Raw genomic sequence first — 114,268 nt, forward strand, 5'->3', positions numbered from 1 at the left:
GCCCTTCCCCACCCCCTTCGCCCGCCCGCGCGGCGTGGCGCTCTCGACGCCGCTGATGAACTTCTACTGGGGCTCGGCGAACCTGCTGATCGGGATATCGGCGCTGCTCAGCTATCCGCTGCGGACCTATGGCATATGGCCGGTGATCGCGGGCTGGCTGGCGCTGGGAAGCTTCTGTGCGTGGCACTTCGGCAAGGTGCGGCGCTAGGCCTCTCCATCGGGTTCCAGCCACGGTTTACATGTAGGACTTCAAGAAGCAGTTCTCTCTTTGTTCCGATTCGGATGCATCGTCATGGTGCGCGCGGAACGCGAAGGAGAACGACGTGAGCCATATCATTTCGGCAAGCGATTTCGATGTCGTCGGGGACGGCATCACCGACGACACCGCCGCATTGCAGGCCTTTCTGGACGCGTGCGAGGGGAAAGCTGGCTTCATCCCCTCGCCGGCACAGCCCTACAGAGTCACCAGCCAGCTGAACGGGCGGCGCAACAGTCGAATCTTCGGCGAGAATCGCAATACGACGCTCATCCGCTATGACGGCACCGGCACCATTCCCGGCGGGGGCGCCATCCTTGCCTTTGACGAAGCCGACCATGTCAGCATCTCGAACATCGGGTTCCGCTGGGGGCATGTAGTTGCAACCAATGAGTCGGTCGCGCTTCGCCTGCGCGATCAGGTGTATGCGGTAGTGGACGGAATCACCAATGGCGGCGAAGCGGCGGCCCCCGAGGCGCTGCGGATCAGGGGCATCCTGATCGAGCAGACGAAGACCGGCCTGGTACCGCCACGCGGCAATGTCGTGCTGCGCAATATCCTGAACGTCTTCGAGCGGGGCACCATGGGCGATGGCGGCGGCCCCGGCTCCGCGGGAATCCACATCAAGGGCCTTGCGAGCGACCGCATCAATCACGTGGTCCTGGAGGGCGAAGGCAATCTCGAGCACGCCAAATACGGCCTCCTTGTCGAATATGCCAATGAGGTCCTGATCGGCCCGGGCTGGCTGCTGCGCGCCGCGAACGACACGGAACTGATGATCAGCAATGCCGCCAACGTCAGCGTCTTCGGCGCGCAGATCGCCCCAATGAGAGTCACGGGAAAGGGCATCGTGATCGATGCCAATTGCGAGGATTGCACCGTGATCGCGCCGGCCTGGAACCTTTCCAGCGGCGAGCCAGCCGTCGTGCTCAGCGACAATGGCGCTCGAACCACGGTGATCGCCCCGGGCGCGCCGAGCGTTCCCGGCGCCACGAAACCGCTCGCGCCTCCCGCCAAAGTGAATGCGCCGGTTCAGCATCGAAAATATGACGGCATCGGCCCACACCTCGAATTGATCCGCTCGCCTACCGACAACCAGTCGGTGCTGGTCATGCGCGGTGCCGGTCAATCCGTGTCAAACGCCGCGTGGCAAGTGATCAACAACGGCAATGGAAGCGGCATGGACATGCAACGCTTTGAGGTCGGAACCGGCCTGGCCGAACGGCTGGACGCCAGCGGCCAGCGCTATCTCAAATGCCCGGCCGCGAGCCCGGGCGGCAATGCGCTTTCCGCCGGCCAGCTGACGTTCTTCGTGAACGAGACAAGCGGCCAGCTCTGCGCGCTCGTCAAGCTTGCCGACGGCTCGGTGAGATCAGCGGCTATCTCCTTGACCTAGCCGGCAGGAGCGCGGGCCCCGGATCCGGGGCCCGCAAGCTTCAAGCGGAAACCGGAAGCGGGCACCCCCGACATCACTTCCTCCCGAACAGCTTCTCGATATCGCCATGCGCCAGCTTCACCCAGGTCGGGCGCCCATGGTTGCACTGGCCGGAATGCGGCGTGACTTCCATCTCGCGGAGCAACGCGTTCATCTCGGCGACCGACAACACTCGCCCCGCCCGCACCGAACCATGACAGGCCATGGTCGCGGCAACGTGATCGAGCCTTTCCTTCAGGCTGAGCGCCTCGTCGAAGCTGGCGAGCTCGTCGGCGAGATCGGTCACCAGCGCGTGGACGTCGCCCTTGCCGAGCGCCGCCGGCACCCCCCGGACCAGCATCGCGCGCGGGCCGAAACGCTCCAGGTCGAGGCCGAACTCCGATAGCTCCCCGGCTCGCGCCTCGAGCCGGTCGCACGCGGGCTCGTCCAGCTCGACGACCTCGGGGACAAGCAGGCCCTGCGACGCCACCCCGCCTTCGGACATGGCCCGGCGCATCCGCTCCAGCACCAGGCGCTCGTGCGCGGCATGCTGGTCGACCAGGACCAGTCCGTCCTCGGCTTCGGCGACGATATAGGTCTTGGCAACCTGGCCGCGCGCGACGCCGAGCGGATGCTGGACGCTCTGCGGCACCGGCGCGATCGCGGGCTCGGCGCGGGCGAGCGGCGGCGGCGCGCTGAAGCTCGGCCGGCGATCCTGGACGCTGCCATAGCTGTGGGTCGGCGCGGGACCATAATGCGGCGCGGGCGTATGTATCGGCTCGGCATCCCAGAGCTGCGGCGCCGGCGCGCTCGGCTCGCTGGTCCACATCCCCAGAGCGGCTTCGCTCGGCCGCTGGACGCTGCGATGGCCGGCCTCGTCGAGCGCGCGGCGCAGGCCCGAGACGATCATGCCGCGCACCAGCGCCGGGTCGCGGAAGCGAACCTCGGTCTTGGCGGGGTGGACATTGACGTCGACTTGGTCGGCAGGAACCTGGAGGAACAGGGCCACGACGGGGTGGCGGTCGCGCGCCAGCATCTCGGCATAGGCGCCGCGCAGCGCGCCGATCAGCAGCCGATCCTTTACCGGCCGGCCGTTGACGAACAGATATTGGTGATCCGCCACGCCGCGATTGAAGGTCGGCAGGCCGGCGACGCCGCCGAGCACCAGCCCCTCGCGCTCGAAATCGATCGCGACGCTGTTCTCGGCGAGCGCCCGGTCGGTGAGCCCGGCGACGCGCTCCGGGCCGCTCTCCCCGCCCTGGACCTGCAATGCCTTGCGCCCGTCATGCTCGACCGAGAAGGCGATGTCGGGCCGGGCCATGGCGAGCCGCTTCATCACATCGAGGCTGGCGGCATATTCCGCGCGGGGCGAGCGCAGGAACTTGCGGCGCGCGGGCACGCGGCCGAACAGCGCCTCGACGCGCACGCGCGTGCCCGGGGGCAGCGCGGCGGGGGCCTCGGAGACGACTGCGCCATTGTCCACCACCCGGCTCCACCCTTCGGCACCGCGCACCCGGCTCTCCAGCGTCATCCGCGCGACGCTGGCGATCGAAGGCAAGGCCTCGCCGCGAAAGCCCAGGGTCGTGACCTGGTCGATTTCGTCGTCGGGCAGCTTGGAGGTGGCGTGGCGCTCCAGCGCGAGCGCCATTTCGGGCGGCGACATGCCGCAACCGTCATCGGTGACCTCGATCAGATCGGTGCCGCCGCCGGCCAGTTTGACTGCGATCCGGGTAGCGCCGGCATCGATTGCGTTTTCGACCAGTTCTTTCAGCGCGCTGGCGGGGCGTTCGACCACTTCTCCCGCTGCAATTCGGTTGACAAGGTGTTCGGGCAGACGGCGTATTGACATGGTCGTTGCTCTAGCCCAAGCGGCGGCATCCCGCGACCCCAACCGCATGGCAACCAGGCCGGATTCTCCAGTCCGTCCCGGAAAGGTCCCGGACTAGATATTTTGTGCGATTAGCCGGCGGCGGGCGCCCGCCCGGCAGGACGGAAACATAGATGGCATTTCCCCGCTTGTTCAATTTCATGTCCCACGACATGGCGATCGACCTCGGCACCGCGAACACGGTTGTGTATCTCCGCGGCCGCGGCGTTGTCCTCAACGAGCCGTCGGTGGTGGCGGTCGAGACGCTCAACGGCGTCAAGCGCGTCAAGGCGGTCGGCGACGACGCCAAGCTGATGATGGGCAAGACCCCGGGCAGCATCGAGGCGATCCGCCCCCTGCGCGACGGCGTGATCGCCGACATCGACATCGCCGAGGAGATGATCAAGCACTTCATCCGCAAGGTGCATGGCCAGCGGCGCTTCATGCGCTGGCCGCAGATCGTGATCTGCGTGCCCTCGGGCTCCACCTCGGTCGAGCGCCGCGCGATCCGCGACGCCGCGTCGAACGCCGGCGCATCGCAGGTATGGCTGATCGAGGAGCCGATGGCGGCGGCGATCGGCGCCGACATGCCGGTGACCGAGCCGATCGGCTCGATGGTCGTCGACATCGGCGGCGGCACCACCGAAGTCGCGGTGCTCTCGCTGCGCGGCCTCGCCTATTCCACCTCGGTCCGCGTCGGCGGCGACAAGATGGACGAGTCGATCGTCAGCTACGTCCGCCGCAATCACAATCTGCTGATCGGCGAAGCCACCGCGGAGCGCATCAAGCAGGAAGTCGGCGTCGCCAAGCCGCCGGCGGACGGCATCGGCCAGACGATCCACATCAAGGGCCGCGACCTCGTCAACGGGGTGCCCAAGGAAATCCAGATCAACCAGGGCCAGATCGCCGAGGCGCTCTCGGAGCCCGTCGGCACGATCGTCGAGGGCGTGCGCATCGCGCTCGAGAACACCGCGCCGGAGCTGGCGGCGGACATCGTCGACCAGGGCATCGTGCTCACTGGCGGCGGCGCGCTGCTGCAGGGCATCGACGAAGTGCTCCGCGACGAGACGGGCCTGCCGGTCACGATCGCGGAAGACCCGCTCACCTGCGTGGCGCTCGGCACTGGCCGTGCGCTCGAGGATCCGGTGTTCCGCGGCGTCCTGATCTCGGTCTAATCGGAGGCAAGGGGGACTATGGCGCCGCCACGCAACCGGCGCCCGGGTTTTTCGCGGCGGGCGCAATACGGGCTCTTCCTCGGCTATGTGGGGCTGGTCGGCGGGATGCTGATCGCGGCCAGCCTGTTGCTGCTTTCGATATTCAATCCGCCGGCCTTCGGTGCGGTGCGTGGCTTCTTCTCCGAGATCACCACGCCCATCGCTTCCGGCTTCACCTGGGTGCGCACCAGCGTCGCGGGCGTGCCCGAGGGCGTATCCAGCTATGTGAACGTCCGCGGCGAGAATGCCCGGCTCAAGAAGCAGATCGCCGATAACGAGCTGCTGGTGTCGCGCGCGCGCACGCTGAACCAGGAGAACCGGCATCTGCGCGAGATGCTCAAGCTGCGCGACGCCTCCACCGATGCGGTGGTGGTGGCGCGGCTGGTGGCGAGTTCGATCGGCAGCACCCGGCGCTATGCGACGCTCAACGCGGGCGGCTGGCAGGGCGTGAAGACGGGCCAGCCGGTACGCCAGCCCGACGGGCTGATCGGACAGGTTGTCGAGACCAGCCCCAACACGGCGCGCGTGCTCCTGATCGTCGATCCCGAGAGCATCGTTCCCGTGCGCCGCACCCGCGACGGCCTGCCCGCGATCGCGGCCGGGCGCGGCGACGGATTGCTCGACATCCGCTCGGCGAGCGTGGCGACGATGATCTTCAAGCCGGGCGACACCTTCGTCACTTCGGGCACCGGCGGCATCTTCTCGCCCAACATCCCCGTTGCGCGGGTTATCCGCACGTCGCGCGACATCGCAGTGGCCGAGCCTTCGGCCAATCCCGACGCGCTCGATTTCGCGCTCGTCCAGGCGACTTTCCTGCCTGACCCCACGCCAACGCCGTCCCCCAAGCCCTCGCCCAGCGCAAAGCCCAAGGCCGGGAAGAAGTAGCGGTGACCGACTATATTCCCCTCGGCCGCAGCGAGAAGATGCCGCGCAGCATCTGGCTGGCGCCGCTCTCGGTGGTGCTGGGTTCGATGACGACCCTGCTGCCGGTGGTGGCCACCGTGCCGCTCCTGCCGCCCTTCGGGCTGATGATGCTGCTCGCCTGGCGGCTGATGCGCGGCGATGCAATGAAGGTGTGGATGCCCGTGCCGCTGGGCTTTTTCGACGACATGCTGAGCGGCCAGCCCCTGGGCAGCGCGATGCTGCTATGGTCGGCGGCGGTGCTGATGGTGGATGTGCTCGACACGCGGCTGGTATGGCGCGACTTCTGGCAGGACTGGCTGATCGCCAGCGGTGCGATCGCCTTCGTGCTGATCGCAGGGCGCTTGGTGGCGGCCCCCTTCACTGCGCATGTCGACACGGCGCTGCTGATCCAGATTCTCGTCTCGGCGGCGCTGTTCCCCGTGGTTGCCCGGTTCTGCGCATGGCTCGATCGGGATAAGAAGCGACAATAATGGCCCGGATCACCGAAGCAGCGCAGGCTTATAGTTTCTCTCGCCGCGCGCTGGTGCTCGGCGGAATCCAGGGCGCAGCTGCGCTGGTGCTGGCCGGGCGCATGACCTGGCTCGCCGTGTTCGAGAATGAGCGCTACCGCCTGACCGCCGAGAGCAACCGCGTGCGCCTGACGCTCACGCCGCCGCGGCGGGGCTGGATCGTCGACCGCAGCGGCATCCCGATCGCCAACAACCGCACTGCGTTCCGCGTCGACATGATCCCCGACCGGATGGAGGACAAGGAGAAGACGCTGGGCATGCTCCAGCAGATCCTGAGCCTCTCCGAGGAAGAGATGTCGCGGATCCGCACCGATCTGAAGCGGGCCGCGGGCTTCCAGCCGGTGCAGGTCTCCGACAATCTCGACTGGGAGCGCTTCGCCGCGGTGAGCGTGCGCGTGCCGGAGATGCCCGGCGTGCAGCCTACCCGCGGCTTCTCGCGCAACTATCCGCTGGCCGCGGGCGTCGCGCACCTCGTCGGCTATGTCGGCACCGCTTCGGCCGAGCAATATCAAAAGGAGAAGGACCCCCTTCTCGTCGCCCCGGGCTTCAAGCTGGGCAAGGACGGGCTGGAGAAGACGCTGGAGGATCGGCTGCGCGGCACGCCGGGTGCCAAGCGCGTCGAAGTCACCGCGCATGGCCGCCTGGTCCAGGAGCTCGCCACCCGGCCCGACCAGCCGGGCGAGACAGTGAAGCTCACCATCGATGCGCTGCTCCAGGAATATGTCGCACGCCGCCTGGGCACCAATTCGGGCTCGGCAGTGGTGATCGACGTGAGCAATGGCGACATCCTCGCCATGGTCTCGATGCCCGCCTATGATCCCAACAGCTTTTCCGACGGCATCAGCCGCAACGAATGGAAGATGCTGAGCGAGGACGACCATGTGCCCTTGATGAACAAGGTGCTGCAGGGCCTCTATCCGCCGGGCTCGACGGTGAAGCCGATGAACGGCCTGGCACTTCTGCATGCGGGCGTCGATCCCAATGCCCGTGTGGTCTGCTCGGGCGCGCTGCGCGTCGGCAACGGCGTGTTCCACTGCCACAAGCGCGGTGGCCATGGCGCGCTCGACCTCAAGCACGCGATCATGCAGAGCTGCGACATCTATTTCTACGAGATGGTCCGCCGCGTCGGCTATGATGCGGTGGCGCCGATGGCGCGCGCGCTCGGCCTCGGGCAGAAATTCGACCTGCCCTTCTCCACCCAGCGCTTCGGCACCGTGCCCGACAGCGCCTGGAAGCTGAAGCGCTACAAACGGCCCTGGACGGTGGCCGATTCGCTCAATGCCTCGATCGGCCAGGGTTATGTGCTCGCCAATCCGCTGCAGCTGGCAGTGATGGCGAGCCGGCTGGCTTCCGGGCGCCAGCTCGTCCCGCGGCTGCTCGCGGATGCGCCGCACCAGGAAGCCCTGCCCCTCGCCTCCACGCCCGAGCAGCTGGCGATCATCCGCGACGCGATGTTCGGGGTGATCAATTCGGGCGGCACCGGCGGCGCGGCACGGATCCAGGTCCCCGGCATCACCCTGGCCGGCAAGACCGGTACCGCGCAGGTCCGCCGCATCACCATGGCGGAGCGGGCCTCGGGCGTGCTCAAGAACGCCTCGCTGCCCTTCAAGCTGCGCGACCACGCGCTGCTCGTCTGCTTCGCCCCGGCGGACAACCCCAAATATGCCGCCGGCATCGTGCTCGAGCATAACGGCCACACGATCCGCAACCTCGACACGCCGATGATCGGCCGCGACATCATGACGTTCCTGTTCGACCGGAAGCGCGCGATGGATTCGCTTCATGCCGAGGAGCCTACCTGGGGCGGCGACTACCGCACCCGGATGGCGGCCCAGTCCGCAGCGTTCAAGGCAGCGCAGAGCGCGCCGCCGCCCGAAGCGCCCGAGGATGCGGCGGAAGCGGCCAGCACCGTCGCTTCTGAAGCCGCCAACGCCACGACCAGCAACACGATCGACAGCAGCGCGGCCGAACGCGGCAGCGTGGAGGCAGACTGATGGCCACGCTCCAATCCTCCGGCCTCGGCCCCTCGGGCATCGTTCCGGGGCCGCTGGCGCAGCTGCCCTGGCGGATCATCGGGCTGGTGGTGGCGATCGGCATGTTCGGGCTGGTCGTGCTCTATTCGGCCGCGAGCGGCAGCATGACGCCCTGGGCGTTCAACCAGGGACTGCGCTTCTTCGTGTTCCTGGCGATGGCGATCGGCTTGTCGCGCGTGCCGGAGAGCTTCTGGGCACTGGGCGCCTTCCCCATGTACATCGTCATCGTGGTGATGCTGGTGGGCGTGGAGCTGCTCGGTGCGGTGGCCGGCGGCAGTCAGCGCTGGCTCGACCTGGGTTTCATCCGGTTGCAGCCTTCCGAATTGATGAAGCCGGTGATCGTGATGGCGATGGCGCGCTTCTACGAGATATTGCCCGCGGGCGAGATCCGGAAGTTCGGCGCGATCTGGCCGGCCTGTGTGCTGATCGGCATTCCCGCCGGCCTGGTCATGCTCCAGCCCGACCTCGGCACTGCGCTGATGATCACTGCGGGCGGTGTGACGATCATGTTCCTCGCCGGCATCCCGCTGCGCCTGTTCATCGGCGGCGCGCTGGCGCTGGCAGTGGCGGCGCCGCTGGCGGTGAACTTCGTCCTGCACGATTATCAGCGCAACCGCGTGCTGATCTTCCTCGACCCCGAGAGCGACCCGCTGGGCACCGGCTATCACATCAGCCAGTCCAAGGTAGCGATCGGATCGGGCGGCGTGTTCGGCAAGGGCTTCCTCCAGGGCACGCAGAGCCATCTCGACTATCTGCCGGAGGGTCATACCGATTTCGCCCTGGCCACGATGATGGAGGAATGGGGCCTGATGGGCGGCTTCTTCCTGATCGTCGGCTTCGGCATCCTGATCCGCTGGGGCATCGGGGTGAGCCTGCGCGCGCAGAGCCGGTTCGCCCGGCTGACCGCGGCGGGCCTCTCGGCCACGATCTTTTACTATTGCGCGATCAACATGGCGATGGTGATGGGCCTGGCGCCGGTGGTGGGCGTGCCGCTGCCGCTGATCAGCTTCGGCGGCACGGCCGTGATGACCTTCATGATCTGCTTCGGAATCCTGCTTTCGATCGACCGCCAGAGCCGCCGCGTGCAGCGCTGGTGATTTTTTCGAGATAGGGGGTTTACAAGCCGCGAAGCACGACGCTAAAGGCGCCCCTCCACTGCGGAGGCGCACACACCAAGGGCGCCGAAACAACCCGGAATGGACGCATAGCTCAGTTGGTAGAGCAGCTGACTCTTAATCAGCGGGTCCTAGGTTCGAGCCCTAGTGCGTCCACCATACTTCTCCAGAAAATCGATAACTTAGCTGGAAAACGCCAGCGAGACCCTGCCCAACTCCTATTGAATTGGGCTCCACCGACGGCGCGAACAGCCGCGACTTAGAGCGAATGATTCTGGAACATCTCGCTCGTCGAACCTCGATGGCCGGCAGCGTGGGCCGCATGCTCCTCCTCTCCGACGGTCACACGAGGTGCTTGATCGCCAATTGGATGGTCAGTTTCCGTACCACGGCCGCAGTCTGCAGATCCGCCTATGGACCGATTGCAGAATGGCCGCGCCCGGGCTAGCGGGCAACGCGCGCCAGCCGCCCGGCTTTGGACGCTTACCGAGAAGACCCGCAGACGCTCATAGCCCGCTTGGGACACCGGGGTCGTGAGCCGCAGCCCGAAGCGCATCCACTCAGGCCAGTTGTCGTCCAGGCGAGCATGGCGCCTGCAATCGATTTGAACCCTATCTCCTGTTCTTCCCATATGGTCCCGGATGCGGCGGCAGGATACATCCCGGGGGCTTGCCGCCGCGCAAGGCGTTTCAAGGCTCGCCTTTCGAGGCCGGGTCCCCGTGTTCGAGTTGTCCGGTCACGGCCGGTCCTTCGGCCGATGCCGGCGATGCACCGCGCGAGATTTCCTGGTCCGCCTCCGCCATCATTCCCGCTCCCGATAGGCAAGCAGACGCAGCGCGTTGAACACCACCAGCAAGGTCGATCCTTCATGTGCTGCGACCGCGGGGCCGATGCCGAGGCCGAGGATCGTCGCCGGCACCAGCAGCGCCACCACACCCAGGCTCACGAACAGGTTCTGTCGGATGATCCGGCGGGTCCCCCGGCTCAAGCCCACCGCGAAGGGCAGATGTGCGAGATCGTCGGCCATCAGCGCGACGTCGGCAGTCTCGAGCGCGACGTCCGAGCCCGCGGCACCCATCGCGATGCCGACTGTTGCGTTGGCCATGGCGGGGGCATCATTGACCCCGTCGCCGACCATCGCGACGCTGCCCTGGTTCCGCAGCTTGCGGATCGCGCCGACCTTGTCGTCGGGCATCAGGTCGCCCCAGGCTTCATCGATGCCGACTTCGTCGGCAATGGTCTCCGCAACCTTCTGATTGTCGCCCGAGATCATGATCATCCGAGTCATGCCGAGCGCGCGCAGCCGAGCGAGCGTGTCCTTCGCAGCCTTGCGCGGGGTATCCATCAGGCCGATCGCGCCGAGATCGCGCTCGCCCTGGCGCACCACCATCGTCGTGCGGCCTTCGGCCCGCAATTTCTCGATCGCTTTCGCCATGGCGTCCGACAGCGGCGCGATCCCGTCCGCGCCGAACATCTCGGCCTTGCCGATCGTCACGCGCTCGCCATCGATTGTGGCGGTGACGCCGCGCCCGGTCAGGCTTGCCAGGTCGCTCGCGACCGGCAACGCTCGTTCGCCGAGGCGCTCCGCGCCGTCGCGCGCGATCGCCCGGGCGAGCGGATGGTCGCTGAGCTTCTCGACCGCCACCGCGATCGCGAGCAGGGCTTGCCCATCGACGCCGTCGGCCGTCACGACCTCGGTGATGCGGGGACGACCCTCGGTAAGCGTGCCGGTCTTGTCGAAGGCAATCGCAGTCAGCGAGCCGAGATTCTCGAGCGGCCCGCCGCCCTTGACCAGCACGCCGCCACGCGCTGCCCGCGCCACGCCCGACAGGACTGCGCTCGGCGTCGCGATCGCCAGCGCGCAGGGGCTGGCGGCGACCAGCACCGCCATGGCGCGGTAGAAGCTGTCGCGAAACGGCTCGTCGATCACCACCCAGGCGAACAGCAGCAGCACGGCCAACCCAAGAACGGCGGGCACGAAGATCCGCTCGAACCGATCGGTGAAGCGCTGAGTCGGCGACTTCTGGGTTTCGGCCTCGCTGACCAGCTTGACCACCTTGGCGAGCGCGCTGTCGGTCGACTTGCGAGTGACTTCGATCTCGATCAGCCCGCCGCCGTTGATCGTGCCGGCGAACACGCGATAGGCGGCCTCGAGCGTGTCCGGATTGGCGCGCGCCTGTGCCTCGTCCATCACCGGCCTCTTGTCGACCGGCATGCTCTCGCCGGTGACCGGCGCCTGGTTGACGCTGGTCGTGCCCTTGAGGACGAAACCGTCAGCGGCGATCCGCTCGTCGGGCTTCACCGTGACGACGTCGCCGACAAGGAGCGCCTCGACCGGCAGTTCCTGGAGCTTGCCGTCGCGTAAGACCAGCGCGGTCTCGGGCGCAAGCTCGGCCAGCGCTTCGATCGCCCGTTTGGCGCGGCCCATGGCATAATGCTCAAGGGCATGGCCAAGGCTGAACAGGAAGAGGAGCAGCGCGCCTTCTGCCCAGGCGCCGAGCGCCGCGGCGCCCGCGGCAGCGACCAGCATCAGCGTGTCGATCTCGAAGCGCTTGCGCTTCAGATTGCCGATCGCCTCGCGCAACGTGAAGAAGCCGCCGCAGTAATAGGCGCCGACGAACAGCGCGACGGGCAGCCAGGCCGGTGCGGCAATCAGCTTCTCGATCGCAAAGCCGATACCGAGCAGGGCACCACAGGCGAGCGCGAAGATCAGCTCGGTATTGGGGCCGAAAATGCCGCCATGCGCATGGCCATGGTCATGCGCCTCGCCTTCGGCGTGCACATGATCCCGGCCGCCCCGATGATCGTGCTTCTTCGAAGGGGCCGGCCTTGCCGGCTCCCGGCGCCCGACGCCGAGCCGATTCAGATATTCCTGCAGCGCCTCGGCGGAGGTCCGATTGCGGTCGAACTCGATCCGGACCAGCCCGGCTGAACTGGCTTCGGCCTCAAGCACGCCGCCGACCCGCTCGAGCTGTTCGGTGACGCTGCGTGCGCGGCGTTCATGGCCGATACCATCCACCTCCCAGAGGAGATGCCCGAACTGTCCGGTGATCCTCGCGCCTGCCCCCTTCACCAGATCGCTGATCCGCGCGAGCGAGAAGGCGTCGGGATCGTAATGGACGCAGAGCTGCGCCTCGCGGCCATCCTGCGGTGGGACGACATGCGCCTCGGCGATGCCGTCCCGGCCTTCAAGGCTGGCGATCAGTCGGGCGACGCAGGCATCCGCCGCATCGGGAACTTCGGGCAGCACGACCGGAATATCGAGACGTAGCGTGGCGCGCATCAGAGCATTTCCCTTGCAAGAATGGGAGTGGTCGGGAGCGGGGACTGGAATGCGAAACGAGCCGTCATCCCAGCGCCTCCTCGATCAGGAGCAGGACAAGGAAGCCGATGAAGAACATGGCGGAGATGAGCGGCGTGTCCCGCCGCGCATGCGCCTCCACAAGCAGTTCCTCGGTGACGAGATAGAGCAGCGCCATCAGGCCGAAGCTCAGGAAGCCGGCAATCACCACAGGCGGGAGCGTGGCGAGGGGAACCGCGGCGAGCGCGCCGAGCGGCAGCATCAGTGCGAGCAGGGCGACGGTCGCGATCACCCGCGGCTTCGAGCGCGTCTCTTCCGCCAGCTCGGTGGTCACCGACAGACCGAGAAACAGGACTTCGAGCGTCAACGCGATCGTCAGCAACAGACCGGCCTTGGCGCCGGCGAGGAACGCCAGCCCGAGGACCAGGCCATCGACGAGAATATCGAGGCCCACCGTCGCGACGAGCGCCAGCTTGCCGGCGAAGCGCTCTTCGATCCGCTTGAGGCCGAGCATGACCATGACGCCGAGACCGCCGCCGACAAGCGTCGCCATCGGCGATGCCCGATGCAGCACCGGAGGCAGGATCTCGGTGGCGGCAGCCGCGAATACCACGCCGGCCGCAAGATGCTGCATCGCGCTGACCAGCGCCTCGCCCGGCCGCCGGACAATGGCCATGATCGATCCGAGCAGGACCGCGGCGACCGGAATCAGCGTATAGGCCAAGGCGCCCATCAGAGGATTTCCCTGGCGCTATGGAAATAGCGGCGCGTCATTTGGCACCGGCCTTGTCGGGTTTGTCCATCGAGGCGCCTCGCGCCGCGAGCCATGCCCGCATCTGAACCATCTCCGCTTCCCGGGTGGCGATGACCTTCTCGGCAAGGGCGCGTACCTGAGGATCCCGGCCGTATTCGAGTTCCGTACGGGCCATGGCGACCGCGCCCTGGTGGTGCGGGATCATCGCGCGCAGGAAATCATTGTCCGCGTCGCCGGCGGAAATCATGTTCATGGTATCGTGCATGCCGCCGCCGGCATTATCGGGTGCCCGGGCAAACGGGCTCTCCGCGGCATGCCCCTTCGGATCGTGTGTCTCGTGAGAGTTGTGCGTCTCGCCCTGCGGCGAGCAGGCGGCGACCAGCAATGCGAGGGCAACGATCGTTCCTGTGTTCTTCATCTCGGTCTCGCTTCCGGGAGGAAAGGCCAGGTCGCCGCGCGGTTCGGAGCCGCGCCGCGACCCGGGCCGGTCAGTCGGCGGTCGCCGGCATGCCGAGCAGCACTTCGACGGGCTCGAGCGTGATCAGCCCGATCCCGCCGATATCGGCGATGCTGGAGACGAACCCGCGCAACCGGTCCTCGCGATCGACAATCTCGATCACGAGCGACAGATCCTCCTCGAGCACATGCGGCCGGTGCAGGTGCGCCGAGCGCCCGAAGCCGATCAGCGCCTGCAGCACGGTCGCTCCGGCCAGCCGGGCGTCACGCGCCCGGCTGGCCACTTCCTCGAAGACCTTGCGATCCCCGTGAAAGGCCGCCTCGTCGGTGTAGATGCGGAGCAATTTGACGTCTGACATCTCGTCTCTCCTCAGGCTTCGGGCTGCGGCGCGGCGTCGCCGCCCCGCCCCTGCTCGCTCTCACGCTTCGCCCTGCGGCCTTCGGTCATGCCGAGGACGACCCTGGCAATGGCCGGAAGGACCAGCAGCGTGAGGATGGTTGCGGCGATCAGGCCGCCGATGACGGTGGTGGCGAGCGGCTTCTGGACCTCGGCGCCGGTACCATGGGCGAGCGCCATCGGCACGAAGCCGATAGCGGGGACGAACCCGGTCATCACGACCGCGCGCATCTTGTCGGCCATGCCTTCGCGGATGGCTTGCGCCAGCGCGAGCCCCGCCTCGAGCCGCTCGCGGATCGCCGTCATCACGACGAGCCCGTTGAGCACCGCCACGCCGGCCAGGCAGATAAAGCCAACCGCAGCCGAGACCGAGAAGGCGATGCCCGTCATGGCGAGCGTGAACACGCCGCCGGCAAGCCCCAACGGGACCGCCAGGAACACCGCCGCCGCGCGCCCAAGGCCACCCAGCGCCATGTAGAGCAGCCCGAAGATGATCGCGAAGCAGATCGGCACCACGATCGACAAGCGCTGCGAGGCCGCCTGGAGATTCTGGAACTGGCCGCCCCACTCCAGATAGTAGCCGGCCGGGAGCTTGACCTGTCCGACCTTGGCCATTGCCTCGTCGACGAACGAGCCGGCATCGCGGTCGCGCAGGTTCATCTGGATCACGACGCGGCGCTTGCCATTTTCCCGCGTGATCTGGTTGAGCCCGTCAGCGAAGCGGATCTGGGCGACCTGACTGAGCGGGATCGACCGCCGCGCCCGACCGTCCTGCTGCGGCAGCAGGACAGGAAGCGCCAGCACTTCGTCGAGATTGGCGCGTGTCGTCGCCGGCACGCGCACCGCCACTTCGAAGCGGCGATCGCCCTCGAAGAGCAGGCCGGACTCGCGCCCGCCCATCGCCGCGGAGACGGTGTCCGCGACTTCCTTCAAGGTCAGGCCGTAGCGCGCGATCGCGGCGCGATCGAAGCGTATGTCGAGGGTCGGCGCGCCGCCCGTCTGGTCTGCCTTGACGCTCGCCGCGCCCCGAATGCCCTGGAGCACGCGGACGATCTCGTTGGCCGAAGCCGACATCTTGTCGAGATCGTCGCCATAGAGCTTGATCGCGACATCGCCGCGAACGCCGGCGATCAGCTCGTTGAAGCGCAGCTGGATCGGCTGGCTCAGCTCATAGAGATTGCCGAGCTGGCTGCCCGCCGCCTTCTCGATCCGGGCGAGCACCTGCTCCTTGGTGGTCACGCCGGCAGGCCATTGCTCCTGCGGCTTCAGGATGACGAACGCGTCCGAGACGTTGGGCGGCATCGGGTCGGTGGCGACCTCTGCCGTGCCGGTCTTGGAGAACATCAGTTCGACCTCGGGCAGCTTGCGCACGGCTTGCTCGACCTTGCGCTGCATCGCCAGCGACTGGTCCAGGCTGACCGAGGGTACGCGGGTAGAAGCGAGCGCCACGTTCTTCTCGTCGAGCTGCGGGATGAATTCCGAGCCCAGCAAGCCGAAGGCAGGCACCGCGGCGAGGAAGAAGGCCAGGCCGCCGATGATGAACGGCCACGGCCGTGCGATCGCCTTGTCGAGCAGCGGCAGATACCGCTCCTTCGACTTGCGGATCAGCCAGACTTCCTTCTCGGCGACGCGCCCACGAATCAGCAGCGCGACCAGGGCCGGCACCAGGGTGATCGCGAGGATGAAGGCCGCGACCAGCGCGAGCATGATGGTGATCGCCATCGGCGAGAAGGTCTTGCCCTCGACGCCGGTGAACATCAGCAGCGGCGCGAAGGCAAGCAGGATGATCGCCTGGCCGAACACGGTCGGGCGGATCATCTCCTGGCTCGCCCGCATCGTCTCTTCCAGCCGCTCGCGCAAGGAAAGCAGCCGGCCTTCATGCGCCTGGCGGTGCGCGAGGCGCGCCAAGCAGTTCTCGATGATGATCACGGCACCGTCGACGATCAGGCCGAAGTCGAGCGCGCCGAGGCTCATCAGGTTTCCGGGCACCCGGAACGCGTTCATGCCCATTGCCATCATGAGGAACGAGAAGGGAATAACGAGCACCGCGATGATCGCGGCACGCCAGTTGCCGAGCAGCAGGAACAGTGCCGCCGCGACGAGGATCGCGCCTTCGGTCAAGTTGCGTTCGACCGTCGACACGGTGGCGTTGACCAGCTTGGCGCGGTCGAGCACCACCTGCACCTTGACGCCGGGCGGCAGGGTCTTGGCGACCTGATCGAGCTTGTCGCCGACCGCCTTGGCGACGATGCGGCTGTTCTCGCCGATCAGCATCAGCGCGGTGCCGACCACCGCTTCCTCGCCGTTCATGCTGGCGGCACCGGTACGCAGATCACCGCCGACCTTCACAGCGGCGATCTGGCCGACCGTGATCGGCACGCCGCCGCGCGTCGCCGCCACTGCGTTGCGGATCTCCTCGACCGAGCGGATGCGGGCATCGGCACGGACGAGATAGGCTTCCCCGCCGCGGTTGAAGAAATTGGCGCCGACCGCGAGATTGGCGTTCTCCAGCGCCTCGCCCAGCTCGCTGTACGAGATGCCGTAATTGGAGAGTTTGACCGGATCGGGCTCGACCACGAAAGTCTTGGCATAGCCGCCGATCGAGTCGACGCCGGCGACCCCGGCTACCGTGCGAAGCTGCGGCCGGATGATCCAATCCTGCACCGTGCGCAGATAGCCGGCCTTGGCTACCTCGTCGGTCAGCCGCTCCCCCTCGGGCGTGAGATAGCTGCCGTCGGACTGCCAGCCGGCGTGTCCGTCGGCCTTGGGCGCGCCCTTGCCGCCCGGATTGGCATAGCCGACCGTGTACATGACGACCTCGCCAAGGCCCGTGGTCACGGGTCCGATCTGCGGCTGGACACCTTGGGGCAGGCTTTCCTTTGCCTGGGTGAGCCGCTCGCCGACCTGCTGGCGGGCGAAATAAAGATCGGTCGAGTCCGAGAAGATCGCGGTCACCTGGCTGAAGCCGTTCCGCGACAGTGATCGCGTAGTTTCAAGGCCGGGAATGCCGGCAAGCGCCGTCTCGATCGGATAGGTGACGAGCTTCTCCATCTCGACGGGCGAAAGCCCGCGGTCGACGGTGTTGATCTGGACCTGCTTGTTGGTGATGTCGGGCACCGCATCGATCGGCAGCTTGGTAAGCTGCCAGACTCCGACGCCCGCGATTGCCAGGAATATGAAGAGGATCGCCCACCGTGCTCGCACGGAAAGCGCCATGATATCTGCGATCATCGCTTATTCCTCCTCGCCCGCGCCCTTGCCGAGTTCGGCCTTGAGCAGGAATGCGTTGCGGGTGGCGATGGCCTGACCTGCCTGGAGGCCCGAGACGATCTCGACCCGGCCGGCGCTGCGCTGGCCGAGCCGAACGCCGACAGCGCGGAAGCCCTGGGCAGTGCGGATGAAGACGACATCGCGGCCTTCGAGCGACTGGACCGCATCCTCCGGCACGACGATCGATTTGGTGAAGTCGCCCCTGGCGGGCAGCAGGCGTACCCGTACCGCAAGGCCCGGCTGCAGCCCGGCGGGCACGTCGAGCACCGCAGTCGCCGAGCGTGACTCCCCGGTCAGCGTCGGGGTGACCGCGCGAACCCTCGCCTCGACGGTACGGCCATCGGGCAGCTCGACGATCGCGCGGTCGCCGGGCGTCACGCGGGTGGCGTCGGCGGGCGCGATCGCGGCCTCGATCTGGATCTTGCTCGGATCGGCGACGCGGTAGAGTTCGGTCTCGGGCTGGACGAACGCGCCCAGCGACACCGCCTCCGCGGTGATCTTGCCCGAGATCGGGCTGGCAACGATCACGCCGCGGCCGTCGCGGGTGACATTCGCCGCACCGGCCGCCACCTGGGCGCGGCGCGCCTCGGCCGCCGCGGTCGCCGCTTCGGCCTGGGCCTGTTCGAGCTCCACCCTGGCCGAGACACGCTCCTTGTAGAGATATTGCTCGCGAGCGAGCGCCTTTTGCGCCTGCACGACCTTGGCATTGGCGACCGAGCGATCGGCAGCGATCTGCGCCGCGTCGCGGCTTTCGACGATCGCCAGCGCCTCGCCGGCGCGGACGGGATCGCCAAGCCGCTTGAACACGCGAGTGACCGCGCCGGCTGCGCGTGCGGTGACGATCGCCTCGCCCGAGGGCGCATGAGCGACAGTCGCCTGCGACACGATCTCGGCACCCAGGCCGCCGCGCTTGATCGTCTCCGTGGCGATACCGGCCTGGCGGACCGCGTCCTCGGTCATCGCGACGCTGTCGGGCAGTGCTTCGGCGGCCGCATCCCGCTTCGGCGCCTCGGCACCGATCGGTGCGGCGGGCTCCGATTTCCATTGGGCCATGCCATAGCCGCCCAGTGCCGCGACCAGCGCGATGCCGGCCGCGCCGCCCAGAAGGCGCTTGTTCTCATTCGTCATCGATTGTCTCCGGAAACTACGGGCGCGGGCGCGATCAGACGCGCCAATCGGGCCTCGGCATCATGATATTGGGCAAGGGCATCGACCGCGGCGTTACGGGTCTCGGCGAGAGTGCGCTCGGCCTCGAGCAGCACAAGCTGATCGAACTTGCCCCGCCCATAGCCGAGCCGCGCGATGCGAGCGGCTTCGGTCGCGGCGGCCAGCGCAGGGCCGGATGCCCGGACGCTCGCCTCGGCATTGTCGCGATCGCGTCGGGCATTGGCGATGTCCTGCTCGGCGTCGAGCTTGGCCGCCCGCTGGCGCGCATCCGCCTGGTCCCGTTCGGCGCGTGCCTGGGAAATCAAGGCCCGCCCATTGTTGAAGAAGGGCAAGGGCACCGACACGCCCAGCACCGCCGCCGTGTCGCCGGTGGCGGACAGGCGCCGCGCACCCGCGCTCACCGTCAGATCAGGCGCGCGCTGGCTGCGTGCCAGCCGGACATTGGCATCCGCGATGCGCAGGTCCGCTCGGGCCGCCGCAAAGGCCAATGTTCCCTCGGCGCGCGGCTCACTCGCCGGGCCATAGACGCCGGTCCGCTCGAACCAGGCCTGGTCGAGCGGCGTATTCACCGCCCGGCCGGTCAGCAACGCGAGATTGCTCCGCGCCACTTGATAGGCGCGCTCGGCGCGCTCCAGGTCGGTCTGCGCGTTGATCTGGTTGACGGAAGTGCGCTGCTCGTCGATCGGCGAGCTCTCGCCGACCATCACCCGATCCTTGGCTACGCGCAGCGCCTCGTCCGCGATCTTCAACTGGTCGCGGGCGATACCGAGCCGGCGTTCGGCCGCCACGGCCTCGATATAGGCCCGGGTGACCTTCAGCCGGACATCGGCCAGCGTGATCGCGGCGTCGAGCTGTGCCCGGTCGATCCGCGCATCGGCCACGCCGACCCGCGCACCGCGCTTGCCGCCCAGCTCGACCGGCATCGAGAAGGTGACCGTGGTCTCGGCCTGGCCGAACCCGCGATAGGGGCCGGTGCCGACGACGTTCTCGGACTGGGCCGAGACCGAAGGATTGGGCCGCAGGCCGGCAACGGTGCGCGCGGATTCGGACGCCCGCACGCCGGCGGCGGCGGCCTCGTTGGAGGGAGAGGACAGGCCGGCCTCGGCCAGCGCCTCGTCGAGCGTAAGCACGTCCTGCGCGCCCGCAGGCGGCGGCGACGTCTGCGCCTGCGCGATACCCGCACAGGACGCCGCGGCAAGCAACGCCGCGACAAATCGATGCATGTAGGAAACTCCTGACTGTCAGACATGCCCGCGCGGACAGAGTCCGGCGGGAGCGTGACGGTCAGGCTTGTGGCGGTCTCAGCGCCGGGTCGGCGGTCGCTGCCGGCAGGAAATAGGCAGGCGCCGGCGTCAACCGCGCCTTGGCAACCGCGCGCGCAAACGGCGCGTCCTTCACGATTCTGGGCACGACCTGATGGCCGTGGCAGCCGCCATGATGATGGGGATAGCCCTTGTCGCCATCGGCGGGGACCTGATCCGCATCGCCGTCGGCATGCCCCATATCGACAGCGGTCTGGGTGTCGACGCAACCTGGCGGAACCTCGGTCGCATGCGCCAGCGACGTCGCGAACAGCGACATCGCGACCATGCAGATGGTCAGCAGGGTCCAGAGGGAGCGCATCAGGCCTCCCTTAGCAGCTGTCCGGCGAAGTTCCAAGCCGCGGCCCGGACGCCGCCCTTGCGCCCTCGGGCACCATCCACGCGCCGCATGGCTTTACTAGTCCGTTGCCCCTCCGGACCGGAGCCAGATCGTCACGCGTAGCCCTGGTCGCGCGTCCTGCAGCTCGAGCACACCCTGATGCAGGCGGGCAATCGCCTGGACAAGCGGCAGGCCAAGCCCGTGGCCGGCGGGGTTCCGGCGCGCCTCCAGCCGCCCGAAACGACGCAGCGCCAACGGGAAATCGGCCTCGCCTATGCCCTTGCCATCGTCGGTGACCCTCAGCGCCACCCGATCCTCGCAACGCTCGATCACCAGCGTCACCCTGGTGCCCGGCCCATTGTGATTGAGGGCGTTCTCGATCAGATTGGTCATCGCCTGAGAGAGAAGCTCCACATCCCCGTCGACGAAAATGTCCGGCTCGATATCCGACAGAAGCTGACAGCCCTTGTCTTCCGCAACCGCGGAATAGCTTTCGACGACCATCGCGGATTGAGCGCTGAGGTCGAACGTCCTGAAATACCGGCGCACGGTACCGGATTCGACTTCCGATATTCGCAGCAGTGCCGAAAAGAGCGACAGGATGCGTTCGCTGTCTCCGATCGCGGCATCGACGGTTTCCAGCCCCGGCGAACCCGGCGGTATCTCTTCGAGCGCCCTTTCCAGCCGGTTCTGCAGATGCGTGATCGGCGTGCGGAGTTCGTGCGCGACATCGCTGGAAACCTGACGGAGGTTGCCGATCAACGCTTCGACACGACCGAACATCGAGTTGAACGTATTCGCCAGCTGATCGAATTCGTCGCCATGGCCGCTGAGCGCGATGCGGGAGTCGAGATGACCGGCGATGATCGCAACTGCCGTACGGTTCATCAGGTCAAGCCGGCGGCGGATCGCCCGCTCGAACAGCAGCCCGCATCCGATCGCCAACACGATCAACACAAGTAGTGCCAGCGCAAGGAGAACAAGGGTAGTGCGCAACAACGCGGCGGCCGGCGCCGTATCCGTGGCAACGGTCAGGCGCAGCCCATTGTCGAGATGAGCGGTAAGGGCACGGACCGGAATTCCGTTGCCCGCATCGTCGCGAAAGACGGCATCGCGCCAGCCGGTGGCGAGCAGGGGATGGCCGCGCTCGCCCGACAGGCGATGCCCCCAGGCGTTCACCAGAACATAGTCGAAGCCGCCGCCACGCTCGTCATCCTCGTCGATCGCATCGAGCAGGGCCTTGTTCCCGCCCTGCTTCTGAAGATGGCGCAGGCTGTGCATCTCCGCTTCGATGCGGGCGTCGATCTGGCCCCTGATCGCGTCGTGCCCGACGAGATATGCGATCCCTCCCAGCAGCGCTCCGGCGATTACCAGCCCCGCAACGAAGAGCAGCGTGATCTGTCGTGCACTTCGCACGCCTCTAGCAATCATCCCGGAGCCTGTAGCCAACCCTGCGCGCCGTCTGGATCGCATCGGACGCGAACCCGGCGTTCAGCTTCTGGCGCAGCCTGCTCATATGGGTTTCGACGATATTGGTGTCTGGGTGGAAATGGAAATTCCAGACGTTTTCCAACATCATCGCCTTGGAGACATATCTCCCCTCGTGCAGGACAAGCTGTTCCAGCAGTTCGAACTCGCGCGGCTGCAGCATGATCCGCTGGCCGGCGCGCCAGGCTTCGCGGCGGCGGCGGTTGATCGTGATCGACGCATATTCATGAACGTCCTGAAACGCGCCCTTCGATCGGCGGAACAGCGCATCGATACGCGCGAGCAGTTCCGCCTGGGCGAACGGCTTCACCAGATAGTCGTCCGCGCCGTGCCGAAGCCCTTCCACCCGATCCTCGATGGAGCCGAGCGCGGTCAGCATCAATACGGGGTTGGTGAAGCCCGATTTCCGCAAGCTGTCGACGACGAGCACCCCATCGCCATCGGGCAGGATGCGATCGACTATCAGCAGGTCGAAATGCTCATTCTTGGTCTCCACCAGCCCGGATTGCCCTTCCAGCACATGTCGCACCTCGTGCCCGGCATTGGACAGGCAAGCGCCGATATAGTCTGCGATGGCGATATCGTCTTCGATCAGAAGCAAGCGCATCCATCGGCTCTGCCGCCACAAGGTTACAGTTTTCAGACGGCCGTCCGTTCAATCGATCATGAGCAGCGCCAGCCGATCGCGAAGATAAAATTGCCCCAAGGTTGGCCCCGCCGAGCGTTATTGTAACGGGACCGTCACACGGCATTCCTAGCCGCCGCCGCCAGAACGGCGGGGTCGCCCCGTTATTCCGTTCGCCAGGATATCGGGGGTCACAATGAACGCCATTCACCGTCGCCGCAGCTCCTTTGCGCTCGCCGCATCCGTCATGACGATTGCCCTTGTGGGTGCGATGCCGCCCGCGCTGGCGCAGGACGCCGCAACGACCGGGCGGGCGCAGGCGAATGCAAGCATCCTCTCCGGCCGCGTGCATGACGAAAACGGCTCCCCCCTGCCCGGCGCGCGCGTCGTCGTGCCCGAGCTGAACAGCGAAACCACCACCGATCTCCAGGGCGAGTTCGTGATGCCGGCACCGGCGCGGGGCGAAGTGACGGTCCGCGTCGAATATCTCGGCCGTCCGGACGCAAGCACGCCGGTGACCCTGGCGGATCGCAGGGTCGTCGTCGACATCACCGTGCCCCGCGGCGCCTCGAGCGACATCGTGGTGACCGGCGCTTCGATCGTCGACAACACCGCGCGGGCCCTCAACCAGCAGCGACAGGCCGACAATACGGTCAGCATCGTCTCCGCCGATGCCATCGGTCGCTTCCCGGATCCGAACATCGCCGAGGCGCTGCAGCGCGTTTCCGGCATCGGCATCGAGCGCGACCAGGGCGAAGGCCGCTACATCAATATCCGCGGCGCACCGATGGAGTTCAGCACCGTCACCATCGACGGTGCGACGGTTGCCGCGCCCAGCCCGACGACCCGCGCGATCGACCTTGACACCATTCCGTCGGACATCGTCGCGAACCTCGAGGTGACCAAGAGCCTGCTGCCGAGCCAGGATGCCGACGCGATTGCCGGCTCGGTGAACATCGCCACCCGCTCGGCCTTCGACAGCAAGGGCTTCCGCCTCAGCGCATCGGCGGGCGCCAGCTACAACGACTATGGCGGCACCAGCGACAGGCGCGGTTCGCTTTCGATCAGCAACCGCTTCGGCACCGACCGGCAATTCGGCATCCTGCTCGCCGGCAGCTATTCCAAGACGGATCGCCAGCTCGACAATGTCGAGAATGGCTGGGCAGTCAATGCCGCCGGACAGGTGCGCCTGGTTGAGACCCTGTTCAAGGACTATGACACCAAGCGCGAGCGCGTTTCGCTCAACGGCGCGCTCGAATGGCGCCCCTCGCCGGGCAACCGGCTCTATGCCCGCGGTTCCTTCTCGCAATTCACGGACGACGAATATCGCAACCGCCTGAGCATCCTGTGGAGCGAAGGCGCGATGGCCGCGGGATCGACGGATAGCCGCGCGACCTTTTCGAACACCCGTATCGAGAAGCAGATCCGCCACCGCGTGCAGCGCAACAAGATCTATACCGGCACCGTGGGCGGCGAAAACCTGATCGGCGAAGGCAAGGTCGAATATTCCGCGAGCTATTCGGAATCGAAGCAAACCTATCCGCGCCGCGACGAATTGCTGTTCCGCTCGTCGCTGCGCCCCACCCTCAGCTATGATTTCGCCAATCCGGACAATCCGACCTACTCGCTGTTCACGACGAACGAGCATCTCCAGGCCGATCGCTATGCGTTCCGCGAAAATGCCTATCGCTCGAACAATACGCTGAACAAGGAATGGGGTCTTTCGGCCAAGGTCGAGCTGCCCGTCGATCTCGGTGGCCAGCAGGTGATGGTCAGCTTCGGCGGCCGCTATCGCGATCGCGACGTCGTGTCGGACGAAGAGCGTTTCCGTGACCGCCGCGCCTCCGCGGCGCCCAGCGGTTCGCTGACCAGCTTCCTCACCGACGAGCGCTCGGCGAACTTCAACTACAATCTCGGCTACAAGATCGATCCGGGCAAGGCGGACGCCTATTTCGATGCGACCAAGGGCACGTCCGAGCGGCGCATTCCGCAATCGATCACGGCCGACTATCGTGCGGGCGAGAAGATCCTCGGCCTGTTCGGCATGGCCAAGGCGGAATTCGGGCGCACCACCGTGATCGCGGGCGTCCGCTACGAAGCGACGGATTTCGAGGGATCGGCCCCCACCGTTGCGCTCAACGGCACGGTCGGCAAGGCGAATGTCGGCTCGCACTATGGCAAATGGTTCCCGAACCTGACCGTGCGGCAGGCGTTCACGCCGGAGCTGATCGGCCGCTTCGCACTCAGCCGCGGAATCAACCGGCCGAATTTCGTCGATCTGGTGCCGCGTCAGCTCGACGAGACCGACAGCAGCCTGACGCGCATCACCGAGGGCAATCCCAATCTGCGGCCGACGCTCTCCAACAATGTCGATGCGGGCCTGGAATATTACATCCGACCCGTCGGCCTGATCTCGGTCAACGCCTTCTACAAGGACCTGACCGACTATCGCTACACGCTGAGCCGCACCGTCGGCAACACCATCTATGTGCGCCCCGAGAATGCACCCGATGGGCATCTGGCGGGTATCGAGGTCAACTGGCAACAGCAGTTCACGTTCCTGCCCGGCCTGCTCAGCGGCTTTGGCGTGTTCGCCAATTACACTTGGACGGATGCCGAGATCAAATTGTCGCAGGCATTTGCCGGTCGCCGGGTGATGCCGCTGCCGGGCCAGTCGAAGTCGAGCTGGAACGCCGCCCTGTTCTACGAGAAGGGTCCATTCAACGCCCGCCTCTCCTATACCAAGCGCAGCGACTATCTGAACGCAGTGGACGCCAACGAGCCGCGGCTCGATCTCTATTGGGAGGGGCGCGGCCAGCTCGACGCGACCGCCAGCTATCAGATCGTGAAGCAGGCCACCATATTCGTGGAAGCCAAGAACCTGACCAATTCGCCGGGCGTTCGCTATTATGGCGTGCGTGAGCGCGTCTACGAATATGAGAAGTTCGGCTATTCGATCTTCGGCGGCATCCGCATCAAGCTCTAGGCGGGTCGTTCCGGGCTCGAGCAGGTCGAGCCCGGAATCGCACGCCTCTGCCTTACGCCGCTCAAATCGCTCGAAGGGGTGCCATGCGCGTTCCGAATATCTCGTTGGTCCTCTCCGCCCTGCTGCTCTCGGCCGCGACGACGCTTGATGCCCGGGCACAGACCGCGCCGCCCCGGTCGGCCGGCACGCCCTATGCCGCGCGCAACCTGCCCGATCGCATCGTCCTGACGCCGGGCGGGGATCCCACCCGGGAAATGGCCGTCGCCTATCGTACCGATGCCGCCCAGCGCGTCAGCGAGGCGGAGATCGCCGTCTCGGTCGACGGCCCCACGCTGTCCGAGAAAGCCGTGAAGCTAACCGGCGCCAACCCGCCCCGCGCCAAGGAGAGCGCCAACGGTTCTGCCCTGTACCACCAGATTCGGTTCACGGGGCTCACGCCGGATACCGTCTATGCCTATCGACTGAAGGGCAGCGCGGGCTGGAGCGAATGGCTGCAATTCCGCACTGCCGCCGCCGAGCCGAAGCCTTTCCGCTTCCTCTATCTCGGCGACATTCAGAACGGCATCCTCACCTATGCCAGCCGCGTGATCCGTCAGGCATTCCACGCAAATGGCGGCATCGAGCTCGTGCTGCACGCCGGCGATCTCGCGGCGCAACGCGACGATCTCGACCATGACGACGAATGGGGCGAGTGGAACCAGGCGGCGGGATATAATTATGCGATCGTCCCGCAGGTTCCGGCTACCGGCAATCATGAATATGTCGATGTCGTGCTGCCGAACGGCACGGAGAGCCGGAAGCTCGGGCCCTATTGGCCGCTTCAGTTCGCACTCCCTGCGAACGGCGCGGAGCCGGCCAGGGCAACCACCTATTATGTCGATTATCAGGGTGTGCGCTTCATCGTGCTGGACGGCACCTCGGCGATCGACCTCGGCACGATGGACGCCCAGACGCGCTGGCTCGACGCAACGCTCGCATCGAGCAAGGCGAAATGGAATGTGGTGCTGTTCCACCAGCCGGTCTTCACCTGTGCCCGCCCGACCGACACCGCCGAGATCAAGTCGGCATGGAAGCCCGTGTTCGACGCGCGCAAGGTGGATCTCGTGCTTCAGGGACATGACCATTGCTACAGCCGCCTGACTTCCGAAGCGGGACGGGAAGCATCGGCATCCGCGCGCAGGAACGGCGCGATCCAGGGGCCGGTCTATCTGGTATCGGTAACCGGCTCGAAAATGTACGCGCTGAACGACCGCTCCCGTACCCAGCCCGACAGGATCGCGGAGGCGACCGAGCTGTACCAGATCGTCGACGTCGCGGGCGATCGTCTCCAGTTCCGCACCTATACGGCATCCGGGAAACTCTATGACGGGTTCATGCTGGAGCGCGGCGCGGATGGCCGCAATCGCCTGATCGAGTTGCAGGAACCGATGATCGCGGTTCGTACGTGCGCCGGCATGATCGGTCCGGACGGAGGCACCTGTGTCGCCCGCGCAAAGTAGCGGACCAGACGCGGCGGGCCCGATAAAGCTGCGCTTGCCGATGGCCGGCCTTCCCCATCCTCACAGCCTGCGGAAATATTCGCCTTTCGTCACAGGCACGTAATATCTCTTCCTCACCCGATCCCGCGAAAGAACAGTTTCAAGTCGAGACGCGTCAGGGCCGTCGTCAGGCTTGGAGGAGCGGAGAGGCAGGCGCGATGGGGCCGACGGGTCCCTAAGGCGCCGACAGACGAAGTTCGAACAAAGCCGCCATCCCGGCCTCTCGAAGGCCGGGAAACGCCGGTGTTCGCCCGCGAAACATGCGGCGAGCGGCACATATCCAAAGGGGGATAGATATGAACACCAAGTCCAGCCACCGTTCCCGTTCGGCGCAGTTTGCTGTGAGCGTGGCGCTCACGGCGCTCGGCACTGTCCCTGCCGCCGCGCAGACCGCCCAGGCATCCGCGCCGACTGCGGACGAAGATGCCGGCGGCGAAATCGTCGTCTCCGGCTATCGCCGCAGCCTTGAAGACGCGATCGACCTGAAACGCAACACCACCGGCTTCTCCGATTCGATCGTCGCCACCGATATCGCCGATTTCCCCGAGCAGAACCTGTCCGAAGCGCTGCAGCGCATGCCCGGCGTGACGATCGAGCGCGAGAAGGGCCTGGGCACCCGCGTCAACGTACGCGGCCTGCCGAGCGAATTCACCTTCGTCTCGATCAACAAGCTTGCCACCGCATCGGGCTCGGGCGGCCGCGACGTGGAATTCGACATCTTCGCGTCCGAGCTGATCCAGTCGGTCACCGTCCAGAAGTCGCCCACCGCGGCGGACGAGGAAGGCGGCATCGCCGGCTCGGTGCTGATCCGCACCGCGCGCCCGTTCGACAATCCGGGCCTGCGCCTGGTCGGCAGCGCCGAGGGTGCGTACAACTCGATCTCCGAGAAGATCGACCCCAGCTTCTCGTTCCTCGCCAGCAACACCTTCGGCGATTTCGGCGTGCTGCTGTCGGTCGCCAAACAGCAGCGCACCAACCGCACCGACTCCAACTCGGGCATCAACTTTCGCCCGATCGCGCGCTGGACCGATCGCGCCGGGACCACCTATCGCAACCAGGCGATCTCGGTGCTCCAGCGCGATGCCGGCATCACCTTCACCGACGCGATGAAGAACAAGATCGTCTTCCTCGATAAGGTCGGCGACCGCGTCTATCGGAACGACCAGGACCGGCTCGGCATCTCGGGCTCGCTCCAGTACAAGCCGAGCGAGACGTTCAGCCTCGCCTTCGATGCGTTCCTGGGTTCGTACGACACGACCGAGGACGAATATGATGCGGCGGGCTATTCGGCTTCGAGCAACTCGACACTCGAGACCATCCACGACTTCGACGCGAAGACGCTTTCGAGCTCCGGCATCGTCGTGCTGCGCGACGTGTCGTACACCAACACCCAGCATGAATTCCTGAGCAAGCAATACATCACCGACACCGACTATCGTCAGTTCAGCGGTGAGATGAACTGGAAGGCCGGCAATCTGACGGTCAATGCGCTGGGCGGCTATTCGGGCGCCAGGCGGACGCTCGACTATGCCAATCTCAAGCACGTCGCCTATGCACCGTCGCGCACCCGCTATACCGCGAACGGCGGCGAGACGATCCCGAGCGCCAACCCCAACACGATCGACATGTACAACGCGCCGGGCAAATACCTGTTCGAGGCCTATGAGACCACGCGCGAGCAGATCAAGGACGACAAATATGCCGGCCAGATCGACCTGAGCTGGGATTTCGGCTCGTCGATCCTCAAGCGCTTCAACTGGGGCGGCCGCTACACCAGCAAGACCAACGAGCGCCAATATGGCGAGGAGAAGATCCAAGGCCCGACGCGCGGAAGCACCGCTTATGTCAACGTCCGCAAGCTCGGCGACAGCCCGCTCACCAATGTGACCAGGATCGTGGGCGGCAAGGACTATCAGGCACGCGACTTGAGCTGGTCGCAGATCTCGAACGACTATGCCCGCAGCTTCTTCCGCCCTGCCGGCTTCGTAACGCCGTTCGCCAACGCCAACTACTACAGGGTCAAGGAAGAGACGGTCGCGGGCTATGCGATGCTCGACCTGGAATTCGACGTGTCGTTCCCGATCTTCGTGAACCTGGGCGGCCGCTACCTGCGCACGACGATCACCTCGGAAGGCTTCCACCAGATCCAGAACCCGAACGGCACCACCGGGCTGACCGCCACGCCGGTTTCGAGCACCGGCCGCTACGAGAAGTTCCTGCCCTCGTTCAACGCGCATGCGGAGCTTACCGACAGCCTGTATCTGCGCGCCGCCGCTTCGCAGACGCTGATCCGCCCGGCGCTCACCGATCTGGCCTATAAGCGGACCGCGAGCTTCAGCAGCTATCGCTACACCGACGGCAATCCGGGCCTGAAGCCTACCTATGCCGATCAGTGGGAGGTCGGCATCGAGAAGTATCTCGGCCATGACGGTATTCTGGCCGCGTCCTATTTCTGGAAGAAGATCAAGGGCGTGGTCCAGAACCGGCTGACCGGCGTGGTGCCAAACGTGACCGTCTACAACGCCAATGGCACAGTGAACGGCGTCTATGACTTCGATGTCTACCAGCCGATCAACGCCGAGGGCTCGTACAATGTCAGCGGCGTCGAGCTCAACGCAGTGATTCCGTTCGGCATGTTCGCCCGCTGGGCGGACGGCTTCGGCATCAACGCCAACGCCACATTCCTCGATAGTTCGCTGACCGGCCAGTCGGACCTGGGCGTCCCCACCTCGCCGATCGGTCTGTCCGACAGGACCTACAATGCGACCGTGTTCTACGATAGGGGCCCGATCTCGTTGCGGGTGTCGTACAACCGCAAGGGCGCCTATGTGGAGCGGATCGAGCGGAACATGTATCCGGTCTATCGCAACGCCTATGGCCAGTTCGACTTCGCGGCCAGCTACCAGTTGACCCGGAACTTCCGCGTGGAACTGCAGGGCATCAACATGGGCAACGCGAAGACCACGGGCTACACGATGGATCCGTCCTTCCCGACAACCTATGAATTCTCGGGAAGCCGCATCACGCTGGGCGTTCGCGCGCAGTTCTGACCCCGTACCGGGCCGGCATGCCTCTGTGTGCCGGCCCATCCTTCTTGCGGAGCCCGCCATGCTGATGCCGGCTCGTGTTGCCGATGCTTCCTTGCGGATGCCGACGCGCAGCGCGACCATCCTCTGCCACCGCATGCGCTGTCCCCAAGGACGCCGCGCCCCGATCACCGAACCCAACGCCCGCCGACGGAGTATTCCCATGATCTCGCGTATCGCTCTTGCCGCGCTTCTCGCCCTCGCCAGCCGACCCGCCTTCGCACAGGACGCAGCGCCCGACCTGTCGCGCGCCGCGCGTGGCGACTTGCGCGAACCGGGCGGCGCACGGCGCCTGCCGGGCGACATGCGCGCCCTCTATGCGAGGCTCAGCAACGAGGGCGAGGTGCGCAACGTCATCCTGCTGATCGGTGACGGCATGGGCGATTCCGAGATCACGCTGGCACGCAACTATGCCGAAGGTGCCGGCGGCTATTTCAAGGGCATCGACGCCCTGCCCTTCACCGGCCAGTACACCCATTATTCGCTCGATCGCGAGACCGGCAAGCCGAACTACGTAACGGACAGCGCCGCCTCGGCAACGGCATGGGCGTCGGGCGTGAAGAGCTACAACGGCGCGATCGGCGTCGATGTCACCGGCAAGGCGCAGCGGACGCTGCTCGAATATGCCAAGGCTGCAGGGCTCGCCACCGGCGACGTCTCGACCGCCGAGATTCAGGATGCGACGCCAGGCGCACAGATCGCGCACGTCGCCTTCCGCAGCTGCTATGCGCCTGCGGTGACGCTCAAGACTTGCCCGCAGAATGCGCTGGAAAATGGCGGCGCAGGCTCGATCACCGAACAGTTGCTGAATACTCGCGCCGATGTTGTCCTGGGCGGCGGTGCCGCGAGCTTCGCAGAGACCGCGACGGCTGGCCAGTGGAAGGGCAGGACGCTGGCGCAGCAAGCCCAGGCGCGTGGCTATCGCATCGTACGCAACGCCGCTGAACTGGACGCCGTGACCCGTGCCGACGACAGGCAACCGCTGATCGGCCTGTTCGCCGAAGGCAATATGCCGGTGCGCTGGACCGGCCCCAGGGCCAGCTTCCACGGCAATATCGACAAGCCGGCAATCACCTGCCAGCCCAATGCCGATCGCACCGCCGGCATTCCCACGCTCGCGGCGATGACCCACAAGGCGATCACGCTGCTGAAGGGCAATCCCAAGGGCTTCTTCCTCCAGGTCGAGGGCGCCTCGATCGACAAGCAGGATCACGCCGCCAATCCCTGCGGCCAGATCGGCGAGACGGTCGATCTCGACGAGGCGGTGCAGGTTGCGCTCGAGTTCGCCAGGGCCGATGGGCACACGCTGGTGATCGTCACCGCCGATCATGCGCATACCAGCCAGATCGTCGGCAACGGCACCCGCGCGCCGGGCCTGACCGCGGCACTGAACACGCTCGAGGGCTGCGTGATGACCGTCAACTACGGCACCGCCGAGGAAGGTTCCCAGGGCCATACCGGCACGCAGTTGCGGATCGCCGCCTATGGCCCGCGCGCCGTCAACGTCAGCGGCCTGCTCGACCAGACCGATCTGCATTTCATCATCCGGGACGCGCTTGGACTGAACTGATCCGGCCCGGATTGAGCGCATGCGTTACCAGGTGCGCCCTCGGCGGGGCAGCATGCCCTTCCCCCTGGCCAGGAATAGGGGGAACACCCGGCCGCAGGCGCATGGCGATCAGCGCCAGTACGAAGAGTTCGACGTGCTCGCCGCCCTGCGCCGCAGCGGTGCGCCGTACGCGCTCACTCCAACCGATCTCTATGAAGCGGCGATGATCTCGTCGGGCAGCATGACCAACCGCATCGACCGGCTGGAACGGGCGGGCTTCGTCCAGCGCGGCCCCAACCCCGCGGATCGTCGCGGCACACTGGTCGCACTGACCGGTACGGGCCTGGGGTGATCGAGCGGGCGATCGGCGCGCATGTCGCCAATCTCAGTGCCATCGTGGCCGGGCTGGACAAGGGAGAGCAGGACCTGCTCTCGGCACTATTGGCGTGGTTGCTGGCGACACAGGACCGGAAGGCCTAGGCTGGCTGCGGCTTGAAGGCCATCCGAACGCCCATCTTCACGCGGGCAGCCGCTCGTCGAACCGCATCTGCCGTTCATCGTGCGCCCCGGCGATTGATAGAATGAGCCGCCCTGTTGATCGAAGAGCGCGCCGCTCCGCCAGCCCGATCGAATATCCATGGGTCACCGCCCCCAGGGGCGATCAACTGCCTGAACAGCATGGGAATGACATCATGGGTATTGCACATTTGGGACTGTTGTCCCTCGCCCTTTTGGGATCGCCCAACTTCACCGACACGACCATGGCCGGCGCTGGCATGAATCGGCCGAACCGGACCATAGTCTCCACGCACGACCTCAACCTATCGACTGCCGCCGGCGTCAGGGCTGCCCGGGCGCGTGTCCGCCTCGCCGCTGAACGGGTTTGCGGCGACTACCCGCAAGTCGGCGTGTTGCCGCCCGTGGAGATCGCGCGCTGCCGTACGATCGCCACGCGCGAAGCGGATGCCAGGATTGTCGCATTGGCTTCCCGCGCGAACAATGGCGACGTCGTCATGGCCAATGCAGACAGTCGCGCTCGATAGCCGGCCTCTTCGCGGATAGGGTGTGGGCTCACCTTCCCGCCATGGCCTTCACCCCCGCGAGATAGGAACGGCCTATCCGCACATCGGCTCCATTGGCCAGGATCGCGTACCAGATACCGAGCCCGTCATGGCGAAGCCCGACGATAAAGTCCCGCCTCACGATCGTCGAGCGGTGGACGCGGACGAACCTGGCCGGGTCGAGCCGGCGTTCGAGCTCACCGAGCGTCTGGTGGAGCAGGAAGCTGCGCGATCCGATCTGCAGAGACATATAGTCGCGCATCGCGTCGATCCGATCGACATCGATCGCCGCGATGCGCACCATTTCCGAACGATAGGGAACCCAGAATTCCTCTATCCGGTCGAACCGCGCAGTGACGCGGCTTTCGGGTCCGGCGATCTTTCTACGTGCGCGCGCGACCGCCCGGACAAGCCCTTCGGACGTCACGGGCTTTAACAGATAGTCGACTGCCGCGACATCGAAGGCCGCCAGGGCAAAGCCGTCAAAGGCCGTGCAAAAGACGATGGCAGGCGGTTGCTCTCCGGTCGAAAGCGCCTTCGCGACTCCCATGCCGTCCACTTCAGGCATGGCGATATCGAGAAGAACGAGGTCCGGCGACAGCGTCCTTGCCAGGCGCAGCGCGACCTCCCCGTCGAACGCGGTCCCCACCAGCGAGAGGCTGGGAAGGTGCGAGCAAAGCATGACCAGCCGCTCGATCGCGAGCGGCTCGTCGTCCACGATCAACGTGCGCAAGACGGGCTCAGTGTTCATCGAACGTAAGCGGCATGGCCAGGTCGACGAGGAACCCGCCGGGATCGAGCGGGCGCACGCGGCAATGGCCGCCAGCGCCAAATCGCGCGGAGATGCGATCCGCGACGTTGCGCAGGCCAAGGCCGGTGCCTCCATCGGTCTTCTTGCCGGCGGTGCCCGGTTCTCCGTCATCCTGGACCGACAGAAGAAGGAGACCGTGCCGGGCGCTCGCGCGGATACTGATCGTGACGGGGCGACGTGATCGTGACACGCTATATTTCACGGCGTTCTCGATCAGCGGCTGCAAGATCAATCCGGGAACAAGGGCATCGCGCAGATCGTCCGGCAGATCGATGGCGAGACGCAGCCGGTCTGGAAACCGGGCCTGCTCGATCTCGAGATAGAGGCGCTGGAGCCGAATCTCCTCCACCAGCCGCACATCCTCGCTCGGATCGCCGACCAAGCTGGCCCGGAAGAAGCTTGCGAGATTGATTATCATGCGCTCGGCGGCGGGACGCCTGTCTGCCATTACCAGAGTGGATAGCGAGTTGAGCGTATTGAACAGGAAGTGCGGGTTGACTTGATATCGCAGCGCCCGCAGCTCGGCCGCCTGCGCCGCGGCACGAAAGGCCGCGCTCTTGCGTTCCAGCGCGCCAACTTCCGCCGCGTAGCGAAGCGCCAAGTAGAGCGCTGCCCAGCCAACGAAGAAGAAATAGCTGTTGACCGCGCTGTCCGCGATCATCTTGATCACTTCGATATTGGCGTCGTCGGCGTTCGTGCCGCCAACTTGCACCATCATCCGGCCGGGCGGCCGAGGCTGCTGCGCGCCCGAAGGCACGCTGCTCGTCTCGCGGCTTGCGGCCCAGGGCAGCTCCAGGACGTCGAACACCACCCAATCGACGGTCGAAAAAGCCAATGCCGCGGGCGCCGCGAGCAGGCCGGCGACGATCATGCCACGCCGCAGCGAACTCGTCACAACGCGGCTCAACACCAGGTAGAGCAGATAGGTGAGCCCCATGCTGAAGAACATGAGCGCCAGATGCCGTACCAGAGTGTCGAGTTGGCCGGCCTGCCCCATGACCAGCGAGCGCAACGTGACGATGGCGCAATAGAACAGCCAGAAGCCGATGATCGACAGCAAGGCGACACGTGGCGAAAGAGCAGGTTCGTCGTGCAGGTCCGCAGCAAATTCGTCAGCCATGGCGGATCATAGCGCCAGCCCCGCACCGGTAGAAGATGGCGCCGTGTCGCTTGTCGAAGACTGTCGAACGCTCATCGAAACGCACAGGCGCCAGGCGCTCCGACAGGCTCTTTTCGGCATCGGACAAGGATGAAAGGATATGCGGTGACTTTTCCAACCGGTCGGCGGCCACTGGCTCTCGTGGCGACCGCAGCATTGGCGGTCGTGCTGGCTCCCTGCGCGGTTGCCGGGCAGACTTCGTGGAATGCCATCCTGGCCGATACCGGCCGCCCCGAAGCCGACAAGGCCCGCGATCCGGACCGCAAGCCGGCCGAGATGCTCGCCTTCGCAAAGGTGCGGCCGGGCGAGACGATCGTCGATTTCCTTCCGGGAAAGGGCTATTTCACGCGCCTGTTCAGCCTGGCCGTCGGCCCGCGCGGAGCGGTCTACGCCGTCACGCCGCAAGTGCTGCTCGACAGGGCCAAGGGCCGCCCGCTCCCGCCGCCCGTGTCGGGCGAACCCGGTCGCGACAATGTTCATGAAAGCGTCGCCGACAGCCAGTCGTTCGGCCTGCCCAAAAAGGCCAGCCTGGTGTGGACGTCGCAGAATTATCACGACGTCCATATCTGGCTGGGCGCCGCGGGCACGGCGGCGTTGAACAAGGAAGTCTTCGACGCGCTCAAGCCCGGCGGCCGGTACGTCATCCTCGATCATGCCGGCGCATCCGGACTCGACGATGCCGGGATGGCCAAGATGCATCGGATCGACGAGGCCCTGGTGAAGAGCGAGGTGATCAAGGCGGGGTTTGTTCTCGATGGCGAATCCGATGCCTTGCGGAATCCGGCCGATCCTCATTCGGCAAACGTCTTTGATCCCTCGATCCGAGGCAGGACCGATCAGTTCATCCTGCGTTTCCGCAAACCGGAATGACGACGGACCACGCAAGGGCCTGCCCCAGGATATCCGGGTTCGTCGCGAGATCCGTTCCGATCGGGCGCCGGACCGAAGGATGAACGCGTGCGGCGGCCAGGACTGCAAATCCTGGCCCGGTACTAGCTCGATAGGCTCACCATCTCGCCGGCTTCGACGGAGGGGTCGCCAAGCGTCGCCTGCACCCATTCGTCGCTGAACACCGTATCGAGATAGCGCTCTCCCCCGTCCGGTGCGATACCGACGATGACGGTGCCGGCGGGCATCGAACCCGCAAACTCGTGCATCGCGTGCGCAACCGCACCGGTCGAAGCACCGGCCAGGATCCCCTGCTCTTCGAGCAGCCGACGACACATGCGGACCGTGCTGATTTCATCGACATAGACCAGTTCGGGCCGGCCCAACGCATCGACTTCGTCGGCGAGCGGCGGGCGGACTCCCGTGCCGATCCCGGGCAGGAAGCGCGGTGCAGCGGGACCGCCGAAAGTGCGCGATCCCACAGCATCGACAGCGACAATCCGCGTATGCGGCGAAGCGGCCTGGAAATGGCGCATGCAGCCCAGCAACGTGCCGGTCGTTCCGGCGCCAATGACGAGCAGGTCGACGATGGGCACGGTCCGCAGGATCGCCGGCGCCGTCGTCGCCTGGTGCGCCCCGGGATTGGCGGCATTGGCATATTGGTTGGTCCACAAGGCCTGCGGATCCGATGCCAGGATTGCGCTGACGGCATCGAGCCGCGCCTTGAGATAGCCGCCCGCTCCAGCTTCGGTGACTCGGCAGATGCGACCGCCGAAGACCTGTATCAGATGGACATTGGCGGGCCGTGCATTCGGATCGACCACACAGGAAAATTTCAGCCCTCGCCGATGGCAGAGATAAGCCAGCGCGACGCCGAGATTGCCCGAGCTCGATTCGACCAGATGCGCGCCGGGGGTCAGCATCCCGGCATCATCGAGATCGGACAGGATGCGCAGCGCCGTCTTGAATTTGATCGAGCCGGTGGGGTGATAGAACTCCAGCTTCAATATCGCCCGGCAGGCGGGCGCGAAGCCCTCCAGCTCGAGAAAGACGTCATCGAAGAGAAGCTCTTCAGCGCGCTTGAACAACATGGGCGCTCCAGATCCGATTGTCAGAATGGGGTTCAATTGCAGGGAAATAGGCACATTCCGGCGGGCCGCCCCGCGCGTCGGCACCTTACATGCTGATGAAATGACCCAGCCGTTCGACCTTGGTCGCCAGGTATCGCTGGTTCTGGCGTCGCGATTCGGTGACCAGCGGAACGCGCGAATCCACGGTGATCCCGAGCAGCCTGACCGCTTCGATCTTGTCCGGATTGTTGGTCATCAGCCGGATCGATGGCACGCCCAGCGCACGCAGGATCTGCGCCGCGGCCGCATATTCACGGGCATCGACCGGGAGGCCGAGCTCAAGGTTGGCATCGACTGTGTCAAAACCGCGATCCTGGAGCTGATAGGCCCGCAGCTTGTTGGCGAGACCGATGCCTCGCCCTTCCTGGCGCAGATAGATCAGGATGCCCGATCCGGCCTCGCCGATCCGCTCCAGCGCCATCGACAGTTGATCGCGGCAGTCGCATCGGAACGATCCGAACACGTCCCCGGTGAGGCATTCCGAATGGATGCGCGTGAGGATTCCAGGCACCGTGACATCGCCCATCGTCATCACCACATGTGGCTGCAGGCCGATGCCGCTCTCCATCACCCCGATATTGAATACGCCATTCAAAGTCGGGATCGATGTCATCTCCGAAATGAGATCAACACCCTCCAATTTTTCTTTGGATGAAAGCATCTTTTCTACCTTAAATGATAAGTTTCGACTTAGTCGCGCTCTCTTATTCTCGGAATTATCTGGTCGAACGGATATTCCGCCACCCAAAGGTGCACGAGCTTCGCGGCCGCGGCCAAATAGACATGGCCGAATTCGGGGTCGGCCTCGGCGGCCTGACGCGTGGCGAGCGCATATTTCACGCCGTGGCAATCGGGCCGGATGCTGGCTTCGGTCGCCAGCAGGTCGAACGCCGCGGCCCTGGCGCCGGGCGCCAGGTGCCAGCCGGCCGCGGCCGCCAGTTCCGGCGAACGGAACAGCGCCTCGGCAAAGCCGAGATCCGTGGGCTCCGGCTTCGCGTCCGGGGCGATCTTCCCCTCTGCGATGATGGCCTGATAGGCGCTGGCGTAGAGATTGCTGGCGAGCAGCGCGCTGGCGGGATCGACGAAATGCCCCGAAAGGCCCAGCACCGCCTGGGGCAGCGTCAGCGCATGAGTCCAGCCATAGCGGGCATGCTCCTCGGCTTCCTGGAGCATTGAAAAGGCCGCAGTCCGGCATGGGATGACGAAACCGTTGCCCAACGGCTGGGGCACCTCATCGCGATCCGCGATGATCGATCGGATCTGCGTATCGAGCCCATGGTCGATCGACTTGCCGAGCAGGGCGCTGATGCCGCCTTTGCTTGGTGCGCGCAGCTTTGACACGTCGCGCTGCGCATGCTCCAGTTCTCGGGCGATCGTGCCTGCCGCTTCATGGCGAGCGGCATTGTCGATCGCGGCACCGATCGCCTGGTCGGGATGGCGAGATACCTCGTGGACGAAGCCCAACAGCATCGGCAGCGCCGCCTGCTGCTGCGCCGGCTGCAATTGCGCGAACAAATTCAGATAGATGTGGCTATGCGCACCGCACGAATAGCGCGACACCAGCAGATCGGACAGGCCATCGACCAATTGGGCGTGCGCGCCATGAGAGACCAGTGCCTGCGCCGCCGAGAGCGCGCGATTGGTATCCCCGGCAACCACGGCGTCGCGGGTGGCTGCCAGCGCCGCATCGACGCTTGCCCCGTCCGCGCCCGTCGCTGCGGGCGGCAACACAAGCGGCTCGCCGATCTCGCGGTACCGCGTCGCCGATGCGGCGAACTGCAGGCGCGCAAGATCGCGCCGCGCCGGATCAACACTTGGCAGCAGCAGGAAGCGCGCCATCAGTTCGAGCGGCGCATGCATCGTGAAACTTTCCAGAGTCTTCCTGGGGGATGCTACAATATTTGCACCCCATGCGAATAGATTTTCTTCATTTGAATCAGATAATTCGCTCTCAAAAAAATGATCAGCGAATCTACCCCAATCGGTATCAGAGGAAAGTTGTGGCATTATACTCAAGAACCCTCACATAAATCGGAAATTTAACCGAAAGAATCCGACGATTAAGCTCACATTCAAAATATTTCACATTTCTCTTGAACGTCAACACAGATTAACGAAGATGCGTGAAATAGCATGGGCGAATCGTAATGCATGACAGTCCAATCACCACCGTAGCAGTATCAACCGATTCGGATCTTTTATGCTCGGGAGGCTATGATGGTAAGGTCATGGTCTCTGACATCAACATGGAACAATTATGGTCATTTCAAGCAAATGACTTGATAAATCACGCCGCATTCGATCGTTCGGGCGACTTGGTGGCAGCGGCGAGCGCCGACAGTTTCGTATATGTCTTCGAAGCGCGCACCGGCCTGCTGCGCGCCCGCCTCGGGCCGCATGGCGACGACGTCAACGCCGTCGCCTGGCATCCGTCGGGGCGGTATCTGGCCACCGCTCTCGATGCGAAGGATACCGCGCGCATCGTCATCTGGGACGTTGCAGCATGCGCCGAAGCTGCAGCGATAGACGGCCATGAGCATGGCGTGTTCGCGCTGGCCTATTCGCCTTCCGGCGACCGGCTCGTTTCCGCGGCCGAGGACGGCACCGCACGCGTCTGGGACAGCGCGAACGGCACCGAGCTGCTGGTCCTGGAGCATCCCGGCGACCCCGAAACAGTGGACTGGTCGCCGTGCGGCCGGTTCATCGCGTCGGGCTGCGACGATTCCCGGCTGCGGCTTTGGGATGCGGATACCGGGCGCGAGATCGCCAGCCACCTGAGCGGCGGGGCGGTGCGCTTCGTCGGCTTCGACGGCGCCGGAGCGCGATTGCTGACTGGATCCTATGAGGGGCTGGTGCGGCTGCATTCTGTGCCCGATCTCGCCGTCACCGGCAGCTTGTCCGCCCCGTTCCAGTGGGAGCGGGCGGCGGCATTCGGCCCGGGCGAATCGATCTTTGTCGGCAGCTTCGGCGGAAGCCCGATCCGGCATGACGGCACTGGCGCAGCGCGGACCAAGGCGCCAACCCTGGGGATCAATTGCATCGCCGCCGGAACCGCCGGCATCCTTGCCGGACGCGACGACGGCTGCATCCTGGGCGTGGAGAGCGAGACGCCGCTCTACTGGCACGACAGTATCGTCAACGCCGTGATCTTCACGCCGGACGGACGAATCGCGAGCGCCGATTATCGAGGCGCGCTCAAGCTGTTCGATGTTGCGCGGGGCGTGCTGGTCGCCACGCGGAACGTGCCCGGCGGACCGGTCAACAGCATCGCCTTCGACGCCGGCACCGGCACCTTCTTCACCGCCGGCTATGACGGCATGATCCGGGCATGGGATTCCGGCCTGGCCGATTTCAAGGAGATCGGCGGGCATGACGGGCCGGTCAAGTCGCTCGCCTGGTGCGGCAAGTCCGGGACACTCATCGCCGGCTCGTCCGACGACACCATATCGGGCTGGCGGGACGGCCGGCGCGTCTTTCACATCGTCCAGGACGGGCTGGTGCTCATCAACGCCGTCGCCGCGCACCCGGCATCGGCCGAATTCGCATCGGCATCGCGTGACGGCCGCATCCGTCTCTGGGATTCGCGGACAGGCGGGCTCAACGAAACGCTGCCGCTGGTGCACAGCAAATCGATCAAGGCGATCGCCTATAATGGCGACGGCACCCGGCTGCTGAGCGGAGCCTATGACGGCGACGGGGTGCTATGGTCGCGGACCGAGAGCGGATGGGGTGCGCGCATCCTCAAGCTTCACGGCAAGCCCGGCGTGCCCGCAGTTGCCTTTCTCGGCGATCTTGCGCTGACCGCCGGGTGGGACGGCACGATCGGAGGATGGAAGCCGTCAGGCGAGCTTGCGGTTCATCATCGCTGCAACCAGATGCGGACCGCGCGCTGACATGATCAGCGAGGAGGCGAGGCGACGGCTGGACGCTTTGCTGGCCGAGGCGGACGAGAGCGCGCGGAGCCGGCTGGCCGCCAATGTCGCAGCCGCGATCGAGACTGCGCGAACATTCCGCGCAAGCACCGGCCGGGACGCGTTTCTTGCCCTGCTCGACGCGCTGGCCGGGCTATCGCCGGCGCCGTCGGTGCCGCACCAGCTACGGGCCGGCGACCATGACTATGAGAGCTTGTTCAAGCTCTGCCGGTCGATCCAGTTCTCCTGGGGGCCATGGATCGAGGATCCAGCCCAACGGGACGCAGGCGCCGCCGGGCCGCATAGCTGGGGATTGAACGAAGTCCTCTCGATCACCGCGCCGGGCGAATCGTTCCGGCTGGTGGAGATCGGCTGCGGCACCGGCGCGTTCGGCTATGACGTCGCCTGCCGCCGCAGGGAAGCAATGGTGATCCAGGCCGACATCTCGCTGGAGAGCCTCGTCTTCGCGGCCCTGCTCCAGAGCGGGACGCGGCTGACCTTGCCCAAGCGCGTCGATTTCGAGCGATCGGAGGACGGCATCGGCTGGTTCACCATCGCGCCGCGGCCACCGGCTCGGCCGATTGCGCAGACCCTGGCCAGCCTGCCCACGGATGGCGGCGCCGATTTCGTCGCGGCCATCAACGCCTTCAGCCTGTTCGACGATCCCGTCGACGCACTCGCCGAAGCGGCGCGGCAACTGCGCCCGGGTGGCCATCTGCTGTGGATCGATCTGCTCAGTTGGCGCGCCGAGACGCCGGCGCCGCGCCGTATCGCCGGCCCTGCGGCAATGGCGGCCGCATTGGTTTCGGCAGGCCTCGAAGTTCGCCGACAAGTGGGCGGCATACCCTATCTCGAGAATTGGGGGTTCGAACGCTGCTATGACTGGCGCAGTCACCTCGTGCTCGCACAGCGCCCCGCCAATGAGTGAGCCCCCCGCCGATCTCGCCGTGATCGGCTATTTCGCCGCCGTGCAGCGGCTCATGCTTCCCTGTGCCCTGGCGGACGTCGGCGGCGGCAAGGCCGGCGTGCAGCTGGGGCCGACGCTGACTGCCGACGCCCCGCTGGTGGGCCTGGACCTTGCGGGGCGCGGCTGGTCAGTCGCCGCGCATCTGACTCATCCCGGACGGGGGCGCGACCAGCAGGCGGCGATCGCGCTGCTCGAGGACCGGATCGAGCGGCTGACGCTGGGTCCCGATTGCGGCGCGCCCATGGAGATCCAGCTCCAGCATATCGACCGGGAAGTTGTCTGGTATTGCGATCCCGGTCCCGGCTTGCGTTCGCTCGCCGAACTGGGCGTCGTCGCGCCGGCAGCGCGCAACCTGTATCTCGATCTGTTCGACTGGTTGGAGCCGCTGATCTGCGTTGATCTTCGACACGCGCCGACGCTCGTCTTCCTCAACGGCGGGCTCCGCCCATGCGATTCGCTGGCGCCCCTGATCCAGCGCTGGCGGCCGCGAATCCAAGGCCGGCTCGTGCTGCAGGTATCGGCGGCAGGGATCACCGATCCTCGCGAACTCGCCGCACGCGCCGATCTGATCGTCGAGATGGGCGCCGATCTCGCGGTCGTCACCGCTTCCGCCAACGGCCTCGCAATCGCTGCCAGGAACGCATCGGCAGTGCATCGGCCGGCTCGCGACGTGACGGTCCTGGATGCCAGCGGCGCGGGGGCAGCGGCCTCCGCGGCATTGATCGCCATGCTCGACCGCCAGCCCGACGCGGCACCCGCCGCGCTGGTCGAGGTCGCGCTGGACGCGGGCGCGGCTCGCTGCACAGTCGACGGTGCAGTCGATCCGGCCTCGGCCATGCGGTGGCAGCTATTCAGGGAAACCGGGGGGATGGAGCAATGATCCGGACCTATATCGTCACCGGCGGAGGAAGCGGCACCGGAAAGCACGTCGCCCGCCGGCTCAGCGGCGCCGGCCATGGCGTGATCCTGTGGGGGCGCAGCGAAGCACCGTTGGCCGAAGCCGTAGCGCGGGGCGATGCGGCACATTATTTCGCGGCCGATCTCGCGGATCCCGATTCCGTCGAGCGGCTGACAAGCGAATGCCAGGCCTTGGCGACGCCGATCGACGGCTTCGTTCACTGCGCGGGAGTATGGACGCCGGAGACGCTGGTCGATGTCGATCCTTCGACGATCGCCCGTCATATCCAGTCGGTCTCGATCGCCGCAGCCCTTTGCCTGCGAAGCGCCGTCCGGCTGATGACCGCGGGCGGCCCGATCGTGCAGATCGCCGCCGCTTCGGCCAAGCCTGGTTTCTCGGATACCGCGCTCAACATAATGGCGAAACGCGCGCAGGACGGCCTCGCCGAGGGGCTGATCCGCGAATTGCGCGGCACGCCGATGCGCGTGACGACAATCTATCCGGACAGCATCGGCGCGAACGACAGCCCTTCCGTCTCGCGCGGCGATGCGATCAGCTATGACGATCTCGCCACGGTGATCCGCTTCGCGCTGGAGGCGCCGGCGTCCGCGCATATACAAGAGATCGTGCTGACGGCACGCAATTCCGGCCGCTGACAATGGCTATCCTTGTTTGCTCGCTCGATCGCGTCCCCGAGGCAGTGGCCCGGCCCGGCGTGAAATATGCCGCGTCGCTGATTCGCCTGCCACTCGTCGAACGAAACGCGCTCGAGCGGCACTTTCGTCCGGACCAGACCCACCTGATGCTCGATATCGATGACATCTGGCTCCCTGCCCAGGGCAAGATCGCACCCGACCAGGCGATCATCGGCCGCCTGATCGCGTTTGTGCGCGAATGGCCGCAAGACACCGACATCCTGTTTCATTGCTGGTACGGCGTCAGCCGGTCGACGGCGGCGGCGATCATCGCAATGCATGTGGCGCTGGAATGGACGCCGGCCCGGATCGTCCAGACGATGCGCGCGGCCTTGCCCTTCGCCGCGCCCAATCCTCTGATGCTTGGGCTTGCCGATCAGCTGCTCGGCCTCCCCGGCCAATTGGGGGGGATCGCGGCGCAATGCGGGACCGCACGTGATTTTCAGGGCGGCCATCTGACGAGGCTGTCCTTCGAGCCGCGAGATCGGGCGTTGCCATGAGCATCGCCTTGGTCTGCCTGAGCTGCCGCCGGCCCCGCCACTTCATGCGCGCCGTGGAAAGCGTGATGCTCAACTGCCTGGACCTTGCGCGAGTTCGCCGGTTCGTCGTGATCGACGACGGCTCACCCGACGCCGATGTCGCGGCGATGCAGGCACGCTGGCCGCAGTTCGAGCTGATCCGCAAGCCGGCTCATCTGAAGGGTCAGGGCACCAGCCTGATGACGATGCTCGAGGCGGTCGACGAGGATCTGATCCTGTATTGGGAAGACGACACGATCCTGATCGAGCAAGGGCACTGGATCTCTCGGGCAACCGCCGTCGTCGAGGCCGGCTTCAGCCAGGTCATCTTCGACACCGCGATCGTGCACGAGCCTTGCCTGCGGGCGATCGCCGTGTCGCGGGATATGGGGCATTTCGCATTGGATCACGACACCGGGCGCGACTATGCGCCCGCCGCCACCTTTCGCTACAATATCGACCCCTGGCCCGGCGCGGTGGTGCGCCCGGGGCTATGGCATGCCGCTACTCTGCGGGCGCGCGGCATTCGCTTCCACCCCAGCGACTTCACCAACATGGAATATCGTTTCTCGTTGGACTTCGGTGCCGCGGGCCTGACTTCGGCCGTTCTCGCGCATTGCCGGGTCTTCGACCTTGGCTATGATGTCAGCGCCCATGTCCTCAACGAGACGCGGCGCGCCCATGATCCCGTCGGACCATCCGCTGGAGAACAGCCATGAGCGCGCGCGACTCCGTGACGTTGCCTCCTGCCTTCCATGTGGTGCCAGGCACGGTGGTGACGACGCTGCTGGAGAGCGACCCCAACGCGGTCTTCGACGCAGTCGCGACCGGCTATCGGCTCCATTGCGAGGGCAGCTCGATCAATCCGGACAGCTATTTCCTGCGCTTTGCGGACAAGCCCCGCGACCGGATCATCGCGCTGCCGGCCTATCTGGGCGGCGACATCGATCTGGCCGGGATCAAATGGATCTCGAGCTTTCCCGGCAACCGCACGGCGGGCCTCGATCGCGCCTCCGCGATACTGGTGCTGAACGACTATGCCACAGGCTACCCGGTCGCCTGTCTGGAAGGCGCCGCGATCAGCGCGACACGCACGGCCTGCCTGGCCGCGCAGGCAGCCGAGGCGCTGGGCAGCGCCCGCAGCGGAACCCTGGCACTGATCGGCACCGGCCGGATCGCACGCGCCACGCTGGCCTGGCTGCTGCACAGGAAATGGTCGTTCGAGTCAGTGCGACTGTTTGATCTCGATGTCGAGGCCGCCGCGCGCTGCGCGGAGTGGATCCGCGGCACGCTCGGCTGTCCCGTTCATATCGCCGGCGACGCGACAACGGCCATGGCGCCCTCGACTCTGGTCGTGCTGGCAACCACTGCCGGCGAGCCGCATCTTGATGATGCACGTGCCTTTGCCGCCAATCCGACCGTCCTCCATCTGTCGCTGCGCGACATATCGACGGCGCGGATTCTGGAGTCGCAGAACATCGTCGACGATGTCCATCACAGCCTGAAGGCGCACACCTCGCTGCACCGCGCCGAGCTTGAAGTTGGTACGCACGCGTTCGTCGCCGGCACGCTGCAAGACATAATAGCAGGCCGCATCGCGCCCGATCCGACACGGCCGCGCCTATTCTCGCCCTTCGGCCTGGGCATCCTCGACATCGCGCTGGGCGCGATGATCTGGCGCCGCGCCGTCGAGCGGGGCCTGGCAATCGAGATTCCGGGCTTCTTCGTCCCTGCCGCCTTCGACTGACCTGTCCGCGCCGGACATCGGCGAATGACGCCCCCGGCCGCGGCTCAGGCCGCGCGGCTGGCAGCGGATCTCAGCACGCCATAGGCCTGGAACAGTTCCGCGAAGTGCATGTCCATGGTGCGTGGCGCCTCATCCAGGGCACGGGGCGCGGCAGCGGAATGGCTCGCCACAAAGGCGAGGATGGCGTCGCGCAGTGCGTGCGCGTCCCCCGCGCGATAGCGCAGGCTCGGCGCGCGATCGGCATGATCGGCGGCGCCGCCGCGATCGGGCACGATCACCGGCAGCCCGCTTGCGCGCGCCTCCGCGGCGACCATGCAGAACGTCTCGGCCTCGCATCCATGGACCAGTGCATCTCCGCTCGCCATCAGGCGCGCCAGCGCGCCGCGATCGGCGAGCGGCCCCGGAATGCGGATGTGCGGAGAGCCGCCCGCACGCGCGATCAGCCGGCCCTGCAGCCGCCCCTCGCCCACCAGCAGCAGCGCGATCGGATGCTGGGTGGCCGCCGAGAGCACCGCGTCGATCACCATGCCCCAGCGCTTCTCCGGCGCGTGGCGGCCGATTCCCAGCAACAAGGTCGCGGAGGGATCGAGCCCGCATTCGGCAAGCAGCGCGGCGCGGTATCGCGGATCCCGATGCCGGGGCGTGAAGATTCCCGGCTCGACGCCCATCGGGATGGTAACCACGCCGGGCATCCCCCCGCCGCTAAGCCGCGCCGCGAACTCGCCGCTGGCGCTGACGACCATGTCATAGGCCTCGCCTAGCCGCCGCAGGTGCCGCCAGAAGAAGTCGAACCCGCGATCGATCGTCTCGATGCTCGCGACCTGCCCGAACCAGCGATAGGCATAGGCGGAGAGCGGATCGGCATGCATGACCAGCGCGCGCGGCGCGGCGCCGTCCCAGCGCGCCACCATCGATGCGCTGCCCCAGGGCGAGGACGCCTCGACGAAATCGGGGCGCCAGCGATCCAGCGCGCGATGGAGCGCCTTCTCGTCGTCGAAATAGCGATAGCGCCGGTCGAGCGGGAATGGCGGAGACGCCACTGTCTCCAGCACCGCGCCGGGGCCGCGCCGGATCACGGCATCGGTCTTGCCCGGGACGAGCACGATGATCTCATGGCCAAGCCCGGCCGCAGCCGCCAGCTTGCGATCGACATAGGCCCGCACGCCCCCACCCCTGGGCGCGTAAAAGGCGCTGACATCCACGATCCTCATCTCGCGCCGGCCCCGCCAGCGGCGCTACCCGGGATCGACTGCGGCAGGATAGGCATGATTTCCGCTCGTTCACTCATACACTGGAGCAAGGACGCCGCCATCGCGCTGCACCGCAGTAGTGTGCCGAAAGTTTTTGTCCCGCACTCCCGCTTGCCCGGCGCGGGGACATCGGGCAAATGCGCCCGCGGAAGGAGCTGACCCATCCCCGCCCCTGCTTCCGGACTCACCCAGCTTTACGAGGAACTGCGCGGCGAATTGCTGCGCTTCCTCGTGGCGCGCACGGGCAATCCGGCGGAGGCAGAGGATCTGCTCCAGGAATTGTGGCTGCGCATTCGCGACGCCACGCCGGGACCGGTCGCGAATGGCCGCGCCTATCTCTATCGCGCCGCGCAGAATCTTGTGCTCGACCGCCTTCGCGAAGCCCGCCGCCGCGAGGCGCGCGACAAGGACTGGAGCGACACCCAGGCCGAGACCGTCGTCGGCGACCGCGTCGATCCGGGCCTCCGGCCCTCGAGTCACTCATCGCGCGCGAGGAAGTGGCGGCGCTCCGCGCGGCGATCGCGCAACTGCCGGAGGGCGCCGGCCGCGCCTTTCGCCTCCACAAGCTCGAAGGGCTGCCGCACGCCGAGGTGGCCGCGCGCCTGGGCATCAGCCGCAGCGGAGTCGAGAAGCATATCGCAGTGGCGATGGCGCATCTGCGCCGCGCGCTTGGGAACTGAGGTGCCGGCAGCACGGCGGCGTCTCATGCGACAACAGGGAAGGCATCGGCGCGAACCGATGTCGGGAATCGGGCGATGAACGAGGATATTCACGAAGCCGCGGCGCGCTGGCACGTCGCGCAACAGCATGACGACATGGACTGGCACGGCTTCACCACCTGGTTGGAAGCCGATCCGGGCCGTCGCCTGGCCTATACCGAGATCGCGCTGCTGGATGCGCGGATCGACGCGACGCTTCCCGAACTGGCCGCCGCCATCGAAACGCCGGAAATCCCCGCGCGCAGCTTCCCGCGCTGGGCGGCCGGTGCCGGCATCGCCGCCGCTGCGACGATCGCCATTGCCGTCATCGGATTCCAGGGCAACCATCCCGAGGCGCCGGCCGCACACGAGTTCGCCAGCGCGGCGCGGACGACGCAGACCGTGCGACTCGCCGGCGGCGTCACGGCCACGCTCGGCGCCGGTTCGCGACTCTCGTCGCCCCGGGCGGGTGAGCCGATACGGCTCAGCGGCAGTGCCTTCTTCAACATCCGCCACGATCCGGCGCGGAGCGTCGTCGTCGAAATAGGCGGCTATCGCATCCGCGATGTCGGCACCCGCTTTGCGGTCAGCGCTGCCGACGGCGTACTCAGCCTGTCCGTAGAGGAAGGCAAGGTCGCGATCCAAGTACCTGGACAGACATCGGAAACATTGGTCTCGGCCGGCCAGGAAGCGCTCGCCCAGGCCGGCAGGATCACGCTGCGCCCGACACGAGTGTCGAGCATCGCATCCTGGCGGAGCGGACGTTTCGTCTATGATCAGGCGCCGCTCGCACTGGTCGCCGCCGATATCGCCCGCTACACGGGGGAACCCGTGTCGGTCTCCGGTCCGGTCGCGCAGCGCTCCTTCTCGGGCGTGCTCGCGCCCGGTGATCGCCGGGCAATGGTTTCCACCCTCACCCAATTGACGGGGCTGCATGCGGAGAGCGATGGTCAGACGGTCCGGTTGGTCGATCGTACTGGCGGCTAGCACCCTGTTATCGGCTCCCGCCCAGGCGCGGGACGAACGTTTCGCAATCTCCCTGCCCGCCGGCAACCTGGCCGATATTCTCGAAGCCTTTTCCGCGCAGACCGGCATCTCGTTCGTCTATGAAACGCGCCTGCCATATGCGCGCACGCGCGCGGCGCGCGGCCACATGTCCGCGCGCGATGCGCTGGACCGCATATTGCAGGGAACACCGGTACACGCCGTGCGGATCGGCCCCAGGGCGTTCCGCATCCTCGCACGCCCCCGTCCTGCCTCGCGCCACGCCGCGCCGTCTCCATCGCCCGAACCCCAGCCCTTCTCGGACACCGACGACGAAATCGTGGTCACCGCACGCAAGCTGCCCGAAACCCTGTCCTCGACCGCCGGTGCGATCGCAGTCTATGTGCCGCGCGACCCCGCGCGGCTCGACCGCGCGACCCGCGCCGGCGACGTGGCTCGCGTCATCGAGGGGCTGAATGTATCCAATGGCGGCCTTGGCCGCGAGCGGCCTTTCATCCGCGGCCTTGCCGACAGCCCCTTCAACGGCTTCAGCCAATCCACCGTGAGCGTGCAGGTCGATGAAGGCCGAGTCACCTATGACGCGGCCGATCCCGGCCTCTATCTCGCCGATATCGACCGGGTCGAAATCCTGAAGGGGCCGCAGGGGCCGCTCTACGGCACCGGCGCGCTGGGCGGCGTCTATCGCATCGTCACCAACCGGCCGGTGATCGGCTCCACTTCGGGTGAAGCGACCATCGGCGCGCAGGCGGTCGGATCGGGCGGCCTGGGCGCAAGCGGCGAGGCGACGCTCAACCTGCCGCTCATCAGCGATCGCGCCGCGTTGCGCCTGGTGGGCTATGCGCGCACCGACGCGGGCTGGGTCGACGACGCCAACGGCCCCTCGAACGTGAATCGCACGCATACCGCCGGCGGACGCGCCGCCCTCCGCCTCGCGACCGCGACCGGATGGACCGCCGACCTGATCGGCGCCTATCAGGCGAACCGGGCCGACGACAGCCAATATGTCGATCGCGACTATGAGGACCTGACGCGCAACATCACCCAGAGAGAGCCACGCCGCGGCATCTTCGCGCTCTCCCAGGCGGTCGTCTCCGGTCCGATCGGCGCCTTGCGGCTCACCGCAGTCACCAGCCATGCCTGGCAGGATCAGCATGACGTGTTCGATGCGAGCGCGGCGGCAGGACCGCTGGGCGTGCCCGGTGCGCTGCGCTATCGCGACGGCCGTGCCTATCGCGTCTTCGACCAGGAGGTTCGACTGGCCTCGGCGCCCGGCAGTTCCTTCGCCTGGACGACGGGCGTCTCCTACATCTCGGCAGTGACGCGCGCGACGGGCGCGATCGACACGATGACCGGTACCGTGCCCGATTATTTCACGCTGCATCGCCGGGTGACGGAGACTTCGGTGTTCGCCGACGGCGCCTATCCGCTCACCTCGCGCCTGAAGCTGGCACTCGGCATGCGCCTCTTCCGCGCCACGACCGAGGACGAACGCCAGGAGGAACTCGACGCGCGCCGGGTGAATCACGCGGTGATCGGCTTCACGCCCAGTGCCTCGCTCTCCTATAATTTCACGAGCGACCGCCTCCTCTATGTCCGGCTCGGCACCGCGTACCGACCGGGCGGCATCGATCCGAACAACAGCCGCACCGGCCGCTATGTCGGGGATTCCGTCCGCAGCATCGAGGCCGGCGGCCGCGCGGCGATCGACGGCGGCCGGCTGGAATTCACCTTTGCCGGCTTCCACGTCGGCTGGCACTCGATCCAGTCGGACTATCTCGAGCCGGCCGGCCTGGTCGCCACCCACAATGCCGGCGACGCGACGATATTCGGGCTGGAGGGAAGCGGGATCTGGCGCCCCGGCAAGGGGTGGCAGCTGCGCGGCGGCTTCACCCTCCAGCGCCCCCGCCTGATCAACGCGGCGGACGGCACCCGTCTGCCCAGGGATCGCCGCCTCCCCGTCGTCCCCGACGTCGCCGCCGATTTCGCCATGGAGCACTCCGTCCGGCTGTTGGGATACAAGCTCACTTCCTATGTGGCGTTGAACTATGTCGGCGCTTCGCGGTTGAGCTTCGATGACGGACTGGATCGCGGCATGGGCGACTATGCGCTGGCACGCATTGGCGCGAGGATCGTGGCCGGATCCTTTACCATAGCGCTCGACGTGGACAATCTGCTCGATGCGCGCGCCGACAGCTTCGCCTATGGCAACCCCTTCTCGATCCACAGCGAACACCAGTACACGCCGCTGCGGCCCCGCACCTTCTCGCTCTCCATTTCGCGCGGCTTCTGACGAAAAAAGATCGCGCCCTGGCTGCGGCGGCGGCCGGCGGCGGCGTCTTGCCGATGTGACTCGCCCAGGAACAACGCCGCCCCGCCGGCTCCTCGCCTCGATCCACGACGTGTCGCCGCGGCACGAGCCGGCGATCGATCGGCTCCTCGAAGAGCTTGCTTCGGTCGGGGTGGCACGACCGGCAATGCTCGTCGTTCCCGATTTCTGGCGCGAGGCGGAGATTCGCCCGGGCTCTCCCTTCGCGGCCCGCCTGCGCCGCTGGGCCGACGACGGGATCGAGATGTTTCTCCATGGCTACAGCCATCGCGACGAGACCGAGCACGATTCCTGGCAGGATCGCGTCAAGGCCAGCCGGATGACCGCCGGCGAGGGCGAGTTTCTCGGGCTCGACGCCGGGGAAGCCGAGCGCCGCATCCATGCCGGCCGGACCCTGATCGAAGATATTATCGGCCGGCCGATCGCGGGCTTCATCGCCCCGGCCTGGCTCTATGGCAATGGCGCGCATGCGGCCATGAAGACGCTCGGCATCCCGCTTGCCGAGGATCACATGCGAGTGTGGGCGCCGGAAACAGGGCGCATATTCGTCAATTCTCCCGTGATCACCTGGGCGACGCGAACCCGCGCGCGCATGCTCTCGTCGCTCGCCGTCGCCAGCGTCGCGCGGGTGATTCCCTTGCCCAGGATCGTGCGTGTCGGCGTGCATCCCGGGGACGTGACGGTGCCGGCCACGCTTTCGAGCATTCGTCGTACCGTCGCGAAGATCGCGCGGTCCCATCTGCCCAGCCATTATCGCGACATGGTCGAGGATCTTGCGTGCGCGTCCTGACCTTCCTGCACAGTTTCGAGCCGGGCGGCGTGGAGCGAGTCGCGCTCCGGCTCGTCCGGCACTGGCGGGCGATGGGCATCGACGCACGGCTCTTCCTGGGTCGCGAGGAGGGAGCGCTTCGCGCCGAGCTGGCCGATGACCTGGTCTATGCCGTTCCGTCCCGACCCTCGATCGGCACGGCGAGGTGGGAAACCCTCTGGATGATCGCAAGGTTGCCTGCCGAGATTCGCCGGACACGCCCGGACGTGCTGTTCGTCTCCGGAAGCACCTATACCATCGTTGCGGCGGCGATGATGCTGCGCTTCGGCAGGCGCTGCCCGGCGATCGTCGTCAAGATCAGCAACGACATGGCGCGCCGTGACTTGCCGCCGGTGTCGCGCTTTCTGTGGCGGCGCTGGCTGGGCCTGCAGGCGCGCTTCGCATGGACCTGGGTGATCATGGACGAGGCGATGGCCGAGGATCTGCCCGCCCGCATGAAGGCTTCGTTCCAGGTGATCCACGACCCCGCAATCGAGGAAGTCCGGATTCGCGCGCCGGCATGCCGCCGCACGGATACGCCACGCCGCTTCGTGGCGATCGGGCGCCTGGCCGCGCAGAAGGACTATCCGCTGATGCTGCGTGCCTTCGCGCGCGGCGCGCGCGCCGGCGATACGCTGACGATCTATGGGGACGGCCCGGACCGTGCGGAACTGGAAGCCCTCGCGGCCCGTCTCGGCCTGGCGGCGCGCGTCGATTTCGCGGGCCACATGCCCGATGCAGCATCGCAGCTGCCCGGCTTCGACACCTTGTTGCTCTCGTCCCGCTACGAAGGCGTGCCCGCGGTGCTGATCGAAGCGCTCGCTGCCGGGCTCTCGGTCATCTCGACCGACAGCGGTTCGGGCGTGCGCAGCGTGCTCGGCGATGGCCGCTTCGGCGCGATCGTGCGGCGCGATGAAGCCGCCCTCGCCACCGCGATCGCGGATCTGGACGCCGTTCCTCCGCTGCATGCGGGCCGCCACGCGCATTTGCACCGTTTTACGATCGAACGGTCCGCCGGAACCTATCTCGACACCTTCCTGGACGCCGCCCGCGGCGAGAAGAGCTGGGCTCCGCTCCCCTCCAAAATCGACGAGCTCGCATGGCCAGTTCCGCCAACCCGGTGAACGCGCTCGCCGATCCGGCGGCCACGCTTCTCCCCGCGACCAGCCCCGTCCGCGAATGGCTGCTGACGATCGCCGGCCTGGGCCTGTCCGTGGCCGTCCTGCTCGCCGTGCTGGTGCAGCTTGGCGGGATCGACACTTCGCGCTTCGCCTCCGCGCCTGCCAATCCCTGGTTCTGGCTATGCTTTGCGCTCTTCTATGCGCTTGGTCCCGCAATGGAATGGCTGATCCTCCATCGGCTGTGGAAATTGCGGGCGGACGCGGTGCCTGCCTTGTTCCGCAAGCAAGTCGCGAACGAGATCGTCTTCGGCTATTCGGGCGACGCGCAATTCTATCTCTGGGCCCGGCAGCATCAGCCTCTGAAGGGCTCGGTGTTCGGCACGCTGCGCGATGTCACCGTGCTTTCGGCCCTCGCCGGCAACCTCGCCACGCTGATCATGATGGCAGTCAATGCGCCTCTGCTCTACGCAATCGCGGGCGGCGCGCTGCTCAACAGCTTCGTGGCCTCGGTTGCCGTCATCATCCTGTCTTCGCTCGGGATATTGGCGATGCGGCGTTTCGTCTCGCTGCTCACGCTTTCCCGCCGCGATCTCATCGTCACTTTCGGCCTGCACAGCCTGAGGATCGTGCTGAGCCTGGTGCTCACGGCATTGCTCTGGAAGCTGTTGCTGCCCGATCTTTCGCCCATGCTCCTCATCGCGGTGGCGACGCTACGGATGATGGTCCACCGCCTGCCGCTGATTCCGGCGCGCGACGCGTTGCTGGCGCCCTTGATCCTCGCGCTGCTGGGGCCGGGTTCCGGTCTCGCGGCCGCCACCATGCTGGTCGCGGCGCTGACGCTGGTCACGCATATGGCGGTAGGCGCGATCACTTCGATCGCATCCCTTCTGTCCGCTTCCCGACCTTCGTCATGAGCGCGCTGCGACAGAATCTCGCCTGCATCGCCATGCTCCTCGGAACTGCCGCAGGGAAGCCGCAGCTGTCCGGCCAAGCCGATGCTCGGGCGGCCATGGTCTCCCGGATCCGCGCCGCCGTTCGCGCCGCCGCGCCGAGTGCGGACAATCCGGCGCTCGCGCGCGCGCTCGCGGCGGTGCAGGAAGTTCCGCGCGAAGCCTTTGTACCGACGACATTGCGAAGCGAGGCCTATCACGAGATTCCATTGCCGATCGGCTATGACCAGACGATCTCGAACCCCTATATCGTAGCGATCATGACGGCGGCGGCCGATCCCGGCCACAACGCGAAGGTGCTCGATATAGGCACGGGCTCGGGATATCAGGCGGCGGTGCTCGCCAAGCTGGCCGGCCAGGTCGTGTCCATCGAGATTGTGCCGCAACTCGCCGACCAGGCGCGCGAGCGGCTGACTCGCCTGGGTTTCGCCAATGTCGCGGTCCACACCGGCGACGGATATGCGGGCTGGCCGGAACGGGCTCCCTTCGACGCGATCATCGTGGCGGCGGGGGCTGCACGCGTTCCCCAGCCCCTGCTCGACCAACTCAAGGTCGGCGGCAGGCTGGTGATGCCCGTCGGCCGTAGCTGGGCCACGGAACAGATCCTCGTCGTCACGCGCACGAGCGACACCGAATATCGGCGCTGCTCGCTGGGCTGGTCGATGTTCGTGCCTCTCACCGGGCAAGGCAAGCGCCCCCAGAACGCGAACGGGCTGTTCGAGAAGATTCCTCTCTGCTTCGAGAACGAGGTCGCCCATCCCGACTTCGAACCAGCGACGCCCAAGTAGAGTTCAGGCCCTGCGACTCGGCGTGCTGCTCGATGGATCGCCGGGAGCCCCGACCAACCTTCGCATATCGTATAGTTCCGGCGGAAATCCGCGAAGCTATGGGCCGCTAGATCCGCGCCATGGATCTTGGGTGGAGGGTTGCCGGATGAATCTCGAACCAGCGCTTCCGGCGATGGGCTGCGCCTCGCGGCGCTCCGGACGCCCGCTGCCGATCGCCCTTCGCGCCGCCGCCCCCTGCCTCGCCCTGGTGGCGCTGTCCGCTTGCGGTGGCCCCTCTGCGCCCCATGCGGGCGTGAAGCCGGCGAAGGTCGATCCGGTCGCGCACGAATCGGAGCTCATGCGGATAACGCTCACGCCCGAGGCCGAGCGCCGCCTGGGCATCGCGGTTTCGGCAGCCACGCCTGGGCAGGAACGCAATGCCATCATGACGCACGGAGAGGTGGTCGTTCCTCCCGCGGCGCCTGGCAGCGTCCCGATCACCACGACCACCGATCTGATGACGCTCGCCGGCAACCAGGCGCGCGCCGATGGCGATATCGCCCGCGCCGCGGCCCAGGCGCGGGTGGCGGGAATCAACGCGCAGCGTGCCGAGGCACTGGTCCGGGAAGAGGCGGGAAGCATCAAGGCACGCGACGACGCCCTCGCCGCAGCGGCAGTCGCGCAGGCGGACCTGGCCACCGCGCGCGCGCAGCGCAGCCTGCTCGGCGCCCCGGTCGCATCGCTTGGGCGCCAGCGCATCCTGTGGGTGCGCGTGCCCGTGCTCGCCGCCGACGTGGTGCGCGTGACGCGCGCCGCCGATGCCGCCATCCGGCCGCTCGGCGGCGAAGGGGGAGCCATTTCGGGGCGACCGGTCGCCGCGCCTCCCTCCGCCAATGCCACCGCCGGCAGCGTGGACCTCTATTATTCGATCCCGAACACCGGCCGGCTCGCCGTCGGCCAGCGCGTGGCGGTCGAGCTGCCGGCGACGGGAGGCGCCGCACAGGGCCTCGCCGTGCCAGCGTCGGCGATCCTGCACGACGCCTATGGCGGGGAATGGGTCTATGTACGGACCGCGCCGCGCAGTTTCGAGCGGCGGCGCGTTCAGGTTGCCGGGATCCACGGGCCCGCCGCCATCCTCGCCATGGGCCTCAAGCCCGGCGATGAGGCGGTGACTGCGGGCGCCGCCGAGCTGTTCGGCACCGAATTCGGCGCGAAGTGAGCGATCCGTCATGCTGAACTGGCTCATCGCCGCCGCGCTCAGGCAGCGCGTGCTCGTCATCGCGCTGGCGCTCGTCCTGGTCTTCTTCGGCGTGCGCGCCAGCCAGGACGTGCCGCTCGACGTGTTCCCCGAATTCGCGCCGCCGATGGTCGAGGTGCAGACCGAAGCCCCAGGCCTTTCGACCGAGGAAGTGGAGGCGCTGGTCACGACGCCGCTCGAATTCGCGGTGAACGGCACGCCGGGGCTCAGCACCCTGCGCTCGAAATCGGTGCTGGGGCTGTCCTCGGTGCAACTGATCTTCCGGGAGGGCACCGACGTCGTTCGCGCGCGGCAACTGGTGCAGGAGCGGATCGCGATCGCCGCGCCGCGCCTCCCGACCAATGTCCGCCCCCCGGCGATGCTGCCGCCGCTCTCCGCGACCAGCCGGGCGATGAAGATCGGCATCACCTCTTCCCGGCTCAGCCAGATCCAGCTCTCTGAACTGGTGCGCTGGACGATCCGGCCCAAGCTGATGGGCGTTCCGGGCGTCGCCAATGTCGCCGTCTGGGGGCAGCGGGACCGCCAGCTTCAGGTGCTGGTCGATCCGAACCGCCTCCAGCAGACCGGCGTGACGATGGCCGAGGTGCAGAAGGCCGCCGGCGACGCGGCCGTGACGCTCGGCGGCGGGTTCGTCGACACGCCCAATCAGCGCCTCGCGGTTCGCCACCTCTCGCCGATCGCCGACGCCGGCGATCTGGGCAATACGGTGGTCCGGCTCGCCGGCAGCGCCGCCATCCGGCTCAGCGACGTCGCGACCGTGATCGAGGGCCATCCCGCGCCGATCGGCAGCGCGATCATCAACGACGGGCCCGGAATCCTTCTGATCGTCGAGAAGCAGCAGGGCGGCAACACCCTGGCGGTGACGCGGGGCGTCGAGGCGGCGCTGGCGGAGCTGCGCCCCGGGCTCAAGGACGTACAGATCGATTCGACGATCTTCCGCCCGGCAACCTTCATCGAACGCTCGATCGGCAACCTGACCGAGGCGCTGTGGATCGGCTGCATCCTGGTGGCGGCGGTGCTGATCCTGTTCACGCGCGACTGGCGCTCGGCGACCATCAGCCTGACCGCGATTCCCCTTTCGCTGCTCGGCGCCGCGCTCGTCCTCGCCAAATCGGGGATGAGCATCAACACGATGGTGATCGCCGGTCTGGTCATCGCGCTGGGCGAGATCGTCGACGACGCGATCATCGACGTCGAGAATATCGGGCGCCGGCTTCGGCTCAATCGCGAGGCGGGATCGCCCCGCTCGCCGTTCGCGGTCGTGCTCTCCGCCTCGCTCGAGGTGCGCACCGCGGTGGTGTTCGCCAGCCTGATCGTCATGCTGGTGTTCCTGCCGATCTTCTTTCTCGATGGCGTGTCGGGCACCTTCTTCCGCCCGCTCGCCACCGCCTATGTCCTGGCGATCGGCTGCTCGCTGCTGGTGGCGCTCACCGTCACGCCGGCGCTCTGCCTGATGCTGCTGCCCAACGGCACCCAGGTCCACAGGGAAACCGGCCTGGTCCGCCGCATGAAGGACGCATATCGCCGCATCCTGCCCGCGCTCATCGCCCGGCCCGCCGCCGCGATCGGCATCGTCGCGGGCGGACTGCTGCTGGCCGGGATCGGCTATGCCGGCTTCAAGGACCAGTTCCTGCCGAATTTCCGCGAGACCGACTTCCTGATGCACTTCGTGGAGAAGCCGGGCACTTCGGTGGAGGCGATGGAACGCATCACGGTCCGCGCGTCGAAGGAGCTTCGTGCGATCCCCGGCGTGCGCAATTTCGGCGCGCATATCGGCCGCGCCGAAGCGGGCGACGAAGTCTATGGCCCCAATTTCACCGAATTGTGGATCAGCCTGGACGAGAAGGCCGATTATGACGGCTCGGTCCGGAAGATCCAGGAAGTGATCGACGGCTATCCCGGCCTCTATCGCGACGTGCTCACCTATCTGCGCGAGCGCATCAAGGAAGTCCTGAGCGGCGCGGGCGCCAGCATCGTCGTGCGCGTCTACGGACCCGACATGGCGACGCTCCGCCAGACCGCCGACCGGCTCAAGAAGGAGCTGGAAGGCGTTCCGGGCACCAGCGAACTCAAGGTCGAGATGCAGACTTCGATCCCGCAGATCCAGCTGCGTCCGCGCCCGGCCGACCTGGCCGCCTATGGCCTGACCACCGGCGATGTGCGCCGAACCGCGGCGACGCTGATCCAGGGCACCAAGGCAGGCGAGCTGTACGAGGGCAACCGCTCCACCGACGTGGTGGTATGGGGCGTCCCCGCCGCAAGAGCGGATCTGCGCTCGATCCGCGACGCGCTGATCCAGCTGCCTGGCGGCTCTGCAGTCCGCCTGTCGCAGGTCGCCGATGTAATGGTCATGCCGGCAGCGAACGAGATCAAGCGAGAGAACGGCTCCCGCCGCATCGACGTGACGATGAACGTGTCGGGATCGGACCTGGGCGCCGTTGCCCGGGCGGTGCAGGCAAAGGTGGACGGCTTCGCGTTCGGCACCGGCTATCACCCCGAAGTGATCGGCGAATTCGAGGCGCTGCAGAAGTCCCGCCGACAGCTCGCGACGCTTGGCGCGCTTTGCCTGCTCGGCATCCTGCTGCTCGTCTGGCTCGAGTTCCGCTCCATCCGCGTGACTGCGCTGGTTGGCATCAGCCTGCCCTTTGCCCTGGTGGGCGGCGTGGTCGCGGTGCTGCTGTCGGGCGGCGTCATGTCGCTCGGCTCGCTGGTCGGCTTCGTGACGGTGCTCGGGATCTCGGCGCGCAACGGCATCATGCTGATCAGCCACTATCGCCACCTCGAGGACAAGGAAGGCGAGGCCTGGGGCCCGAACCTGCTGCTGCGCGGCGCGGAAGAGCGACTGGTGCCGATCCTGATGACCGCCTCCTGCGCGGCGCTGGCGCTGCTGCCGCTGGTCGTCCGCGGCGATGCCCCCGGGCATGAGATCGAGCATCCGATGGCGCTCGTCATCCTGGGCGGGCTGGTCAGCTCGACCGCGCTGAACCTGCTGCTGATGCCCTCGCTCTATGGACGCTTCGGCCGCGAGAACCGCAAGCCACGCGGTGAAGAGGGCATGGCGATCAAAGGAAAGGTCGTTCCGGCATGAATATCCGTCTCCAGAAGGCCGCCATGGCCGGCGCGCTCGCGCTGACGGCGGGCTGCACGGTCGGCCCCCGGCACGTCGATCCCGTCGCGCCGCTTCCCGCCCAGGGCCAGTTCCTTGGCGCTTCGGAGACGGGAATCGCCGCGGCCCCGGTCCCCGGCGATTGGTGGCGCTTGTTCGACGACCCCGCGCTCGACGCGCACGTCCAGCGCGCGCTGGCCGCCAATGCCGATATCCGCGTCGCGCTCGGCAATCTCGAAGTGGCCCGTGCCGCGGTTCGCGGTGCGAAGGCTGCGCAGCTCCCCACCACCGTGTTCGAGAGCGGCGCGGGCCCCAGCCCGGCGTCGCGGCAGCCAAGCACCAGCGCGGTGCCGAAATCGAGCTACGACTTCGCCGCGACCATTGGCTATGAAGTCGATCTCTTCGGACGACTGCGTGCGACTGCCGATGCCTCCCGTGCCGATCTTCAGGCCAGCGAGGCCGCGCGCGACACGGTGCGCGTCGCCGTCGCCGCCGATACGGCCGCAGCCTATGCCGCGGCGTGCGGGGCGGTCGCGGGCAGGCAGGTGGCCGAGGCCCAGATCGCAGCGCAGCAAAGGAGCTACGACCTGATTGCTCGCCAGCTCGATGCAGGCGAGGTCTCTCCCTTCGAACTCGCGCAATCGAAGACCCTGCTCGAGCGCGCACGCGCCGCGTTGCCCGCATTCGAAGCGGATCGGATGCGCGCGCTGTTCCAGCTTGCCACGCTCGAGGGGATGCCGCCGGCAGAAGCGCCGCAGCTTGCGCTGCCCTGCACGGCCGCGCCGATCGCGCGCCGGTCCCTGCCAGTGGGCGACGGCAACGCCCTGCTGGCACGCCGACCGGACATTCGCGAGGCCGAGCGCAAGCTGGCGGCGGCGACCGCACGGATCGGCGTCGCCACTGCCGATCTCTATCCGCGCTTCCAGCTCGGCGGATCGGCCGGCTTGCTGAGCGGGAATTTCACCGGCTTCCTCACGCCGCTGATCAGCTGGGCCTTTCCCAACCAGGGTGCCGCACGCGCCAGGATCGCGGCGGCCAAGGGCACCCAGGCTGCCGCCCTGGCCGGCTGGGACGTCGCGGTGCTGCGCGCGCTGCGCGAGGTCGAGACCGCGCTGGCCGATTATCAGGCGGAGCAGCGCCGCAACGCCGAATTGCGCAGCGCGCTCGCCGATGCCGAGAAAGTGGTGACGCGCGCGGGGGCACGGTTTCGCCTGGGTGCCGACAGCTATCTCCCGGTCGTCGACGCCGAGCGTACGCGGAACGACACCGGCGCGTTGCTGGCCGCGTCGGACCTCAGGATCGCGTTGATCCAGGTCGCGCTGTTCCGAGCGCTCGGCGGGGGCTGGGATTCACCATCCGGCACGATGCCCATTTCAGGGGGCGCGCTCGCCGCCGGGAGCAGATAGAGTCGCCAAGCGCCATGATGATTCTGATCGCCGAAGACGACCGCGAAACCGCCGATTATCTCGCCAAGGGACTCGCCGAGGCCGGGATGAACGTGACGGTCGTCGCCAACGGCCATGATGCGCTGTTCCACGCGACGCAGCAGCAGTTCGACGCCATCGTGCTCGATCGGATGCTGCCGGGAATCGATGGCCTCGCGGTGCTCAAGATGCTTCGGGCCGGCGGGGTGGCCACTCCGATATTGCTCCTCACCGCGATGGCCAGGATCGCGGACCGGGTCGAAGGCCTGGAGAGCGGCGCCGACGACTATCTCGTCAAGCCCTTCGCCTTTTCGGAGCTGCGCGCAAGGCTGAACGTGCTGATCCGCCGCCCTTCCGCCGCATCGGCGCCGGCCGAGACCGTGCTGCGCGTCGGCGATCTGGAGCTTGACCTGCGGCGGCGGCGCGTGACGCGCGGCGGAATCCCGGTCGACCTCCAGCCGCGCGAAGTGCTGATGCTCGAGGAGCTGATGCGCAATTCGGACCGGGTCATGACCAAGACGATGCTGCTCGAACGGGTCTGGGAATTCGATTTCGATCCGCGTACCAACATCGTCGAGACGCATATCAGCCGGTTGCGCGCGAAGCTCAACGCCGGCTTCGACACCGATGCGATTCTGACCGTGCGCGGCGCCGGCTACACGATCCGCACCGAATGAAACTGCATCTGCCCCGGTCCACCTTCGGGCTCGCCGCGCTCGCCAGCATCCTGCTCAGCATCGCCACGATCGTGCTCGGCGGAATCGTCTATCTGGTATCGCACGAGGCGCTGGAACAGCAGCTCGACCATCGCATCGCCGCGGAGACCAGCAACCTGAGGACCATCGCCGAGCGCGACGGGATTGACGCACTCCGAGCGACGATCGCGCGGAGCGAGGACGGCCACAACGCGAACGGGCTGGGCTATATGCTCTTCGCGGGCACCGGCGCGAAGGTCGCGGGCAAGTTCGACGCGGCGCTGCCGCGCCCCGGCTGGCACGAACTGCTGCCGTTCCACGACGCCCGCGAGCGCGCGAACATCGCCCAGGCCCTCGCGACGCCGCTGCGCGGCGGCTACACGCTGGTGGTGGCGGCGGATCGCACTCCGATCGATGAGATCGACCGCTCCATCCTCATGATCTTCTCGGCCGCTTTCGGAGCCATGCTCCTGATCGGCGTGACCTGTTCCTGGGGGCTCGGCTTCGCGGTCCGGCGGCGCCTCGCGCGCATCAATGCGACGGCGGAGGCGATCATCGACGGCGATCTCAGCCGCCGGGTCGATCGCGACGACACGCCGAACGAGTTCGACAAGCTCGCCGAAACGCTCAACCGCATGCTCGATCGCATCGGGGGTCTGCTCGACAATTTGCGGCAGGTGACCACCGACATCGCGCACGACCTGCGGACTCCGCTGGCCCGGCAGAAGCAGATCCTGGAGGCGGCGCTCGACACGGATCTCGATGCGGATGCCTATCGCCATGCCATCCGGCGCGCCGCGGATTCGAGCGAGGAGATACTCAACATATTCACGGCGATGCTGCGTATTTCGGAAGTGGAGACCTATCAGGTTCGCGAAGCATTCCGGCCGGTCGATCTGGCGGAGGTCGCCGAGCGCGTCGCCGATGCCTTTCGCCCGAGCGCCGAGATGACCGGGCACGAAATCACGCTCGAAGCCGATGCGGACACGATCGTCGAAGGCGATCGCCATCTGCTCGCGCAGATGTGCGCGAACCTGGTCGAGAACGCACTGCGGCACACGCCGTCCGGAACCCGGATCGCGATTTCCATACGCCGCCGGGCTGGTGCGACGCTCCTCGTCATCGCCGATACGGGGCCTGGCGTTCCGCCCGAGGATCGAGCCCGGGTCCTGCAACGTTTCGTCCGGCTGGAGCGCAGCCGATCAACGCCGGGGCATGGCCTCGGGCTGAGCCTGGCGGCGGCGATTGCGCGCGCGCATTTTGCGACGATCGAATTGTCGGACGCCGCGCCCGGCCTGCGGATCGTCATCGCCTTCGATGGCGGCTGAACCACCGCGCGGCGGCCCCTTTTCGGAGGCCGCCGCACGCTGTCTCAGGCGAAGATCGCCGCGAGGTCGGCAGGGGCAATGCCCTCCTTGCGCTGGCGCAGCTCGACATAGATGCTTGCCTGCACCGCCACCATGACCATGCTGCCGAGCGCGCCCACCGCGGCGCCGACCAGCGCCGTCAGGAAGGCATTGCCGGTCGCGATCATCGCCGCGGTGAGGAAGCTCACCGGGATGCTGAGCACCCAGAGCAGGACGAGGACGATCAGCATCGTCAGGAAGATGCCCCCGCGCGCGCCCTTGGTCAGTTCCGCGCTGCGGCCAAAGGCTTCGAGGATACCAACCTTCTCCTGGACATAGGCAGGCGTGACCACCGCCCAGACCAGCCACAGGATGACGCCCGGCACGATCAGCAGCAGCAGGCCGATGCCGACCCCGATGCCGGCGATCAGGCCGATCGCGATCATCGGCAGGATCATGCTGATCCCCACTGCGAGAAGCTGGCCGAACTGCGGAGTCTCTCCCGACAGGTGCATCACCGTCGCACGCGTGAGCGCAGCCTGCAAAATCGCCCCGGTGACGATCGAGACGAGCCAGGTGAGACTCGCCATGCCCCAATAGGAGCCGCTGTAGAACATCGCGGCGCCCGCCTGGGCGCCGCCCAAGCTGAAATTGATCGCCTGCCAATATCCGAGCACGAACTGCGGCGCACCCGCGAGCACCAGCGCCAGCCCACAGAAAAGCAGCAAATTCGACCCGATCGTCTCGAACGCGCGCGAAATGACCGCGCCAATTTCGTAGCGTGCCCCGCCAAGATTTGCTTCAGCCATGATTCCCCTCTTTCATCGAAGTGGATCGACGACGAAGAAAAGCTGAACAAAAACCGTCCCGGAGTCCAGTCTTGCCGGGTTTCCTGCAACGGACTGTTCCGGTAGCACTGGGCGCGTGGGGGATTCGACGTGACCGTACAGGGATCGACTGCACAGTCCGTCGCCAGGGCGCATGAGGCCCTGCGCGCGCGTTCCGACATCCAGTTCGAGATGACGGCGGCCAAGCCGCCCGAGATTCCGCCCTGGATGCGCTGGCTGGCCAGGCAGCTCGGGGAAGTCGCCCCCTATATGGGCTGGGTCCTTCTCGCCTGTGCGGCGATCGGCGCGGCAATCATTGTCTATCTCGTCGTCAGCGCGCTGATTCGCACTCGCCATTCGGGCGACGCCAATGCCGTGGCGGAGCAGGACGTCGCCGCCTGGCGCCCGACAGAGAAGGCCGCACGCGCGCTGCTCGCCGATGCCGAGGCGCTCGCGGCCCGGGGGCGATACGAGGAAGCGGTGCACCTGCTGCTACAGCGCAGCCTCGAGGATATTCAGCGCCATCGCCCGCGCCTGCTCCGTCCTGCGCTCACCAGCCGCGAGATCGCCGGATCGGAATGGATGCCCGGCATCGTCCGCCGTACCTTCGCCGCCATGGCCGCGCCGGTGGAGCGCAGCCTGTTCGGCGGCCGCAGCCTGGCCCGGACGGACTGGGAAGAAGCCCGCGCCGCCTATGGCGAATTCGCGCTGCCGGGGTCGTGGCGATGAGCGGCGAGAGCACCGCGACCCCCTTCAGTCTGCGCACCGTGCTGGTGCTGGTGCTGCTCGGCGTGGTCGGCTTCGTCGCTTTCCTGCTGCTCACCGCCTATGCCGACGATCTGCAACCCGCGCAGCGCCCGGGCAACCATGCGCTCGCCACTTCGGCAATCGGCTTTGCCGGCGCGGCGGAGCTGGTGCGGCAGGTGCACGGCGCAGTGAAGATGGTACGGCGTGACGCCGAGCTCGACACCAGCGACATATTGGTGGTGACGCTGGAGCCGACGACCAGCCCCGACACGGTGAAGCGGATCGTCGATCGCCGCGCCGCGCAGCCGACGATCCTGGTCCTGCCCAAATGGCTGGCCATGCCCCGGCCCGACAAGCCCGCCTGGGTCACGTCGTTCGGCACCCTCCCGGTACGCCAGGCCGTGCAGCAGATCGCGCAGGTCACCGAAGCGAATGTGCAGGAAAATGCCGACGGTCTCAGGACCATCTCAGGCGAAAAGCTCGAGCCCGTGATCGGCAACGGACATGGCGGGGCGCTGGTCGCCACGATGAAGGACCAGCCGACGCTGATCGTCGCCGATCCCGACCTGCTCGACAATCAGGGCCTCAAGACGCTCGCGGGCGCAGAACGGGCGATGCAGCTGCTCGACTGGTTCGACGACGGCCAGCGCGGCATCGCCTTCGACCTGACGCTCCACGGCTTTGGGAGCAATCCCAACCTGCTCAAGCTGGCGTTCGAGCCCCCTTTCCTGCCGCTCACCTTGTGTCTGCTGGTCGCGGCGCTGCTCGCCGGCTGGCACGCGCTGCTGCGCTTCGGCCCGGCGCTGCCCGAAGCGCGCGGCGTCGCCTTCGGCAAGCGGGCAATCGCGGAGAACGGCGCGGCGCTGCTCCGCCTCGCCGGGCGGCGCCACCGCACCGGCGATCGCTATGCCGCGCTGATCCGCGACGCGGCGGCGAGCGCCACGGCCGCGCCGGCCAACCTGCCGCCGGACGCGCTCGACAACTATCTCGACCGGCTCGACAAGCAAGGCGAGCCCTTCACTGCCCTCGCCGCGCGCGCGGGCCATGCCCAGGACACGCGCGCGCTGCTCGATGCCGCCCGTGCCCTCTATCAATGGAAAAGGACCGTCACGCGTGAACATTGAGGAAGTGAAGGCGCTCGGCGACTCGATCCGCGCCGAAGTGGGCAAGGCCGTGGTGGGGATGGACGAGGCCGTGGAGCTGATGCTCGTCGCGCTTTTCGCATCGGGGCACATCCTGCTCGAAGGGCCGCCGGGCACCGCCAAGACCTTCCTCGCCCAGTGCTTCGCGCGCGCGGCGGGGCTCGATTATGGCCGCATCCAGTTCACGCCGGACCTGCTGCCCGGCGACATATTGGGCTCCAACCTGTTCAACTTCCAGACCAGCCAGTTCACCCTGACGCACGGCCCGATCTTCACCGAGCTGCTGCTCGCCGACGAGATCAACCGCACGCCGCCCAAGACCCAGGCCGCGCTGCTCCAGGCAATGCAGGAGCGTACCGTCACGATCGACGGGATCGACCACAAGCTTTCCGAGCGCTTCATGGTGGTGGCGACGCAGAACCCGATCGAGAGCCAGGGCGTCTATCCCCTGCCCGAGGCGCAGCTCGATCGCTTCCTGTTCAAGTTCGAGATCGGCTATCCGAGCCTGGAGCAGGAGCGGCAGATCGTCGCGAAGCAGGGCAGCCGCTTCGGCATGCCGAAGCCCGAGCAATGGGGCGTCGCCCAGGTCGCCGACCATGCCGCGATCAGCGCCGCTGCCGATGCAGTGGCGGCGAACCGTCTGGCCGAGGAAGTGGTGGACTATGTCGTCCGCCTCGTCCGCGCGACGCGCGCCACCGGCGACTTGCAGATCGGCGCGAGCCCGCGCGCGGCCGCCACGCTCGCCGCCGCGGCGCGGGCGCATGCCGCGCTCGACGGGCGCGACTTCGTGCTGCCCGACGATGTGAAGAAGCTCGCCCCCGCCGCGCTGCGCCACCGCGTGATCCTCTCTCCCGCCGCCGAGATCGACGGGCGCACCGCCGACGCGGTGATCGCGGGCCTGATCGAGCAGGTCGAGGCGCCGCGTTGATCCGACCCAGCATCCGCTGCGTGCTGATGGTCGCCGCGGGAGCGCCGCTGGCGCTGCTCGTCGGCGTGCTGGCACCGCAGCTCTGGTTCGCCGGGCTGATATGGATGCCGATGATGCTCGCCTTCGCCGCCATCGACGCAGTGCTGGCACCGCGCGCGCCGGTGCTGAAGGCGTCCTGCCCGGGCGCGATCGAGATCGGCGCGCCGCTGATCGTCGAAGTCATGGTGGCGGACCGGCCGGTGGACGGGCTGGAGCTGGCGGTGGCCACGGGCCCCAGGCTGGTGCCGCGCGCCGAAGGGCGCATCCGGCTGGCGCGCGGCGAGAACCATGCCGCGATCGCCTTTCTTCCCGTGCGGCGCGGCACCGACAAGGTGGAGGCGCTGTGGAGCCGCTGGACCGGTCCCTTCGGACTGGTCTGGCGCCAGCGGGTGGAGAAGCTGGATCGCCTGGTGGTGATCACCCCGGATATCCGCCCCGTGCGCAATTCGGCGCATCTGCTGCTGCGCGATGCGCAAATGGGCGACATGGCGCGAGTCGATCGCGGCGAAGGCAGTGAGTTCGAGGCGCTGACCGAATGGCGTTCGGGCATGGAGCGCCGCACGATCGACTGGAATCACAGCGCCCGCCATCTCCAGCTGCTCGCGCGCGAGAACCGGATCGAACGCAACAACCAGATCGTCTTCGCGATCGATACCGGCCGGGTGATGTGCGAGCCGATCGACGGCCTGCCGCGCGTCGACCGGGCGATCACCGCGGCGCTGCTCGGTGCCTATGCCGCGCTCAAGCTCGGGGATCGGGTGGCCTTGTTCGGCTTCGACTCGCAGCCCCGGGTCGCCTCGGGCGCAGTCTCGGGCACCCGCGCCTTTCCGCTGATGCAGCGGCTGGCCGGGCAGCTCGACTACAGCACGGCCGAGACCAATTACACGCTCGGCCTCGCCACGCTGGCGGGCGACCTCACCCGCCGCTCGCTCGTGGTGATCTTCACCGAGTTCACCGATCCCACCGGCGCCGAGCTGATGCTCCGCGCGGCCGCGAACCTGCTGCGCGGGCATCTGGTGCTGTTCGTGATCCTGGCGGACGACGAGCTCGAGGAACTGGCTGGCGCCGAGCCGATGGCGATCGACGACGTCTCGCGCGCGGTGATCGCCGCATCGATGCTGCGCGAGCGGCGGATCGTCCAGGCCCGGCTCCGCCACGCCGGCATCCATGTGCTGGAAGCGCGGCACGACCAGGTGGGGCCCGCGCTCGTCCGCCAGTATTTCGAGTTCAAGCGGAGGAACCTGCTGTGAGCGGAGCCGCATCGTCCCAGTTCGCGAGCACCCGTTTCCGCGACGCCCGCACGGTCGACTGGCTGGAACTGGAGCAGCGCATCCTCCAGATCGAGCGCGGCCGCGCCGGATCGCTTTCGGACGAGGACCTGTTCGAGCTGCCGGTGCTTTATCGCACCGCGCTTTCCTCGCTCTCGGTGGCGCGCGAGACTTCGCTGGACGCCGATCTGGTCGCCTATCTCGAGGCGCTGTGCGCGCGATCCTATTTCGTGCTCTACGGCGTCCAGCCTCCCCTGCGGCGGCGCATCGCGGCATTCTTCGGCGCAAGCTGGCCGCTGGCGCTGCGCAGCCTGGCGCGCGAGACCCTGGTCGCGGTGCTGATGATGATGCTCGGCGGCATTGCGGCCTATTGCCTCGTCGCCAGCGACCCGAGCTGGTACCATTCGATCGTGCCCGAGGGATTGGCGGGCGGCCGAGGGCCACAATCGAGCGCGGCGGAGCTGCGCCAGGGCCTGTATGACGGCGGGGGCGACGGCAGCAACATGCTCGGCGCCTTCGCGACCTATCTGTTCACCCATAACGCACAGATTTCGTTGATGTGCTTCGCCCTGGGCTTCGCCTTCTGCGTGCCGACATTGCTGCTGCTCGTCTACAATGGCTGCATCATCGGTGCCTTCCTCGCGGTGTTCGTCTCCAAGGGACTCGGCCTGCCGCTCGCCGCATGGCTGGCGATCCACGGGACTACCGAGCTGTTCGCCATCGCCATCGCCGGCGCGGCGGGGTTGCGCATCGGCATGGCGGTGGCGTTTCCGGGCAAGCTCTCCCGCACCGCCGCAACTGCCGAGGCCGGACGCACCGCAGCCTTCGCGATGATCGGCGTCGTGCTGATGCTCGCCGTGGCGGGACTGCTCGAGGGCGTGGGCCGACAGCTGATCACCTCGGACCTGGTCCGCGTCGCGGTCGGCGGCTGCGCACTGTTCGGCTGGCTGCTCTATTTCTACGTGACGCCGGTGCATGATGGCGACGCCAATGGCTGAGGCTCGGGCAGCGCCGCGCCAGGGCCGCGAGCGGGACGGCAACCGCCGCACCTTCGTCACGCCCGAAGGCGTGGACCTGCAGCTCGACATCGCCACCATCGGGGAGCGCGCCGGCGCCTTCATGCTCGATCTGGCGGCGATCGTCCTCACGCTGGTGGTACTTACCGTCGCCCTGCTGCTGGTGCTGGTGAGCACCGGAAAGCTGCTGGCGCAGCTGCTGCTGATGATCTGGCTGCTCGGCTTCTTCGTACTGCGCAACGGCTATTTCGCGATCTTCGAGCTGGGCCCGCGCGCGGCGACCCCGGGCAAACGGCTGATGCGGCTGCGCGTGGTGGCCCGCGACGGATCGCGGCTGCGCGGGCATCAGGTAGTGGCGCGCAACGCAATGCGCGAACTGGAGCTGTTCCTGCCGCTCTCCTTCCTGGCCTATCAGAGCTCCGCGGGCATGGCGACTTTCGCCACCGGCCTTTTCGGGCTGCTCTGGACGGGCATCTTCCTGCTCTTCCCCTTCTTCAATCGCGATCGGCTGCGCGTGGGCGATCTGATCGCAGGCACCTGGGTGGTGCGATTGCCGCGCCGGAGCCTGAACCGCAGCGTCGCCGCGCGCACGGAGCCCGAACAGGCGCGCTACGGCTTCACCGATGCGCAGCTGAGCGTCTATGGCGAGTTCGAGCTGCAGAAACTGGAGGAAGTGCTGCGGCGGAACGACGAATATTCGACGATCATCGTCGCGCGCACGATCCGCGAGCGGCTCGGCCTGGCCGAGAGCGACGGCCATGACCAGGAGTTCCTGGAGGCCTATTACACCGCGCTTTGCCAGCGGCTGGAGCGCAACATGCTGTTCGGCAAGCGGAAGAAGGACAAATATCAGCGCTGATGCGGCCCCCGCGGCCTCGCCTCAGACGGCGAACAACTGGCCCATGTCGCGAAACGCCTTGAATTCCAGTGCATTGCCGGCGGGATCGAGGAAGAACATCGTCGCCTGCTCGCCGGGTTTCCCCGGGAAACGAACATGCGGCTCGATGATGAATGCGATGCCGGCGGCGCGCAGTCGCTCGGCAAGCGCCTCCCATTCCTCCCAGCCGAGCACCAGCCCGAAATGCGGCACGGGCACCGAGTCGCCATCGACCGCATTGTGCGCCTTCGCCCCCGCCCCTTCCGCCTTGTGGACGACGAGCTGGTGGCCGCGGAAATCGAAATCGATCCAGTGGCCGGGATCCTCGCGTCCCTGCGGGCAGCCGAGCAGGCTGCCGTAAAAGGCCCGCGCCGCTTCGATGTCGTCGACGGGAATGGCGAGGTGGAAGAGCGGTGTGGCCATGGCCCCGGACATAGAAGGACCGGCGCGATTGGGGAAGGCCGGCGCCAGATCTCGGGATCGTCGGGCCATCGCAGGGGAAACCGGTTTCCTTGCGCCGGGCGCCGACCTATATCGGGCGCCATGCTCCCCGCGCTCCTCCGTATCGATTCCAAGGACGACACAGCCACCGCACTGCGCGACATGGCCGCCGGCGAAACGGCGCTGGGCGTCACTCTCATGGAGCCGGTAGCCAAGGGCCACAAGGTGGCGGTGCAGCCGATCGCGGCCGGCGAGCCGGTGCGCAAATTCGGGTTCCCGATCGGCACCGCGACGCGCGACATCCTGCCGGGCGAGCATGTCCACACCCACAATGTGTCGACTGCGCTCGCGCCCGGCGGCGCCTATGCCTTCACTCCGCTCGAGCAGACAGGCACGTCGTTCGAGGGCCCGGGCTTTCTCGGCTATCACCGCGCCGACGGCCGGGTGGGCACGCGCAACGAGATCTGGGTGATACCCACCGTCGGCTGCGTCGCCCGCACCGCGCAGAAGATCGCCGAGCGCGCGGCGGTGCTGCACGCGGGCAAGGTGGACGGCATCCACGCCTTTCCCCATCCGTTCGGCTGCTCGCAGCTGGGCGACGATCTACAGGGCACGCGGGCAATCCTCTCGGCGCTGGCCAGCCATCCCAATGCCGGCGGCGTGCTGATCGTCGGGCTCGGTTGCGAGAACAACCAGATCAAGGGCATGCTGGAGGGGATCGAGCACCCCAATCTGCGTAGCCTGGGCGCACAGGCGGCGGGCGACGAACTGGAAGAGGGCCTGGCGCTCGTCGCCGAGTTGGTCGGTGCCGCCAAGGCCGAGCGAACCCCGGCCCCGCTATCCGCGCTGGTGCTCGGCGTGAAATGCGGCGGCTCGGACGGCTTTTCCGGGCTCACCGCCAATCCGTTGACCGGACGCATGGCCGACGCGGTGACCGGCGCGGGCGGCACCGCCATCCTCACCGAGATCCCGGAGATATTCGGGGCCGAGCAGCTGCTGATGGCACGCGCTCGCGACCAGGCAGTCTTCGAAGCGATCGTGACTCTCGTCAACGGCTTCAAGGCCTATTTCACGCGCCACGGCGAGCCGGTCTCCGAAAACCCCTCTCCCGGCAACATCGCCGGCGGGATCACCACGCTTGAGGAGAAGTCGCTCGGCGCGGTGCAGAAGGCGGGGCACGCGATCGTCACCGACGTGATCCCCTATGGCGGCCGGGTGCGGCGCAGCGGACTGACTCTGCTCGAGGCACCCGGCAACGACGCCGTCTCCTCCACTGCGCTCGCGGCAGCGGGAGCGACTGCGATCCTCTTCACCACCGGCCGCGGGACGCCGCTCGGCTTCCCGGTGCCGACGATCAAGATCGCCTCGAACAGCGACCTTGCCGCACGCAAGCCGGGCTGGATCGATTTCGACGCCGGCCAGGTTCTCGACCAGGGCATGGATGCCGCCGCGGGCGCGCTGCTGGAGACCATCGCCGCTATCGCCTCGGGCAGAGAGACCGCCGCGGAGCGCAACGGGGAACGCGAGATCGCGATCTGGAAGCGCGGCGTCACGCTCTGACGGGCAGGGATTTTTCCCAGGGAATGAAGCATCTCCGTTTCGAAACGGACGAGTCATGACTGTGCTGCCCGCCGGTTTCTGTTAACCATATCGCGCGCGACTCAGGGGGAATAGCGTGGCGATCATTCTGGCTTCGATCGGCAATCTGGCGGCGGGCGCGGCAAATGCCGCAGCCGCCCGGCCGATCAGCGCGGATGCGATCTACTGGCCTGCCTGGATCCTGGTGAGCGGCGTGCTGATCGCGCTGCTGATCGTGATCGGCGTGCTCACTTCGCTCAAGGCTGCGCTCCTCGCCAAGCCGAAGAAGCGCGACGAGGAATTCACCCGCATGCTGTGCAAGCAGGTGTGGAGACACACAGCCACGCTGACCGACATATTCGCCCAGCGCCTGCGCCAGCCCCAGCGCGACGTGGTGACGCTGCGCGTGCTGCTCCGCCTGCTGCGCGAGGACATTGCCGGGCCGGTGAACTTCGTCGAGCAGATGCGCCCGCACGCGCCCTCGACCTGGCCGGACTATGAGCTGTTCGCCGCCTTCAACAATTGGGGCGGCCAGATCTGCGCGATGGAATCGCAACTGGCGGACATGCAGCAGATGCTCAGCTATCCGGCGGTGAAGGAACCCGTGGACGAGCATCGCGACGCGATGCTCGTCCATTTCTATGCGACCGAACAGGTGGCGATGGGGCAGACTGTCTCGACGCTCGGCAATCATGCGATCGCGGTGTGCGATGCAGCGGAGAAACTGCTCAAGAAGGAACCCGGCGGCTTCAAGTTCGGCGGGAGCGAGCCTGACGAGCCCGGTCATGGCTGCCCGGCTTGCGGCGCGAGCCGGCACAGCGTCTATGCTGGCGCCAACGCCCGAGACCTGCTGCCGCTGCCCGATCCGCCCGAAAAGCCGAAGAAGAAGGAAGCACCCCAGCCCGTTGCGCAGCTCTGCCACTGCGTGACGCCGCGGCCCTGTCATTGCACGCCGATGCCCTGTGCCTGTGCGTGCAATTGCAAGTCGGCAAGCGCCGCGGCGACCGCCCATCACTGATCGTTTCGGCGACGACGGAGTATTGCTGCACTGCGATAAACCGGAGGCCCGCGGCATTGAAGCCTTAACGCTCCTCTCGTAAGTTCGCGCCCAGGGTTTCGGGGTGGGTTGATGACCGAGTTTATCGTCTTCGCGTACGCGATGCTGGCAATGTTCGTGATTGAGTCGATGCAGCGCAGCAAACGGGAGCAGCGCGCCAGTTCGCAGATGGTCACCATGGTCGGCTGGGGGCTGTTCTCGCTCTCGTCGACATTGGCGGTGCTGCTCGGCGCCGTCGCGCTCGCGCTCGCGCTGGGTGCCAATATCCCCCTTCCCCGAGGCTTCGAAGCGCCGCTATTCTAGGCGGCATGCCGCTCTACGAATTCGCGGGGCACCGCCCCCAGATCGCCGAAGATGCCTGGATCGCGCCAAGCGCGGACCTGATCGGCGATGTGCGCCTGGCCACGCTCGCCTCGATATGGTTCGGCGCGGTCATCCGCGCGGACAATACGCCGATCCTGGTCGGCGCGCGCTCGAACATTCAGGACGGAGCGATGCTCCATTCCGATCCTGGCGCCCCCTGCACGGTGGGCGAGGATGTGACTGTGGGCCACCACGCGATCCTGCACGGCTGCACGATCGGCAGCCGCACGCTGATCGGCATGGGCGCCACGATCCTGAACCGCGCGGTCATCGGCGAGGATTGCCTGGTCGGCGCGGGCGCGTTGGTGACCGAAGGCAAGACATTCCCCGCCGGCCACCTGATCGTCGGCTCGCCCGCCAAGGCGATCCGGCCGCTGGACGACATGCAGAAGGCCCTGCTCAAGGCCAGCGCCGCGCTCTACGCCGCCAAGCAGCGCGAATATGCCGCAGGGCTGAAACGGATCGACTGATTCGCTGTCCAATGCTCTCCGAGCCGTCACATTGCCGGGCTAGCGCGTGATCCTTTCGAGTCGGGTCGGGGATTCGCGATGGGTTTGTTCGATTGGTTGAAGCGGCGGGCCAAAGCGCCCGTTCCGGCTCCCGCTCCCGCCGAAGCGCCCGCCACGGCCCCGGCGATGCCGGAGCCCGAGGGCCGGTGGCGGACGGGCGTCGAGGCCGACGAGCTGTGGGCGGTGGATCCCGAGGGCAATCGCCGGGCGGCCGCGGTGGAGGAACTCGGGGCCATCGCGATCGAGACCAGCGACACCGGCCCGGACGGTCGCAGTGCCTGGTGGCTCTTCTACGGGCCGGACGAAGATATCGCCTTCACTCTGCCGCTGGGCGCGCGAGGCGAAGGCGCGATGGTCGAGCGGGTTGCCGCGTTGCCGGGCTTCCGCCACGACATCTATGCCGCTGCGGTCCGGTCGACCGACATCGATACCTATGTGATCTGGCAGCGGCCGTTCGACTAGTTGTCGAGCCGCTTGGTCACTTCATAGCCGGCCTTGCGAAGCGCCATCATCGCGGCGAGCGCCTGATAGTGGCTTTCCTGGCCCGCTTCGTAGCGCTTGCCGCTCTGCTCCCCGGCCGCCTGGATCGCGTCGCGGACGATGATGTAGACGTCGTTGGTAACCATGGAGCTCTCCGGCGCGATTGGACAGGGCTGACAATGGGGGGCCGGGCGGCCCGCTTCAATGCGGCATCGCGCCGAGTCGGCCCTTTGCCTTCGCATCGCGTGCGCCGTGCGGCCTACCTTGCCGTAGCGTCGCCGGCATCGGACTGGACGGCCATTCCGGTTTCGCTACAAAACTGATCCATGGCCCTGCCTCCTCTCTTCGATCGCCTTCGGCTTCCCGTCATCGGATCGCCGCTGTTCATCATCTCGGTGCCCGAACTGGTCATCGCCCAGTGCAAGGCGGGGATCGTGGGTTCGTTCCCCGCGCTCAACGCGCGTCCGGACACCAGGCTCGACGAATGGCTGCACCAGATCACCGAGGAACTGGCCGCATGGGACCGCGATCATCCGGACAGCCCGGCCGCGCCCTTTGCCGTCAACCAGATCGTCCACCGTTCCAACCCCCGCCTCGAGCATGACGTGGCGGCGTGCGCCAAGTGGAAGGTGCCGATCGTGATCACATCGCTCGGCGCTCGGCCCGAACTGAACGACGCGGTGCATGGCTGGGGCGGCATCACGCTGCACGACGTGATCGACGACCGCTTCGCCCACAAGGCGATCGAGAAGGGCGCGGACGGGCTGATCCTCGTCGCGGCGGGCGCCGGCGGCCATGCGGGGCGCCTCAGCCCCTTCGCGCTCGTCCAGGAGGTTCGCGAATGGTTCGAAGGGCCAGTGGTGCTCTCGGGCGCGATCGCCAACGGTCGTTCGGTGCTGGCTGCCCAGGCGATGGGCGCCGATCTCGCCTATATCGGCTCGCCCTTCATCGCCACCGACGAGGCCAACGCCGCCCCCGCCTACAAACAGGGCATTGTCGACGGCACGGCGGACGACATCGTCTATTCCAACCTCTTCACCGGGGTGCACGGCAATTATCTGAAGGCGTCGATCGTCAATGCCGGCCTGGATCCGGACAATCTGCCCGAAAGCGATCCCAGCGCGATGAATTTCGGCGGCGCCAAGGCCTGGAAGGACATCTGGGGATCGGGCCAGGGCATCGGCGCGGTGCACGCAATCGAATCAGCCGCAGTGAAGATCGAACGGATGAAGCGGGAATATGCCGCGGCAAGAACGGCGCTCTGCGCATGAGCGCCTGAATCGTCACCTCGGCAGGGCCCGGGTGACGATTGGCTCAGAAAGCCGCCGCCAGCCGGTTCATCATCGAGCGCGCCGGGCTCTCGATCGCGACTGGCTCGTCAAGCGACTCATCGAGTCGCGCGACGCGGCGGTACAGATCGATGCTGGTATTGATGATCGCCACTGCCTGTGGCGGCATCGCGTCGAGCAGCGCTTCCTCGGTTTCCGGCGCATCGCCCAGCCGCCGCGAGGAGGAAAGCGCATCGTGCGGCATCAACTCGCCGGCATCCACCGCCCGCTGGGTCAGCAGCCAGGCGATGATGTGCATCAGCCGCGTAGTCACCTTGAGCGACTCGCAGGAGAAGGCGACGCGGTTGAGCGCCTCCAGCGCCTCGCGCTCATCGCGCCCCAGCTCGTCGAAATAGGCACGAGCTTCGTCGGCCAGCAGCATGGCCTCGACATAGAGCGTGTCGATCAGCTTGCGATGGATCGTCGTCGCGCCCTGTTTCTTCATGAGAAGAACGCTGCCACAGCCCGCATGGTAACGAAATGCTTAATTTCGCAGTGATTTCGTCCCGATCCGGATCAGGCGATTATATCGGGGATCAACTGGTCCTCGAGCTGCACGATTTCGTCCCGCAACATGAGCTTGCGCTTCTTCAGGCGGGCGATCTGGAGCTGGTCGGACGTGCCTGTGGCGAGCAGCGCGTCGATGGCCGCATCGAGGTCGCGATGCTCGGTCCGCACCGCCTCGAGCCGCCGCACAATCTCTTTCTCGTCCATCGCGAACGCCCCCGTACCGGGATCTCCCTGCACTAGCCGGAGAGGCTCCGCAACGGATCATCGCGCGATTTCCCCACGCTGTCGATTAGCCGCGGGCTAGCCGAGATTCTCCCGCGACAAAGCTGTGGAAAAGTGATCTATTCACAGGTTCCGGCCACCCGAAGAAGGAGACTGCTTCGATGCAGAACGCGCATTTCTCGGCACTTTCGGCCAAGCACTCGGTGCTCGACCAGCGAATCGCCGCCGAATCGCAAAGGCCCCGACCGGACCAGATGGTCCTGGCTTCCCTGAAGAAGCAGAAACTTCGTATCAAGGAAGAAATGGCGCGCTAGCCGCGCCGCGCAAAGGGGTGTGGCCCAAGCCGCACCCCGACTGTGCATGCTCCCCGAAACCTGGTTCCAGAACGATTGGAGCCGATGAATGTCCGACGCCGGAAGCGTCAGCGCCGCGTGAAGATCGGCTTCACGAAAGTCGGCGTCTGCGTGCCGCCGCCAACCGGCTTGCGAGCGAGCAGCGGATCGATCGGCGTGTCGAATGCAATGCCGACGCGGCCATCGGTCGCCCAGGCGATGCGGCCGCTGACCCAGCCCACGCCGCGCACTTCCACTTCCACCGGCGAGCCGCGCTCGATCGGCTGGGTATATTCGGCCATCAGCCCGCCCTGCGAAAGATTGCGCACCCGCACCTGCTCGTCCGGCCGGCCCGCCACGCGGAACTGCGCGGCCAGCATCAGGCTGTCGCGCGAACCGTTGCGCTGGGTGGCGAAATCGTCCGCCGAAAGCGCAGTCAGAGGGTCAAAGGAAAACTGGTCCATCGTGTCGCTCGAAACGCAAAGGGTGACGCGCGCAGAATAGAGCAGCAAACCTTGTCGAAACCGTAAACAAGGGCCGAAAATGTGCCTCCGCCACGATGTGGAGGAGGCACAAAAAAGGAGGCCCCAAGCCCCCTGCTATTCGTCCCGCGATACCTTCTCGTTGCGCTCGTGGCGTTCCTGCGCCTCGACGGTCATCGTCGCAATCGGCCGCGCCTCCAGCCGGCCGAGGCTGATCGGCTCGCCGGTGACCTCGCAATAGCCATATTCGCCATCCTCGATCCGGCGCAGCGCTGCGTCGATCTTGGAGATCAGCTTGCGCTGGCGATCGCGGGTACGCAGCTCGATCGACCAATCGGTCTCGCTCGAAGCGCGATCGGTGAGATCGGCCTCGCGCAGCGAATCGGTCTGCAGCTGGTTGAGCGTCCCCGCGGCCTCGCGGTAGATGTCGTCCTTCCACGCGTTCAGCTTGTTGCGGAAATATTCCAGCTGGCGCGGGTTCATGAAGGGTTCGTCGTTGCTCGGCCGATAGCCGTCGTCGCCGTCATTCGCGGCGGGAGGAACGCGTTTACCCGGTTCGTCGAAGCGATCCAAAACAGTAGCCATCCCCACTCTCCACTCCGGTCCTCAGTAAGGCCCGAGCCATACGGAGACCGTTTGCCCTGCGCGGCCCTATACTTACGCGCGGCGGCGTTAACAAGCGGGCCGTCATTTTAATCCACAGGCGTAATACCCCGTAAATGGAGGGAAATTAGCGCCGGCTGAACCGCGGCCGAGTCGACCGGGAATTAACCGAAGATGTTCACGGACCCGCGGCTGGAAACGCCTGTTCCGTGCCGAAGTAGAACATTAACCATCGGAGCAGAAATCCAAGGCGCGAAAAATGCGCGCAAATATGGTTAAGCCGCCTTAACGGCATTGCACTTAACAATTTGTTTTGCACTTTTCCCGCATTGACGAGCGTGAAGCTGCTGACGGTCCCGCGGGGAGCGACACGCCAGCAACGGGAAGAGTGGGAACAATGTCGGTTCGCATGGCCTTGGCTAAACTGTGCGCCTGCACTTGCGGGGGCGCAGTGATTGGCGGCGGTGGCGTCTACGTCACCGAACGCATCCATCAGCCGCGCGTGGTGAAGCATGTCACCGTCACGAAGAAGCGCGTCGTGAAGCGCACCGTGGCCCGTCCCGTGAAGCGAGTCGTCAAGCGCACCGTCACCACCACCACCCAGGGCCAGCCCCAGGTCGTCGTCGTCGCCGCACAGGGCGCGCCGATCCCGGTGCCTCCGCCCTATGGCGAGATGCCGGTGGTTTCGTCGAGCAGCGGCTCGTCCTCTTCAGGCGTGATCGGCGGCTCGGGCGGCGGCGGTTTCATGGGCGGCTTCTTCGCGGGCGGCTTCTTCGGCGGATCGAGCAGTTCCGGCGGATCGAGCGGATCGAGCGGCATCAACATCGAGATCTCGTCGTCCAACTCGTCCTCTTCGGGCGGCTCGACCTCCACCTCCACGGGCGGCTCCTCGACTTCGACGGGCGGTTCCTCGACCTCCACCTCCACCGGCGGGTCGTCGACCTCGACTTCGACCGGCGGTTCGTCCACTTCCACTTCCAGCGGCCAGATCAGCTCGACCTCGACCTCGTCGTCGAGCGGCGACGTGTCGTCTTCCACCTCGACGAGTTCCTCGACCTCGTCGTCGAACAGCTCCTCGACCAGCTCGTCCAACTCCTCATCGACTTCCTCGTCATCGAGCGGCCATTGGAGCAATTCGAGCGGCTGGAGTTCGAACGGCGGGCACGGATCGAGCAGCCATGGCGGCTGTCGGCGCGACTGCGGCGGCAGCAGCTCGGGCGGTCCGGCGCCGGTGCCGGCCCCGCCGATGATCCTGCTGTTCGGCGGTGCCGCCGCGGCTCTGGTCGCCCGCAAGCGTCTCGCGAAGAAGAAGGCGCCGGACGAACAGTCGGAAGGCTGAGTCCGTCCCGGCCGGGCTCCGGCCCGGCCTATTCCGCGTTGATCAGTGCTTCCTCGATCTGCGGCACGGTATGGCGGGTCAGATCCTTGGCGATCTCTGCCGTCAGGCGGTCGCTCACTTCCTTGTGATAATGTTTGCGCAGCGCCCCCAGCGTGCGCGGCGGGGCGACGATGATCAGCGATTCGAATTCGTTGCGCAGCGCCCGCTCCTTCAGCAAGGCGGCAGCATCCGCCGCGAAGCGATCCTCTTCCAGCTGGTGGAAGTCGGTCTCCTCATAGGCGCTGCGCCGCGCGCCGACGCTCTGGAACGAGCGGCCTGGAGCATCGCTCGCCTGCTCGCCATTGGCCGGATTCTCCTGCTCCTCCTTGCGCTCCAGCTGCAGGTTCGGGCGCATCGCGTCGCCTTCGTTGCGCAGCATCAGCAGTTTGCGACCATCGGCAACCAGAACGATCGCATCATGGGGAACCCGCATATCCTGTCTCCTCTATGGATCCTGTCGCACTGAACGCGGCCACGCGCGCCAGGGTTGCGCGCGGGCGGGAGCCCGGTCATACGCCCGGCCATGCACGATATCCGCGCCATCCGAGAGAATCCCGCTGCCTTCGACGCCGGCTTGGCGAAGCGCGGACTGGAACCGCAGGCCGCCGAACTCGTCGCCCTGGACGAGAAGCGCCGCGCGCTGATCACCGAGGTCCAGGCCGGCCTGGCTCGCCGTAACGAGGCCTCGAAGGCGATCGGCGCGGCCAAGGCGGCAAAGGACGACGCGACCGCGGCGGCGCTGATGGCCGAGGTGGCCGGTCTCAAGGAGCGCCTGCCCGCGCTCGAGGCCGAGGAGAAAGAGGCCGGCGAAGCGCTGGAAGCCCGGCTCGCCAGCTTGCCCAACCTCCCCTATGACGACGTGCCCCAGGGCGCCGACGAGGATGACAATGCCCTGATGGCAACCGTCGGCGAGCCGACCGCCCTCGCCTTCGCGGCGAAGGAGCATGACGCGATCGGGCCGGCGCTCGGCCTTGATTTCGAGACCGGCGCGATGCTGTCCGGCGCGCGCTTCACCTTGGTACGGGGCGCCGCCGCCAAGCTGCACCGTGCGCTCGGCCAGTTCATGCTCGATACGCTGGAGGCTCATGGCTACGAGCAGACCATCCCGCCGCTGCTGGTGCGCGACGAGGCGGTGTTCGGCACCGGTCAGCTTCCCAAGTTCGCCGAGGACCTGTTCCGGACCACCGACGGCCGCTGGCTGATCCCCACGGCCGAGGTGAGCCTCACCAACATCGTGCGCGAGCAGATCCTTGCCGAGGAGGAACTGCCGCTGCGTTTCACCGCGCTCACTGCCTGCTTCCGTTCGGAAGCGGGCGCGGCCGGGCGCGACACGCGCGGCTTCATCCGCCAGCACCAGTTCGAGAAGGTCGAGATGGTCTCGATCACCACCCCCGAGCAGAGCGAAGCCGAGCATGAGCGCATGACCCGGTGCGCCGAGGGTATCCTCACCGCGCTCGGCCTGCCTTTCCGCCGCATGAAGCTGTGCACCGGCGACATGGGCTTCACTGCGGCGCGTACCTATGATCTCGAAGTATGGCTGCCCGGCCAGGGCCGCTACCGCGAGATCTCGTCCTGCTCGACTTGCGGCGATTTCCAGGCGCGCCGGATGAACGCGCGCTGCCGCCCAGCGGGCGAGAAGGCGACCCGCTTCGTCCATACGCTCAACGGCTCGGGCCTGGCGGTGGGGCGCACGCTCGTAGCCGTGCTGGAGAATTACCAGCAGGAAGACGGCTCGGTCGCGATCCCCGAGGCGCTCATGCCCTATCTCCACGGTCTGAACCGGCTCGAACCGGCAAACTGAGTACCTCCGCATTCAGACGTACCTGACGCGCGCGGAAATGCGCGATATGGTACGATCGGATATGGTTAACGTGGGGGTCGGGATGATTGGGGCAAGGCCGATGGCGCCGCTGGCGCTGCTGATGCTGGCCGCCTGCATTCCGCAGACCGGCGGTGGCTATCGCGACTCCGGCTATGATCGGCCCGCGCCGCGCCAGGACCGCCGTCCGCAACCCCAGCCACAGCAGGACGGCTGGGAACGCCCCGCGCTCGGCAACGAGCAGGACGTGCGCCGCCTTCCCGCTCCACCGGCGCCCTGGCAGGCGCGCAGGGTGCAAGCGGATTCGCATGTCGTGGCGGGCAGCACCTACACGGTCCAGCAGGGCGATTCGCTGCGCTCGATTTCCATGAAGACCGGCGCCGGATCGGAAGCGATCGCCCGCGCCAACAACATCCCCTCACCCTTCGTGATCCGCGTCGGCCAGAAGCTCGTGATCCCGGGGGGCCGCTATCACCTGGTCCGCGACGGCGAGACGGGCATCGCCATCGCGATCGCCTATGGCGTCGACTGGTCGCGGATCATCGCGGTCAACGATCTGGAAGAGCCGTACATCCTGCGCACCGGCCAGCGGCTGCTCATCCCGGACACGGCGTCGCCTTCGGGCCGCCCCGAGACGATCGAGCAGCGCGCCGCGCGTTTCCATCTCGACCTGGGCGTCGACGACATCGTCACCGGCGGCCAGCCCGCCATTGCCGAGAAGGCCAAGCCGGCCCAGCCGACCGCTTCCTCCGCCCGCGTCCTGTCGCCCACCACCCCGGTGGCGGCGCCGGCCCGGCTCGCCGGCGGCTTCCAATGGCCGCTCAAGGGCAATGTGGTGAAGCGCTTCGGCCCCGGCGCCAGCGGGGAACGCAATGACGGTATCAAGATCGCCACGCCGCTCGATACGCCCGTGCTCGCGGCGGCGGACGGCGTAGTCGCCTATGTCGGCTCCGACATTCCGGCGCTGGGCGGCCTGGTGATCCTTCGCCATGGCGATGGCTGGACGACGGTATATGGTCATGCCGGCCAGTTGCTCGTACAGCGCGGCCAGGCAGTGAAGAAGGGCCAGATGATCGCGCTCTCGGGCAATTCGGGCTTCGCGGACCGTCCGGAACTCCATTTCGAGATCCGCCAGGGCCGCAATCCCGTCGATCCGCTGCCGAGACTGCCCGCGCGCTGATGGCGCTCAGGCCATCCTCCACGCTGAAGCGCAAATCGAGCATGCCCGTCTGGGCCTCGATCGGATGGCGGGTACTGGCGGTGCTGGCCCTGCTCGCGCTGGCGGTGGGCGTCCATTGGATCGAGCGCGACGGGCTGAGGGATTCGGCCGACGGGCATGTCAGCTTCCTCGACATTCTCTATTTCACCTCGATCTCGATAACGACGACCGGCTATGGCGACATCGTGCCGGTGAGCAATTCGGCACGGATGTTCGATGCGTTCGTCGTCACGCCGATCCGCATCTTCGTGGTGCTGCTCTTCCTCGGCACCGCCTATAATTTCGTGCTCAGGCGCACTTGGGAAAAATGGCGTATGGCAGTGATCCAGCGGACCCTTTCGCGACACATCATCGTGGCGGGATATGGCACCACCGGCTCGGAGACGGTCGACGAGCTGATCGCCCGCGGCAGGGATGCGGGCAACATCGTCGTGATCGACCAGAACGAAGCCAATATCGCCCGCGCCGAGGAACGCGGCTGCATCGTCCTGCAGGCGGATGCGACGCGCGATCAGATACTCACGGACGTGCACATAACGAGCGCCGAATCGATGATCGTCTGCGCTGGGCGCGATGACACCTCGATCCTGATCACGCTCACCGCGCGACACCTGGCGCCCGGCGTGCCGATCAGCGTGATCGTGCGCAACGAGGACAATGAACTCCCGGCGCGGGCAGCGGGGGCGACGACGGTGGTCAACCCAGTGAGCTTCGCCGGGCTGCTGCTCGCCAGTTCGTGCCAGGGCCGCCATCTCGCCGACTATCTGACCGACCTTGCCTCGATCCATGGCAGCGTCGAGCTTTCCGAGCGCATCGTACACCCGGACGAAATCGGCCGCTCGCTATCGGAGATCGCGACCGGCCTGGGGGTGCAGATCTATCGCAACGGCGTGCCCCATGGGCACAAGGCTCCGGAAGCACGGACGCTGCTCGCGGGCGACACGATCCTGGAAATCATCGCGCGCTAGAGACTCGCCCGAGCCTCGTCGCACTCTTCGCAGCCCGCATCGGCCGGGTGCAGGAACACCAGCGGATCGGCCCGCACCTTCTCCGCCGCGATCCGCACCAGGTCTTCGGCGTCCATCAGCCGCGCCTCGGCATGGCCCACCTGTCCCGAACGCACCAAGCCCGCGTCCAGCAGCCAGCCCTGGGCCAGCTCGAACTTCTCGCAGCAGCTGTCATTCTCGCCATAATGCACCTCGGTGCCCCGGGCATCGACATAGTGGAAGTCGCTGCGATAGGGCGCGCCGCCGACCAGCTCGGCCAGATGGAGCATGGTGTTGGCGTGATGGCCGACGCCGAGCAGCAGCACTTGCCCGCCAACCCGGCGGATCCGGTCGATCGCACTGTCCGGCGCGGCCGGTGGCAGCACGAACGGGCCGCCGGTGATCCACTCGGCCCTCGGTCCGCGCGCCGATACCGCATCGAAATGCGGGCTGCGCAGCACGCCCGGCATGCGCCAGAACAAGTCGGCGACGATGCCCAGATCGTCGCGATTGGCCGTGATCGCCGGATCGAACGGAAGATCGTCGTCACCGGTCGCCGACGGCATGGCGAGCGTGCCCTCCGGCCCCAGCGCATCGGTGAGCGCTTCGATCAGCCCCTCGGGCCCACCCTCGATCGGGCGGACGGCGCGATAGCTCATATGGACGAGCAGCACGCCGCCTTCGCGTACGCCCAGGTCGCGCAGCTGCTCGAGCAGCTCGTTTCGGGAAATCATCTCCATCTTGACCCTGATGCCATGCCGGCCAAGGTCGCGCCATGCCTGAAATGCTCCTTGCCCGCCTGACCCCGATCCTGCTGCTGATCGGCTCGAACGTCTTCATGACCTTCGCCTGGTACGGGCATCTCAGGTTCAAGCAGGCGCCGCTGCTGCTCGTCATCCTGGCGAGCTGGAGCATCGCCTTCGTCGAATACTGCCTGGCGGTGCCGGCCAATCGCTGGGGCAGCGCAGTCTATTCGGCGGCGCAGCTGAAAGCGATGCAGGAAGTGATCACCCTCACCGTGTTCGTCGGCTTCTCGATCCTCTATCTCGGGCAGAAGATCACCGCCAATCACCTGGTCGGCTTCGCGCTGATCGCGGCGGGCGCATGGTTCATCTTCCGCGCGCCGGGCTGAGCGCTCAGACCATCAGCCCGAAGATCGCGCCCATCACCAGGTACATGACGATCCAATAGCCGGCATCGATCAGGAACAGCGCGCGCGGCAGGCGCGAGAAGAGATAGTTCACGCCCACCGAGGTGGCGATGAAGCCGATACCGATGATCGCGGCGATCGCCAGCGAATGGTGGAGCCCCACCGGCGCATCATAGCTGTTGTAGAGATGGTCGAGCGCGAAGGCGGCAACCAGGTTGAGCACGAAGGTCGTGCCGAAGATCATGCCCATGTTCGCGCCGCTCTTGAGCTGCTCGTCGCTCAACCCGCGTGCTTTCGCCCATGCCTTGCCGAACAGCGGCCCATACCAGATTCCGCCAACCGCGAATCCCGCCGCCGCTGCCGCCAATATCGCCAGCCAATGTATCTGCATCACGCTTCCCCCCTCGACAATTGCAGGTATGCGAAGCTACGCGGGAATGCCCCGGCTAGCAATTTCGCCAGAAAAGCCTATGTCGCGCGCCAATCATGGCAACCAAACTCCCCGAGGCGCCCCGCGTGGGCATGGTGTCGCTCGGCTGTCCCAAGAACCTGGTCGACAGCGAGCGGATCCTCACCAAGCTGCGTAGCGACGGCTATGCGATGTCGCCCGACTATGCCGGCGCCGACGTCGTGCTGGTCAACACCTGCGGCTTTCTCGACAGCGCCAAGGAGGAATCGCTCGAAGCGATCGGCGAGGCGATCGCCGAGAACGGCCGGGTGATCGTCACCGGCTGCATGGGCAAGGAAGCCGAGACGATCCGCGCCCGCTTTCCCAACGTGCTCGCCGTCGCCGGCGCGCATCAATATGAGGAAGTGGTCGGCGCAGTGCACGAGGCGGCGCCGATGCCGCCCTCGCCCTTCGTCAATCTGGTGCCGGATGCGGGGCTGAAGCTCACCCCGCGCCATTACAGCTATCTGAAGATCTCCGAGGGCTGCAACCATCGCTGCGCCTTCTGCATCATCCCGGCGCTGCGCGGCGACCTGGTCAGCCGCCGCCCCGACGCGATCCTGCGCGAGGCGGAGAAGCTGGTCGAGGCGGGCACCAAGGAGCTGCTGGTCATCAGCCAGGACACGTCGGCCTATGGCGTCGACATCCGCAAGGAGCCGCGCATGTGGAAGGGCCGCGAGGTCGTTCCCCACATGACCGATCTCGCCCGCGAGCTCGGCCGGATCGCGCCCTGGGTGCGGCTCCACTATGTCTATCCCTATCCGCATGTCGACCAGGTCATCCCGCTGATGGCCGAGGGACTGATCCTCCCCTATCTCGATATCCCGTTCCAGCATGCCAGCCCATCGGTGCTGCGCGCGATGAAGCGTCCCGCCAATGAGGCCAAGGTGCTCGAACGGCTGTGCAAATGGCGCGAGATCGCACCGGACCTGACGATCCGCTCGACCTTCGTGGTCGGCTTCCCCGGCGAGACCGAGGCGGACTTCCAGTATCTGCTCGACTGGCTGGACGAGGCCCAGCTGGACCGGGTCGGCGCGTTCCGCTTCGAGCCCGTCGAGGGCGCTGCCGCCAACGACCTGCCCGGCGCGGTGCCCGAACAAGTCAAGGAAGAGCGCTACGCCCGGATCATGGAGAAAACCGCGGCGATCTCGGCCGCCAAGCTCCAGGCCAAGGTCGGCCGCACGCTCGAAGTGATCATCGACGCAGTCGACGAGGAAGGCGGCGCCACTGGCCGCAGCCAGGCCGACGCGCCCGAGATCGACGGCGAGGTGTTCCTGCGCGACGCCGGCCATCTCGAGCAGGGCGCCATCGTGCAGGTCGAAATCGAGGATGCGGACGAGCATGATCTCTACGGAGTGCCGCTCGCCTGACGCGAGCAAGGCGGTGCCCTGGGGGCACCGCCCGCCCCCTAGAGCTCAGCGCGCCTTGGCGTTCAGCCCCATCACCGCTTCCACGGCCGTCGCAACGGCCAGGCCGCCGAAGAACGCCGTCAGGCCGGTGGCCATCAATCCCTGGTCGCGCAGCATGGGCTCGAACAGGCTGACGGCGATCACGCCACCCACCGCCCCGAGAATGCCGTCGACCAGCCGCCACCAGGGCTCGGGATCCGGATGCGGCGGACGCGGCCAGCGCCACCAGCCCGGCCATTTCGTGCCACACCATCCCATCATCGCTGCGAATGCAAACAACATGGCAAACCTCCCCTGTTATAGGTGAGAAATATGCTTTGATTATGTTGCGCCCCGCCGTGAATATACCACGAGACTTCTTGCGATAAAACCGCGTAAACTTTTTCCATCACGCGGAGGTATTCTTGCCCGTTACTAACAGGTAATTACCCCGTAACGGGGTGATATTGCACGCCTCTCCGGAAACTCGGCACGCCCATCGGGCAAGTGCCGGCCGCGAAACGGAAACGCCTGCGAGGATGACGGAGCCGGAATGCTGGCCTAAGCTCCGAGCCATTCCATTCCGGAGGCCCGATGTTCCGTCCCTTCCTCGCCGCCGCGCTTCTCGTCGCAACGCCCGCTGCGGCGCGACAGCTCACGCCCGCCGAAACCGCGCAGGTGGACAAGATCGTCGCCGACGCGCTCAAGTCCTCGGGCGTGCCCTCGGCTTCGGTCGCGATCGTGCGCGACGGCAGGATCGTCTTCGCCAGGGCCTATGGCGATCAGGGACCCGGGATGAAGGCGACCAGCCCGGCGGCGAAATACCAGATCGCATCGATCTCGAAGCAGTTCACGGCCGCGGCGATCCTGCTGCTCGAGGAGGAAGGCAAGCTCAGCCTCGACGACAAGGTATCGAAATGGGTGCCCGACATCACCGATGCCGACAGGATCAGCATCCGCCAGCTGCTCAGCCACACTGCCGGCATCCAGGACTATTGGCCGCAGGACTATGACTTCGCCGCGATGGCGAAGCCGGTCACACCGCAGCAGATTCTCGATCGCTGGGCGAAGAAGCCGCTCGATTTCGAGCCGGGCTCCGCCTGGCAATATTCGAACACGGGCTATGTCGTCGCCGGCATGATCATCGAGAAGGCGTCGGGCATGAAGCTGCTCGACTATCTCCGGAAGAAGATCTTCAAGCCGCTCGGCATCGACGCGATGGATCAGGACTATGCGGTGGGCACGGGCTTCCCCCAGGGCAATCACCGCTTCGCGCTCGGCCCGGTCCGCGCGGCCCGGCCGGCGGCGCATGGCTGGCTATGGGCAGCCGGCGAGCTCGCCATGTCGGCCAGCGACCTCGCCAAATGGGACATCGCGCGGATCGACCGCAAGATCCTGAGCCCCGAGGACTGGGCGGCTCAGGAAACCGCGATCAGGCTCACCAACGGCGCCGATACCCATTATGGCCTCGGCGTCTCGGTCGGCAGCCGCGCGGGCGACAGGACCGTCGAGCATGGCGGCGAGGCAGTGGGCTTCCTCTCCGACAATTTCGTGATGCCCGACAAGCGCTTCGCCGTGGTCGCGCTGGTCAATGCCGATTTCGGCGGCGCGCAGGACGCGATCACCGGCGGGATCACCGATCTCTTCCATCCCGTGGCCCAGGCGCCGGCGGCGCTCTCGCTTGACGAAACGCGCGACCTGCTCGCGCGCCAGGTCTTCGACCAGCTCCGCACCGGCACGCTGGACCGCGCCAAGCTCACCGAGGACGCCAATTATTATTTCACCGCTCAGGCGACCGAGGACTATCATACCAGCCTGGCCCCGCTCGGCGATCCGGCAAGCTTCACCGCGCGCGGCAAGCCACGGCTGCGCGGCGGCTTCGTCAACCGCAACTACGACATCGTCTATGCCGATGGCCGCAAGCTGATCGCGATCACCTATGCCGAGCCGGGCAAGGAAGGGAAATTCGAGCAGTTCCTGATCCAGCCGAGGGGTTGATGCGCCTGCTTGCCATCGCCGCCGCGGCGCTGTTCGCCGCCAGCCCGCCGGATGCCGCGACGGTGCGGGCGGTCGATCCGCTGACCGTGCAGGACGACGACTTCGCCCGGCACCGCGATCCGGCGGAGTGGCGGGGTCTCGCCGTCTCGGCGATCGAGTTCCGCGAGGAGCGCGCGTCCTGGCGCCTGTGGCGCATCGCCAACGCGAAACACTCCGACGGACCGCTCTTCTTCGTGCCCCATGACAATGAGAATGCCGGGTTCGAGGCCGGGCTTGCTGCCGTGCGAAGATATGGCGGCGTGCTGATCGCGGCCGATTCCGGCATCTCGCCCGGCGATGACGGCAAGCGGCTCAACAACGCCGTCGACTATGGCCGGCCGATCGATCCCAATCGCAATTTCGACACCGCCCTTCCCGGCTATGCGCGAAACATCCTGGCCGATCTCGCGCACGGCGCCTGGCCGATCATCGCGCTCCATACCAATGCCAAGGGTTTCGAAACCGCGAGTTCGCACTGCAACAAGGGCGATCCGGAGGGCAGTGGGATCATTTCCATCCGCTATTGCGACGATACGTTGATCCCGAGCCCCTCGATGTCGAAGGCGTGGCCGTTCGACGATGACGACACCGTCGCCTTCGCCACCTTCCTCGCCAGGGACACGCCCGCCGCCGGCTTCTGCCGCGACGCGATGGTCGGCGCCGATTTCAACGTCGTGCAGGAACGCGTGGTGACCAGCGACGGCTCGCTCTCCAACTATGCCGTGCTGCACGGGCTCGCCTATCTCAACTTCGAGACGCTCGACCGGGGGCTGGACCCGGCCGAGCTCGCCCTGGCGCGCGACCGCCTGGGTTTCATGATCGACCGTGCGATCGCCCTGTGCGCGCCACAGGTGAAGGCGCTGCGCTGAACTCCGGCACCGGCCAGCCTGGCTCTTACCTGTCCTTGCCGCCCCGCATGATCGGCGGACTCTGCATCCTTGCGGCGAACCCGTCGCTTGCCTTGCGGTCTATGGAAAGGCGAAGCAGACAATAGGAGCAAGTCACTTCCGACGTGCGCAGGAACTCCCCAAGATCGATATGGACGCGATTGCCGCACTGGGGACAAGGGAATCCAGGGACTTCGCTTGCGCTTGCTTTCACGGGAACCTCTCCTTCTTGCGGCAAGGAGCGTAGCGCCCGCCCGCGGTCCTGCAAGACGCGGGTCGATCATGGCAGCGCATAGGCCACCACCTCGTCTCCCACCGGCGTCTCCATGAAATGGTGGCCGCCGGCATAGATGACGAGATACTGCCTGCCGTTCACCTGATAGGTGATCGGCGTGGCCTGTCCGCCCGCCGGCAGCACGGCCTTCCACAGCGTCCTGCCGGTCTTCAGGTCGATCGCGCGGATCAGATTGTCGGTCGCCGCCGCCACGAAGATCAGCCCGGCCGCCGTCACCACCGCACCACCATTGTTGGGGGTGCCGATCGTCACCGGCAGCATCGAGGGGATGCCGAAGGGGCCGTTGGTGCGCGCTTCGCCAAAAGGGCGGTCCCAGATCGTCTTGCCGCTTGCCATATCGATTGCGCGGATCCCGCCATAGGGCGGCTGCTTGCAGAGCAAGCCTGTGAACGGCATCCGCCAGCCCGCATTGACGTTGATCGCATAGGGCGTGTTCGCCTGGGGATCGCCCGCGCCCTCGGCCCCGCCGATCTTGCCCCGCGCCTGGTCGCGCGGCGCCCAGCCCAGCTTGTCGGCCTCGACGCGCGAGACCAGCCGGACATAGTTGGGCATGTCGTTGTAATTGGCGACGATCACCCCGCGCTGCGGATCGACTGCGATCCCGCCCCAGTCGGTCCCGCCATTGTAGCCGGGATATTGGATCGAATGGCGATCCGCCTCAGGCGGCGTGAAGAAGCCCTTGTAGCTCGCCCGGCGGAAGTTGATGCGGCACAGCATCTGGTCGATCGGCGACATGCCCCACATGTCGCGCTCGGTGAGGTCGGGCTTGCGCAGCGTATGCCACAGCGAGACGCGCTGGGTATCCGGGCGCTGCTCCGGCTCGACGCCCCCGCCCGGCGCCTTCATCTCGCCCACCGGGGTGAGCGGCTGGCCGGTGCGGCGGTCGAGGATGTAGAGGTCGCCCTGCTTCGAGGGCAGGATCAGCGCGGGCGCGCCCTTATAGTCGACCAGAGTCGCCTGGGCGCCGAAATCATAGTCCCACACATCGTTGCGCACTGCCTGGAAACGCCATTTCGGCTTGCCGGTGGTCACGTCGAGCGCCACCAGCGAAGTCGCGTAGAAATTCTCCTCCGGCCGGCGCAGCGACGAGTAATAATCGGCCGCGGCATTGCCCATCGGGAGATAGACCAGCCCCAGCTGCTCGTCGCCGCTCGCCATCGTCCACATGTTCGGCGTGCCGCGCGCCCATTCCTGCCCGGCGGGCGGGGCGCCGTTCCAGTCCGGATGCATCATGTCCCAGGCCCAGCGCAGCCGGCCGGTGACTGCGTCGAACCCCTGGATCACCCCCGATGGCGCCCAGCGATCCTGCCCGTCCAGCACCTGATGGCCGGTGACGAGCACACCGCGGACAAGCGTGGGCGGCGAATTGATCGAGACGAAGCCGGGCGGAACCTTGCCCATGCCCTGCTTGGCGTCGACCTGGCCGTTGGTGCCGAAATCGGCACAGGGCCTGCCGTTCCTCGCGTCAACCGCGATCAGCCGCGCATCGAGCGTGCCCTCGATCACCCGCGTCGCGCAGGCCTGGTCCGCCGGCGCATTGGGGACCGCATGATAGACCACGCCGCGGCACGCCGCAGTGTACGGGATGGCATCGTCCGGCACCTTGGGATCATAGCGCCACTTCTCCATGCCGGTCGCCGCATCGAGCGCGAGCAGGATGTTCTTTGGCGTGCAGATGTACAGGCTGTCGCCCACCTTGAGCGGCGTGTTTTCCGCGCCATAGGTCTTCCGGATCATCGCGGAGGACGGCAGGTCGCCGGTATGGGTGAGCCACACCTGCTTGAGCCTGGAAACGTTCGCCGGCGTGATCTGGACGAGCGGCGAATAGCGTCGCGCGCTGGTGGTGCCGCCATAGACCGGCCAGTCGGCGCCGGTCTGCTGGCCCGACGGATCCATCATCCCCGCGGTGCCCGGCGCGGGCAGGCCGGCGACCACCGGATCGGGCTGGCCGGCGGCGGCGGCCCAGAAATTGATCACGGTGAGCAGCAGCGCCACCGCGACGCCGCCCAGCGCCAGCCGCCACTTGCCTGGCGACGAAGTGAGCGTCGGCAGCACCAGGATCACCGCCAGGGCGAGAACGACCGGCGCGATCACGCGCGGCACCTGCGCCCAGGGATTGGCCCCGACTTCCCACCAGGCCCAGAAGATGCTGGCGACCACGATGGCGAGATAAAGCCAGCCGCCGCTCATCTGCCCGCGAACCAGCATCCAGCCGGACCAGAGCATCAGCGCACCGGTGAGGAGATAGTAGAGCGAACCGCCCAGCACCGCGAGCCAGATGCCGCCGATCGCGAGCGCCAGCCCGATCAGGCCGATCACCGCACCGACGATCATCGCAGCCAGGCTGCGCCGCCGCGGAGGCGCTTCCTCCACTGGCTCGAGATAGGGGATGCGCTCCCCTTCATAGCGCGTGTCGGTCATCGCTTGCTCCCTGTTGCCCGCGGACATCCGGGAAACCGGGGCCGGAACGATAGGGTTCCCTCATGAACTAAAATTCATGTTGGCCGATGGGCGACGGTTATGGTGCAAACGAAAGTCAGTTGCCCCCTAGCCTCTCCGGCCTCGCCATCCTAGATCAACGCGCATGCCTGATCCCAACACGCTCGTTCAGCCCGACAAGGGCCAGCCCGCCCGCACCATCCACGTGATCGACGCCAAGGGGTTCGATGCTTGGCTCGCCGCCCAGCCGCCGCGCCACCGCACCGCCGCGGCTGCGCAGAAACTGGCGCCTTCTCCCCATGCCAGCGCGATCCTGCCGGGCGACGCGCCCGAGGACTGGTCGGTGGTCAGCGTCGTCGCCAACGCCGAGCGCCTCTCGGCCTGGTGCCTCGCCAAGCTGGCCGAGACGCTTCCGGAAGGCACCTATCGCGTCGAGGGGACTGAACCCGGCAAGGCGCTCCATGGCTGGCTCGCCGCCCAGTACAAGTTCGATGCCTATAAGAAGGACGAGAAGACGCCGGTCGGCCCGCGCGTGCTGCTCACTTCCGATCCCGCGCGGATCGAGGACGCGGTACGCATGGCCAATGCCACCTCCAAGCTGCGCGACCGGATCAACACGGGCGCCAACGACATGGGGCCCGCCGATCTCGAAGCCGCCGCGGCCGAGCTGGTCAAGGCCCATGGCGGCCAGCTCACAGTCGTGAAGGGCGACGAAGTCGAGAAAGGCTATGGCCTGCTCTGGGCGGTCGGCAAGGCCGCCGGCAAGGGCCGCGAGCCGCGCCTGATCGAGATCGAATGGGGCAATCCCGAGCATCCGAAGATCGCGATCATCGGCAAGGGCGTCTGCTTCGATTCGGGCGGGCTCGACATCAAGCCGGCCGCCGGCATGCGGCTGATGAAGAAGGACATGGGCGGTGCGGCGCACGCGCTGGCCACTGCCGAGCTGATCATGGCGTCGCGCCTGCCGGTGCGGCTGCACATGCTCGTCCCCGCGGTCGAGAACTCGATCAACGGCGAGGCGACGCGCCCGGGCGACATCATGCGCTCGCGCAAGGGCATCACGGTGGAGAACAGCAACACCGACGCCGAGGGCCGGCTGATCCTGGCGGACGCGCTGACCAAGGCCGAGGAAAAGGGCCCGGAGCTGGTGATCGACTATGCGACGCTCACCGGCGCCGCCCGCGTCGCGCTGGGCGCCGACCTGCAGGCGCTGTTCGCCAATGACGACACGCTGGCGAGCGAGCTGCTGGCCGCGGCGGAGACCGAGGCGGATCCGATGTGGCGGCTGCCGCTCTACGATCCGTACAAGGAGATGCTGAAGTCGGATGTGGCGGACATGGTCAACGCTGCCGAGGCGCCGTTCGGCGGCGCGCTGACCGCAGCGCTGTTCCTCAAGGAGTTCGTCCCCGAGAAGGCGCAATGGGCGCATCTCGACATCTTCTGCTGGAACGGTAGCCACAAGCCGGGCCGCCCCAAGGGCGCCGAGGCCGTGAGCCTGCGCGCCGTGTGGAAGGTGCTGAAGGACCGTTACGCGAAATAAGCCTCGCCGTCCCCTCCCGGCGAGGGAGGGGGCGGAGGAATGCGTGCTGAGAGTATCGTCACATAATAGCCGGGCCGGCCACGTCATTGGCGTGCCAACCGGTCGCGAGATCAGGTCATGGCCGTCTGAAGGCAGAATTGCGCTCCCGCCGCGCCCCTGACCATTCCAGCTAAAATGTGGCCCGGCCAACGCCATTGGCGCATGGCATCTTTGAGACCCATGAACATCGAAAGATGGCGGCGAAACTAAAAAATCATGATGGCATGCTATTTTGTACCATCCATGCTCACATAGAATTCATGCAATCAATCGCTTACGGCAAGCGCCTAAAGTGAAAATTCCGAGGCGCTAATTTTGCAGCTCCCTTTTTCGATTCTATGAGAAGCGCCTCCACCAAATCCACCGGGAGGCGGATTATGCTCGATGATCCAATACTTTTTTCCATCTATTATCTTTTTAGATAATCCCTCAGTTTTCACCTGCTTCTTTGCCATATCAGCTTCCGATATTCTAACAGCGCGCCCAGCATCGCAATCACTCTGGCAAGAGGGCAAGGCAACTATCAAAATCGCGCATGGGACCGCTATCCATTTATCTGGGAGGCGGCCACGATCTCCAGATCTCCTTCGATCTAAATGGAAGCCCATCAGCGAACCACCAGCCATTATTGCCTCCTCTGTTCTGCCCCGCGTAAACGAGACTGAATATTCCGTACCCAATAGCCGTATTAAAGTCATCAACGCTCATGGCAGGATGCCCCAACATACTTTGATGCGTATGAAACATCACTGTCGCGCCGCTATCGTATATAAATCTTACTTGCTTTCCCGATATTCTTGTTTCCGTTCCAACTATCATGGGGGTCGTCATTTTAAAGTTGTCGAACCCTTTTCCCCCGAATGCCACTTCCTTATGTTCCGTTGTGGCTTTGAACCAAGAATTTACAACAGCAGTTCTGAAAGTGTCGTTCCGAAATAGCGCAATTATCTTTGTAGCCATGCGCTCCGTGTAGCCATCATCTGTGCAATTATATATTTCTGGACAGTGCCGATTTAAGCCTTGAGACAATCCACCTTCTATCCCTCCCGCAGCTCGATCAAGGTCCTGGCTAACCTGGTTTTGAATACTCATCTTTAGTGCATCAGTATCCGTACCGTTGCTAGAGCATCTGCTGCCCGCGGGGCATTCACCCAACAAACCGAAAGCGCCTGACGGATCGGTGCCATTCATCGGATTATTCCCGACATAAGCATAGAGATTGACCTGATCCTTGTACCCGATGGGATCGGTCTGGAGGAAGCGCCCGAGGGTGGGCGAGTAGATGCGGGCCTTGTAGTGGTACATGCCCAGCTCGGGGATCCAGGCCTGGCCGGTGTACTGGAACCGCCCGATATTGCCCGCCCCCGGGATGCCATATTCGTCATAGCTGTTGATCGCGAGCTTGTTGCCCCCGGCATCGGCGACCGACACGATCGAGCCCTGGTGATCGACCTGCATGCTGCGCAGGTCGGCGAGCGATGCCCCCTCATACCAGAGCATCGGATCGTCTTCACCGACACTGTGCACATAGCGCCGCAGCAGATTGCCCGACCCGTCATATTCAACCGTGAGCTGGTCGCCGTCATAGAGGAAGCGCGTATCGCTCACTCCGGCCCGATAGACCTGGTAGAGCCGGCCCAGCGGGTCATAGACCAGGTTCACCCCCGCCGAGTTCGCCACCAGCCGGTTCTCGGCGTCATAGGCGTAGCTGGTAGTGCCATCCGAGATCAGGTTGCCATTGGCATCATAGCCGAAGCCGGTGCCGGCCACGCTCGCATATTGGTTGAGCCCATTCGGCGCATAGGCCCGATTGACGTTCACGAAGCCCGTGAACGCATAGGCATCGTTGGACCGCGTCCTGCCGACGATCTGGCTTGCCGGATTATAACCGAGAGACGTCGTCAGGTCGTAGGCCGAGCCGGCCAGATCGTTGGCGATGCTGGTCGTCCGCGAGATCGGATCATAACCATAGGTGGAGAAGACCGCCCCTCGCCACTCGCCCCAGCGGCGCCCCTGGCTGTCCCAATCGAAATGCAGCCGCTGGTACAGCCCGCTCTCATAGGTGTCCGCCGGCCGGTCGAGACCATCATAGGCATAGGTGAAGACATTGCCGTCCGGATGGGTGATCTGCGTCCGGTTGCCGCCGGCATCATATTGATAGCTCAGGCTGCGGCTCACCCCGGCCATGCTGGTGGCACTGGAGGTCAGTCGCCCGAACCCGTCATAGCCGTTCGTCACTGCATCCGCGCCGCTCGCGCTGTCGAACCGCGCCGCCGTCTGCAGGCCCCGCAGGTCGTAGCTGTAATAGACGCTGCGCGTCGCGGAGGGGTTCACGCTAGTGCACGCATAGCCCGCCACACACGCCGTCGGCACGATCTTCGCCGTCATCCGGTTGAGCGCGTCGAAGGTGTAGCCGAACACCCGTCCGTCGCGCTTCCTCAGCGAGGTGCGGTTGCCGTTCGCGTCATAGCCATATTCCTCGCGGTCGTTGGTGTTGACCGCGCCCGCCGTCGCCAGCGCATTGGCGGGCGTCGAGGGATTGTAGCCCGTCGGCGCACTCGCCGAGGGGAATTGCCACTGCACCTGGCGATCATGCCCGTCATAGACCAGCCGCGCCTTGTTGCCGTTCGCATCGACGACATATTCCTGCTTGCCGTTCGCCGTGAAACCGTAGGTAACGTAGGCCTGTTCGAGGTTTGATCCTGCTGCCTGACGAATCTGCACGATCTGGCCGGCGGCGTCATAGAGGTTCTTCGTGATCCGATCGATCGGATTGGAAGAGTTGCTCTGGGCGCAGGCGCTCGTCGGCAGGCTGCCGAACAATGCCGGATCCATCCGCACCGCCGTGCATTGGAGGCGACCGACGCTGTCATAGCTATACTGCGTCACCTGTGCCGTGTCCCAGCTGCCTGCGGCTGCGTTCCACCCGAGCAAAGTCTCCTTCACCCTGCGATCTAGCAGATCATAGTCGGTGGCGATCCTCTGCTGCACCGAGAAACCCGGCCAGTTCTCCGGCGCGATGCCTTCCGGTTGCCATGAGGCAAGCTCGCCCTTCTCGACCAGCGTCAGGCGCCCATGGGCGTCATAGCTGTTACGCAACGCCAGATGATGGAGCGGACCCGCGCCATCCGGATCGGGAGCGATCGTCCCCACCACCCGACGCGCCTTGTCGTAGCGCGTGCCCGTGGTGAAGCCGGAAGGCGCTGACTGCGCCATCGCAGCAACCGGTGCGAGCAACGCGGCCGAGCCCAGCAGCCGAGCGACAATCTTCTGCATCGTCATGTCCCCCTGCCTCCGCTTCACGAACAGCTCGCCAGGCCGGCCCGCGGCTTGGTCTCGAAGATCTTGTTGGCATATTCGTCATAGCCGTAGCAGCTGCGCAGGCTCACTCCGCCCGAGCTCACCACGGCCCCACGCAACAGCAGATTGTCCGCCGTCCCGCTCGCGCCATATTCATATGTCGTCGTGGTGATCGGCGCCCCCGGATCGCAGGTCGCCGTGCTGCTCCCCGCATAGGTCTGGCACAGCGTCTCGCTCGATGGCAGCCAGATCGGCGCCCCAGACGCCACCAGCGCACCCCCCGCGTTCTTCACATAGGCATAGTTCTGCACATAGCCGTACAGCTTCAGCGGCCGCGCCGCTCCCGCGCTTGGGGCGGGCTGCATCTCCGAAAGCGTGCCGCCCCAGGATGCATAGGCAAGATCCGTCTGGTTGCCGCTCGAATCCCGCTTCCAGGTGGGCTTGGCGGCGTTTTGCGGCGTGGTGCCGCCATAGCCGAAAGTGACTTCCTGGTCGGCAAGCCCGCTGCCGGGCTTCGCCTGCATCGCCTGCTTGATCAAGTTATTGGCACCGTCATAGGTCGCAATATACTTGTTGCCCTCCGGGAAGGTTGCCTCGGTCAGCAAGCTCCCTTCCGAATTCGTCGGGTCGGTGCTGAAATATTCCTGCGCGCCCGTGTACCGATATTGGGTGACGTTCCCGTTCGCATCGGTCATCGAATAGGGTGTCGACTTGGTGAAATTGACGCCGGTCGCTTTCCCGTCCGGATCGATATAGCCTGAGCCATTGGAGCCATCGGGATAATAGCCTGTTTCGTCGACGATCATCCCGGCAGCAAGATCGGCGCCATACTTCCATACCGAGCCGTCGGCGAGCGTCTGCTGGAGGAGCTGCCAGCTCGATCCGTTGACGCCGAACGTGTTCGCGATCTTGCAGCTGGAATAGCCGGGTGGCGTGATGCAGGTGATGCCATGATCATCCCAGGCATAGGCCGTCGTGTTGCCGAATATGTCGGTCGCTCCGGTGAGCACATAGTCCGGCCCGGACGAGCTGCTGTAGCTGTACCGCACAACCAGCGCGGCACCCGTGCAACTCGATGCCGTCGTCACATAGCTATGGGCGAGATTGAAGCCGCACGCGGCGGAAACAGTCCCGATCCCATTATATTCGAACAGGATCGCATAGCCCGAACTGTCGCTGACCAGTTTCAGCTGGCCGCCGACATAGGAAAAAGTCTGAACCCGGCCATCCGGAAAGGTGATGGTCGAGACACGCTGCGACCCGGTTGCCGTGCCCGCCGCCGGCACCGAGGAGGTGAAGGCGTAAACGACGCCGTCCTTGTCGGTATAGACATAGTTCCCGCCGGGCTTGGCGAGCGTTGTTCCTTCGGCATCCCGGTTGCCGCGTCCGATGCTCGTGCTGCCTTCGAAGAACATCCCGCTGGCGCTGGTCCCGAGATGCACGGTCGTGCGCCAGTCGTTCGCATGGACGGTGCGCCGCGAGACATAGATGTCGAAATTGTGGCTCGTATGCGCCCCGAAGAACATCCTGTTCGGATCGTTCAGATAGCTGCCGATATGATAGCGTTGCAGCTTGAGCGGCCCGATCTGGAAATCATCGACCGAGTAGGTAAAGGAGGCATCGGCCAGATTTACCCCGGTCGGCGTCGTTACATAGGTCTTGGGCGGGACGATCTGTGCCGTCGCGGGTACCGCGCCGAGCATCGCCGAGGCCACCAAAAGCCGCGCAACATGCATGTGCATTCTGGTCTCCATGAGGAATTCAGGGTGGAGCGGCAGGGCGCTAGACGGGCGGCTCGCCGATACAGGCATTGTTGTTGCCGGTGGCGGTCACGGTGACGATGCCGGTGGCCGTAGCACCCAGGCTGTTCGCGATCGTGTAGGTGAAGCTCGCGGTGCCGGTATATGCTGCGCTGAACATCACCGACGTGCTGCTGACGATCGACGCATAGATCGATCCCGAAGACGGATTGATCGACACCAACGTCAAGGGAACATTGCCGTTCGGGTCATAGTCATTCGCCAGCAGGTTCACCGTCTTCGTCGTCGAACAGACGAACGAAGTCGAATCGTTCACCGCGACCGGCGGCGTCGGCGTTGGCGTGGGTGTTGGCGTCGGAGTGGGCGTGGGAGTCGGTGTCGGCGTGGGTGTCGGGGTCGGCGTGGGTGTCGGCGTGACGCAGGCGGGAGGCGCGGTCGTACCGGTGAAATATTGCACCCGGTTGCCCGCCGGATCGAAGCACGTCGCCATCGTGACCGCGCTGTTCGGACCGCCGCTGATCGACGACCGCACCAGCCGCCCGAGTTGATCATATTGATAGCTGGTCGTCTCCTGCGCCTGTGCCGGCAACGACGCGAGACCTATCGCCAGCGTGTTCGTGCACGCCAACAAGCGAAGACGCATAGCCCCTCCCTCTGGGGGCTATCGAAGTTGCGCCCCTCTATCTCGATCAGATCGGGAAATGCCCCGAATTCTGTCAATGGGACGCAGGCTATTTCCCGCGATCCGATCGGTCCACCGACCGAATAGACCGAAATGGGGCAATTCCTGATGGCCGCTTCGCAGTGGCCGATATGGGCGCCAGAGGACAGCAGGCCGCCCCTAGAACGCCAGCTTGCGCGCGAAGAAGGGCAGCATCTCGGCGTAGATGCGCCCGTCCTCGCCCCAGTGGCGATCGCCCCAGCCGCCGCGATATTCCTCGGCCTCATAGGGCACGCCGAACGCGTCGAGCGTGCGAGTGAAGGCCTGAAGCGAGACGATATGGTCCGGGTTGGCATCCCCCCGGGCCCAGTCGAACATGAAGCCGCGCAGGCGCTTCAGATTGTCGGCATGCGCCGGCAGCTGGCGATCGAGGAAGAAGCTGGCGTTGAGCCGCTCGGTCAGCACCGGATCCACCGCCAGCCTGCCATCCGCCAGCCGCGCCGGCGGATCGAAGAACAGGGGCGCCCGCGCCGCATCCGGCAGATGCGCCTGGAAGATCGATGTGAAGATCAACGAGAAGCCGTCGCCGCGCAGGTCCTCGATCCCCCTGGCATCCTGGAGAAGCCGCCAGTCGGGCCGCGAGAACATGGGCTGCAACCCCGGCCCCATGCCGATCGGGTGCAGCGCATAGACCGCGCCGAAGACCTCCGGGTGGCGCATGGCCAGGCGGATTGCGCCATGCCCGCCCATCCGATCGCCCGCGATCCCACGCGAATCCCGCGAGGCCAGGGTGCGATAGCGCGCATCCACCCAGGCGACGAGCTCACGGGAGAGGAAATCCTCCCAATTCCCGGTCACGGGCGAGTTGACGTACCAGGAGCCTCCCGCCGGCGTGGTGCAGTCGACCGTCACGACGATCACGCCGCCGATCACGCCGCGCGCGACTGCCCGGTCGAGCAGCGCCTGCGCTCCGTTGTTCGCCCAGGGGGCTCGGTCGTCCTCGAAGAAATTGGTGAGGTAATAGATCACCGGGAAGCGCTTCGCACGGTTGGCGGCATAGCCATCGGGCAGATAGACGGTGATGCCCCGCGCGCTCGGCAGCCCGGCGGCGTTGCCGCGCAGGCTGGCGGCGTCGATCCGGCCATGGTCGAGCGTGCTCGCGGCGGCGGGCATGGCGATCAGGGCGAACAGGCAGGCGAACCAGGCGAGAAACGGCATCGGACCCTCCCGTGAACCGCGCCCATGCTATGCGGATGGCGGAGCGGCACAAGCCTGCTCCACCATGCCGGTGCGATCTGCTACGAATGTGCCATGCAGGCCAGGCACCCCAACCTAACTCTCACCGCCTGCATCCTCGCGTCGAGCCTGGCGTTCATCGACGGATCGGTGACCAATGTCGCATTGCCCGCGATCGGGGCGGATCTGCACGCCACGCCCGCCGAGCTGCAATGGACGATCAATGCGTACATGCTGCCGCTCTCGGCGCTGCTGCTGATCGGCGGCGCGGCCGGCGATCATTTCGGACGGCGCAGGCTGCTGGTGCTGGGAATCGCGCTGTTCACGGCCGCCTCGATCGCCTGCGCGGTGGCGGCGGACCTCACGCTGCTGCTCGCCGCGCGTGCGGCGCAGGGCATTGGGGCCGCGATCCTGCTGCCCAACAGCCTCGCCACCCTCGGTCACGCCTTCACCGGCGAGGCGCGCGGCAAGGCCATCGGCACCTGGGCGGGCGTGGGCGCCATCGCAGGCGCGGTCGGCCCGCCGCTCGGCGGCTGGCTGGTCGATGCGATCGGCTGGCGCGCGATCTTCTACGTCAACGTGCCGGTGGCGCTCGCCGCGATCTTCATCGCGCTGCGCTATGTCGAAGAGAGTGCCGAGGGCGACCTGCCGCTCGATCTGCCCGGCGCCGTCACCGCCACCCTGGCACTGGGCGCGATCACCTGGGCGCTCACGCTCTGGTCGAGCCACAACGCACTCGACGCGACCGTGGCGATCGGGCTCGTCGCCGGGGCGCTCGCCATCGGGCTGTTCCTGTGGGTGGAGCATGCGCGCGGCGACCGGGCGATGATGCCGGTGGCGATGTTCGGCTCGCGCGCCTTTGCCGGGCTCACCCTGCTCACCTTCCTGCTCTACGGCGCGCTGGGCGGGGTGCTGCTGCTGCTCCCCTATGTCCTCATCCAGGCAGGTGGCTATTCCGCGCTGCACGCCGGCTTCGCGCTGCTGCCGATGCCGCTCGGCATGGGGATCGCCAGCCGCGTGATGGGCCGGATCACCGCCCGGATCGGCCCGCGCTGGCCGCTGACCATCGGCCCGGCGATCGTCGCGATCGGCTTCGTGCTGCTGCTGCGCGTCGATGCGGACGCCCCCTATTGGACTTCGGTGTTCCCCGGCGCCCTCGCCATCGCGATCGGAATGGCAAGCGTCGCCGCGCCGCTCACCACCGCGGTGCTCGCCTCGGTCGACGAGACGCACACCGGCACCGCATCGGGATTCAACAGCGCAATAGCGCGCACCGGCGGGCTGATCGCCACCGCGATAGCCGGGGCAGTGATCGCCGCGGCGGGCGCCGGGCTGGTGAGCGCCTTCCACATGGGGGCGCTGGCCGGCGCCGCCGCGGCTGCCCTTTCGGGAGCGATCGCGTTCCTCACCCTCGGCCCCGAATCGCCGCCCGCCGGTTCGTCCGGTCCCTGAAGCGTCAGGAAACCGAGGCCGCGCCCGCGATGATCGGCACGAACTTCTCGGCGGTCAGGCTCGCCCCCCCGACGAGCGCACCGTCGACATTGTCGAGCGCCAGTATCTGCGCGGCATTGGCGCCGGTCACCGATCCGCCATAGAGGATGCGGATGCTGTCGGCCTTGGCCTCGCCGATCATCATGCGCAGCTTGGCGCGGAGGATCGCGTGCATGGAGGCGATCTCGTCGGGGGTCGGCGTCTTGCCGGTGCCGATCGCCCAACGCGGCTCATAGGCAAGCGTCAGCCAGCTCGGATCGGCATCGTCGGGCAGCGACTTCTCGATCTGCGACTGGACGATCCGCTCGGCGCGCCCGGCCGCGCGCTCGGCCTCCAGTTCGCCGCAGCACAGGATGACCCGAAGGCCGTGCCGATGCGCGGCGGCGGCCTTCATATAGGCATCGTGGCTGGTCTCGTGCTGGTCGCCGCGGCGCTCGCTATGGCCGACGATGGTCAGGGTCGCCCCCTCCTCGACCAGCATCGGCGCAGAGATGCAGCCGGTATGCGCGCCCTGATCGGCTTCGTGGAGATCCTGCGCGCCGATCGGCAGGCTCCCCGCCACCTGCACCGCCGGGTGAATCAGCGTGAACGGCACGCACAGCGCCACGTCCACCGCCGGCGTCGCGGCCGCCGCGGCGGCGATCGCCTCGATCTGCGGCAGCTGCGCGCGCAGCCCGTGCATTTTCCAGTTCCCGGCCACCAGCTTGCGGCGCATCGCCCACCTCCCGTTTATCGTTTCAGTCGCGGATAGCAGCCACGCGCGTTCGCACAAGCTTGATGGCGGCGGATGAGCGCCTTAAAGCACCGGGAAACGCGTCTCCAACGATCGGCCCTTCATGCTCAGCTTCTTCCGCAATTTCACCAAGTCGCGCTACGGCCTGATCGCGGTGTTCCTCTTCCTCGGCCTCATCGCCATCGCCTTTGCCGCGGGCGACATCACCGGCATCCGCAACGCGGGCAGCGGCGCGACGAGCAGCACGCTGGCCACGGTGGGCAGCGAGAAGATCAAGGACACCGAAGTGAAGGACCGGATCGACCGGTTCATCCGCGGCATGCAGCGCCAGGGCCAGAGCGTCACGATGGAGCAGTTCCTCGCCCAGGGCGGCCTCGACCTCGTGATCGACGAGATGGTCAACCAGGCCGCGCTGGTGGAGTTCGCGACGAAATCCGGCATGCAGGTCTCGAAGAAGCTGATCGATACCGAAATCGCCAGCAACCCGACCTTCGCCGGCATCGACGGCAAGTTCAGCCAGCAGGCCTTCGAGAAGGTGCTCGCCGACAATCGCCTGGCGCCGGCCCTGTTCCGCGAGAGCATGACTCGCGAACGCTTCGGCAACTGGCTGATCAACCGCGCGACGATCGGCACCGACATTCCGAACGGCGTCGTCGCACCCTATGCCTCGCTGCTGCTGGAGCGCCGCACCGGTATCGTCGGCATGGTCAACACGCTCAAGATGGACCCGGGCGCCGACCCCGACGACAAGGCGCTCAACGCCTATTATGTCAGCCACCGGGCCCGCTATCTGGTGCCGCAGCGCCGCGTCGTTCGCTATGCGACGGTGATGCCCGACCAGATTCGCGCTCAGCAGACCGCGAGCGAAGCCGAGATCGCCGATGCCTACAAGAAGGCCGGCACCCGCTTCGCCGCCACCGAGAAGCGCGGCGTGCGCCAGCTCGTCGTGCTCGACCAGGCGACGGCCAACCGGATCGCCGGCGAAGTCAAGGGCGGCAAGACGCTGGCCGCCGCCGCCCAGGCCGCCGGCCTCGAGCCGAGCAACTTCGAAGGCATCGAGAAGGCGGAGCTCGCCCGCCAGACCACCACCGCGATCGCCGACGCCGCTTTCGCCGCGGCACAGGGCGGAGTGGTCGGCCCGATCAAGTCGCAGCTGGGCTGGCACATCCTGGTAGTCGAGAAGATCGAGAAGATCGCCGCCAAGTCGCTCGACCAGGCGCGGGCGGATCTCGCTACCGAGATCACTCAGCGCAAGACCGCACAGGCGCTGGCGGACATCCGCCAGAAGATCGAGGACGGCATCGGCGACGGCAAGAACTTCGCCGAGTTGCTGACCGACGCCAAGCTGACCGCGCAGCTCACCCCGGCGCTCGCCGCTGGCGGCATCGATCCGGACAACCCCGCCTACAAGCCCGATCCCGCCATGGTCGCGATCATGCGCGGCGGCTTCGCAATGGAGAATCCGGACGACGATACCCAGGTCGCGCAGGTCTCGCCCGAGGGCGGCTTCGCGATCGTGAAGCTCGACCGGATCGTCCCGGCCGCACCGCGCCAGCTCGCCGGCATCCGCGACAAGGTGAAGGGCGACTATCTGATGGACAAGGCGCTCGAGAAGGCGCGCGCCGCCGCCACTCAGGTGATCGCGGCGCTCGACAAGGGCGTGCCGATGGAGAAGGCCCTCGCGGACGCGGGCGCCAAGGGCCCGCCGCCCAAGCCGTTCGACCTCAAGCGCCGGGAAATCGCGCAGAAGGAGAACTTCATCAAGATGGCCTTCAGCATGCAGCCGAAAAAGGCGCGGATGCTCGAGGCGCCCAATCGCAGCGGCTTCTACATCGTGCTTGTCGACACGGTCGAACCGCACGACGCTTCGGGCGATGCCATGGCCATGGCCGGCATGCGCAGCGCATTGCAGCAGCAGATCCCCGCCGAATATGCCCGCGAGTTCGTCCGCGCGATCCGGGGCGACGTGAAGGTCACCCGCAACGAAGCGGCGATCGCCCGCCTGCGCGCGGACCTGACCCGCCAGGGCGCGCGCTGAGCCGGTGATCGAGGGCATCGAAGCCGCCCGCGCGGCACTGGCCGCCGGGCGGCCGGCGCTGCTCTGGCGGCGCCAGATCGCGGACACGGAGACGCCGGTCGCCGCCGCGCTCAAGCTGATCGAGCCGGGCCGGGGCGATTTCCTGCTCGAATCCGTCGAGGGCGGGTCGGTGCGCGGGCGCCACAGCCTGATCGGCCTCGCCCCCGATCTCGTCTTCCGCGCCACCGGCAACGAAGCGGCGATCAATGCGGAATGGCTGACCGACCGGAACGCCTTCCGGCCGTGCGCCGAGCCCGCGCTCGACGCGCTGCGGAGCCTCGCCGCGCGCTGCCGCACCGACGTGCCGCCCGAGCTGCCGCGCGCGCTCGCCTGCCTGGTCGGCTATTTCAGCTACGAGACGGTGGGCCTGGTCGAGAAATTGCCGCGGCCGCCCGAGAACCCGATCTCCGTGCCCGACATGATGTTCGTGCGCCCCACGGTGGTGCTGGTGTTCGACCGGCTCGCCGATGCGCTGTTCCTCGTGGCTCCCGTCTGGCCGGGCGGCGACGTGGATCTCGCGGCCGAGCGGATCGACGCCGTGGCGGCGCAGCTTGCCAGCGCCGCGCTGCCGGCCCCGGTCCGCGCCGAGCCCATGGAAGTGCAGCTCACCCCGGTGCTGCGCCCGGGCCGCTATGGCGAGATGGTCGCCGCGGCAAAGGAATATATCGCGGCGGGGGACATCTTCCAGGTGGTGCTCGCCCAGCGCTTCACCACGCCGTTCGCGCTGCCGCCGTTCGAACTCTACCGGGCACTCCGCCGGATCAACCCGTCACCCTTTCTATACCATCTCGACCTGCCGGGCTTCGCGTTGACGGGATCGAGCCCGGAGATCCTCGTCCGCGTGCGCGACGGCGAAGTGACGATCCGCCCGATCGCCGGCACCCGCCCGCGCGGCAAGACCGCGGCGGAAGACGAAGAGAACCGCGCCAGCCTGCTCGCCGATCCCAAGGAACGCGCCGAGCATCTGATGCTGCTCGATCTGGGCCGTAACGATGTCGGCCGCGTCGCGGACGCCGGGAGCGTGCGGGTCACCGACAGCTACACGGTCGAGTTCTACAGCCATGTGATGCACATCGTCTCGAACGTGGTCGGCCGGCTGGCGCCGGGCAAGGACGCGCTCGACGCGCTGTTCGCCGGCTTCCCGGCGGGCACGGTGAGCGGCGCCCCCAAGGTGCGCGCCTGCGAGATCATCGCCGAGCTGGAGCCCGAAACGCGCGGGCCCTATGCCGGCGGCGTCGGCTATTTCTCGCCCGACGGCTCGATGGACAGCTGCATCGTGCTCCGGACCGCACTGGTGAAGGATGGGACAATGCACGTCCAGGCCGGCGCCGGCATCGTCGCCGACAGCGACCCGGCATATGAGCAGCGCGAGTGCGAGGCCAAGGCGGGCGCCCTGTTCGCCGCGGCGCGCGAGGCGGTCAGGCAGGCCGGCGAGGCCGGCTTCGGGCAGTAACCGGCCCCCTCTCGCCTAGGTTGAGGACTCATCTTCCTTCAATCGTCATCCCCGCGCAGGCGGGGATCCAGGGTAGCGCAGGATAGCGATGCCATGACGCGAGCGCTCCCCGGAGAGCGCAGGGCTTGGCCACGCGCAATCCGCCCTTGGCTCTGGATCCCCGCCTGCGCGGGGATGACGAATGAAATCAAGGCCTTGATCGAGGTTCAACCCTAGGTTGAGAAGGCAAACAAGTATTTGCTTTCCTGTCGTCATCCCGGCCTCGAGCCGGGATCCCGCTTGTTCTTCCACCCGCAAGGCAGCGGGACCCCGGCTCAAGGCCGGGGTGACGACGGAGTGATGTAAGTCCTCGACCCAGGAGAAGAAGGAGAGGCGAAAATCAAGGCACCTGCGCGTCCTTGGCCTTCTGGTCGAGCCGCTCCTGATACCATTGGCGGATCATCTGGCGGGTGCAGCCGGTCTGGCCGCCGGTGCCCACCGGCGAGCAACTGTTCGGCAGCCCGGCGCGATTGACTTCCTCCACCGTCTCCACTCGGTTGGTCCATGCCTGGGACGCCGCGTCGTCCTTGGGCTGGTTCCGGAACCGCTTGGGAATGCGATAGGGCGATTCGCCGGCATTGGCGCAGACCACGATCTCTTCCTCGCTCTGAGACTTGGGGCATTCCTCCTGCCCGTAGAGCAGGATGCTGCGCACGCGCTTGGGCGGGCCGCTATCGGCATCCTGGGATTGCTTCTTGCTGTCCTGCGCCATGGCGGGGCCCGCGAGCAACGCGGCGGCGACAAGCAAACGAACGATCATGCACACTCCTTCCGGCGTAACAACGCCCCTCGCCGTCCGACGTGCCGCCCCACTGTGGCAAGCCCAAGGCACGCGGCGCCTTGCCTCCGCGGCTTTTGCCCCTAAGTGGCACGCATGATCCGGCCGATCGCCACTGCCGGCGCCTTCCTGCTGCTCGCCGCCTGCGCCTCCAATGGCGGCGTCGACGAGGCGTGCCGCGACATCCGGTTCGAAGGCACGCGCTTCACCGTATGCCGCGCCGATCCGCAGAAGCACGAGCTGATGCTGGTCGACAAGGGCAAGGACGGGCGACCGATGCGCGACTTCACGGGACTGGAGCCGCGGCTGGGCGAGCGGCATCCGCGCATCGCCTTCGCGATGAACGCCGGCATGTTCGACGCGTCGGGCCTGCCGATCGGCTATTATGTCGAGGACGGAGCCGAGGAGAAGCCGCTCAACCGGCGTCCGGGCCCCGGCAATTTCCACATGCAGCCGAACGGCGTGTTCTGGGGCGATGCGCGGGGCTGGCATGTCGCCACCACCGACGATTTCGCGCGGAACAAGCCGGATCACGTCCGCTTCGCCACTCAGTCCGGGCCGATGCTGCTGATCGACGGCCAGCTCCATCCCAAGCTCGCCGAGAACGGCACCTCGCTCCAGATCCGCAACGCGGTCGGGGTCGGCCTGAACGGCAGCGCCTGGTTCGCGATCAGCAACGAGCCGGTGTCGTTCGGCCGGTTCGCCCGCCTGTTCCGCGACAAGCTCGCTGCGCCCGATGCGCTCTATCTGGACGGCGCCGTCTCGCGCCTGTGGGACCCGGTGGCCGACCGGCTCGACGGCGGCGCGCCGATCGGGCCGATTGTCGTGGCGCTCCAGAAGCGGTAGCGCGTTCCGCCATGATCCTCGTCATCGACAATTACGACAGCTTCACCTGGAACCTGGTCCATTATCTGATGGAGCTGGGCACCGATGTGCAGGTGGTGCGCAACGACGCGCTCACTGCGCGCGACGCCGTCGCCAGCAATGCCCAGGCCTTTCTGATCTCGCCCGGCCCCTGCACGCCCAACGAGGCCGGGATCAGCCTCGATCTCGTCGCCGCCTGCGCCGATCTGGGCAAGCCGCTGCTCGGCGTCTGCCTCGGCCATCAGGCGATCGGCCAGCATTTCGGCGGATCGGTGGTGCGTGGCGGGCTGATGCATGGCAAGACGAGTCCCGTGAACCATGACGGCACCGGCCTGTTCGAAGGCCTGCCTTCGCCCTTCACCGCGACGCGCTACCACTCGCTGATCGTCACCGACATTCCGGAAGCGCTGGTGGTCAACGCCACCGCCGACGACGCGCATGTGATGGGCTTCCGACACAGGACGCTGCCGATCCACGGCGTGCAGTTCCATCCGGAAAGCATCGCCACCGAGCATGGCCATGCGATGCTGGCGAATTTCCTCAGGATCGCCGGGATCGAGGCGCGCGCGCTCGCCTGATGCGCAGATAATTTGCGACAAATTCGGCAATCCGTCGACATAGTCGCGCGACGTTCGGCAGTGATTTTCTCCCGCCTGGCTCGATTCCGGGCGGGAAGGAGAACGCAATGAACCACAAGCTACAGCTGGTCAGCGCGACGCTCGCGGGCGTATTGGTCACCGTGGCGGCGGCCGGCATCGCCTCCGCCAGCATGGATCATGGCCAGAATGGGGACCTGGGTCGATTCGCCCGCGCCGATGCCGATGGCAACGGCACGATCACCCGCGCCGAATGGATCGCGGCGGCCAATGCCCGCTTCGACAAGCTCGATGTCAACAAGGACGGCAAGCTAACCCCGGACGAGCTGCCGCATCATGGCCGGCACCATGGCGGGTGCGGCTCGGGCGGCGGCGACGAGCCGCCCCCCGGCAATGCGAGCTGATTCACGAGGCCGGAGGCAGCGACATCGGGGCGAACCGCTCAGGGGAACGCCACGATGCTGCCGTCGAGCGGAAGCTCGTCTCGGCGCAAGTGCGCGCCGGGCGCCTCCACGGGAACGGGCGCCGCCGGATCGAAGCTGTTCTCGATCTTCGCGCCACCGAGAAGCGTGAACCGGTCGATGACGAAGGGGAGTCCTTCGGATCGCTCAAACGCCGGCCGGTCGCTGATGTGGAAATGGAGATGCGGAGCGCCCGCGCTCCCGGTCTGGCCGAGGCGGCCGATCGCCGTGCCGCGACGCACGCGCTGCCCGGGCCGCACCTTCACACTGCCCGCCTGCAAATGCGCGTAATGCGCATAGACGCCGGGCGCGATCCGCAGGACGACGAAATTGCCGTACAGCGTCCGCGCGGTGAGGTCGTCCGGCACCTGCTGCGGCGCGAGCGGCTTGCCGTCGGGAATGCCGTCGCGCGCATCGACCACCACGCCGTCGCGCACCGCGAGCACGTCGCGGCCATAGCCGATCCAGTCCGCATCCATGGTCGCGGCCGGCGACGCGTGCGCGCCGCGGATCGAGTGATTGCCGGCGTCCAGCCCGAACCAGTCGATGGCATAACGCTGCGGGATGCTCAGCGTCCCGCCGATCGCGACCATGCTGCCCCAGTGGTGCGACAAGTGATTGCCCGGCCCCTCGACTGCCAGCCAGCGTCCGTCGCGCAGGGGTGGGCCGATCCGCACCGGCGGCGCCGCGATCACCGGCGTGCGCACATCATCGGCGCGCTGGATCGCCCCCTTGTCGGCGCGGAAGGTCAGCTGGTGCCGCAGCGAGGCGGGACGAGCGCCGGGCCGCACCGCGAGCCAGAGGAACAGCGTCCGGCTTGCGCCATCGGCGATGGGGATGCCGTCCGCCGCCGCGTCGCCTGCCGCCCCGGCGCCGAGCAGCGCGCGCAGCTCCGCCCCCTCGATCGTCTTCAGCGGCACGCGGGCACCGTCCGCGAAGATCGCGAGGCGCGTCAGCTTGAGCGGCGCGTCGCCCGAATAGTGGCTGGTGACCTGCAATTCATAGGCGAGATGCCGCTTGCCGTCGCTGCCGGTGACCGGGCGCGGCGCCACGCGGATGCGCGCTTCCATCTGGGCCTGATGGACCGGCTCACCCCGATCCTGCCCCACCGGCGCGACGATCGACAACAGCAGGGCCAGTCCCTGCACCGGATGGAACACCATATCGACGCCACGCCCCGAGCTTGCATGCCACCAAGACGACGCCCCGGCGATCCGGTCAAGGCACTTCCGCACCCCCAGCCGGGCTTCACACCGCCTCCAGCAGGATTTGCTCGACTTCGCCCTGCCCAAGGGCCGATAGAGCCCGCGTGACGAGTTTTGCCTTCCTCCCCGATCCCGCGACGCCGCTTGCCCGCGAATCCGCCGCCCAGGCCTTTGCCGACATTCTCGACGGCAATGTGCCCGAGCCCGAGATCGAACATTTCCTGATCGAGCTTTCGGTACGCGGCGAAACCAGCATCGAGATCGCCGAGGCGGCACGGGCGATGCGCGCCCGGCTGATTCCGATCACCGCTCCCAAAGGCGCGATCGACGTGTGTGGCACCGGCGGCGATGGGCATCACACCCTCAACGTCTCGACCGCGGTGAGCCTGGTCGTCGCCGCGGCGGGCGTGCCGGTCGCCAAGCATGGCAACCGCGCCGCCTCGTCCAAATCGGGCGCGGCCGACACGCTGGAGGCGCTCGGCCTCGATCTCGACCGTGCCGGCGCCCGGGCCGAGGAATCGCTTCACGAGCTCGGCATCGCCTTCCTGTTCGCCCAGGCGCACCACCCGTCGCTGGCGCGAATCGGGCCGCTGCGCCGCCGCATCGCCCGCCGCACCATCTTCAACCTGATGGGGCCGCTGGCCAATCCAGCCCATGTCCGCCGCCAGCTGATCGGCATCGCCCGCCCCGATTACGCACCCATCTATGCCGAGGCGCTCGCGCAGCTCGGCGTGGATTCCGCCGCGATCGTGTCGGGCGAGGAAGGGCTGGACGAGCTTTCGACCGAGCATGCCAGCATCGTGGTCAGCATCGGCAGCTCGGGCCTGCCCGCGCGGATCGCACCCGAGGACGCCGGCCTGCCCCGCCATCCCCTGGCCGCGATCCGCGGCGGCGGCCCGGAATATAACGCCCTTGCCCTGCGCCGCCTGCTTCAGGGCGAGCCCGGCCCCTATCGCGACGCCGTTCTCCTCAACGCCGCCGCCGCGCTGGTGATCGCGGGCGCGGCGAGCGACTTGCGCGAAGGCGCCGAGGAAGCCGCCGAAGTGATCGACAAGGGCCTTGCCAAGGCGCTGCTCGACTGCTGGATCGCCTTTTGATGTCCACGATCCTCGACCAGATTCTCGAAACCAAGCGCGCCGAAGTCGCCGAGCGCAAGGCGCGCATCCACGTCAATTACAGCAGCGCCGGCGAGGAGGATCCCGAGTCCGCCTATGAGCTCGACGTCGCGTTCATGCCGGGGCCGCGCAGCTTCGCCTCGGCGCTGCGCCGCAAGATCGCCGAGGGCGGCTATGGCCTGATCGCCGAGATCAAGAAGGCCAGCCCCTCCAAGGGCCTGATCCGCCCCGATTTCGATCCGGCCGCCCATGCCCGCGCCTATGCGGCGGGCGGCGCCGCGTGCCTCTCCGTGCTGACCGATCATCAATATTTCCAGGGCCATGAGGATTATCTCAAGGCCGCACGCGCCGCCTGTACGCTGCCGGTGCTGCGCAAGGACTTCATGATCGATCCCTGGCAGGCCCATGAATCGCGCGAGATCGGCGCGGACGCGATCCTGCTGATCGTCGCCGCGCTCGAGGATGGCCAGATGGCCGAGATCGAAGCCGCGGCAATGGAGCAGAATCTGGAAGTTCTGGTCGAAGTCCATGACGCCATGGAACTCGAGCGCGCGCTCCGGTTGAAATCGCGGCTGATCGGCGTGAACAACCGTAATCTCAAGGACTTCGTGGTCGATGTCGAGCGTACGATCGACGTGCTGCGCCACGCGCCGGACGATTGCCTGTTCGTCGCCGAGAGCGGCATCGCGACGCATGCCGACATCACCCGCCTCGCCGATCACGGCGTGCGCTGCTTTCTCGTCGGCGAATCGCTGATGCGCCAGTCCGATGTCGAGGCCGCCACCCGCAAGCTGCTGCAGGGATGAACGGCCTGACGCATCTCGACCAAACCGGCGCGGCGCGCATGGTGGATGTCGCGGGCAAGGCCATCACTGCGCGCGAAGCGATCGCCACCGGGCGGATCGCCATGTCCGCCGAAGCCGCCGCCGCAATCCTTGCCGGGGCAGTGAAGAAGGGCGACGTGCTCGCCACCGCCCGGATCGCCGGGATCATGGCCGCGAAGCGCACCGCCGAGCTGATCCCGCTCTGCCACCCGCTGCCGCTCACTCGAGTCACGGTCGAGCTGACGCCCGACGGAGCCGGCGTAACGGTCACAGCCACCGCCGCCACCGAGGCGCAGACCGGCGTGGAGATGGAAGCGCTCACCGCCGTCTCCACTGCGCTGCTCACTCTCTACGACATGGCCAAGGCGCTCGATCGGAAGATGGTGATCGGCGAGATCCGCCTGCTCGCCAAGAAAGGCGGCAAGTCGGGCGACTGGAGCGCCTGAACCGCGGGGAATGCTCCGCCCCGGGCATGTCGCTACGCTGGCGTTCGCGCCGCTGGAACAGCGCGAAGGATCGGCAATCGAGAAACAGGCTCAGAAAACAGGTGACGTCCATGTCGAAGCTTGATAGTTAGCCTATAACCTAACTATTAGAGGATGCCATGACTCTCCAGCTCTTCGGCCACCCCTTCTCGTCCTACACTTGGAAGGCGCTGATCCCGCTCTACGAGAACGGCACCGCCTTCACTTTCCGCAACCTGGAAGACGCCGGGGCCAATGCCGAGCTCGAGGCCCGCTGGCCGCTCAAGCTCTTTCCGGTCCTGGTAGAAGGCGATCGCACGGTGATCGAGGCGACGGCGATCATCGAATATCTCCACGTCCATCACCCCGGCCCGGTGCCGATGATCCCCCACGATTCCGATATCGCGGTGCAGGCACGGATGCTCGATCGAGTCTTCGACAATTATGTGATGGGCATGATGCAGAAGCCCGTGCTCGACGCGCTGCTGCCCCAGGAACGGCGCGACCCCATCGGCCTCGACGAGGCGATGGCCCGGCTCGACAAGGTCTATGCCTGGCTCGATGCCTATCTGGCCGGGCGCGTCTGGGCGGCGGGAGACGGTTTCACCCTCGCCGATTGCGCCGCCGCGCCCTCGCTCTTCTACGCCGATTGGGTGCGCCCCATCCCGGAGGCGCTCGGCAATCTGCGCGCCTATCGTGCCCGCCTGCTCGCCCGCGCCTCGGTCGCGCGCTGCGTCGAGGAAGCCCGGCCCTATCGGGCATATTTCCCGCTGGGTGCACCCGAGCGGGATTGAGCGGCCCCATTAGGAATTTCGCAACCCTGCGAATTAACCCCGCCTTCAGACCCTGAGCCCCACTATCGGCATGGGCGCTGGGGCGGGAAAAATCTGTTATGCGACAAGGACTTGCGTCCTCCACCATTTTCAGCCTGGCGGCTGAGCCGCCGGGCGCGCAGCTTCTTGCCGAGCCGGGCGATCATGCCGCCTTCGATGCGGCCTTCCTGGCCGGCGAGACTGGTCGCCTGGCCTGCGCGATCCGCAAGCTTAGCGCCGTCGGCGCCATGCTCCAGCTGGGCGACGAAATAGTCGAGGAAGAGGGGCTCCGGCTCGAACTCGCCAACGGCCAGTCGCTACCCGGCCGCATCGCCTGGACCGAGCAGGGCTCGGCAGGATTCCTGTTCGACACGCCGATCGACGTGATCGGCACGCTTGCCCGCAATCTCGCCGCCCTCCCCGCAGAGCGCCGCTCCGTGCCCCGCGTCGAGCTGCACCAAACGATCTGCGTACGCCGCGGAAATCAGGTCGAATTCACGCGCAGCCGCAACCTTTCCCAGGGAGGCTGCGGCTTCGAGACCGACATCGCCCTCCAGTCGGGCGATGTGGTGCAGGTCAATTTCGACGGCCTGCGGCCGCTCGACGGTGCAGTGAAATGGGCGCAGGGCAATCTCGCCGGCGTCGCCTTCGACGAGGATCTTCCCTGGCAGGTGCTGATGCCCTGGTTGCGCCAGGTGCAACAGACCCCGCCCCATCACACGCGCGTGGCGATGATGCACGAGCCGACCGGCCTGATCCCGGACAAGCAGGCGATCCGCCTCGACACGCCGGCGCGTGTGCGCGAGGGCGTGCGCTGGTGGAACGTCAAGCTCCGCGCAATCACGCCCCAGCTCGTCGAATTCGAGACGCGTGCGCCCTTCGCGACCGGCGCCCAGCTGTGGATCTCGCTGCCGAACATCGGCGGCGGTCCGGCCTCGGTGATCGAGACCGACGATCGCCACCGTTTCCTCTGCGAATTCCGCCTGCCGCTGAAACAGCACGACCTTGGGCGGATCGCCGGCCGATCCTGAAGCTGGCGCCCCGCATCGCGCTGGCCTAGGCCGGATCGATGACTGCACTGCTCCCTGTCGCCGAAGCCCAGCGCCGCCTGCTCGAGCGCGCCGTGCCGGTGGCGGAAGCGGCATGCCCGCTCGCCGAGGCGGTGGGGCGATGGGCAGCCAGAGACGTGGCGGCGCTGCGCACCCAACCGGCCGCCAGTCTCTCCTCGATGGACGGCTATGCGATCCGCTTCGCCGACTTGCCCGGCCCCTGGGAGGTGATCGGCGAAAGTGCCGCCGGCCATGGCTTCGGCGGCAGGATCGGCCCCGGCCAGGCCGTGCGAATCTTCACCGGCGCGCCGCTCCCGCGCGGCGCCGATACGGTGCTGGTGCAGGAGGAAGCCGCACGCACCGGCAGCCGCCTCGCCCTCGCCGGTGAGGGCCCGGCGCGCGCCGGCGGTAACGTCCGCCCGCGGGGGCTCGATTTCGCGGACGGGGACGTACTGATCCGCGCCGGGGAAGCAATCACGCCCGCCCGGCTCGCGCTCGCTGCAATCGCGGGCCATGCCGCGCTGCCCGTCCGCCGCAAGGTGCGCGTCGCCCTGCTTTCGACCGGCGACGAACTGGTGCCACCCGGCGCTCCGCTCGGCCCCGATCAGATCCCTGAAGCCAACCGCCTGCTCCTGGCCGCCGTGCTCGCCGGACTGCCCGTGGCGCCGATCGACCTCGGCATCCTGCCCGATCGCCGCGATGCGCTCGAAGCGGCGTTCCGCGGGCTCGACTGCGACTTGCTCGTCACCACCGGTGGCGCCTCGGTCGGCGATCACGATCTCGTCCGCCCCGCGCTCGAAGCAGCCGGCGCCGCGATCGATTTCTGGAAGATCGCGCTGCGGCCCGG

At 66.7% G+C, this 114,268-nt stretch carries 104 protein-coding genes, 1 tRNA gene and 3 pseudogenes (1 of these 108 cut by a window edge); 70 read left to right on the forward strand and 38 right to left on the reverse strand.

Annotated elements, in window-relative coordinates; translation table 11 throughout:
* Positions 1-208, forward strand: a pseudogene (locus tag FFS08_RS23485) (hypothetical protein); the annotation flags it as partial.
* A 115-nt stretch (positions 209-323) separates the two neighbouring features.
* Positions 324-1,652 (forward strand): hypothetical protein, encoded by a 1,329-nt coding sequence (locus FFS08_RS13090; protein WP_137862076.1) that lies wholly within the window; start codon positions 324-326, stop codon positions 1,650-1,652.
* 73 nt (positions 1,653-1,725) lie between these two features.
* Here the strand turns inward: FFS08_RS13090 and mutL are convergent, their stop codons facing one another.
* On the reverse strand, positions 1,726-3,519 hold the full coding sequence (gene mutL, locus FFS08_RS13095; protein ID WP_137862077.1) for a DNA mismatch repair endonuclease MutL: 1,794 nt from the start codon (positions 3,517-3,519) through the stop codon (positions 1,726-1,728).
* 152 nt (positions 3,520-3,671) lie between these two features.
* Between mutL and FFS08_RS13100 the strand changes: the two genes are divergently transcribed.
* From FFS08_RS13100 to FFS08_RS13125, 6 genes are all read left to right on the forward strand, one after another.
* Positions 3,672-4,712, forward strand: a complete 1,041-nt coding sequence (locus FFS08_RS13100) for a rod shape-determining protein (protein ID WP_086129461.1) — start codon at positions 3,672-3,674, stop codon at positions 4,710-4,712.
* An 18-nt stretch (positions 4,713-4,730) separates the two neighbouring features.
* On the forward strand, positions 4,731-5,636 hold the full coding sequence (gene mreC, locus FFS08_RS13105; RefSeq protein ID WP_137862078.1) for a rod shape-determining protein MreC: 906 nt from the start codon (positions 4,731-4,733) through the stop codon (positions 5,634-5,636).
* A gap of 2 nt (positions 5,637-5,638) precedes the next feature.
* Entirely contained in the window at positions 5,639-6,145 is a 507-nt protein-coding gene (gene mreD / locus FFS08_RS13110; RefSeq protein ID WP_331483985.1) for a rod shape-determining protein MreD, read from the forward strand.
* Positions 6,145-8,178, forward strand: a complete 2,034-nt coding sequence (gene mrdA / locus FFS08_RS13115; RefSeq protein ID WP_137862079.1) for a penicillin-binding protein 2 — start codon at positions 6,145-6,147, stop codon at positions 8,176-8,178. Before mreD ends, mrdA begins: the two co-directional genes overlap by 1 nt.
* Entirely contained in the window at positions 8,178-9,314 is a 1,137-nt protein-coding gene (rodA, locus tag FFS08_RS13120; RefSeq protein WP_137862080.1) for a rod shape-determining protein RodA, read from the forward strand. The genes mrdA and rodA overlap by 1 nt, the downstream gene beginning before the upstream one ends.
* A 101-nt stretch (positions 9,315-9,415) precedes the next feature.
* Positions 9,416-9,491: transfer RNA gene (locus FFS08_RS13125), tRNA-Lys, on the forward strand.
* 643 nt (positions 9,492-10,134) lie between these two features.
* Here FFS08_RS13125 and FFS08_RS13130 read toward each other — a convergent pair.
* The 10 genes from FFS08_RS13130 to FFS08_RS13175 all read right to left on the reverse strand — a co-directional run bounded on the left by FFS08_RS13130 (position 10,135) and on the right by FFS08_RS13175 (position 22,434).
* Positions 10,135-12,615: a heavy metal translocating P-type ATPase gene (locus FFS08_RS13130; protein WP_137862081.1), complete on the reverse strand. Its 2,481-nt coding sequence runs from the start codon at positions 12,613-12,615 to the stop codon at positions 10,135-10,137.
* Positions 12,616-12,679: 64 nt separating this feature from the next.
* Entirely contained in the window at positions 12,680-13,366 is a 687-nt protein-coding gene (locus FFS08_RS13135; protein WP_137862082.1) for a ZIP family metal transporter, read from the reverse strand.
* Between the two features lie 37 nt (positions 13,367-13,403).
* Positions 13,404-13,772, reverse strand: coding sequence for a CopM family metallochaperone (gene copM, locus FFS08_RS13140; protein WP_249341033.1), 369 nt, complete (start codon positions 13,770-13,772; stop codon positions 13,404-13,406).
* Between the two features lie 103 nt (positions 13,773-13,875).
* A complete protein-coding gene (locus tag FFS08_RS13145) occupies positions 13,876-14,202 on the reverse strand; it encodes a DUF190 domain-containing protein (protein WP_137862084.1) in 327 nt (108 codons plus the stop codon).
* An 11-nt stretch (positions 14,203-14,213) separates the two neighbouring features.
* Positions 14,214-17,471 carry an efflux RND transporter permease subunit gene (locus FFS08_RS13150; protein ID WP_137862085.1) on the reverse strand — a complete coding sequence of 1,086 codons (3,258 nt, stop codon included), beginning with the start codon at positions 17,469-17,471 and terminating at the stop codon, positions 14,214-14,216.
* A gap of 3 nt (positions 17,472-17,474) precedes the next feature.
* Entirely contained in the window at positions 17,475-18,638 is a 1,164-nt protein-coding gene (locus FFS08_RS13155) for an efflux RND transporter periplasmic adaptor subunit (RefSeq protein ID WP_137862086.1), read from the reverse strand.
* Positions 18,635-19,900, reverse strand: coding sequence for a TolC family protein (locus tag FFS08_RS13160; RefSeq protein WP_137862087.1), 1,266 nt, complete (start codon positions 19,898-19,900; stop codon positions 18,635-18,637). The genes FFS08_RS13155 and FFS08_RS13160 overlap by 4 nt, the downstream gene beginning before the upstream one ends.
* A gap of 61 nt (positions 19,901-19,961) precedes the next feature.
* Entirely contained in the window at positions 19,962-20,300 is a 339-nt protein-coding gene (locus FFS08_RS13165) for a hypothetical protein (protein ID WP_137862088.1), read from the reverse strand.
* Positions 20,301-20,396: 96 nt separating this feature from the next.
* The gene (locus tag FFS08_RS13170; RefSeq protein WP_171012599.1) at positions 20,397-21,749 is read right to left on the reverse strand and encodes a sensor histidine kinase; all 1,353 of its coding nucleotides are present in this window, start codon (positions 21,747-21,749) and stop codon (positions 20,397-20,399) included.
* On the reverse strand, positions 21,739-22,434 hold the full coding sequence (locus FFS08_RS13175) for a response regulator transcription factor (protein WP_349290411.1): 696 nt from the start codon (positions 22,432-22,434) through the stop codon (positions 21,739-21,741). Before FFS08_RS13175 ends, FFS08_RS13170 begins: the two co-directional genes overlap by 11 nt.
* Before the next feature lie 244 nt (positions 22,435-22,678).
* On the opposite strand from FFS08_RS13175, the gene FFS08_RS13180 reads away from it, so the two are divergent.
* The 7 genes from FFS08_RS13180 to FFS08_RS13205 all read left to right on the forward strand — a co-directional run bounded on the left by FFS08_RS13180 (position 22,679) and on the right by FFS08_RS13205 (position 32,633).
* Positions 22,679-25,417, forward strand: a complete 2,739-nt coding sequence (locus FFS08_RS13180; protein WP_212742012.1) for a TonB-dependent receptor — start codon at positions 22,679-22,681, stop codon at positions 25,415-25,417.
* Positions 25,418-25,500: 83 nt separating this feature from the next.
* A complete protein-coding gene (locus FFS08_RS13185; protein ID WP_137862090.1) occupies positions 25,501-26,916 on the forward strand; it encodes a purple acid phosphatase family protein in 1,416 nt (471 codons plus the stop codon).
* Between the two features lie 335 nt (positions 26,917-27,251).
* Positions 27,252-30,005: a TonB-dependent receptor gene (locus FFS08_RS13190; protein ID WP_137862091.1), complete on the forward strand. Its 2,754-nt coding sequence runs from the start codon at positions 27,252-27,254 to the stop codon at positions 30,003-30,005.
* Between the two features lie 199 nt (positions 30,006-30,204).
* Entirely contained in the window at positions 30,205-31,611 is a 1,407-nt protein-coding gene (gene phoA / locus FFS08_RS13195) for an alkaline phosphatase (protein ID WP_137862092.1), read from the forward strand.
* Positions 31,612-31,663: 52 nt separating this feature from the next.
* A complete protein-coding gene (locus tag FFS08_RS23845) occupies positions 31,664-31,942 on the forward strand; it encodes a MarR family transcriptional regulator (protein ID WP_212742013.1) in 279 nt (92 codons plus the stop codon).
* Positions 31,939-32,070 (forward strand): hypothetical protein, encoded by a 132-nt coding sequence (locus tag FFS08_RS24230; protein WP_283214621.1) that lies wholly within the window; start codon positions 31,939-31,941, stop codon positions 32,068-32,070. Before FFS08_RS23845 ends, FFS08_RS24230 begins: the two co-directional genes overlap by 4 nt.
* Positions 32,071-32,171: 101 nt before the next feature.
* Positions 32,172-32,633, forward strand: a complete 462-nt coding sequence (locus FFS08_RS13205; RefSeq protein ID WP_137862093.1) for a UrcA family protein — start codon at positions 32,172-32,174, stop codon at positions 32,631-32,633.
* Positions 32,634-32,661: 28 nt separating this feature from the next.
* Here the strand turns inward: FFS08_RS13205 and FFS08_RS13210 are convergent, their stop codons facing one another.
* Together FFS08_RS13210 and FFS08_RS13215 are read right to left on the reverse strand one after the other, a co-directional pair.
* Entirely contained in the window at positions 32,662-33,402 is a 741-nt protein-coding gene (locus tag FFS08_RS13210) for a LytR/AlgR family response regulator transcription factor (protein WP_137862195.1), read from the reverse strand.
* Positions 33,392-34,582 carry a sensor histidine kinase gene (locus tag FFS08_RS13215; protein WP_137862094.1) on the reverse strand — a complete coding sequence of 397 codons (1,191 nt, stop codon included), beginning with the start codon at positions 34,580-34,582 and terminating at the stop codon, positions 33,392-33,394. Before FFS08_RS13215 ends, FFS08_RS13210 begins: the two co-directional genes overlap by 11 nt.
* Before the next feature lie 144 nt (positions 34,583-34,726).
* Here FFS08_RS13215 and FFS08_RS13220 point away from each other — a divergent pair, with 144 nt between their 5' ends.
* A complete protein-coding gene (locus FFS08_RS13220) occupies positions 34,727-35,491 on the forward strand; it encodes a class I SAM-dependent methyltransferase (RefSeq protein ID WP_212742014.1) in 765 nt (254 codons plus the stop codon).
* 122 nt (positions 35,492-35,613) lie between these two features.
* Here FFS08_RS13220 and FFS08_RS13225 read toward each other — a convergent pair whose 3' ends face one another.
* From FFS08_RS13225 to FFS08_RS24055, 3 genes are all read right to left on the reverse strand, one after another.
* A complete protein-coding gene (locus FFS08_RS13225; protein WP_137862096.1) occupies positions 35,614-36,600 on the reverse strand; it encodes a pyridoxal-phosphate dependent enzyme in 987 nt (328 codons plus the stop codon).
* Between the two features lie 85 nt (positions 36,601-36,685).
* On the reverse strand, positions 36,686-37,300 hold the full coding sequence (gene ribA, locus FFS08_RS24050; RefSeq protein WP_349290412.1) for a GTP cyclohydrolase II: 615 nt from the start codon (positions 37,298-37,300) through the stop codon (positions 36,686-36,688).
* Between the two features lie 29 nt (positions 37,301-37,329).
* On the reverse strand, positions 37,330-38,646 hold the full coding sequence (locus FFS08_RS24055) for a hypothetical protein (RefSeq protein ID WP_249341035.1): 1,317 nt from the start codon (positions 38,644-38,646) through the stop codon (positions 37,330-37,332).
* 140 nt (positions 38,647-38,786) lie between these two features.
* Here FFS08_RS24055 and FFS08_RS24315 point away from each other — a divergent pair.
* From FFS08_RS24315 to sbnB, 8 genes and pseudogenes are all read left to right on the forward strand, one after another.
* A pseudogene (locus FFS08_RS24315) lies at positions 38,787-38,861 on the forward strand (WD40 repeat domain-containing protein); the annotation flags it as partial.
* 96 nt (positions 38,862-38,957) lie between these two features.
* Positions 38,958-40,532 carry a WD40 repeat domain-containing protein gene (locus FFS08_RS13235; protein WP_249341036.1) on the forward strand — a complete coding sequence of 525 codons (1,575 nt, stop codon included), beginning with the start codon at positions 38,958-38,960 and terminating at the stop codon, positions 40,530-40,532.
* A 1-nt stretch (position 40,533) separates the two neighbouring features.
* Positions 40,534-41,478: a class I SAM-dependent methyltransferase gene (locus tag FFS08_RS13240; RefSeq protein WP_137862099.1), complete on the forward strand. Its 945-nt coding sequence runs from the start codon at positions 40,534-40,536 to the stop codon at positions 41,476-41,478.
* Positions 41,471-42,397, forward strand: a complete 927-nt coding sequence (locus FFS08_RS23490; RefSeq protein WP_171012600.1) for a hypothetical protein — start codon at positions 41,471-41,473, stop codon at positions 42,395-42,397. The genes FFS08_RS13240 and FFS08_RS23490 overlap by 8 nt, the downstream gene beginning before the upstream one ends.
* Entirely contained in the window at positions 42,394-43,071 is a 678-nt protein-coding gene (locus tag FFS08_RS23495) for an SDR family oxidoreductase (protein ID WP_171012601.1), read from the forward strand. Before FFS08_RS23490 ends, FFS08_RS23495 begins: the two co-directional genes overlap by 4 nt.
* A gap of 44 nt (positions 43,072-43,115) precedes the next feature.
* Positions 43,116-43,610 carry a hypothetical protein gene (locus tag FFS08_RS13250; protein WP_137862101.1) on the forward strand — a complete coding sequence of 165 codons (495 nt, stop codon included), beginning with the start codon at positions 43,116-43,118 and terminating at the stop codon, positions 43,608-43,610.
* A complete protein-coding gene (locus FFS08_RS13255) occupies positions 43,607-44,347 on the forward strand; it encodes a glycosyltransferase family 2 protein (protein ID WP_137862102.1) in 741 nt (246 codons plus the stop codon). The genes FFS08_RS13250 and FFS08_RS13255 overlap by 4 nt, the downstream gene beginning before the upstream one ends.
* A complete protein-coding gene (gene sbnB / locus FFS08_RS13260; protein WP_137862103.1) occupies positions 44,344-45,375 on the forward strand; it encodes a 2,3-diaminopropionate biosynthesis protein SbnB in 1,032 nt (343 codons plus the stop codon). The genes FFS08_RS13255 and sbnB overlap by 4 nt, the downstream gene beginning before the upstream one ends.
* Before the next feature lie 44 nt (positions 45,376-45,419).
* Here sbnB and FFS08_RS13265 read toward each other — a convergent pair whose 3' ends face one another.
* On the reverse strand, positions 45,420-46,586 hold the full coding sequence (locus FFS08_RS13265) for a glycosyltransferase (protein WP_137862104.1): 1,167 nt from the start codon (positions 46,584-46,586) through the stop codon (positions 45,420-45,422).
* Positions 46,587-46,856: 270 nt separating this feature from the next.
* Here FFS08_RS13265 and FFS08_RS24060 point away from each other — a divergent pair.
* The 13 genes and pseudogenes from FFS08_RS24060 to FFS08_RS13325 all read left to right on the forward strand — a co-directional run.
* Positions 46,857-46,958: pseudogene (locus FFS08_RS24060) on the forward strand (RNA polymerase sigma factor); the annotation flags it as partial.
* A 164-nt stretch (positions 46,959-47,122) separates the two neighbouring features.
* Positions 47,123-47,305 (forward strand): sigma factor-like helix-turn-helix DNA-binding protein, encoded by a 183-nt coding sequence (locus FFS08_RS24065; protein WP_249341037.1) that lies wholly within the window; start codon positions 47,123-47,125, stop codon positions 47,303-47,305.
* A gap of 75 nt (positions 47,306-47,380) precedes the next feature.
* Positions 47,381-48,310 (forward strand): FecR family protein, encoded by a 930-nt coding sequence (locus FFS08_RS13275; RefSeq protein ID WP_137862105.1) that lies wholly within the window; start codon positions 47,381-47,383, stop codon positions 48,308-48,310.
* Entirely contained in the window at positions 48,270-50,618 is a 2,349-nt protein-coding gene (locus tag FFS08_RS13280) for a TonB-dependent receptor (RefSeq protein ID WP_171012602.1), read from the forward strand. The genes FFS08_RS13275 and FFS08_RS13280 overlap by 41 nt, the downstream gene beginning before the upstream one ends.
* 55 nt (positions 50,619-50,673) lie before the next feature.
* Positions 50,674-51,444, forward strand: coding sequence for a polysaccharide deacetylase family protein (locus FFS08_RS13285; RefSeq protein WP_249341038.1), 771 nt, complete (start codon positions 50,674-50,676; stop codon positions 51,442-51,444).
* The gene (locus FFS08_RS13290) at positions 51,432-52,586 is read left to right on the forward strand and encodes a glycosyltransferase (protein ID WP_249341039.1); all 1,155 of its coding nucleotides are present in this window, start codon (positions 51,432-51,434) and stop codon (positions 52,584-52,586) included. The genes FFS08_RS13285 and FFS08_RS13290 overlap by 13 nt, the downstream gene beginning before the upstream one ends.
* Complete coding sequence (locus FFS08_RS13295) at positions 52,562-53,497, forward strand: hypothetical protein (protein WP_137862108.1); 936 nt, start codon at positions 52,562-52,564, stop codon at positions 53,495-53,497. Before FFS08_RS13290 ends, FFS08_RS13295 begins: the two co-directional genes overlap by 25 nt.
* Complete coding sequence (locus FFS08_RS13300; protein WP_137862109.1) at positions 53,494-54,321, forward strand: protein-L-isoaspartate(D-aspartate) O-methyltransferase; 828 nt, start codon at positions 53,494-53,496, stop codon at positions 54,319-54,321. Before FFS08_RS13295 ends, FFS08_RS13300 begins: the two co-directional genes overlap by 4 nt.
* Positions 54,322-54,466: 145 nt before the next feature.
* Positions 54,467-55,519 (forward strand): efflux RND transporter periplasmic adaptor subunit, encoded by a 1,053-nt coding sequence (locus tag FFS08_RS13305; RefSeq protein WP_249341040.1) that lies wholly within the window; start codon positions 54,467-54,469, stop codon positions 55,517-55,519.
* Between the two features lie 10 nt (positions 55,520-55,529).
* Entirely contained in the window at positions 55,530-58,646 is a 3,117-nt protein-coding gene (locus tag FFS08_RS13310) for an efflux RND transporter permease subunit (RefSeq protein ID WP_137862110.1), read from the forward strand.
* Positions 58,643-60,070 (forward strand): efflux transporter outer membrane subunit, encoded by a 1,428-nt coding sequence (locus FFS08_RS13315; protein WP_137862111.1) that lies wholly within the window; start codon positions 58,643-58,645, stop codon positions 60,068-60,070. The genes FFS08_RS13310 and FFS08_RS13315 overlap by 4 nt, the downstream gene beginning before the upstream one ends.
* Before the next feature lie 14 nt (positions 60,071-60,084).
* Entirely contained in the window at positions 60,085-60,765 is a 681-nt protein-coding gene (locus tag FFS08_RS13320; RefSeq protein ID WP_137862112.1) for a response regulator transcription factor, read from the forward strand.
* Positions 60,762-62,111, forward strand: coding sequence for a sensor histidine kinase (locus FFS08_RS13325; RefSeq protein ID WP_137862113.1), 1,350 nt, complete (start codon positions 60,762-60,764; stop codon positions 62,109-62,111). Before FFS08_RS13320 ends, FFS08_RS13325 begins: the two co-directional genes overlap by 4 nt.
* 44 nt (positions 62,112-62,155) lie before the next feature.
* Here the strand turns inward: FFS08_RS13325 and FFS08_RS13330 are convergent, their stop codons facing one another.
* Complete coding sequence (locus FFS08_RS13330; protein ID WP_137862114.1) at positions 62,156-62,938, reverse strand: hypothetical protein; 783 nt, start codon at positions 62,936-62,938, stop codon at positions 62,156-62,158.
* Between the two features lie 129 nt (positions 62,939-63,067).
* Between FFS08_RS13330 and FFS08_RS13335 the strand changes: the two genes are divergently transcribed.
* The 6 genes from FFS08_RS13335 to FFS08_RS13360 are packed head-to-tail and all read left to right on the forward strand — an operon-like array spanning position 63,068 to position 68,955.
* Complete coding sequence (locus FFS08_RS13335; RefSeq protein ID WP_137862115.1) at positions 63,068-63,685, forward strand: hypothetical protein; 618 nt, start codon at positions 63,068-63,070, stop codon at positions 63,683-63,685.
* Entirely contained in the window at positions 63,682-64,827 is a 1,146-nt protein-coding gene (locus tag FFS08_RS13340) for a hypothetical protein (protein WP_137862116.1), read from the forward strand. The genes FFS08_RS13335 and FFS08_RS13340 overlap by 4 nt, the downstream gene beginning before the upstream one ends.
* Positions 64,817-65,773 carry an AAA family ATPase gene (locus tag FFS08_RS13345; RefSeq protein WP_137862117.1) on the forward strand — a complete coding sequence of 319 codons (957 nt, stop codon included), beginning with the start codon at positions 64,817-64,819 and terminating at the stop codon, positions 65,771-65,773. Before FFS08_RS13340 ends, FFS08_RS13345 begins: the two co-directional genes overlap by 11 nt.
* Complete coding sequence (locus tag FFS08_RS13350) at positions 65,770-67,062, forward strand: DUF58 domain-containing protein (protein WP_137862118.1); 1,293 nt, start codon at positions 65,770-65,772, stop codon at positions 67,060-67,062. The genes FFS08_RS13345 and FFS08_RS13350 overlap by 4 nt, the downstream gene beginning before the upstream one ends.
* Complete coding sequence (locus tag FFS08_RS13355; RefSeq protein WP_137862119.1) at positions 67,059-68,078, forward strand: stage II sporulation protein M; 1,020 nt, start codon at positions 67,059-67,061, stop codon at positions 68,076-68,078. The genes FFS08_RS13350 and FFS08_RS13355 overlap by 4 nt, the downstream gene beginning before the upstream one ends.
* Complete coding sequence (locus tag FFS08_RS13360) at positions 68,071-68,955, forward strand: RDD family protein (protein ID WP_249341041.1); 885 nt, start codon at positions 68,071-68,073, stop codon at positions 68,953-68,955. The genes FFS08_RS13355 and FFS08_RS13360 overlap by 8 nt, the downstream gene beginning before the upstream one ends.
* Positions 68,956-68,976: 21 nt before the next feature.
* Here the strand turns inward: FFS08_RS13360 and FFS08_RS13365 are convergent, their stop codons facing one another.
* Positions 68,977-69,396: a VOC family protein gene (locus FFS08_RS13365; protein WP_171012603.1), complete on the reverse strand. Its 420-nt coding sequence runs from the start codon at positions 69,394-69,396 to the stop codon at positions 68,977-68,979.
* Between the two features lie 120 nt (positions 69,397-69,516).
* Between FFS08_RS13365 and FFS08_RS13370 the strand changes: the two genes are divergently transcribed.
* The 5 genes from FFS08_RS13370 to FFS08_RS13390 all read left to right on the forward strand — a co-directional run bounded on the left by FFS08_RS13370 (position 69,517) and on the right by FFS08_RS13390 (position 73,383).
* Positions 69,517-70,974: a UxaA family hydrolase gene (locus FFS08_RS13370; protein ID WP_137862122.1), complete on the forward strand. Its 1,458-nt coding sequence runs from the start codon at positions 69,517-69,519 to the stop codon at positions 70,972-70,974.
* 115 nt (positions 70,975-71,089) lie between these two features.
* The gene (locus FFS08_RS13375) at positions 71,090-72,010 is read left to right on the forward strand and encodes a hypothetical protein (RefSeq protein WP_137862123.1); all 921 of its coding nucleotides are present in this window, start codon (positions 71,090-71,092) and stop codon (positions 72,008-72,010) included.
* Between the two features lie 111 nt (positions 72,011-72,121).
* The gene (locus FFS08_RS13380) at positions 72,122-72,352 is read left to right on the forward strand and encodes a hypothetical protein (protein WP_137862124.1); all 231 of its coding nucleotides are present in this window, start codon (positions 72,122-72,124) and stop codon (positions 72,350-72,352) included.
* A 5-nt stretch (positions 72,353-72,357) separates the two neighbouring features.
* On the forward strand, positions 72,358-72,882 hold the full coding sequence (locus tag FFS08_RS13385) for a gamma carbonic anhydrase family protein (protein WP_137862125.1): 525 nt from the start codon (positions 72,358-72,360) through the stop codon (positions 72,880-72,882).
* 78 nt (positions 72,883-72,960) lie between these two features.
* Complete coding sequence (locus FFS08_RS13390) at positions 72,961-73,383, forward strand: hypothetical protein (protein ID WP_137862126.1); 423 nt, start codon at positions 72,961-72,963, stop codon at positions 73,381-73,383.
* Here the strand turns inward: FFS08_RS13390 and FFS08_RS23500 are convergent.
* Positions 73,380-73,547 (reverse strand): hypothetical protein, encoded by a 168-nt coding sequence (locus FFS08_RS23500; protein ID WP_163597354.1) that lies wholly within the window; start codon positions 73,545-73,547, stop codon positions 73,380-73,382. The two genes, FFS08_RS13390 and FFS08_RS23500, sit on opposite strands and share 4 nt — an antisense overlap.
* A 180-nt stretch (positions 73,548-73,727) precedes the next feature.
* Here FFS08_RS23500 and FFS08_RS13395 point away from each other — a divergent pair, with 180 nt between their 5' ends.
* Positions 73,728-74,672: an NAD(P)H-dependent flavin oxidoreductase gene (locus tag FFS08_RS13395; protein WP_137862127.1), complete on the forward strand. Its 945-nt coding sequence runs from the start codon at positions 73,728-73,730 to the stop codon at positions 74,670-74,672.
* 43 nt (positions 74,673-74,715) lie between these two features.
* On the opposite strand, the gene FFS08_RS13400 is transcribed toward FFS08_RS13395, so the two are convergent.
* Complete coding sequence (locus tag FFS08_RS13400; RefSeq protein ID WP_137862128.1) at positions 74,716-75,174, reverse strand: DUF1465 family protein; 459 nt, start codon at positions 75,172-75,174, stop codon at positions 74,716-74,718.
* A gap of 71 nt (positions 75,175-75,245) precedes the next feature.
* Positions 75,246-75,443 carry a YdcH family protein gene (locus FFS08_RS13405; protein ID WP_137862129.1) on the reverse strand — a complete coding sequence of 66 codons (198 nt, stop codon included), beginning with the start codon at positions 75,441-75,443 and terminating at the stop codon, positions 75,246-75,248.
* A gap of 179 nt (positions 75,444-75,622) precedes the next feature.
* On the opposite strand from FFS08_RS13405, the gene FFS08_RS13410 reads away from it, so the two are divergent.
* On the forward strand, positions 75,623-75,775 hold the full coding sequence (locus FFS08_RS13410) for a YdcH family protein (protein WP_078103281.1): 153 nt from the start codon (positions 75,623-75,625) through the stop codon (positions 75,773-75,775).
* Positions 75,776-75,882: 107 nt separating this feature from the next.
* On the opposite strand, the gene FFS08_RS13415 is transcribed toward FFS08_RS13410, so the two are convergent.
* From FFS08_RS13415 to FFS08_RS13430, 4 genes are all read right to left on the reverse strand, one after another.
* Positions 75,883-76,257, reverse strand: a complete 375-nt coding sequence (locus FFS08_RS13415) for a PilZ domain-containing protein (protein WP_137862130.1) — start codon at positions 76,255-76,257, stop codon at positions 75,883-75,885.
* Positions 76,258-76,392: 135 nt separating this feature from the next.
* Positions 76,393-76,860: an RNA polymerase-binding protein DksA gene (gene dksA / locus FFS08_RS13420; RefSeq protein WP_086130855.1), complete on the reverse strand. Its 468-nt coding sequence runs from the start codon at positions 76,858-76,860 to the stop codon at positions 76,393-76,395.
* 681 nt (positions 76,861-77,541) lie between these two features.
* Positions 77,542-78,171 carry a hypothetical protein gene (locus FFS08_RS13425; RefSeq protein ID WP_171012604.1) on the reverse strand — a complete coding sequence of 210 codons (630 nt, stop codon included), beginning with the start codon at positions 78,169-78,171 and terminating at the stop codon, positions 77,542-77,544.
* Between the two features lie 74 nt (positions 78,172-78,245).
* Positions 78,246-78,689 carry a host attachment family protein gene (locus FFS08_RS13430; protein WP_137862131.1) on the reverse strand — a complete coding sequence of 148 codons (444 nt, stop codon included), beginning with the start codon at positions 78,687-78,689 and terminating at the stop codon, positions 78,246-78,248.
* Positions 78,690-78,779: 90 nt separating this feature from the next.
* Here FFS08_RS13430 and serS point away from each other — a divergent pair, with 90 nt between their 5' ends.
* The 3 genes from serS to FFS08_RS13445 all read left to right on the forward strand — a co-directional run bounded on the left by serS (position 78,780) and on the right by FFS08_RS13445 (position 82,262).
* On the forward strand, positions 78,780-80,057 hold the full coding sequence (serS, locus tag FFS08_RS13435; RefSeq protein ID WP_137862132.1) for a serine--tRNA ligase: 1,278 nt from the start codon (positions 78,780-78,782) through the stop codon (positions 80,055-80,057).
* 82 nt (positions 80,058-80,139) lie between these two features.
* Complete coding sequence (locus FFS08_RS13440; RefSeq protein WP_137862133.1) at positions 80,140-81,255, forward strand: M23 family metallopeptidase; 1,116 nt, start codon at positions 80,140-80,142, stop codon at positions 81,253-81,255.
* Entirely contained in the window at positions 81,255-82,262 is a 1,008-nt protein-coding gene (locus tag FFS08_RS13445; RefSeq protein WP_137862134.1) for a potassium channel family protein, read from the forward strand. The genes FFS08_RS13440 and FFS08_RS13445 overlap by 1 nt, the downstream gene beginning before the upstream one ends.
* Here FFS08_RS13445 and FFS08_RS13450 read toward each other — a convergent pair.
* Complete coding sequence (locus tag FFS08_RS13450) at positions 82,259-83,014, reverse strand: AAC(3) family N-acetyltransferase (RefSeq protein ID WP_249341328.1); 756 nt, start codon at positions 83,012-83,014, stop codon at positions 82,259-82,261. The two genes, FFS08_RS13445 and FFS08_RS13450, sit on opposite strands and share 4 nt — an antisense overlap.
* A gap of 41 nt (positions 83,015-83,055) precedes the next feature.
* Between FFS08_RS13450 and FFS08_RS13455 the strand changes: the two genes are divergently transcribed.
* Entirely contained in the window at positions 83,056-83,412 is a 357-nt protein-coding gene (locus FFS08_RS13455; RefSeq protein ID WP_212742015.1) for a DMT family protein, read from the forward strand.
* 4 nt (positions 83,413-83,416) lie between these two features.
* Here FFS08_RS13455 and FFS08_RS13460 read toward each other — a convergent pair whose 3' ends face one another.
* Positions 83,417-83,821 (reverse strand): DUF1761 domain-containing protein, encoded by a 405-nt coding sequence (locus FFS08_RS13460; protein ID WP_249341047.1) that lies wholly within the window; start codon positions 83,819-83,821, stop codon positions 83,417-83,419.
* 95 nt (positions 83,822-83,916) lie between these two features.
* Here FFS08_RS13460 and rimO point away from each other — a divergent pair, with 95 nt between their 5' ends.
* The gene (gene rimO / locus FFS08_RS13465) at positions 83,917-85,248 is read left to right on the forward strand and encodes a 30S ribosomal protein S12 methylthiotransferase RimO (protein WP_137862137.1); all 1,332 of its coding nucleotides are present in this window, start codon (positions 83,917-83,919) and stop codon (positions 85,246-85,248) included.
* A gap of 45 nt (positions 85,249-85,293) precedes the next feature.
* Here the strand turns inward: rimO and FFS08_RS13470 are convergent, their stop codons facing one another.
* Positions 85,294-85,569: a hypothetical protein gene (locus FFS08_RS13470; protein WP_137862138.1), complete on the reverse strand. Its 276-nt coding sequence runs from the start codon at positions 85,567-85,569 to the stop codon at positions 85,294-85,296.
* 291 nt (positions 85,570-85,860) lie between these two features.
* On the opposite strand from FFS08_RS13470, the gene FFS08_RS13475 reads away from it, so the two are divergent.
* Together FFS08_RS13475 and FFS08_RS13480 are read left to right on the forward strand one after the other, a co-directional pair.
* Positions 85,861-87,264 carry a serine hydrolase domain-containing protein gene (locus tag FFS08_RS13475; protein WP_137862139.1) on the forward strand — a complete coding sequence of 468 codons (1,404 nt, stop codon included), beginning with the start codon at positions 85,861-85,863 and terminating at the stop codon, positions 87,262-87,264.
* A complete protein-coding gene (locus FFS08_RS13480; RefSeq protein ID WP_137862140.1) occupies positions 87,264-88,172 on the forward strand; it encodes a hypothetical protein in 909 nt (302 codons plus the stop codon). The genes FFS08_RS13475 and FFS08_RS13480 overlap by 1 nt, the downstream gene beginning before the upstream one ends.
* 298 nt (positions 88,173-88,470) lie before the next feature.
* Here FFS08_RS13480 and FFS08_RS13485 read toward each other — a convergent pair whose 3' ends face one another.
* Positions 88,471-90,906 carry a membrane-bound PQQ-dependent dehydrogenase, glucose/quinate/shikimate family gene (locus tag FFS08_RS13485; RefSeq protein WP_171012605.1) on the reverse strand — a complete coding sequence of 812 codons (2,436 nt, stop codon included), beginning with the start codon at positions 90,904-90,906 and terminating at the stop codon, positions 88,471-88,473.
* Between the two features lie 163 nt (positions 90,907-91,069).
* Between FFS08_RS13485 and FFS08_RS13490 the strand changes: the two genes are divergently transcribed.
* Complete coding sequence (locus FFS08_RS13490; RefSeq protein WP_137862141.1) at positions 91,070-92,464, forward strand: leucyl aminopeptidase family protein; 1,395 nt, start codon at positions 91,070-91,072, stop codon at positions 92,462-92,464.
* A 326-nt stretch (positions 92,465-92,790) separates the two neighbouring features.
* On the opposite strand, the gene FFS08_RS23505 is transcribed toward FFS08_RS13490, so the two are convergent.
* From FFS08_RS23505 to FFS08_RS13510, 5 genes are all read right to left on the reverse strand, one after another.
* On the reverse strand, positions 92,791-92,958 hold the full coding sequence (locus FFS08_RS23505) for a hypothetical protein (RefSeq protein WP_163584793.1): 168 nt from the start codon (positions 92,956-92,958) through the stop codon (positions 92,791-92,793).
* Between the two features lie 97 nt (positions 92,959-93,055).
* Positions 93,056-95,785, reverse strand: a complete 2,730-nt coding sequence (locus FFS08_RS13495) for an RHS repeat domain-containing protein (protein WP_137862142.1) — start codon at positions 95,783-95,785, stop codon at positions 93,056-93,058.
* 17 nt (positions 95,786-95,802) lie between these two features.
* The gene (locus tag FFS08_RS13500) at positions 95,803-97,545 is read right to left on the reverse strand and encodes a hypothetical protein (RefSeq protein WP_137862143.1); all 1,743 of its coding nucleotides are present in this window, start codon (positions 97,543-97,545) and stop codon (positions 95,803-95,805) included.
* A gap of 40 nt (positions 97,546-97,585) precedes the next feature.
* The gene (locus FFS08_RS23850) at positions 97,586-98,206 is read right to left on the reverse strand and encodes an Ig-like domain-containing protein (RefSeq protein WP_212742016.1); all 621 of its coding nucleotides are present in this window, start codon (positions 98,204-98,206) and stop codon (positions 97,586-97,588) included.
* 198 nt (positions 98,207-98,404) lie between these two features.
* Positions 98,405-99,442 carry an alpha/beta hydrolase gene (locus tag FFS08_RS13510; RefSeq protein ID WP_137862144.1) on the reverse strand — a complete coding sequence of 346 codons (1,038 nt, stop codon included), beginning with the start codon at positions 99,440-99,442 and terminating at the stop codon, positions 98,405-98,407.
* A gap of 93 nt (positions 99,443-99,535) precedes the next feature.
* On the opposite strand from FFS08_RS13510, the gene FFS08_RS13515 reads away from it, so the two are divergent.
* Positions 99,536-100,912, forward strand: coding sequence for an MFS transporter (locus FFS08_RS13515; protein ID WP_137862145.1), 1,377 nt, complete (start codon positions 99,536-99,538; stop codon positions 100,910-100,912).
* A 4-nt stretch (positions 100,913-100,916) separates the two neighbouring features.
* On the opposite strand, the gene tpiA is transcribed toward FFS08_RS13515, so the two are convergent.
* Positions 100,917-101,666 carry a triose-phosphate isomerase gene (tpiA, locus tag FFS08_RS13520; RefSeq protein ID WP_137862146.1) on the reverse strand — a complete coding sequence of 250 codons (750 nt, stop codon included), beginning with the start codon at positions 101,664-101,666 and terminating at the stop codon, positions 100,917-100,919.
* A gap of 121 nt (positions 101,667-101,787) precedes the next feature.
* On the opposite strand from tpiA, the gene FFS08_RS13525 reads away from it, so the two are divergent.
* Positions 101,788-103,722: a peptidylprolyl isomerase gene (locus FFS08_RS13525; RefSeq protein ID WP_137862147.1), complete on the forward strand. Its 1,935-nt coding sequence runs from the start codon at positions 101,788-101,790 to the stop codon at positions 103,720-103,722.
* A gap of 7 nt (positions 103,723-103,729) precedes the next feature.
* Positions 103,730-105,214: an anthranilate synthase component I gene (gene trpE / locus FFS08_RS13530; RefSeq protein WP_171012610.1), complete on the forward strand. Its 1,485-nt coding sequence runs from the start codon at positions 103,730-103,732 to the stop codon at positions 105,212-105,214.
* A gap of 379 nt (positions 105,215-105,593) precedes the next feature.
* Here trpE and FFS08_RS13535 read toward each other — a convergent pair whose 3' ends face one another.
* Positions 105,594-106,013: a hypothetical protein gene (locus tag FFS08_RS13535; RefSeq protein ID WP_137862149.1), complete on the reverse strand. Its 420-nt coding sequence runs from the start codon at positions 106,011-106,013 to the stop codon at positions 105,594-105,596.
* 114 nt (positions 106,014-106,127) lie between these two features.
* Between FFS08_RS13535 and FFS08_RS13540 the strand changes: the two genes are divergently transcribed.
* The 3 genes from FFS08_RS13540 to FFS08_RS13550 all read left to right on the forward strand — a co-directional run bounded on the left by FFS08_RS13540 (position 106,128) and on the right by FFS08_RS13550 (position 107,895).
* Positions 106,128-106,877 (forward strand): phosphodiester glycosidase family protein, encoded by a 750-nt coding sequence (locus tag FFS08_RS13540; protein ID WP_137862150.1) that lies wholly within the window; start codon positions 106,128-106,130, stop codon positions 106,875-106,877.
* A gap of 11 nt (positions 106,878-106,888) precedes the next feature.
* On the forward strand, positions 106,889-107,473 hold the full coding sequence (locus tag FFS08_RS13545) for an anthranilate synthase component II (RefSeq protein WP_137862151.1): 585 nt from the start codon (positions 106,889-106,891) through the stop codon (positions 107,471-107,473).
* A 107-nt stretch (positions 107,474-107,580) separates the two neighbouring features.
* Positions 107,581-107,895, forward strand: coding sequence for a hypothetical protein (locus FFS08_RS13550; protein WP_249341042.1), 315 nt, complete (start codon positions 107,581-107,583; stop codon positions 107,893-107,895).
* A 38-nt stretch (positions 107,896-107,933) separates the two neighbouring features.
* Here FFS08_RS13550 and FFS08_RS13555 read toward each other — a convergent pair whose 3' ends face one another.
* The gene (locus FFS08_RS13555; RefSeq protein WP_137862152.1) at positions 107,934-109,115 is read right to left on the reverse strand and encodes a M23 family metallopeptidase; all 1,182 of its coding nucleotides are present in this window, start codon (positions 109,113-109,115) and stop codon (positions 107,934-107,936) included.
* 146 nt (positions 109,116-109,261) lie between these two features.
* On the opposite strand from FFS08_RS13555, the gene trpD reads away from it, so the two are divergent.
* The 6 genes from trpD to FFS08_RS13585 all read left to right on the forward strand — a co-directional run.
* The gene (gene trpD, locus FFS08_RS13560) at positions 109,262-110,254 is read left to right on the forward strand and encodes an anthranilate phosphoribosyltransferase (protein ID WP_137862153.1); all 993 of its coding nucleotides are present in this window, start codon (positions 109,262-109,264) and stop codon (positions 110,252-110,254) included.
* Positions 110,254-111,078 carry an indole-3-glycerol phosphate synthase TrpC gene (trpC, locus tag FFS08_RS13565; protein WP_137862154.1) on the forward strand — a complete coding sequence of 275 codons (825 nt, stop codon included), beginning with the start codon at positions 110,254-110,256 and terminating at the stop codon, positions 111,076-111,078. Before trpD ends, trpC begins: the two co-directional genes overlap by 1 nt.
* On the forward strand, positions 111,075-111,542 hold the full coding sequence (gene moaC / locus FFS08_RS13570; RefSeq protein WP_137862155.1) for a cyclic pyranopterin monophosphate synthase MoaC: 468 nt from the start codon (positions 111,075-111,077) through the stop codon (positions 111,540-111,542). The genes trpC and moaC overlap by 4 nt, the downstream gene beginning before the upstream one ends.
* A 158-nt stretch (positions 111,543-111,700) precedes the next feature.
* Positions 111,701-112,354, forward strand: a complete 654-nt coding sequence (locus FFS08_RS13575) for a glutathione S-transferase family protein (protein WP_137862156.1) — start codon at positions 111,701-111,703, stop codon at positions 112,352-112,354.
* Positions 112,355-112,452: 98 nt separating this feature from the next.
* Complete coding sequence (locus FFS08_RS13580) at positions 112,453-113,403, forward strand: PilZ domain-containing protein (protein ID WP_137862157.1); 951 nt, start codon at positions 112,453-112,455, stop codon at positions 113,401-113,403.
* A gap of 38 nt (positions 113,404-113,441) precedes the next feature.
* On the forward strand, positions 113,442-114,268 hold the 5' portion of the coding sequence (locus tag FFS08_RS13585; protein ID WP_137862158.1) for a molybdopterin molybdotransferase MoeA. 358 nt of this gene lie beyond the right edge of the window; only the first 827 of its 1,185 coding nucleotides appear in the window; its start codon is at positions 113,442-113,444; its stop codon lies off the right edge, out of view.

Origin of the sequence: Sphingomonas sp. 1F27F7B (genome assembly GCF_005503355.1) — a bacterium.
In the GTDB taxonomy this organism is placed as follows: Bacteria; Pseudomonadota; Alphaproteobacteria; order Sphingomonadales; family Sphingomonadaceae; genus Sphingomonas.

What these genes read in the sequence shown, in the direction of transcription:
- mreC (WP_137862078.1), top strand. Translation starts at nt 4,731, where the DNA reads ATGGCGCCGCCACGCAACCGGCGCCCGGGTTTTTCGCGGCGGGCGCAA.
- FFS08_RS13580 (WP_137862157.1), top strand. Translation starts at nt 112,453, where the DNA reads ATGCGACAAGGACTTGCGTCCTCCACCATTTTCAGCCTGGCGGCTGAG.
- FFS08_RS23845 (WP_212742013.1), top strand. Translation starts at nt 31,664, where the DNA reads ATGCCCTTCCCCCTGGCCAGGAATAGGGGGAACACCCGGCCGCAGGCG.
- FFS08_RS13280 (WP_171012602.1), top strand. Translation starts at nt 48,270, where the DNA reads ATGGTCAGACGGTCCGGTTGGTCGATCGTACTGGCGGCTAGCACCCTG.
- FFS08_RS13450 (WP_249341328.1), bottom strand. Translation starts at nt 83,014, where the DNA reads ATGATTTCCCGAAACGAGCTGCTCGAGCAGCTGCGCGACCTGGGCGTA.
- FFS08_RS13445 (WP_137862134.1), top strand. Translation starts at nt 81,255, where the DNA reads ATGGCGCTCAGGCCATCCTCCACGCTGAAGCGCAAATCGAGCATGCCC.
- FFS08_RS13130 (WP_137862081.1), bottom strand. Translation starts at nt 12,615, where the DNA reads ATGCGCGCCACGCTACGTCTCGATATTCCGGTCGTGCTGCCCGAAGTT.
- FFS08_RS13300 (WP_137862109.1), top strand. Translation starts at nt 53,494, where the DNA reads ATGAGCGCGCTGCGACAGAATCTCGCCTGCATCGCCATGCTCCTCGGA.
- FFS08_RS13415 (WP_137862130.1), bottom strand. Translation starts at nt 76,257, where the DNA reads ATGGACCAGTTTTCCTTTGACCCTCTGACTGCGCTTTCGGCGGACGAT.
- sbnB (WP_137862103.1), top strand. Translation starts at nt 44,344, where the DNA reads ATGAGCGCGCGCGACTCCGTGACGTTGCCTCCTGCCTTCCATGTGGTG.
- FFS08_RS13205 (WP_137862093.1), top strand. Translation starts at nt 32,172, where the DNA reads ATGAGCCGCCCTGTTGATCGAAGAGCGCGCCGCTCCGCCAGCCCGATC.
- mrdA (WP_137862079.1), top strand. Translation starts at nt 6,145, where the DNA reads ATGGCCCGGATCACCGAAGCAGCGCAGGCTTATAGTTTCTCTCGCCGC.
- FFS08_RS13240 (WP_137862099.1), top strand. Translation starts at nt 40,534, where the DNA reads ATGATCAGCGAGGAGGCGAGGCGACGGCTGGACGCTTTGCTGGCCGAG.
- FFS08_RS13475 (WP_137862139.1), top strand. Translation starts at nt 85,861, where the DNA reads ATGTTCCGTCCCTTCCTCGCCGCCGCGCTTCTCGTCGCAACGCCCGCT.
- FFS08_RS13410 (WP_078103281.1), top strand. Translation starts at nt 75,623, where the DNA reads ATGCAGAACGCGCATTTCTCGGCACTTTCGGCCAAGCACTCGGTGCTC.
- FFS08_RS13215 (WP_137862094.1), bottom strand. Translation starts at nt 34,582, where the DNA reads ATGGCTGACGAATTTGCTGCGGACCTGCACGACGAACCTGCTCTTTCG.
- FFS08_RS13440 (WP_137862133.1), top strand. Translation starts at nt 80,140, where the DNA reads ATGATTGGGGCAAGGCCGATGGCGCCGCTGGCGCTGCTGATGCTGGCC.
- phoA (WP_137862092.1), top strand. Translation starts at nt 30,205, where the DNA reads ATGATCTCGCGTATCGCTCTTGCCGCGCTTCTCGCCCTCGCCAGCCGA.
- FFS08_RS13490 (WP_137862141.1), top strand. Translation starts at nt 91,070, where the DNA reads ATGCCTGATCCCAACACGCTCGTTCAGCCCGACAAGGGCCAGCCCGCC.
- FFS08_RS23500 (WP_163597354.1), bottom strand. Translation starts at nt 73,547, where the DNA reads ATGGTTACCAACGACGTCTACATCATCGTCCGCGACGCGATCCAGGCG.
- FFS08_RS13145 (WP_137862084.1), bottom strand. Translation starts at nt 14,202, where the DNA reads ATGTCAGACGTCAAATTGCTCCGCATCTACACCGACGAGGCGGCCTTT.
- FFS08_RS13135 (WP_137862082.1), bottom strand. Translation starts at nt 13,366, where the DNA reads ATGGGCGCCTTGGCCTATACGCTGATTCCGGTCGCCGCGGTCCTGCTC.
- FFS08_RS13510 (WP_137862144.1), bottom strand. Translation starts at nt 99,442, where the DNA reads ATGCCGTTTCTCGCCTGGTTCGCCTGCCTGTTCGCCCTGATCGCCATG.
- FFS08_RS13575 (WP_137862156.1), top strand. Translation starts at nt 111,701, where the DNA reads ATGACTCTCCAGCTCTTCGGCCACCCCTTCTCGTCCTACACTTGGAAG.
- trpC (WP_137862154.1), top strand. Translation starts at nt 110,254, where the DNA reads ATGTCCACGATCCTCGACCAGATTCTCGAAACCAAGCGCGCCGAAGTC.
- FFS08_RS13470 (WP_137862138.1), bottom strand. Translation starts at nt 85,569, where the DNA reads ATGTTGTTTGCATTCGCAGCGATGATGGGATGGTGTGGCACGAAATGG.
- FFS08_RS13390 (WP_137862126.1), top strand. Translation starts at nt 72,961, where the DNA reads ATGGGTTTGTTCGATTGGTTGAAGCGGCGGGCCAAAGCGCCCGTTCCG.
- FFS08_RS13165 (WP_137862088.1), bottom strand. Translation starts at nt 20,300, where the DNA reads ATGCGCTCCCTCTGGACCCTGCTGACCATCTGCATGGTCGCGATGTCG.
- FFS08_RS13150 (WP_137862085.1), bottom strand. Translation starts at nt 17,471, where the DNA reads ATGATCGCAGATATCATGGCGCTTTCCGTGCGAGCACGGTGGGCGATC.
- FFS08_RS13190 (WP_137862091.1), top strand. Translation starts at nt 27,252, where the DNA reads ATGAACACCAAGTCCAGCCACCGTTCCCGTTCGGCGCAGTTTGCTGTG.
- FFS08_RS13550 (WP_249341042.1), top strand. Translation starts at nt 107,581, where the DNA reads ATGAACCACAAGCTACAGCTGGTCAGCGCGACGCTCGCGGGCGTATTG.
- FFS08_RS13360 (WP_249341041.1), top strand. Translation starts at nt 68,071, where the DNA reads ATGGCTGAGGCTCGGGCAGCGCCGCGCCAGGGCCGCGAGCGGGACGGC.
- FFS08_RS13315 (WP_137862111.1), top strand. Translation starts at nt 58,643, where the DNA reads ATGAATATCCGTCTCCAGAAGGCCGCCATGGCCGGCGCGCTCGCGCTG.
- FFS08_RS13500 (WP_137862143.1), bottom strand. Translation starts at nt 97,545, where the DNA reads ATGCACATGCATGTTGCGCGGCTTTTGGTGGCCTCGGCGATGCTCGGC.
- moaC (WP_137862155.1), top strand. Translation starts at nt 111,075, where the DNA reads ATGAACGGCCTGACGCATCTCGACCAAACCGGCGCGGCGCGCATGGTG.
- FFS08_RS13310 (WP_137862110.1), top strand. Translation starts at nt 55,530, where the DNA reads ATGCTGAACTGGCTCATCGCCGCCGCGCTCAGGCAGCGCGTGCTCGTC.
- FFS08_RS13370 (WP_137862122.1), top strand. Translation starts at nt 69,517, where the DNA reads ATGCTCCCCGCGCTCCTCCGTATCGATTCCAAGGACGACACAGCCACC.
- rodA (WP_137862080.1), top strand. Translation starts at nt 8,178, where the DNA reads ATGGCCACGCTCCAATCCTCCGGCCTCGGCCCCTCGGGCATCGTTCCG.
- FFS08_RS13160 (WP_137862087.1), bottom strand. Translation starts at nt 19,900, where the DNA reads ATGCATCGATTTGTCGCGGCGTTGCTTGCCGCGGCGTCCTGTGCGGGT.
- FFS08_RS13495 (WP_137862142.1), bottom strand. Translation starts at nt 95,785, where the DNA reads ATGACGATGCAGAAGATTGTCGCTCGGCTGCTGGGCTCGGCCGCGTTG.
- tpiA (WP_137862146.1), bottom strand. Translation starts at nt 101,666, where the DNA reads ATGCGCCGCAAGCTGGTGGCCGGGAACTGGAAAATGCACGGGCTGCGC.
- FFS08_RS13545 (WP_137862151.1), top strand. Translation starts at nt 106,889, where the DNA reads ATGATCCTCGTCATCGACAATTACGACAGCTTCACCTGGAACCTGGTC.
- FFS08_RS13380 (WP_137862124.1), top strand. Translation starts at nt 72,122, where the DNA reads ATGACCGAGTTTATCGTCTTCGCGTACGCGATGCTGGCAATGTTCGTG.
- FFS08_RS13340 (WP_137862116.1), top strand. Translation starts at nt 63,682, where the DNA reads ATGAGCGGCGAGAGCACCGCGACCCCCTTCAGTCTGCGCACCGTGCTG.
- serS (WP_137862132.1), top strand. Translation starts at nt 78,780, where the DNA reads ATGCACGATATCCGCGCCATCCGAGAGAATCCCGCTGCCTTCGACGCC.
- FFS08_RS13100 (WP_086129461.1), top strand. Translation starts at nt 3,672, where the DNA reads ATGGCATTTCCCCGCTTGTTCAATTTCATGTCCCACGACATGGCGATC.
- FFS08_RS23850 (WP_212742016.1), bottom strand. Translation starts at nt 98,206, where the DNA reads ATGCGTCTTCGCTTGTTGGCGTGCACGAACACGCTGGCGATAGGTCTC.
- FFS08_RS23490 (WP_171012600.1), top strand. Translation starts at nt 41,471, where the DNA reads ATGAGTGAGCCCCCCGCCGATCTCGCCGTGATCGGCTATTTCGCCGCC.
- FFS08_RS13180 (WP_212742012.1), top strand. Translation starts at nt 22,679, where the DNA reads ATGACGATTGCCCTTGTGGGTGCGATGCCGCCCGCGCTGGCGCAGGAC.
- FFS08_RS13365 (WP_171012603.1), bottom strand. Translation starts at nt 69,396, where the DNA reads ATGGCCACACCGCTCTTCCACCTCGCCATTCCCGTCGACGACATCGAA.
- FFS08_RS13455 (WP_212742015.1), top strand. Translation starts at nt 83,056, where the DNA reads ATGCCTGAAATGCTCCTTGCCCGCCTGACCCCGATCCTGCTGCTGATC.
- FFS08_RS13170 (WP_171012599.1), bottom strand. Translation starts at nt 21,749, where the DNA reads ATGATTGCTAGAGGCGTGCGAAGTGCACGACAGATCACGCTGCTCTTC.
- FFS08_RS13405 (WP_137862129.1), bottom strand. Translation starts at nt 75,443, where the DNA reads ATGGACGAGAAAGAGATTGTGCGGCGGCTCGAGGCGGTGCGGACCGAG.
- FFS08_RS13330 (WP_137862114.1), bottom strand. Translation starts at nt 62,938, where the DNA reads ATGGCTGAAGCAAATCTTGGCGGGGCACGCTACGAAATTGGCGCGGTC.
- dksA (WP_086130855.1), bottom strand. Translation starts at nt 76,860, where the DNA reads ATGGCTACTGTTTTGGATCGCTTCGACGAACCGGGTAAACGCGTTCCT.
- FFS08_RS13210 (WP_137862195.1), bottom strand. Translation starts at nt 33,402, where the DNA reads ATGAACACTGAGCCCGTCTTGCGCACGTTGATCGTGGACGACGAGCCG.
- FFS08_RS13320 (WP_137862112.1), top strand. Translation starts at nt 60,085, where the DNA reads ATGATGATTCTGATCGCCGAAGACGACCGCGAAACCGCCGATTATCTC.
- FFS08_RS23505 (WP_163584793.1), bottom strand. Translation starts at nt 92,958, where the DNA reads ATGGCAAAGAAGCAGGTGAAAACTGAGGGATTATCTAAAAAGATAATA.
- FFS08_RS13185 (WP_137862090.1), top strand. Translation starts at nt 25,501, where the DNA reads ATGCGCGTTCCGAATATCTCGTTGGTCCTCTCCGCCCTGCTGCTCTCG.
- FFS08_RS13540 (WP_137862150.1), top strand. Translation starts at nt 106,128, where the DNA reads ATGATCCGGCCGATCGCCACTGCCGGCGCCTTCCTGCTGCTCGCCGCC.
- FFS08_RS24055 (WP_249341035.1), bottom strand. Translation starts at nt 38,646, where the DNA reads ATGCCACAACTTTCCTCTGATACCGATTGGGGTAGATTCGCTGATCAT.
- FFS08_RS13155 (WP_137862086.1), bottom strand. Translation starts at nt 18,638, where the DNA reads ATGACGAATGAGAACAAGCGCCTTCTGGGCGGCGCGGCCGGCATCGCG.
- FFS08_RS13225 (WP_137862096.1), bottom strand. Translation starts at nt 36,600, where the DNA reads ATGTTGTTCAAGCGCGCTGAAGAGCTTCTCTTCGATGACGTCTTTCTC.
- FFS08_RS13480 (WP_137862140.1), top strand. Translation starts at nt 87,264, where the DNA reads ATGCGCCTGCTTGCCATCGCCGCCGCGGCGCTGTTCGCCGCCAGCCCG.
- FFS08_RS13430 (WP_137862131.1), bottom strand. Translation starts at nt 78,689, where the DNA reads ATGCGGGTTCCCCATGATGCGATCGTTCTGGTTGCCGATGGTCGCAAA.
- FFS08_RS13255 (WP_137862102.1), top strand. Translation starts at nt 43,607, where the DNA reads ATGAGCATCGCCTTGGTCTGCCTGAGCTGCCGCCGGCCCCGCCACTTC.
- FFS08_RS23495 (WP_171012601.1), top strand. Translation starts at nt 42,394, where the DNA reads ATGATCCGGACCTATATCGTCACCGGCGGAGGAAGCGGCACCGGAAAG.
- FFS08_RS13485 (WP_171012605.1), bottom strand. Translation starts at nt 90,906, where the DNA reads ATGACCGACACGCGCTATGAAGGGGAGCGCATCCCCTATCTCGAGCCA.
- FFS08_RS13535 (WP_137862149.1), bottom strand. Translation starts at nt 106,013, where the DNA reads ATGATCGTTCGTTTGCTTGTCGCCGCCGCGTTGCTCGCGGGCCCCGCC.
- FFS08_RS13515 (WP_137862145.1), top strand. Translation starts at nt 99,536, where the DNA reads ATGCAGGCCAGGCACCCCAACCTAACTCTCACCGCCTGCATCCTCGCG.
- FFS08_RS13525 (WP_137862147.1), top strand. Translation starts at nt 101,788, where the DNA reads ATGCTCAGCTTCTTCCGCAATTTCACCAAGTCGCGCTACGGCCTGATC.
- FFS08_RS13275 (WP_137862105.1), top strand. Translation starts at nt 47,381, where the DNA reads ATGAACGAGGATATTCACGAAGCCGCGGCGCGCTGGCACGTCGCGCAA.
- FFS08_RS13460 (WP_249341047.1), bottom strand. Translation starts at nt 83,821, where the DNA reads ATGCAGATACATTGGCTGGCGATATTGGCGGCAGCGGCGGCGGGATTC.
- FFS08_RS13325 (WP_137862113.1), top strand. Translation starts at nt 60,762, where the DNA reads ATGAAACTGCATCTGCCCCGGTCCACCTTCGGGCTCGCCGCGCTCGCC.
- FFS08_RS13385 (WP_137862125.1), top strand. Translation starts at nt 72,358, where the DNA reads ATGCCGCTCTACGAATTCGCGGGGCACCGCCCCCAGATCGCCGAAGAT.
- FFS08_RS13400 (WP_137862128.1), bottom strand. Translation starts at nt 75,174, where the DNA reads ATGAAGAAACAGGGCGCGACGACGATCCATCGCAAGCTGATCGACACG.
- FFS08_RS13555 (WP_137862152.1), bottom strand. Translation starts at nt 109,115, where the DNA reads ATGGTGTTCCATCCGGTGCAGGGACTGGCCCTGCTGTTGTCGATCGTC.
- ribA (WP_349290412.1), bottom strand. Translation starts at nt 37,300, where the DNA reads ATGCTTTCATCCAAAGAAAAATTGGAGGGTGTTGATCTCATTTCGGAG.
- FFS08_RS13305 (WP_249341040.1), top strand. Translation starts at nt 54,467, where the DNA reads ATGAATCTCGAACCAGCGCTTCCGGCGATGGGCTGCGCCTCGCGGCGC.
- FFS08_RS13265 (WP_137862104.1), bottom strand. Translation starts at nt 46,586, where the DNA reads ATGAGGATCGTGGATGTCAGCGCCTTTTACGCGCCCAGGGGTGGGGGC.
- FFS08_RS13395 (WP_137862127.1), top strand. Translation starts at nt 73,728, where the DNA reads ATGGCCCTGCCTCCTCTCTTCGATCGCCTTCGGCTTCCCGTCATCGGA.
- rimO (WP_137862137.1), top strand. Translation starts at nt 83,917, where the DNA reads ATGGCAACCAAACTCCCCGAGGCGCCCCGCGTGGGCATGGTGTCGCTC.
- mutL (WP_137862077.1), bottom strand. Translation starts at nt 3,519, where the DNA reads ATGTCAATACGCCGTCTGCCCGAACACCTTGTCAACCGAATTGCAGCG.
- FFS08_RS13295 (WP_137862108.1), top strand. Translation starts at nt 52,562, where the DNA reads ATGGCCAGTTCCGCCAACCCGGTGAACGCGCTCGCCGATCCGGCGGCC.